Source organism: Pseudomonas sp. FP2309 (assembly GCF_030687575.1).
Classification (GTDB): Bacteria; Pseudomonadota; Gammaproteobacteria; order Pseudomonadales; family Pseudomonadaceae; genus Aquipseudomonas.
Genome location: NZ_CP117439.1, coordinates 576,715 through 692,057, shown reverse-complemented (window position 1 = coordinate 692,057; position 115,343 = coordinate 576,715). Strand labels below are relative to the sequence as shown.

The 115,343-nt window shown below is 61.7% G+C and carries 100 protein-coding genes, 2 tRNA genes and 3 pseudogenes (2 of these 105 only partly in view); 43 read left to right on the top strand and 62 right to left on the bottom strand.

Annotated elements, in window-relative coordinates:
- The 4 genes in view from cobJ to cobG are tightly spaced (each overlapping or abutting the next) and all read right to left on the bottom strand, a layout consistent with a single transcriptional unit that may run on beyond the window.
- Positions 1-215 carry the beginning of a precorrin-3B C(17)-methyltransferase gene (gene cobJ / locus PSH59_RS03005; RefSeq protein ID WP_305394273.1) on the bottom strand. Its footprint begins 1,426 nt before the window's first position, so 215 of the gene's 1,641 nt are visible here — the first part of the coding sequence; the start codon lies at positions 213-215; the stop codon falls past the left edge of the window.
- Positions 212-943, bottom strand: a complete 732-nt coding sequence (locus tag PSH59_RS03000; RefSeq protein WP_248077719.1) for a precorrin-2 C(20)-methyltransferase — start codon at positions 941-943, stop codon at positions 212-214. The genes cobJ and PSH59_RS03000 overlap by 4 nt, the downstream gene beginning before the upstream one ends.
- Positions 943-1,569: a precorrin-8X methylmutase gene (locus tag PSH59_RS02995; protein WP_305394272.1), complete on the bottom strand. Its 627-nt coding sequence runs from the start codon at positions 1,567-1,569 to the stop codon at positions 943-945. The genes PSH59_RS03000 and PSH59_RS02995 overlap by 1 nt, the downstream gene beginning before the upstream one ends.
- Positions 1,562-2,908: a precorrin-3B synthase gene (gene cobG, locus PSH59_RS02990; RefSeq protein WP_305394271.1), complete on the bottom strand. Its 1,347-nt coding sequence runs from the start codon at positions 2,906-2,908 to the stop codon at positions 1,562-1,564. Before cobG ends, PSH59_RS02995 begins: the two co-directional genes overlap by 8 nt.
- A gap of 38 nt (positions 2,909-2,946) precedes the next feature.
- Between cobG and cbiE the strand changes: the two genes are divergently transcribed.
- Positions 2,947-4,152, top strand: coding sequence for a precorrin-6y C5,15-methyltransferase (decarboxylating) subunit CbiE (gene cbiE, locus PSH59_RS02985; protein WP_248077602.1), 1,206 nt, complete (start codon positions 2,947-2,949; stop codon positions 4,150-4,152).
- Complete coding sequence (locus tag PSH59_RS02980; protein WP_305394270.1) at positions 4,149-4,868, top strand: cobalt-precorrin-6A reductase; 720 nt, start codon at positions 4,149-4,151, stop codon at positions 4,866-4,868. Before cbiE ends, PSH59_RS02980 begins: the two co-directional genes overlap by 4 nt.
- Before the next feature lie 27 nt (positions 4,869-4,895).
- Here the strand turns inward: PSH59_RS02980 and PSH59_RS02975 are convergent, their stop codons facing one another.
- Complete coding sequence (locus tag PSH59_RS02975) at positions 4,896-5,147, bottom strand: DUF6124 family protein (protein WP_305394269.1); 252 nt, start codon at positions 5,145-5,147, stop codon at positions 4,896-4,898.
- A gap of 480 nt (positions 5,148-5,627) precedes the next feature.
- Here PSH59_RS02975 and PSH59_RS02970 point away from each other — a divergent pair.
- From PSH59_RS02970 to ureC, 17 genes and pseudogenes are all read left to right on the top strand, one after another.
- Positions 5,628-5,914: pseudogene (locus tag PSH59_RS02970) on the top strand (addiction module antidote protein).
- Between the two features lie 97 nt (positions 5,915-6,011).
- Positions 6,012-6,407, top strand: coding sequence for a DUF2946 domain-containing protein (locus PSH59_RS02965; protein WP_305394268.1), 396 nt, complete (start codon positions 6,012-6,014; stop codon positions 6,405-6,407).
- Positions 6,408-6,454: 47 nt separating this feature from the next.
- Positions 6,455-6,937 (top strand): copper chaperone PCu(A)C, encoded by a 483-nt coding sequence (locus PSH59_RS02960; RefSeq protein WP_248077592.1) that lies wholly within the window; start codon positions 6,455-6,457, stop codon positions 6,935-6,937.
- 11 nt (positions 6,938-6,948) lie between these two features.
- A complete protein-coding gene (locus PSH59_RS02955) occupies positions 6,949-7,356 on the top strand; it encodes a DUF2946 domain-containing protein (RefSeq protein WP_248077589.1) in 408 nt (135 codons plus the stop codon).
- A gap of 93 nt (positions 7,357-7,449) precedes the next feature.
- Entirely contained in the window at positions 7,450-9,519 is a 2,070-nt protein-coding gene (locus PSH59_RS02950) for a TonB-dependent copper receptor (RefSeq protein ID WP_305394267.1), read from the top strand.
- 116 nt (positions 9,520-9,635) lie between these two features.
- On the top strand, positions 9,636-11,018 hold the full coding sequence (locus PSH59_RS02945; RefSeq protein ID WP_305394266.1) for a PepSY domain-containing protein: 1,383 nt from the start codon (positions 9,636-9,638) through the stop codon (positions 11,016-11,018).
- 205 nt (positions 11,019-11,223) lie between these two features.
- The gene (gene urtA / locus PSH59_RS02940; protein ID WP_248077581.1) at positions 11,224-12,489 is read left to right on the top strand and encodes an urea ABC transporter substrate-binding protein; all 1,266 of its coding nucleotides are present in this window, start codon (positions 11,224-11,226) and stop codon (positions 12,487-12,489) included.
- Between the two features lie 72 nt (positions 12,490-12,561).
- A complete protein-coding gene (urtB, locus tag PSH59_RS02935) occupies positions 12,562-14,064 on the top strand; it encodes an urea ABC transporter permease subunit UrtB (protein WP_305394265.1) in 1,503 nt (500 codons plus the stop codon).
- Positions 14,064-15,131 carry an urea ABC transporter permease subunit UrtC gene (gene urtC, locus PSH59_RS02930; protein WP_248077576.1) on the top strand — a complete coding sequence of 356 codons (1,068 nt, stop codon included), beginning with the start codon at positions 14,064-14,066 and terminating at the stop codon, positions 15,129-15,131. The genes urtB and urtC overlap by 1 nt, the downstream gene beginning before the upstream one ends.
- A gap of 8 nt (positions 15,132-15,139) precedes the next feature.
- Complete coding sequence (urtD, locus tag PSH59_RS02925) at positions 15,140-15,961, top strand: urea ABC transporter ATP-binding protein UrtD (RefSeq protein ID WP_248077573.1); 822 nt, start codon at positions 15,140-15,142, stop codon at positions 15,959-15,961.
- Positions 15,962-16,090: 129 nt separating this feature from the next.
- Positions 16,091-16,789, top strand: a complete 699-nt coding sequence (urtE, locus tag PSH59_RS02920) for an urea ABC transporter ATP-binding subunit UrtE (protein ID WP_305394264.1) — start codon at positions 16,091-16,093, stop codon at positions 16,787-16,789.
- Positions 16,790-16,820: 31 nt separating this feature from the next.
- Entirely contained in the window at positions 16,821-17,660 is an 840-nt protein-coding gene (locus PSH59_RS02915; RefSeq protein WP_305394263.1) for an urease accessory protein UreD, read from the top strand.
- Between the two features lie 3 nt (positions 17,661-17,663).
- Positions 17,664-17,966, top strand: coding sequence for an urease subunit gamma (gene ureA, locus PSH59_RS02910; RefSeq protein ID WP_003171437.1), 303 nt, complete (start codon positions 17,664-17,666; stop codon positions 17,964-17,966).
- Positions 17,967-17,975: 9 nt separating this feature from the next.
- Positions 17,976-18,488 carry a GNAT family N-acetyltransferase gene (locus PSH59_RS02905; protein WP_248077564.1) on the top strand — a complete coding sequence of 171 codons (513 nt, stop codon included), beginning with the start codon at positions 17,976-17,978 and terminating at the stop codon, positions 18,486-18,488.
- 5 nt (positions 18,489-18,493) lie between these two features.
- The gene (locus tag PSH59_RS02900) at positions 18,494-19,027 is read left to right on the top strand and encodes an N-acetyltransferase (protein WP_305394262.1); all 534 of its coding nucleotides are present in this window, start codon (positions 18,494-18,496) and stop codon (positions 19,025-19,027) included.
- Positions 19,024-19,329 carry an urease subunit beta gene (locus PSH59_RS02895; RefSeq protein WP_248077558.1) on the top strand — a complete coding sequence of 102 codons (306 nt, stop codon included), beginning with the start codon at positions 19,024-19,026 and terminating at the stop codon, positions 19,327-19,329. The genes PSH59_RS02900 and PSH59_RS02895 overlap by 4 nt, the downstream gene beginning before the upstream one ends.
- 116 nt (positions 19,330-19,445) lie before the next feature.
- Positions 19,446-21,146 (top strand): urease subunit alpha, encoded by a 1,701-nt coding sequence (gene ureC, locus PSH59_RS02890; protein WP_248077552.1) that lies wholly within the window; start codon positions 19,446-19,448, stop codon positions 21,144-21,146.
- A 48-nt stretch (positions 21,147-21,194) separates the two neighbouring features.
- Here ureC and PSH59_RS02885 read toward each other — a convergent pair whose 3' ends face one another.
- The 3 genes from PSH59_RS02885 to PSH59_RS02875 form a co-directional block, all read right to left on the bottom strand.
- Positions 21,195-25,034 (bottom strand): NEL-type E3 ubiquitin ligase domain-containing protein, encoded by a 3,840-nt coding sequence (locus PSH59_RS02885; protein ID WP_305394261.1) that lies wholly within the window; start codon positions 25,032-25,034, stop codon positions 21,195-21,197.
- A gap of 24 nt (positions 25,035-25,058) precedes the next feature.
- Entirely contained in the window at positions 25,059-26,360 is a 1,302-nt protein-coding gene (locus PSH59_RS02880) for a dermonecrotic toxin domain-containing protein (RefSeq protein WP_305394260.1), read from the bottom strand.
- Between the two features lie 93 nt (positions 26,361-26,453).
- Positions 26,454-27,392, bottom strand: coding sequence for a DnaJ C-terminal domain-containing protein (locus tag PSH59_RS02875; RefSeq protein WP_248077540.1), 939 nt, complete (start codon positions 27,390-27,392; stop codon positions 26,454-26,456).
- A 238-nt stretch (positions 27,393-27,630) separates the two neighbouring features.
- On the opposite strand from PSH59_RS02875, the gene PSH59_RS02870 reads away from it, so the two are divergent.
- On the top strand, positions 27,631-28,899 hold the full coding sequence (locus PSH59_RS02870; protein ID WP_248077535.1) for an Hsp70 family protein: 1,269 nt from the start codon (positions 27,631-27,633) through the stop codon (positions 28,897-28,899).
- A 75-nt stretch (positions 28,900-28,974) separates the two neighbouring features.
- Here the strand turns inward: PSH59_RS02870 and PSH59_RS02865 are convergent, their stop codons facing one another.
- From PSH59_RS02865 to PSH59_RS02855, 3 genes are all read right to left on the bottom strand, one after another.
- Positions 28,975-29,988, bottom strand: a complete 1,014-nt coding sequence (locus tag PSH59_RS02865; RefSeq protein WP_305394259.1) for an AI-2E family transporter — start codon at positions 29,986-29,988, stop codon at positions 28,975-28,977.
- Positions 29,989-30,182: 194 nt separating this feature from the next.
- Positions 30,183-30,485, bottom strand: coding sequence for a PsiF family protein (locus PSH59_RS02860; RefSeq protein WP_305394258.1), 303 nt, complete (start codon positions 30,483-30,485; stop codon positions 30,183-30,185).
- A 71-nt stretch (positions 30,486-30,556) separates the two neighbouring features.
- Positions 30,557-31,345 carry a helix-turn-helix transcriptional regulator gene (locus PSH59_RS02855; RefSeq protein WP_305394257.1) on the bottom strand — a complete coding sequence of 263 codons (789 nt, stop codon included), beginning with the start codon at positions 31,343-31,345 and terminating at the stop codon, positions 30,557-30,559.
- Between the two features lie 97 nt (positions 31,346-31,442).
- On the opposite strand from PSH59_RS02855, the gene PSH59_RS02850 reads away from it, so the two are divergent.
- Entirely contained in the window at positions 31,443-32,321 is an 879-nt protein-coding gene (locus PSH59_RS02850) for a DMT family transporter (protein ID WP_305394256.1), read from the top strand.
- On the opposite strand, the gene PSH59_RS02845 is transcribed toward PSH59_RS02850, so the two are convergent.
- Positions 32,318-33,208: a triacylglycerol lipase gene (locus tag PSH59_RS02845; RefSeq protein WP_305394255.1), complete on the bottom strand. Its 891-nt coding sequence runs from the start codon at positions 33,206-33,208 to the stop codon at positions 32,318-32,320. The two genes, PSH59_RS02850 and PSH59_RS02845, sit on opposite strands and share 4 nt — an antisense overlap.
- Positions 33,209-33,384: 176 nt before the next feature.
- Between PSH59_RS02845 and PSH59_RS02840 the strand changes: the two genes are divergently transcribed.
- The gene (locus PSH59_RS02840) at positions 33,385-33,915 is read left to right on the top strand and encodes a bacterioferritin (protein WP_248077523.1); all 531 of its coding nucleotides are present in this window, start codon (positions 33,385-33,387) and stop codon (positions 33,913-33,915) included.
- A 54-nt stretch (positions 33,916-33,969) separates the two neighbouring features.
- Here PSH59_RS02840 and PSH59_RS02835 read toward each other — a convergent pair whose 3' ends face one another.
- Positions 33,970-36,039: an AsmA family protein gene (locus tag PSH59_RS02835; protein ID WP_305394254.1), complete on the bottom strand. Its 2,070-nt coding sequence runs from the start codon at positions 36,037-36,039 to the stop codon at positions 33,970-33,972.
- Between the two features lie 346 nt (positions 36,040-36,385).
- Between PSH59_RS02835 and PSH59_RS02830 the strand changes: the two genes are divergently transcribed.
- Positions 36,386-36,799 (top strand): hypothetical protein, encoded by a 414-nt coding sequence (locus PSH59_RS02830; RefSeq protein ID WP_305394253.1) that lies wholly within the window; start codon positions 36,386-36,388, stop codon positions 36,797-36,799.
- A 152-nt stretch (positions 36,800-36,951) separates the two neighbouring features.
- Entirely contained in the window at positions 36,952-37,584 is a 633-nt protein-coding gene (locus PSH59_RS02825) for a TetR family transcriptional regulator (RefSeq protein ID WP_248077515.1), read from the top strand.
- Positions 37,585-37,589: 5 nt separating this feature from the next.
- On the opposite strand, the gene PSH59_RS02820 is transcribed toward PSH59_RS02825, so the two are convergent.
- Positions 37,590-38,084, bottom strand: a complete 495-nt coding sequence (locus tag PSH59_RS02820; protein WP_248077512.1) for a C40 family peptidase — start codon at positions 38,082-38,084, stop codon at positions 37,590-37,592.
- A gap of 277 nt (positions 38,085-38,361) precedes the next feature.
- Here PSH59_RS02820 and ureE point away from each other — a divergent pair, with 277 nt between their 5' ends.
- The 5 genes from ureE to PSH59_RS02795 all read left to right on the top strand — a co-directional run bounded on the left by ureE (position 38,362) and on the right by PSH59_RS02795 (position 41,990).
- Complete coding sequence (gene ureE, locus PSH59_RS02815; protein ID WP_248077509.1) at positions 38,362-38,862, top strand: urease accessory protein UreE; 501 nt, start codon at positions 38,362-38,364, stop codon at positions 38,860-38,862.
- Entirely contained in the window at positions 38,859-39,533 is a 675-nt protein-coding gene (locus PSH59_RS02810) for an urease accessory protein UreF (protein WP_248077506.1), read from the top strand. Before ureE ends, PSH59_RS02810 begins: the two co-directional genes overlap by 4 nt.
- A gap of 12 nt (positions 39,534-39,545) precedes the next feature.
- Positions 39,546-40,160 carry an urease accessory protein UreG gene (gene ureG, locus PSH59_RS02805; protein WP_017526387.1) on the top strand — a complete coding sequence of 205 codons (615 nt, stop codon included), beginning with the start codon at positions 39,546-39,548 and terminating at the stop codon, positions 40,158-40,160.
- A 22-nt stretch (positions 40,161-40,182) separates the two neighbouring features.
- Positions 40,183-40,755 carry a HupE/UreJ family protein gene (locus PSH59_RS02800; RefSeq protein ID WP_248077503.1) on the top strand — a complete coding sequence of 191 codons (573 nt, stop codon included), beginning with the start codon at positions 40,183-40,185 and terminating at the stop codon, positions 40,753-40,755.
- A gap of 125 nt (positions 40,756-40,880) precedes the next feature.
- The gene (locus tag PSH59_RS02795) at positions 40,881-41,990 is read left to right on the top strand and encodes an AGE family epimerase/isomerase (protein WP_305394252.1); all 1,110 of its coding nucleotides are present in this window, start codon (positions 40,881-40,883) and stop codon (positions 41,988-41,990) included.
- A 117-nt stretch (positions 41,991-42,107) separates the two neighbouring features.
- Here PSH59_RS02795 and PSH59_RS02790 read toward each other — a convergent pair whose 3' ends face one another.
- The 8 genes from PSH59_RS02790 to PSH59_RS02755 all read right to left on the bottom strand — a co-directional run bounded on the left by PSH59_RS02790 (position 42,108) and on the right by PSH59_RS02755 (position 51,957).
- On the bottom strand, positions 42,108-42,875 hold the full coding sequence (locus PSH59_RS02790; RefSeq protein ID WP_248077499.1) for an SDR family oxidoreductase: 768 nt from the start codon (positions 42,873-42,875) through the stop codon (positions 42,108-42,110).
- 715 nt (positions 42,876-43,590) lie between these two features.
- Complete coding sequence (locus PSH59_RS02785; RefSeq protein ID WP_305394251.1) at positions 43,591-44,307, bottom strand: ABC transporter ATP-binding protein; 717 nt, start codon at positions 44,305-44,307, stop codon at positions 43,591-43,593.
- Positions 44,304-45,179 carry an ATP-binding cassette domain-containing protein gene (locus tag PSH59_RS02780; RefSeq protein WP_248077494.1) on the bottom strand — a complete coding sequence of 292 codons (876 nt, stop codon included), beginning with the start codon at positions 45,177-45,179 and terminating at the stop codon, positions 44,304-44,306. The genes PSH59_RS02785 and PSH59_RS02780 overlap by 4 nt, the downstream gene beginning before the upstream one ends.
- Positions 45,176-46,453, bottom strand: a complete 1,278-nt coding sequence (gene livM, locus PSH59_RS02775; protein WP_248077491.1) for a high-affinity branched-chain amino acid ABC transporter permease LivM — start codon at positions 46,451-46,453, stop codon at positions 45,176-45,178. Before livM ends, PSH59_RS02780 begins: the two co-directional genes overlap by 4 nt.
- A 2-nt stretch (positions 46,454-46,455) precedes the next feature.
- Entirely contained in the window at positions 46,456-47,370 is a 915-nt protein-coding gene (locus PSH59_RS02770; protein WP_003236186.1) for a branched-chain amino acid ABC transporter permease, read from the bottom strand.
- 198 nt (positions 47,371-47,568) lie between these two features.
- Positions 47,569-48,705, bottom strand: coding sequence for a branched-chain amino acid ABC transporter substrate-binding protein (locus PSH59_RS02765; protein ID WP_305394250.1), 1,137 nt, complete (start codon positions 48,703-48,705; stop codon positions 47,569-47,571).
- Positions 48,706-49,079: 374 nt separating this feature from the next.
- Positions 49,080-50,363 carry an FAD-binding oxidoreductase gene (locus tag PSH59_RS02760; RefSeq protein ID WP_305394249.1) on the bottom strand — a complete coding sequence of 428 codons (1,284 nt, stop codon included), beginning with the start codon at positions 50,361-50,363 and terminating at the stop codon, positions 49,080-49,082.
- A gap of 103 nt (positions 50,364-50,466) precedes the next feature.
- On the bottom strand, positions 50,467-51,957 hold the full coding sequence (locus PSH59_RS02755) for an aldehyde dehydrogenase family protein (RefSeq protein ID WP_223495273.1): 1,491 nt from the start codon (positions 51,955-51,957) through the stop codon (positions 50,467-50,469).
- A gap of 153 nt (positions 51,958-52,110) precedes the next feature.
- Here PSH59_RS02755 and PSH59_RS02750 point away from each other — a divergent pair, with 153 nt between their 5' ends.
- On the top strand, positions 52,111-52,998 hold the full coding sequence (locus PSH59_RS02750) for a LysR family transcriptional regulator (RefSeq protein WP_137220175.1): 888 nt from the start codon (positions 52,111-52,113) through the stop codon (positions 52,996-52,998).
- Positions 52,999-53,112: 114 nt separating this feature from the next.
- Here the strand turns inward: PSH59_RS02750 and PSH59_RS02745 are convergent, their stop codons facing one another.
- The 3 genes from PSH59_RS02745 to PSH59_RS02735 all read right to left on the bottom strand — a co-directional run bounded on the left by PSH59_RS02745 (position 53,113) and on the right by PSH59_RS02735 (position 57,428).
- A complete protein-coding gene (locus PSH59_RS02745) occupies positions 53,113-54,252 on the bottom strand; it encodes a sel1 repeat family protein (protein ID WP_305394248.1) in 1,140 nt (379 codons plus the stop codon).
- Positions 54,253-54,543: 291 nt separating this feature from the next.
- A complete protein-coding gene (locus tag PSH59_RS02740; protein WP_305394247.1) occupies positions 54,544-55,833 on the bottom strand; it encodes a sel1 repeat family protein in 1,290 nt (429 codons plus the stop codon).
- A complete protein-coding gene (locus tag PSH59_RS02735; protein ID WP_305394246.1) occupies positions 55,833-57,428 on the bottom strand; it encodes a phosphatidylserine/phosphatidylglycerophosphate/cardiolipin synthase family protein in 1,596 nt (531 codons plus the stop codon). Before PSH59_RS02735 ends, PSH59_RS02740 begins: the two co-directional genes overlap by 1 nt.
- Positions 57,429-57,734: 306 nt before the next feature.
- Here PSH59_RS02735 and pncB point away from each other — a divergent pair, with 306 nt between their 5' ends.
- On the top strand, positions 57,735-58,949 hold the full coding sequence (pncB, locus tag PSH59_RS02730; RefSeq protein ID WP_137220173.1) for a nicotinate phosphoribosyltransferase: 1,215 nt from the start codon (positions 57,735-57,737) through the stop codon (positions 58,947-58,949).
- 3 nt (positions 58,950-58,952) lie between these two features.
- A complete protein-coding gene (nadE, locus tag PSH59_RS02725) occupies positions 58,953-59,780 on the top strand; it encodes an ammonia-dependent NAD(+) synthetase (RefSeq protein WP_137220172.1) in 828 nt (275 codons plus the stop codon).
- A 90-nt stretch (positions 59,781-59,870) separates the two neighbouring features.
- On the opposite strand, the gene azu is transcribed toward nadE, so the two are convergent.
- Positions 59,871-60,317 carry an azurin gene (gene azu, locus PSH59_RS02720; protein ID WP_137220171.1) on the bottom strand — a complete coding sequence of 149 codons (447 nt, stop codon included), beginning with the start codon at positions 60,315-60,317 and terminating at the stop codon, positions 59,871-59,873.
- Positions 60,318-60,648: 331 nt separating this feature from the next.
- Between azu and PSH59_RS02715 the strand changes: the two genes are divergently transcribed.
- Complete coding sequence (locus tag PSH59_RS02715; RefSeq protein WP_137220170.1) at positions 60,649-60,831, top strand: hypothetical protein; 183 nt, start codon at positions 60,649-60,651, stop codon at positions 60,829-60,831.
- An 84-nt stretch (positions 60,832-60,915) separates the two neighbouring features.
- On the opposite strand, the gene PSH59_RS02710 is transcribed toward PSH59_RS02715, so the two are convergent.
- The 13 genes from PSH59_RS02710 to rnr all read right to left on the bottom strand — a co-directional run bounded on the left by PSH59_RS02710 (position 60,916) and on the right by rnr (position 79,010).
- Entirely contained in the window at positions 60,916-61,806 is an 891-nt protein-coding gene (locus PSH59_RS02710) for a transglutaminase family protein (RefSeq protein ID WP_248077470.1), read from the bottom strand.
- A complete protein-coding gene (locus PSH59_RS02705) occupies positions 61,806-64,292 on the bottom strand; it encodes a circularly permuted type 2 ATP-grasp protein (RefSeq protein ID WP_248077464.1) in 2,487 nt (828 codons plus the stop codon). Before PSH59_RS02705 ends, PSH59_RS02710 begins: the two co-directional genes overlap by 1 nt.
- A 148-nt stretch (positions 64,293-64,440) precedes the next feature.
- Positions 64,441-67,731, bottom strand: coding sequence for a DUF2126 domain-containing protein (locus PSH59_RS02700; protein ID WP_248077458.1), 3,291 nt, complete (start codon positions 67,729-67,731; stop codon positions 64,441-64,443).
- Positions 67,732-67,907: 176 nt separating this feature from the next.
- On the bottom strand, positions 67,908-68,357 hold the full coding sequence (locus PSH59_RS02695; protein WP_305394245.1) for a hypothetical protein: 450 nt from the start codon (positions 68,355-68,357) through the stop codon (positions 67,908-67,910).
- On the bottom strand, positions 68,350-69,273 hold the full coding sequence (locus PSH59_RS02690) for an NAD synthetase (protein ID WP_248077454.1): 924 nt from the start codon (positions 69,271-69,273) through the stop codon (positions 68,350-68,352). The genes PSH59_RS02695 and PSH59_RS02690 overlap by 8 nt, the downstream gene beginning before the upstream one ends.
- A gap of 121 nt (positions 69,274-69,394) precedes the next feature.
- Complete coding sequence (locus PSH59_RS02685; RefSeq protein ID WP_017526409.1) at positions 69,395-71,698, bottom strand: YgiQ family radical SAM protein; 2,304 nt, start codon at positions 71,696-71,698, stop codon at positions 69,395-69,397.
- 96 nt (positions 71,699-71,794) lie between these two features.
- On the bottom strand, positions 71,795-73,192 hold the full coding sequence (dnaB, locus tag PSH59_RS02680) for a replicative DNA helicase (RefSeq protein ID WP_017526410.1): 1,398 nt from the start codon (positions 73,190-73,192) through the stop codon (positions 71,795-71,797).
- Positions 73,193-73,302: 110 nt separating this feature from the next.
- Positions 73,303-73,749, bottom strand: coding sequence for a 50S ribosomal protein L9 (gene rplI / locus PSH59_RS02675; RefSeq protein WP_003171376.1), 447 nt, complete (start codon positions 73,747-73,749; stop codon positions 73,303-73,305).
- Between the two features lie 18 nt (positions 73,750-73,767).
- Positions 73,768-74,661 (bottom strand): hypothetical protein, encoded by an 894-nt coding sequence (locus tag PSH59_RS02670; protein WP_305394244.1) that lies wholly within the window; start codon positions 74,659-74,661, stop codon positions 73,768-73,770.
- Between the two features lie 36 nt (positions 74,662-74,697).
- Positions 74,698-74,928, bottom strand: coding sequence for a 30S ribosomal protein S18 (rpsR, locus tag PSH59_RS02665; protein WP_003171373.1), 231 nt, complete (start codon positions 74,926-74,928; stop codon positions 74,698-74,700).
- A 29-nt stretch (positions 74,929-74,957) separates the two neighbouring features.
- Positions 74,958-75,380 (bottom strand): 30S ribosomal protein S6, encoded by a 423-nt coding sequence (gene rpsF, locus PSH59_RS02660; RefSeq protein WP_003171371.1) that lies wholly within the window; start codon positions 75,378-75,380, stop codon positions 74,958-74,960.
- A 247-nt stretch (positions 75,381-75,627) separates the two neighbouring features.
- A complete protein-coding gene (gene rlmB, locus PSH59_RS02655; RefSeq protein ID WP_305394243.1) occupies positions 75,628-76,383 on the bottom strand; it encodes a 23S rRNA (guanosine(2251)-2'-O)-methyltransferase RlmB in 756 nt (251 codons plus the stop codon).
- Positions 76,380-79,010, bottom strand: coding sequence for a ribonuclease R (gene rnr, locus PSH59_RS02650; RefSeq protein ID WP_305394242.1), 2,631 nt, complete (start codon positions 79,008-79,010; stop codon positions 76,380-76,382). Before rnr ends, rlmB begins: the two co-directional genes overlap by 4 nt.
- Before the next feature lie 225 nt (positions 79,011-79,235).
- Here rnr and PSH59_RS02645 point away from each other — a divergent pair.
- From PSH59_RS02645 to PSH59_RS02630, 4 genes are all read left to right on the top strand, one after another.
- Positions 79,236-79,322 (top strand) — tRNA-Leu (locus PSH59_RS02645).
- A gap of 153 nt (positions 79,323-79,475) precedes the next feature.
- Positions 79,476-79,562, top strand: a tRNA-Leu gene (locus tag PSH59_RS02640).
- A gap of 144 nt (positions 79,563-79,706) precedes the next feature.
- Complete coding sequence (locus PSH59_RS02635; RefSeq protein ID WP_305394241.1) at positions 79,707-80,732, top strand: iron ABC transporter substrate-binding protein; 1,026 nt, start codon at positions 79,707-79,709, stop codon at positions 80,730-80,732.
- The gene (locus tag PSH59_RS02630) at positions 80,732-82,297 is read left to right on the top strand and encodes an iron ABC transporter permease (protein ID WP_305394240.1); all 1,566 of its coding nucleotides are present in this window, start codon (positions 80,732-80,734) and stop codon (positions 82,295-82,297) included. Before PSH59_RS02635 ends, PSH59_RS02630 begins: the two co-directional genes overlap by 1 nt.
- Before the next feature lie 80 nt (positions 82,298-82,377).
- On the opposite strand, the pseudogene PSH59_RS26210 reads toward PSH59_RS02630, so the two are convergent.
- The 13 genes and pseudogenes from PSH59_RS26210 to PSH59_RS02570 all read right to left on the bottom strand — a co-directional run.
- Positions 82,378-82,893, bottom strand: a pseudogene (locus tag PSH59_RS26210) (methyl-accepting chemotaxis protein); the annotation flags it as partial.
- A gap of 390 nt (positions 82,894-83,283) precedes the next feature.
- Positions 83,284-83,337: pseudogene (locus PSH59_RS26205) on the bottom strand (hypothetical protein); the annotation flags it as partial.
- A gap of 1,115 nt (positions 83,338-84,452) precedes the next feature.
- The gene (locus tag PSH59_RS02620; protein WP_248077431.1) at positions 84,453-85,742 is read right to left on the bottom strand and encodes an adenylosuccinate synthase; all 1,290 of its coding nucleotides are present in this window, start codon (positions 85,740-85,742) and stop codon (positions 84,453-84,455) included.
- A gap of 54 nt (positions 85,743-85,796) precedes the next feature.
- Positions 85,797-86,984, bottom strand: coding sequence for an ATP phosphoribosyltransferase regulatory subunit (locus PSH59_RS02615; RefSeq protein ID WP_248077428.1), 1,188 nt, complete (start codon positions 86,982-86,984; stop codon positions 85,797-85,799).
- Between the two features lie 293 nt (positions 86,985-87,277).
- A complete protein-coding gene (hflC, locus tag PSH59_RS02610) occupies positions 87,278-88,144 on the bottom strand; it encodes a protease modulator HflC (protein WP_010213607.1) in 867 nt (288 codons plus the stop codon).
- Positions 88,144-89,319: an FtsH protease activity modulator HflK gene (gene hflK / locus PSH59_RS02605; protein ID WP_017526418.1), complete on the bottom strand. Its 1,176-nt coding sequence runs from the start codon at positions 89,317-89,319 to the stop codon at positions 88,144-88,146. The genes hflC and hflK overlap by 1 nt, the downstream gene beginning before the upstream one ends.
- A gap of 96 nt (positions 89,320-89,415) precedes the next feature.
- Complete coding sequence (hflX, locus tag PSH59_RS02600) at positions 89,416-90,717, bottom strand: ribosome rescue GTPase HflX (protein ID WP_027604899.1); 1,302 nt, start codon at positions 90,715-90,717, stop codon at positions 89,416-89,418.
- A gap of 12 nt (positions 90,718-90,729) precedes the next feature.
- A complete protein-coding gene (gene hfq, locus PSH59_RS02595) occupies positions 90,730-90,990 on the bottom strand; it encodes an RNA chaperone Hfq (protein ID WP_003188059.1) in 261 nt (86 codons plus the stop codon).
- Between the two features lie 94 nt (positions 90,991-91,084).
- On the bottom strand, positions 91,085-92,056 hold the full coding sequence (gene miaA / locus PSH59_RS02590) for a tRNA (adenosine(37)-N6)-dimethylallyltransferase MiaA (protein ID WP_305394238.1): 972 nt from the start codon (positions 92,054-92,056) through the stop codon (positions 91,085-91,087).
- Entirely contained in the window at positions 92,056-93,972 is a 1,917-nt protein-coding gene (gene mutL, locus PSH59_RS02585; protein ID WP_370694389.1) for a DNA mismatch repair endonuclease MutL, read from the bottom strand. The genes miaA and mutL overlap by 1 nt, the downstream gene beginning before the upstream one ends.
- Positions 93,972-95,393 carry an N-acetylmuramoyl-L-alanine amidase gene (locus PSH59_RS02580; protein ID WP_248077421.1) on the bottom strand — a complete coding sequence of 474 codons (1,422 nt, stop codon included), beginning with the start codon at positions 95,391-95,393 and terminating at the stop codon, positions 93,972-93,974. The genes mutL and PSH59_RS02580 overlap by 1 nt, the downstream gene beginning before the upstream one ends.
- 15 nt (positions 95,394-95,408) lie before the next feature.
- Complete coding sequence (gene tsaE, locus PSH59_RS02575) at positions 95,409-95,879, bottom strand: tRNA (adenosine(37)-N6)-threonylcarbamoyltransferase complex ATPase subunit type 1 TsaE (protein WP_068937583.1); 471 nt, start codon at positions 95,877-95,879, stop codon at positions 95,409-95,411.
- Positions 95,867-96,727, bottom strand: coding sequence for an NAD(P)H-hydrate dehydratase (locus PSH59_RS02570; protein ID WP_305394237.1), 861 nt, complete (start codon positions 96,725-96,727; stop codon positions 95,867-95,869). The genes tsaE and PSH59_RS02570 overlap by 13 nt, the downstream gene beginning before the upstream one ends.
- Positions 96,728-96,790: 63 nt before the next feature.
- Here PSH59_RS02570 and queG point away from each other — a divergent pair, with 63 nt between their 5' ends.
- Entirely contained in the window at positions 96,791-97,855 is a 1,065-nt protein-coding gene (gene queG, locus PSH59_RS02565) for a tRNA epoxyqueuosine(34) reductase QueG (RefSeq protein ID WP_248077417.1), read from the top strand.
- On the opposite strand, the gene PSH59_RS02560 is transcribed toward queG, so the two are convergent.
- Positions 97,852-98,466, bottom strand: a complete 615-nt coding sequence (locus tag PSH59_RS02560) for a trimeric intracellular cation channel family protein (RefSeq protein WP_124361016.1) — start codon at positions 98,464-98,466, stop codon at positions 97,852-97,854. The genes queG and PSH59_RS02560 overlap by 4 nt on opposite strands.
- Before the next feature lie 70 nt (positions 98,467-98,536).
- The gene (gene orn / locus PSH59_RS02555) at positions 98,537-99,079 is read right to left on the bottom strand and encodes an oligoribonuclease (RefSeq protein ID WP_003188046.1); all 543 of its coding nucleotides are present in this window, start codon (positions 99,077-99,079) and stop codon (positions 98,537-98,539) included.
- Between the two features lie 108 nt (positions 99,080-99,187).
- On the opposite strand from orn, the gene rsgA reads away from it, so the two are divergent.
- Entirely contained in the window at positions 99,188-100,219 is a 1,032-nt protein-coding gene (gene rsgA, locus PSH59_RS02550; RefSeq protein ID WP_003171340.1) for a small ribosomal subunit biogenesis GTPase RsgA, read from the top strand.
- A 67-nt stretch (positions 100,220-100,286) separates the two neighbouring features.
- Here the strand turns inward: rsgA and motB are convergent, their stop codons facing one another.
- Together motB and motA are read right to left on the bottom strand one after the other, a co-directional pair.
- Entirely contained in the window at positions 100,287-101,303 is a 1,017-nt protein-coding gene (gene motB, locus PSH59_RS02545; protein WP_248077416.1) for a flagellar motor protein MotB, read from the bottom strand.
- A gap of 3 nt (positions 101,304-101,306) precedes the next feature.
- Positions 101,307-102,158, bottom strand: coding sequence for a flagellar motor stator protein MotA (gene motA / locus PSH59_RS02540; protein WP_305394236.1), 852 nt, complete (start codon positions 102,156-102,158; stop codon positions 101,307-101,309).
- A gap of 167 nt (positions 102,159-102,325) precedes the next feature.
- Here motA and PSH59_RS02535 point away from each other — a divergent pair, with 167 nt between their 5' ends.
- The 3 genes from PSH59_RS02535 to asd are packed head-to-tail and all read left to right on the top strand — an operon-like array spanning position 102,326 to position 105,610.
- Entirely contained in the window at positions 102,326-103,861 is a 1,536-nt protein-coding gene (locus tag PSH59_RS02535) for an HDOD domain-containing protein (protein WP_305394235.1), read from the top strand.
- Positions 103,862-103,918: 57 nt separating this feature from the next.
- Positions 103,919-104,734, top strand: coding sequence for a rhodanese-like domain-containing protein (locus PSH59_RS02530; RefSeq protein ID WP_305394234.1), 816 nt, complete (start codon positions 103,919-103,921; stop codon positions 104,732-104,734).
- A gap of 15 nt (positions 104,735-104,749) precedes the next feature.
- Positions 104,750-105,610, top strand: coding sequence for an archaetidylserine decarboxylase (gene asd / locus PSH59_RS02525; protein ID WP_003171334.1), 861 nt, complete (start codon positions 104,750-104,752; stop codon positions 105,608-105,610).
- A 60-nt stretch (positions 105,611-105,670) separates the two neighbouring features.
- On the opposite strand, the gene serB is transcribed toward asd, so the two are convergent.
- Positions 105,671-106,885 carry a phosphoserine phosphatase SerB gene (serB, locus tag PSH59_RS02520; RefSeq protein WP_305394233.1) on the bottom strand — a complete coding sequence of 405 codons (1,215 nt, stop codon included), beginning with the start codon at positions 106,883-106,885 and terminating at the stop codon, positions 105,671-105,673.
- Between the two features lie 133 nt (positions 106,886-107,018).
- On the opposite strand from serB, the gene PSH59_RS02515 reads away from it, so the two are divergent.
- Positions 107,019-108,548 carry an AhpA/YtjB family protein gene (locus PSH59_RS02515; protein ID WP_305394232.1) on the top strand — a complete coding sequence of 510 codons (1,530 nt, stop codon included), beginning with the start codon at positions 107,019-107,021 and terminating at the stop codon, positions 108,546-108,548.
- Between the two features lie 139 nt (positions 108,549-108,687).
- Here PSH59_RS02515 and PSH59_RS02510 read toward each other — a convergent pair whose 3' ends face one another.
- The 5 genes from PSH59_RS02510 to PSH59_RS02490 form a co-directional block, all read right to left on the bottom strand.
- The gene (locus PSH59_RS02510; protein WP_248077400.1) at positions 108,688-109,398 is read right to left on the bottom strand and encodes a membrane integrity-associated transporter subunit PqiC; all 711 of its coding nucleotides are present in this window, start codon (positions 109,396-109,398) and stop codon (positions 108,688-108,690) included.
- A 176-nt stretch (positions 109,399-109,574) separates the two neighbouring features.
- Positions 109,575-111,839 (bottom strand): DNA topoisomerase IV subunit A, encoded by a 2,265-nt coding sequence (gene parC / locus PSH59_RS02505; protein ID WP_248077396.1) that lies wholly within the window; start codon positions 111,837-111,839, stop codon positions 109,575-109,577.
- 73 nt (positions 111,840-111,912) lie between these two features.
- Positions 111,913-112,908 (bottom strand): esterase-like activity of phytase family protein, encoded by a 996-nt coding sequence (locus tag PSH59_RS02500; protein WP_305394231.1) that lies wholly within the window; start codon positions 112,906-112,908, stop codon positions 111,913-111,915.
- On the bottom strand, positions 112,908-114,812 hold the full coding sequence (gene parE / locus PSH59_RS02495; RefSeq protein WP_248077389.1) for a DNA topoisomerase IV subunit B: 1,905 nt from the start codon (positions 114,810-114,812) through the stop codon (positions 112,908-112,910). The genes PSH59_RS02500 and parE overlap by 1 nt, the downstream gene beginning before the upstream one ends.
- Positions 114,813-114,866: 54 nt before the next feature.
- Positions 114,867-115,343, bottom strand: partial view of a YqiA/YcfP family alpha/beta fold hydrolase gene (locus PSH59_RS02490; protein WP_248077386.1) — the 3' portion only. 132 nt of this gene lie beyond the right edge of the window; only the last 477 of its 609 coding nucleotides appear in the window; the start codon falls outside the window, past its right edge — the gene reads right to left on this strand; it ends in the stop codon at positions 114,867-114,869.

Sequence of the window (115,343 nt, the reverse complement as noted above, 5' to 3'; positions counted from 1 at the left end):
GTGCGGATCACAATACCCGCCGCGCACAGGGCAATCAGCGGCGTGCCCTGTTGATACAGCTGACGCACAGTGACGCCGAACTCGGTGTAGGCCAGGTCCGCGCCCTCAACCCGCCCGAGCAAACCGTGGATCAACGCGCCGGGGTACAGCTGCTGGATCTTGCGCGCAGTGGCCAGGCTGCCCTGCCCCAGAATGACAATCGCCGGACGCGTCATCCTTGCCACCGTTCACCAGGCACGATGATCAGCGAGAAATACGGCGAGGACGACGGGTCGACCTGATCCAGCGGCACGATCTTCTGATTGACCATGGTGGCGCGTTCCACGTACAGCGCGCGCTCGGCCAGACCGAGCTCTTCCAACACCTGGCGCACCTTATGGAAGTTACGGCCCAGCTTCATGATCACCGCCGCGTCGGCATCCGCCAGGCGGCGCTTGAGATCGTCATGGGGCAGCACGCCCGACAGCACCGACAGGCTCTGGTTGCGATACACCAACGGCGCGCCCAGCACCGAAGCGCCGCCGAGCATCGAGCACACGCCAGGGATGACCTGGGCTTCGTAGCGTTCGGCCAGGCGGTCATGCAGGTACATGTAGGACCCGTAGAAGAACGGATCGCCTTCGCAGATCACCGCCACATCGCGACCGGCATCCAGGTGCGCGGCCACCTCGACGCTGGCGCTGTCGTAGAAATCGCTGATCACTTGCTCATAGGACAAGGGCGCGGGCAGCGCTTCGGTGGTCACCGGGTACACCAGCGGCATCAGAGTTTGTTGCGCCACCAGGTGGTCTTCGATGATGCCGAACGCGTTACCTTTCTTGCCCTTGGCCACGAAGTACGCCACCACCGGCGACTCGCGCAGCAGGCGCAGCGCCTTGAGGGTGATCAGCTCGGGATCGCCGGGGCCCACGCCCAGGCCGATCAAACGTCCGCGTGCCGGCATCATTCGACCTCCGTGGCGAGCGCATTGACCGCCGCCGCGGCCATCGCACTGCCACCCAAACGGCCCTGCATGATCACGAACGGAACGCCACGGCTGTCGGCCGCCAGCATCGCCTTGGATTCGGCGGCGCCGACAAAGCCGACCGGGAAGCCGAGGATCAGCGCCGGCTTCGGCGCACCGGCATCGAGCATTTCCAGCAGGTAGAACAGCGCGGTCGGCGCGTTACCGATCACCACCACACTGCCTTCCAAATGCGGGCGCCACAGCTCCAGAGCGGCAGCCGAGCGGGTATTGCCCAGCGCCTGCGCCAGCGCCGGCACGCTGTCGTCGCGCAAGGTGCAGATCACTTCGTTGTTGGCCGGCAAGCGGGTGCGGGTCACGCCTTCGGAGACCATGCGCGCATCACACAAAATCGGCGCGCCGGCGGCCAACGCGTCGCGCCCGGCCTTGCCTGCGCCTTCAGAGAATTGCAGGCCGTCGATGGCATCGACCATGCCGCACGCATGAATCACCCGCACCGCGAGTTTTTCCAGGTCGGCCGGGATGCGGTCCAACTTGGCTTCCGCGCGAATAATGGCAAAGGAGTTGCGATAGATCTCCTGACCGTCGCGGATGTAATCAATCATCGGTGTTGCTCCGTGGGTGAGCGCGCAACAGGGCGCCCGCCGCTTCAATGGAAAGGGTGCGCGCGTGCAGCCGGCCGAACCCTGGGTGGGCTGCATCGCGAAAATAGAGGTCGTAGTGGCCGGGGCTCACCGCCAGCAGGGTGACGGGCGCGGTGTGCGCCGCAGCGCAGGAGCGCGGGCAACCGGACAAGTGCACGCTGTGGGCGGTTCGCAGCGCCGCCAGCTGCACGGCGTCGGCCTTGGTGTCGGCCAGGGCTTTGCCGCAGCCGCGGGAGCCGGTGCAAGCGGTCAAACGCGCCAGGGGCTGGTCGATGGAACACAGAAAACCCAGTTGCGCCAGGCGCTCGGTCACGGCGTGAGGTTTCTCGACGTAGGGCAGCAGCACGCCTTGCCAGGGGGTGAAGCGCAACGTGCCGTCGCCATAATCGTCCGCCAGCTGTGCGGCGCCCTTGAGCATCGTCGGATCCAGTCGACCCAAGGGGGCGGCGGCGGCGACATAAAACTGATTCTGTTGCGACTGTGGATAAGTGCCGAGATGCAGCAAAGCCCCGCTGAGTGGGCGTTTGAACCCGTCGACCGGCAGCAGCGGCAAGCGCAGGCGGCTCAGTAAGTTATCCACAGGCAACTGGCGCATGCGCGTCTGTTCGGCGGTGGCGAGGTCGAGAAAAACCTCCAACACCGCCACCACCAGCGCGTGGCCCTGATCCAACGGCACCGCGGCCAAGGGCGCATTCAGCCCCGGACATCCGGCCAGACCGAACGCAAGTAACGTCTGGCCATTACGCACGAACGCCGACAGCCACAGGTCATGGTGATGCTCAAGCATCGCCAGCGCCTCGCCGCCATCCACTTGCACGGCGAACTTGGCCGACAACTCATGAAAACGCGGATGGGTTTGCAGGGTCGCGAGGATCTGAGCGGCCAGCGGACGCGTGTCGAACAGCATTTGCGGGTCGATCCCGGCGCTGGGGCTGAGCATCAGGTTGCGCACATCGTCACCGGCGGCGTTGCTCGGGCCCAGGTCTGCGGCCAGCAGCCTGGCGATCAGGGCGTCCTGCTCGGCGCCGATTCCGCGGATCTGCAGGTTGGCACGGTTGGTCGCCTCGATCACCCCACCGGCATACGTCTGGGCCGCGTCCGCCACGGCGTTGGCCTGGGCGGCGGTGATCGAACCACCGGCCAGTTTGATCCGGCAGATGCCGCCATCCAGCGCCTGGACGATACGCAGCAACCCCGGACAAGCCGAGGGGCGCAAGGTATTCACAGCGGGCGTTGGATTCACGGGGCTACCGGTTGACGGGTAAAGGCGCGGTATTATGCCTGCTTTGTCCGGCGGCATGAAAAGCCTGCCCGTCGGATGTCGTTCAAGGAATTGATATGTCGCCCTGGCTGACGGTTGTAGGCATCGGTGAAGACGGCTTCAAGGGGCTGGGCAGGAATGCCCGGCATGCCCTGTTGCGCGCCACGCGGATTATAGGTGCGCAGCGCCAGTTGGACCTGTTGCCGGTGTGTATTCGTGGCGAGCGCCAGCTGTGGCCGAGCCCGTTTTCCCTGGAGCCGGTGCTGGCCACACCGGGCGAACCGGTGTGTGTGCTGGCCAGTGGCGATCCGATGTTCTATGGCGTGGGGGCCAGTTTGGCGCGGCAGGTGGCGGCTGAAGAATTGCTGATTCTGCCCGCGCCTTCGTCGGTGTCCCTTGCCGCCGCGCGTTTGGGCTGGCCGTTACAGGACGTGGTGACGTTATCCGTGGTGGCCCGGCCCGTCGCGGCAATCAACGCGCATCTGGCCAGTGGTGTGCGCTTGTTAGTGCTGAGTAATGATGGTGGCAGCCCTGCGTTGATCGCCGCCGTGTTGACTGAGGCCGGGTTCGGACCGAGCCGATTGACCGTGTTTGAACACTTGGGCGGCGCCAATGAGCGGCGTATTGACGGCCTGGCTGCGGAGTGGCAGCACCACTCGGCCGCCGATCTGAATCTGGTCGCCATCGATTGCCTCGCCTCTCCCGACACCCCACGTCTGTCGCGCCTGGCAGGCCTGCCGGATAGCGCCTTCAAGCACGATGGCCAACTGACCAAACGCGATGTGCGCGCCATGACCCTCGCCCGCCTGGCCCCCATGCCGGGCGAACTGTTGTGGGATGTGGGTGCAGGCAGCGGTTCCATCGGTATCGAATGGATGCGCGCCCACCCCAGTTGCCGTGCGCTGGCGATTGAAGCCGACGCAGGCCGCCAAGACTTGATCGAACACAACCGCGACGCCCTCGGCGTGCCTGGCCTGCACCTGGTACGCGGCACCGCCCCGGACGCCTTGCACGGTTTGCCGACACCCGACGCGATCTTCATCGGCGGTGGCGTCACCCGCGACAGCGTGCTCGACACCTGCTGGCAACAGCTGCGCCCTGGTGGTCGCTTGATTGCCAATGCCGTGACCCTGCAAAGCGAAATGACCTTGATGAACTGGCGCGCGCAGCACGGCGGCGAACTGACCCGCATCCACGTGGCCCAGGCGCAGCCGTTGGGGGAGTTCGATACCTGGCGCCAGGCGCTGCCGATCACCTTGCTTGAAGTGACCAAGCCGCTATGAAACGCATCCTGCTGCTGGGCGGCGTGACTGAAGCGCTGGCCATTGCTCGCACGCTGGGCCCGGAACATATCTACAGCCTGGCCGGTGTCGGCCGCGTGCCCACCGACCTCTCCTGCCAGGTGCGCGTCGGGGGTTATGGGGGAGCCGAGGGGCTGGCGCAGTTCGTTCGCGATGAGGGGGTTAGCCTGATCCTCGACGCGACCCATCCGTATGCGGCGCAGATCAGCCGCAATGCCGCCGAGGCGGCACAGTTGAGCGGCGTGCCCTGCTGGGCACTGCGTCGCCCGGCGTGGCAGCCGCAGGCAGGGGATGATTGGCGCGAAGTGAGTGATTGGGCCGAGCTGATCGCGGCGCTGAAACCCTTCAAACGGCCATTGTTTACGCTGGGCCGCGAACCGCTGCAACACCTCGAAGAGATCCCCGCAGACCAGTACTGGACGCTGCGCGCACTGGACGTATATCCGGGCAATGAGCGCTGCGAAGTCATCGGCGCACGCGGGCCGTTTTTGATCGACGACGAGCGAGCGTTGTTTGAGCGGCGGCAGATAGATGTGCTGATCAGCAAGAACAGCGGCAGCACCGCCACCGAGCCGAAGCTGGAAGTGGCGCGGGAACGAGGGGTGCCAGTGCTGGTGTTGAAACGGCCGGTGTTGGCGGCCGTGGACCGGGAGTTCCCGACCGTCGCCGCGGCATTACAGGCAATCACCCTTCTCTAAACACCCCGTTCCACAGTTAAAACCGCGTCATCCAGCGACGGCTGTCGTGCGCCCGACGCCGTCATGCACGCGATCGGCCAGCAACTGCGCCAGCTCGATCAACTGCGCGACGCCGAGCAATTCCTCGCGTTTCGGGCATTCCAGGTCAAAGGCCAGATCACAACTCAGTGCATTGGCCGAGGCCAGTGTTTCGCTGAGGTTGACCAGCAGGTCTTCGGTGCTGAATCCGTCAGCCACGGTGAATAGCCGGATGGGGGGATTGGGGGTGGGTTTGATCATTGTGAAGTCCCTTAATCTAAGTGGAGCTGCCACTGATCGCCGCGATGCGATGGGGTGGCAGCTGTGCGCAGGTTCGCGGACCGGAGATTAAGGAAACCGGCATACCCGAAGGCATCCCGCGCACAGCCACCATAACGCCGCACAGTAGACGATAAAAAAGCGTCAACTGAAAGGAGGCAGTACTTAATCAAGCCGGGCCGCGACGCCCGTCCGCTGCATTTGCAGCGGTGTACGGAGACTAGAGACCGAGTGTCCTAGGGACAACCTCAAATCCTTGTCGGAAATTTCTGTTTGTACGAATAGCCAGCCGGGCGGCTAGCTACCAAGATCGTTCCCACGCTCCCGCGTGGGAATGCAGCCCGTGACGCTCCGCGTCACCTGTGCGCAGTAGCCGAAACTTGCAGCGCTTGGCGGGACGCGGAGCGTCCCGGGAGGCATTTCCACGCAGAGCGTGGGAACGATCAAAAAAAGGAGTAACTCATGAATGAATTCACTGACTTCGACGTGGCAGAGCACCTAAAAACCCCGAGGATATGGCCGAATATCTTGAAGCGTGCTTCGAAGAAGATACGGGTGACGGCCTGCTGATCCGTTCAGCGCTCAACAACATCGCCCGCGCCCAAGGCATGACCCAAGTCGCCCGCGACGCCGGCCTCGGACGAGAAAGTCTGTACAAAGCCCTCTCCAGCACTGGCAATCCCGAGTTCGCGACTATCATGAAGGTCATGAAAGCGTTGGGTCTCAAGCTTCACGCCAAGGCGGTCTGATTCCACTGCGACACCAAACCACACCGCCCCTTTTTACTTCTGCGCACCGATAAGGCTAAATACCCGCCTGATCGATTAACCCTACGGATTGTCCGCCATGGCCCGTCAACGCTTTGCAATTGCCTGGATCGCCTGCCTTGCAGTGCTGTTCAACGCGTTTGCCATGCCGATGGCCGGTGCGATGCAGCAGGCGGACGATCCGGTCAAGCGCCTGATGTGGGGCGGTTTCTGCTCTTCCAACGGCACAAGCCTGAAGACGATTGCCCTGGGCAAACTGGAAATCCCAACGCCGCAACAGGACGATCATTCCACCATGCAGCATTGCTGGTGTTGCTCGGGCTCGGCGCCATTGGTGGCGCTTCCGGGGCATGTGCCGCAGTTGTATGTCACGCAGTTCGAGGCGGTCGAGAGCCTGCCGCCGCCGTCAGCAGCACCGCCGACCCCGCGCCAGCAATGGCCGAGCCTCAACCCCCGCGCCTCTCCAACGGTTTGATTGCCTTCGCAAGTGAACTGCGTTTAGAACCGTTCTGGAGAACTGCCATGCTTAAATCTTCCCTGCTTCTGGCCGCGTTGTTGCTGCCGGTGTTCAGTGCCGCCAATGCCGAAGACTACAAGGCCGGCGACTTGCTGGTCAGCGATCCCTGGTCCCAGGAATTGCCGCCCAATGCCCCCACCGTCGCCGCGTACTTTGTGATTCATAACACCGGCGCCACGCCGGATCGCCTGCTCAGTGCCGAAACCCCCTTGGCGCAGAAAGCCGAGTTGCATGAGCATGTGATGCAGGGCGATTTGATGAAGATGCAGCAAGTGCCCAGCGTGGCCGTACCGGCCAAGGGTGAGCTGACCTTCGCGCCCATGGCCTACCACGTGATGTTGCTGGGCCTCAAAGACCGCAGCCTGTTGGCCGACGGCAAGCAGTTTCCGCTGACCCTGACCTTCGAAAAAGCCGGCAAGGTCGAGGTGCAAGTGTCGGTACAAAAAGTCCCGCCGATGGCCAATCACGAGCATAAACACGCTCAATAGGCCACCGCTCGATGGGCGCCCCCCGCGCCAGGCTCTCTGCACACCGCCGCGTGAAGCGCGGCAGTTGGGTCAGCCTGTTCGCCATGCTGATGATTTTTATCGGACCGCTGATTTCCCAGGCGATGCCGATGGATCATCACGCCGGTATGTCGATGCCGATGAGCATGTCCATGGACATGCCCGGCGACCATGGCGAAGATCATCAGCCTAAAGCCCCCAGCGAACATCATGCACTCTGGGCCAAGTGCGGTTATTGCGACCTGCTGTTCAGTTGCCCGGCCCTGCCCGGCAATGTGTCATTCGTGGCCCTCGGTTCCCCGCCGCCGGCCAATGCCCTCACCCCCGCCACGCGCCTGGGCCATGCCCGGCAGAGCATCTTCCCCGGCGCGCGCAGCCGTGCACCGCCCATCGCCTCGTAGCCCCTTAGCACCGTTACTTCACCCCGGCCGACTTTAGACAGACAGCCGCAGGCTGCTGGCCGTGTTGTTTACGAATGATTGATGGAATTTGTCATGTCCAGGTTTTCTGCTGACACCCGTTTGGGAAGTACCCCTGTGCTCGCGGCCCTGTGCGGCGCTTTACTCGCGCCCTGCGCTCAGGCCGACGAACACGCCGAACATGAGCTGAGCCCCACCGTGATCACCGCGATCGCGCCCAGCTCACCGCTGACCGCTGTCACCAACCCGAAAGATCCGCGCCAACCCGTGCCCGCCAGCGACGGCGGCGACTACCTCAAGACCATCCCCGGCTTCGCCCTGGTGCGCAACGGCGGCACCAATGGCGACCCGGTGCTGCGCGGCATGTTCGGTTCGCGCCTGAATATCCTCACCAACGGCAGCATGATGCTCGGCGCCTGCCCAGGCCGGATGGACGCGCCCACCTCATACATATCCCCGGAAACCTACGACCGTCTCACCGTGATCAAAGGCCCGCAAACCGTGCTGTGGGGCCCTGGTGCCTCGGCCGGCACCGTCCTGTTCGAGCGCGAGCCGGAACACTTCGGCGAACTGGGCACCCGGCTCAATGCCAGTGTCCTGGCCGGCTCCAACGGGCGCTTCGACAAGGTCATCGATGCCGCCGCCGGCGGGCCATTGGGCTACGTGCGGGTGATCGGCAACCAGGCCCATGCCGATGACTACAAGGACGGCAATAACGACACGGTCGCCTCGCGTTACGACAAATGGAACGGCGACGTCGCCGTGGGTTTCACCCCCGACGCCGACACCCTGCTGGAACTCACCGCCGGGCGTGGCGATGGTCAAGCACGCTACGCCGGGCGCGGCATGGACGGCTCGCAGTTCCTGCGCGAAAGCCTGGGGCTGCGCTTCGAGAAATCGAATATCGGCGAGGTGCTGGATAAGGTCGAAGCCCAGGTCTACTACAACTATGCCGACCACGTGATGGACAACTACAGCCTGCGCACGCCCTCAGGCACCGGGATGATGGCCGGGCCGATGGCGTCGAATGTCGACCGGCGCACCCTCGGTGCACGCATCAAGGCCACATGGCGCTGGGCCGATGTGCAACTGATCGGCGGCCTGGACGCGCAAACCAATGAACACCGCGCGCGCAGCAGCATGGGCGTCGACACCTACAAGGACCTGCCGCGAAACAAGGACGCCGACTTTCACAACTACGGCGTGTTCGGCGAACTCACCTGGTACGCCGCCGACCGCGAGCGCCTGATCAGCGGCGCGCGCCTGGACCGTGCTTCGGCCAAGGATTTTCGGCAAACCACCGGCTCGGGCATGAGCACCCGCGCCAACCCCACCGCCGGTGACACACGCGCCGATACCCTGCCCTCAGGTTTCATGCGCTACGAGCACGACCTGGCCGACAGCCCCACCACCCTCTATGCCGGCCTGGGTCATGCGCAGCGGTTCCCGGATTACTGGGAGCTGTTCTCGCCCAACACCGGCGCGAGCGGTTCGGTGAATGCCTTCGACGGGGTGAAGCCGGAGAAGACCACCCAGCTCGATGTCGGCGCGCAATACAAAACCGACGATCTGGAGGCCTGGGCCTCGGCCTACGTTGGCCAGGTGCGTGACTTCATCCTGTTCGACTACCGCGCCGGCATGATGGGCACCACTTCCCAGGCGCGTAACGTCGACGCCCGTATCATGGGCGGCGAACTGGGCGCGGCGTACAGGCTGACGCGCAACTGGAAAGCCGACGCGACCCTCGCCTACGCCTGGGGCAAGAACAGCAGCGACGGCAAGGCCCTGCCGCAGATGCCACCCCTGGATGCACGCCTGGGCCTGACCTACAGCGAAGACGACTGGAGCGCCGGCGCGCTGTGGCGGGTGGTGGCTGCGCAACACCGTATCGACCAGAACAAGGGCAACGTGGTCGGCAAGGACTACGACAAGAGCGCTGGGTTCGGCGTGTTCTCGCTGAACGCGGCGTACCGCATCAACAAAAATTTCAAGGTCAGCACCGGCGTCGACAACCTGTTCGGCAAGGCCTACGCCGAGCACCTGAACCTGGCGGGCAATGCCGGGTTCGGCTACCCGGCCAGTGATCCGCAGGCCATCAAAGAGCCAGGGCGCACGCTCTGGACCAAGGTGGACATGAGCTTCTAAAAGCCTCGCAAGCAAGCCCCGCCGACCGTTGGAATGCATTCCAAAGATCGGAGGGGCCTGCCTCCCGAGGCTGCCTGACCCCACTAAAAAAATTCAAGCGTTGCGGAGCATCCCTGATGAACAAGCAAAAAATCTCCTTCTACAACCTGGCCTGGCGTTGGCACTTTTACGCCGGCCTCTTCGTCGCCCCGTTCATGGTGCTGCTGGCCCTCACCGGCATCATCTACCTGTTCAAGCCCCAGCTCGACCCGCTGATGTACGGCCACCTGCTGACGGTGCCGGCCGCCGAACACGCCTTGAGCGCCGACGAGCAACTGCAACGCGCCAAGGCCGCCTTCCCCCAGGCCACCCTCAGCAAATACCTGCCGCCGGCGGACGCCACCCGCAGTGCGCAGTTCGTCATGCATAAGGATGGGCGCGAGGTGACGGTGTTCGTCGACCCCTATCGCGGCACCGTGCTCGGCGAACAGGACGCAAAATACAACCTGCAAGCCATCGCCCGCGCGCTGCACGGTGAGCTGATGATCGGCACCACCGGCGACCGGCTGGTGGAGCTCGCCGCCGGCTGGGGCGTGATGCTGGTGGTGTCGGGCCTGTACCTGTGGTGGCCGCGTGGCAAGTCGTCAGCTGGCGTCTTGTGGCCACGTTTTAACAGCCGTGGCCGGGTGTTCTGGCGCGATCTGCACGCGGTCGCCGGTTTCTGGGGCGCGGCATTTTTGCTGGTGATGCTGCTCAGCGGCATGACCTGGACCGGCTTCTGGGGCAAGCAATACGCCGACCTGTGGAACACCTTTCCGGCGGCGATGTGGAACAACGTGCCGCAGTCCGATCAACAGGCGCGAGTGCTTAACACCGCCACCCAACAGACCGTGCCCTGGGCCATGGAAAACACGCCGATGCCGGTGTCCGGCGACCATGCCGAGCACATGAACCACGGCGCGATGCATGCAACGCCGGCCGCGCCTGCCATCAGCCTGCAACAGGTGGTCGACCTGGCCACCGCGCGCAAGGTCGAGCCCGGCTACAGCATCACACTCCCCACCACCGCCGAAGGCGTGTTCACCGTCTCGGTGTTTGCCGACGACCCGCGCAACGACGCCACCCTGCACGTGGACCAGTACACCGGCAAGGTGCTGGCGGATGTGCGCTGGGAGCATTACAACCTGGTCGCGCGGGCGACCGAGACCGGGGTGATGCTGCACGAGGGCAAAATGTTCGGCTGGGTCAACCAACTGATCGTGCTGGTGATCTGCCTGATGATTCTGCTCAGCGCCGTCAGCGGCGTGGTGATCTGGTGGAAGCGCCGGCCCCAGGGTGGACTGGGCGTTCCGCCGTTGCGCCATGACCTGCCGAAGTGGAAAACCGCGATGGCGATCATGCTCGGCCTGGCAATCATTTTCCCGCTGGTGGGCGCCTCGCTGATCGCGGTGTGGGCGTTGGATCGGTTGGTGTTGGCGCGTTTCTTTGGCCAGCGCGCGCCCTCCACGGATCAGGCATAAGCCTGGCAATGCCAATCACCGCCTGACGCACCAGCACGGTGCCCGCTGCGCACCATCGCCAGATCCAGGCGCCGTATCGGTGCAGGGACTGGCGCAGATCGCGGTGCGCAGCGCCGCATTCAAAGGCCGGTCCAAGCAGGCACAGCCTTTGCAATCATTCCAGTATCTGACCCATAACAACACTCAGGCACTCGGAGATCGCACCATGAAGCGTCGCAGCTTGATCAAGGCTTTCACTTTGTCGGCATCCATTGCCGCTATGGGCATGACCTGGACGGTCCAGGCCGCCGAGACCATCAAGGTCGGCATTCTGCACTCGCTGTCCGGCACCATGGCCATCTCCGAAACGTCCCTCAAAGACATGGCGCTGATGACCATTGATGAGATCAACGCCAAGGGCGGCGTAAACGGCAAGATGCTCGAACCGGTGGTGGTGGACCCCGCGTCGAACTGGCCGCTGTTCGCCGAGAAAGGCCGCCAATTGCTGACCCAGGACAAGGTTGCCGTGGTATTCGGCTGCTGGACGTCGGTGTCGCGTAAATCCGTGCTGCCGGTGTTCGAAGAACTCAACGGCCTGTTGTTCTATCCGGTGCAGTACGAAGGCGAAGAGATGTCGCCGAACGTGTTCTACACCGGTGCCGCGCCGAACCAGCAGGCGATCCCGGCGGTGGAGTACCTGATGAGCGAAGAAGGCGGCAGCGCCAAGCGTTTCTTCCTGTTGGGCACCGACTACGTGTACCCGCGCACCACCAACAAAATCCTGCGCTCGTTCCTGCATTCCAAAGGCGTGGCAGATAAAGACATCGAAGAGGTCTACACCCCGTTCGGCCATGCCGATTACCAGACCATCGTGGCCAACATCAAGAAGTTCTCTGCCGGCGGCAAGACCGCGGTGATCTCCACCGTCAACGGCGACTCCAACGTGCCGTTCTACAAAGAACTGGCCAACCAGGGCCTGAAGGCCACCGACGTACCGGTGGTGGCGTTCTCGGTGGGTGAAGAAGAACTGCGCGGCATCGACACCAAGCCGCTGGTGGGCAACCTTGCCGCGTGGAACTACTTCCAGTCGGTGGAGAACCCGGTGAACAAAAAATTCGTCGCCGACTGGAAAGCCTACGCCAAGAAGCACAACCTGCCGGGCGCCGACAAAGCCGTGACCAACGACCCGATGGAAGCCACCTACGTGGGCATCCATATGTGGGCGCAGGCGGCCGAGAAAGCCAAGTCCACCGACGTCGACAAAGTGCGTGAAGCCCTGGCCGGCCAGACCTTCGCCGCGCCGTCGGGCTTTACCCTGACCATGGACAAGACCAACCACCACCTGCACAAGCCGGTGATGATCGGCGAGATCCAGGCCGACGGGCAGTTCTCGGTGGTGTGGCAGACCCAGGAGCCGATCCGCGCGCAGCCGTGGAGCCCGTACATCCCTGGCAATGACAAAAAGCCGGACTACGCCGTGAAAAGCAACTAAAGCCCCCCAGGCCAAATGTGGGAGGGGGCAATCCTCTTCCCACACTGTCCGGCACGACTAGGACATTTGTTTATGCCCGCTGCCCTCCATCGCTATTTCCTGGCACTGCTGCTGTTACTGCCTTTGGCGGTACACGCAAGCGACGCCGAAGACTTCCTCGCCGCCAACCCGGCGCAACAAGCCAAACTCCTCCAGGACTGGGCCGCCAACCCCGACCCGGCGCGCATCGAGCTGGTGGACGCCCTGGAGCAAGGCCAGCTCACGCTCAACGGCGAAACCAAAACCGTGCGCCTGAACAACCGCCTGCGCGGCCTGATCGATAACGTACAAGCCAGCCAGCAACTGCTCGCCGCCGATCCCAAGGTCCGTTTGACCGCCGCGCGAACCCTGCAAAAAAGCGCACAACCGGCGCAGCTCAAATTCCTCGACCAGCGCGTCGCCGCCGAAACCGACGAAGGCGTGCACACCGCGCTGAGCCTGGCCCTGGCCAACCTGCAACTGGTCGACCCCGACCCGGTCATACGCCTGGCCGCCGTGCGTCTGCTCGGCAGCACCGGCGACCCGCTGGCCCGCACGCGCCTGGAAGCCTTGCTGGCCCCCGGCATCGAAACCGATGCCGGCGTGCACACCGCCGCCGAAACCAGCCTGGCCCAGGTCAAACGCAAATTGATGATGGGCGAGATCCTCGGCCAAGCCTTCAGCGGCATGTCCCTGGGGTCGATCCTGCTGCTGGCCGCGCTGGGCCTGGCGATCACCTTCGGCCTGCTCGGCGTGATCAACATGGCCCACGGCGAGATGCTGATGCTCGGCGCCTACTCCACGTACGTGGTGCAGTTACTGATGCAGCGCTACGTACCCGCAGCCATCGAGTTCTACCCGCTGGTGGCGCTGCCGGTGGCGTTTTTTGTGACCGCCGCCATCGGCATGGCGCTGGAACGTACGGTGATCCGCCACCTGTACGGCCGCCCCCTGGAAACCCTGCTCGCCACCTGGGGCATCAGCCTGATGCTGATCCAACTGGTGCGCCTGGTGTTCGGCGCGCAGAACGTCGAGGTGGCCAACCCGCAATGGCTGTCCGGCGGCATCCAGGTGTTGCCCAACCTGGTGCTGCCGTACAACCGCATCGTGATCATTGCCTTCGCACTCTTTGTTGTCGTGCTCACTTGGCTGCTGTTGAACAAGACGCGCCTGGGCCTTAACGTGCGCGCCGTCACCCAGAACCGCAACATGGCCGCCTGCTGCGGCGTGCCCACCGGGCGTGTGGACATGCTCGCGTTTGGCCTGGGTTCCGGCATCGCGGGCCTGGGCGGCGTGGCGCTGAGCCAGATCGGCAACGTCGGCCCGGACCTGGGCCAGAGCTACATCATCGACTCGTTCCTGGTGGTGGTGCTCGGCGGCGTCGGCCAACTGGCAGGGAGTGTCACCGCAGCGTTCGGCCTGGGCATTGCCAACAAGATTCTTGAACCGCAGATCGGTGCCGTGCTCGGCAAGATCCTGATCCTCGCGCTGATCATTCTGTTTATCCAGAAACGCCCGCAGGGACTCTTCGCACTGAAAGGACGGGTGATCGACTGATGAACCAGCCATTGATGCTCACGGCCGCGCAAAAGGCCGGTCCCAAGGCGACGGTTGCCGCCGGTGCGATCATCCTGATCCTGCTGCTGGCCTTGCCGTTGTGCTCACTGCTCACGCCGGAAAACCCGCTGCATGTGTCGGCCTACACCCTGACCCTGGTGGGCAAAATTCTCTGCTACGCCATCGTCGCCCTGGCCCTGGACCTGGTGTGGGGTTATGCCGGGATGCTGTCCCTGGGCCACGGTTTGTTTTTTGCCCTGGGCGGTTACGCGATGGGCATGTACCTGATGCGCCAGGCTGCCGGCAGTGAGTTGCCGGCGTTCATGACCTTTTTGTCGTGGACCGAACTGCCCTGGTACTGGGCCGGCACCGATCACTTCCTCTGGGCGCTGTGCCTGGTGGTGCTGGCGCCGGGTTTGCTCGCATTGGTGTTCGGTTTCTTCGCCTTCCGTTCGCGGATCAAGGGCGTGTACTTCTCGATCATGACCCAGGCCCTGACGTTCGCCGGGATGTTGTTGTTTTTTCGCAACGAGACGGGCTTTGGAGGCAACAACGGCTTTACCAACTTTCGCAGCATCCTGGGCTTTGGCATCACCGAGCCGGGCACGCGCGCCGTGCTGTTTACCGCCACGGTATTGCTGCTGGTGGCGAGCCTGTACATCGGCTGGCGCCTGGCGCAAAGCAAGTTCGGCCGCGTGCTGACCGCCCTGCGTGACGCCGAAAACCGCCTCATGTTCTGCGGCTACGACCCGCGCGGTTTCAAGCTGTTCGTGTGGGTGTTGAGCGCGGTGCTGTGCGGCCTGGCCGGGGCGTTGTATGTGCCGCAGGTGGGCATCATCAACCCCAGCGAAATGTCGCCGACCAACTCCATCGAAGCCGCCGTGTGGGTGGCCCTGGGCGGGCGCGGCACACTGATCGGCCCGCTGCTCGGCGCCGGCGTGGTCAATGGCATGAAGAGCTGGTTCACCGTGGCCTTCCCGGAGTACTGGCTGTTCTTTCTCGGCGCGCTGTTCATCATCGTCACCTTGTACCTGCCCAAGGGCGTCATCGGCCTGTTGAAGAAGTGAGGAACGTCATGCTTGAACCTATCTTCGACGCCGGCAGCGGCCGCGACGCCATCGGCCTCGGCCAGGCCGCCGGCAAGGGCCTTAACACGCGCCATGGCACGATCCTGACCCTGGAAGACATCAGCGTCAGCTTCGATGGTTTCAAGGCGCTCAACGACCTCAACCTGTACATCGGCGTCGGCGAACTGCGCTGCATCATCGGCCCCAACGGCGCGGGCAAGACCACCCTGATGGACGTGATCACCGGCAAGACCCGGCCCAGCCACGGCAACGCCTGGTTCGGCGAAACCCTGGACCTGACCAGCCTGAGCGAAGTACAGATCGCCCAGGCCGGTATCGGCCGCAAGTTCCAGAAACCCACGGTATTCGAAGCCCTCAGCGTGTTCGAAAACCTGGAACTGGCGCAGAAGACCGACAAGTCGGTGTGGGCCAGCCTGCGTGCACGCCTGAGCGGCGAACAGAAAGACCGCATCGATGAAGTGCTCGACACTATTCGCCTGACCGCATCCGTGCATCGCCCCGCCGGCTTGTTGTCCCACGGCCAGAAGCAGTTCCTGGAGATCGGCATGCTGCTGATGCAGGACCCGCAACTGTTGCTGCTGGATGAACCGGTAGCGGGCATGACCGACGCCGAAACCGAGTTCACCGCCGAGCTGTTCAAGCGCCTGGCGGGCAAGCACTCGTTGATGGTGGTGGAGCACGACATGGGCTTTGTCGGCTCGATTGCCGACCACGTCACCGTATTGCACCAAGGCAGCGTGCTGGCCGAAGGGTCGCTGGAACAGGTGCAGGAAAACGAGCGCGTGATCGAGGTGTATTTAGGACGGTGATCGTTCCCACGCTCCGCGTGGGAACGCCGTCTTGGACGCTCCGCGTCCCGCTGCGCAATGGTGATGCAGAGCGTCACGGGATGCATTCCCACGCTCCGCGTGGGAACGATCATTGAGGAGGTTTTGAGAATGCTGCAAGTCGACAAGCTGCACCAATACTACGGCGGTAGCCACATCCTGCGCGGGCTCTCGTTTGACGTGAAGATCGGCGAAGTCACCTGCCTGCTCGGCCGTAACGGCGTGGGCAAGACTACGCTGCTCAAGTGCCTGATGGGCTTGCTGCCGGCCAAGGAAGGCGCGGTGAACTGGGAAGGTAAAGCCATCACCGGTTTCAAACCGCACCAGCGCGTGCACGCCGGCATTGCCTACGTGCCCCAGGGGCGGGAGATTTTCGGGCGGCTGACAGTGGAGGAAAACCTGCTGATGGGCCTCTCGCGGTTTCCCGGCAGCGAGGCCAGGGAAGTGCCCGCGTTTATCTACGAGCTGTTCCCGGTGCTGCTGCAGATGAAACATCGGCGCGGCGGTGACTTGTCCGGCGGTCAGCAGCAACAGTTGGCCATCGGCCGCGCCCTGGCCAGTCGCCCGCGCCTGTTGATTCTCGATGAGCCGACCGAAGGCATCCAACCGTCGGTGATCAAGGAGATCGGCGCCGTGATCAAAAAGCTCGCCGCCCGTGGCGACATGGCGATTCTGTTGGTGGAGCAGTTCTACGATTTTGCCGCTGAATTGGCCAACCAGTACCTGGTGATGTCCCGAGGTGAAATCGTGCAGCAGGGCCGTGGAGAAAATATGGAAAGCGACGGTGTGCGCGGTCTGGTAACCATCTAATCTGTAGCGTCCTGACAATAAGCACACAACCATGAATTTGCCCGTAACCCCTGCCCTGTTCACCCCCAACTGGCATGCCGAACTGGAACTCGGCTACGCGCGTTTCGGCGACACCACGCGCCCGGTGATGCGCCGCCACATCGGCCCGCTGCGTGTGCAAAAGCACCTCTACGCCGAGGGCCCCGAGGTGTGCCAGCACATCATCGTGCACCCGCCCGGCGGAATTGCCGGCGGCGATCGCCTGGATATAACCGCCCATGTCGCCACAGGCGCCTGGGCGCAATTGACCAGCCCCGGTGCGGCCAAGTGGTACCGCGCCGGCGGCCCGGCGTTCCAGCAACTGGCGCTGACTGTCGAAGCCGGCGCCACTCTGGAATGGCTGCCCCAGGAAACCATCGTGTTCAGCGCCGCCCAGGCCGAACTCACCACCCGCATCGACCTGCACGGCGATGCCCGCCTTTTCTACTGGGACGTGGTTGCCCTCGGTCGCCCGGCCAGCGACGAGCGTTTCGACCTTGGGCACTTTCAATCGCACCTGGATATCCGCCGCGACGGCCAGTTGCTCTGGCACGAACGCCAGCGCATCGTCGGTGCCGACGGGTTGCTCGACTCGCCCATCGGCCTGGACGGGCAACCGGTGTTCGCCACCCTGCTGGTCACCGGCGAGATAGGCCCTGACCTGCTTGAACACTGCCGCGCGCTGCCGAACGCCGTGCGCGGCGACCTGACCCAACTGCCCGGCCTGCTGGTCGCGCGCTGCCTGGCCAGTGAAGCGTTGCTGGCACGGGCATGGTTGATTGATTTATGGCGGCTGTTGCGCCCGGCACTCCTTGGCCGCGAAGCCGTTTCACCACGAATCTGGAGCACCTGATCCATGGATTTAACCCCACGGGAAAAAGACAAACTGCTGATCTTCACCGCCGGTTTAGTCGCCGAGCGGCGCCTGGCGCGCGGTGTGAAGCTCAACTACCCGGAAACCATCGCCTACATCTCCGCCGCCCTGATGGAAGGCGCGCGCGATGGCCGCACCGTGGCCGACCTGATGCACTACGGCACCACCCTGCTCAGCCGCGAACAGGTGATGGAAGGCATCCCGGAGATGATTCCGGATATCCAAGTGGAGGCCACCTTCCCGGACGGCACCAAGCTGGTCACCGTCCACCAACCGATCGCCTGAGGCTCGGCCATGATTCGTGATGCAACCGAAAAGGACCTTCCCGCCATTCGCGATATCTACAACGACGCGGTGCGCAACACCACGGCGATCTGGAACGAGCAACCGGTGGACCTGGCCAACCGTCTGGCCTGGTTCACTGCGCGCCAGGCCCAGGGTTACCCAATCCTGGTGGCGGTGGAAAACGATGAAGTCACCGGCTACGCCTCTTACGGCGATTGGCGGCCCTTTGAAGGCTTCCGCTACAGCGTCGAGCACTCGGTGTACGTGCACAACGACCAACGCGGCAAAGGCCTGGGCCCGCGCCTGATGAACGCGTTGATCGAACGCGCGCGCGCAGGCGGCAAGTACGTGATGGTCGCCGCCATCGAAAGCGGCAACCAGGCCTCGATCCGCCTGCATGAACGCCTGGGGTTTATCACCACCGGGCAGATGCCCCAGGTGGGCATCAAGTTCGGCCGCTGGCTCGACCTGACCTTTATGCAACTGGCCTTGAACCCGGGCGCCGAACCGCCCAAGGAGTGAGATCGATGAGCGCTGCGCAACTGCGTCGAGTCAATGCCGAGAGTTTTGCCCATTACCGCCAGGGCCTGATTGAGCTGTTGCTGGACGCGGTCAAGCACGGCGCCTCGGTGGGCTTTATGGCCGACTTCGATGAAGCCCAGGCCCGCGCTTACCTGAGCGGCGTGCAGGCGGGAATCGAAGACGCCAGCCTGTTGCTGTGGGTGGTGGTGCGCGATGAACAGGTGCAGGCCAGCGTGCAATTGGCGCTGTGCCAAAAGGCCAATGGCCTCAACCGCGCCGAGGTGCAAAAGTTGCTGGTGCACAGCAGCGCTCGTCGCCATGGCCTGGGCCAGCAACTGATGCACACCCTGGAACTCGCCGCGCGCCAGCACAAACGCGGCCTGCTGTACCTGGACACCGAAGCCGGCTCTGCGGCCGAAGCCTTCTACCAGGCGCTGCGCTACACCAAGATCGGCGAACTGCCCGATTACTGCCAAAGCCCGGACGGGCGCTACAGCCCGACCGCCATTTACTTCAAGACCCTGGGGCAACCTGCATGATTCCTGGTGAATATCAGATCCAGCCTGGCGAGATCGAGCTCAACGTCGGCCGCCGCACCGTCACCTTGAGCGTGGCCAACAGCGGCGACCGGCCGATCCAGGTGGGTTCGCACTACCATTTTTTCGAGACCAACGACGCGCTGACCTTCGACCGCGCCGCCAGCCGCGGCATGCGCCTGAATATCCCTGCGGGCACGGCTGTGCGGTTTGAGCCGGGGCAGGCGAGGACTGTCGAGCTCGTCGACCTGAGTGGGTTGCGGCGCGTTTATGGGTTTGCCGGAAGAGTCATGGGCGAGCTTTAGGTCGACGGCAAGCCATCACCTGCAAGCGGCAAGAAAGAGCGGCTTGCGGCGCCCCATTTGCTTTTACTTGAAGCGTGCAGCGAATAACGTGCAGCGCATATCCGAGGACCCAGGTTATGAAAATCGATCGTCAGGCATACGCCGACATGTACGGCCCCACCGTCGGTGACAAGGTCCGCCTGGCCGACACCGAGCTGTTTGTGGAAGTGGAACAGGACTTCACCGTCTATGGCGAAGAGGTCAAATTCGGCGGCGGCAAAGTCATCCGCGATGGCCAGGGCCAAAGCCAGTTGCTCGCCCATGAAGTGGTGGACACGTTGATCACCAACGCGCTGATCATTGACCACTGGGGCATCGTCAAAGCCGACGTGGGCCTGAAAAACGGCCGCATCCACGCCATCGGCAAGGCCGGCAACCCGGACATTCAGCCCGGTGTGACCATGGCCATCGGCGCCAGCACCGAGGTGATTGCCGGTGAAGGCATGATCCTCACCGCCGGCGGTATCGACAGCCACGTGCATTTCATCTGCCCGCAGCAGATCGAAGAAGCGCTGACCAGCGGCGTCACCACCATGATCGGCGGCGGCACGGGACCGGCCACCGGCACCAATGCCACCACCTGCACCTCGGGCCCATGGCACCTGGCGCGCATGCTGCAGGCCAGCGACTCGTTCCCGATGAACATCGGCTTTACCGGCAAGGGCAACGCCAGCCTGCCGGAGCCGCTGATCGAACAGGTCAAGGCCGGCGCCATCGGGTTGAAGCTGCATGAAGACTGGGGCACCACGCCCGCCAGCATCGACAACTGCTTGAGTGTGGCCGACGACTACGATGTGCAGGTGGCGATCCACAGCGACACGCTCAACGAGTCCGGTTTCGTCGAAACCACCCTCGCCGCGCTCAAGGGCCGCACCATCCACACCTACCACACCGAAGGCGCCGGTGGCGGCCACGCGCCGGACATCATCAAGGCCTGCGGTTTCCCCAACGTGCTGCCCAGTTCCACCAACCCGACGCGGCCGTTCACGCGCAACACCATCGACGAGCACCTGGACATGTTGATGGTCTGCCATCACCTGGACCCGAGCATTGCCGAGGACGTGGCCTTCGCCGAAAGCCGTATCCGCCGAGAGACCATCGCCGCCGAAGACATCCTGCACGACCTGGGCGCGTTCTCGATGATCAGCTCCGACAGCCAGGCCATGGGCCGCGTCGGCGAAGTGATCACACGCACCTGGCAGACCGCCGACAAGATGAAAAAACAACGCGGCGCCCTGCCCGGCGATGGGCCCGGCAACGACAATTTCCGCGCCAAACGCTACATCGCCAAGTACACCATTAACCCGGCGATCACCCATGGCATCAGCCATATCGTCGGCTCGATCGAGGTGGGCAAATGGGCCGATCTGGTGCTGTGGCGCCCGGCGTTTTTTGGGATCAAGCCGACCTTGATTCTCAAGGGCGGCGCAATTGCGTCGAGCCTGATGGGCGATGCCAACGCCTCGATTCCCACGCCACAACCGGTGCATTACCGCCCGATGTTCGCCAGCTTCGGCAGTTCGCTGCACGCCACCAGCCTGACGTTTATCAGCCAGGCCGCATTAGCGGCCGGGCTGCCGGAGGCGCTGGGGCTGAAGAAGCAGATCGCGGTGGTCAAGGGCTGTCGCGAGGTGCAGAAAACCGACCTGATCCACAACGATTACCTGCCGGATATCGAGGTCGATCCGCAAACCTATCAGGTCAAGGCCGATGGGCAGTTACTGTGGTGCGAGCCGGCGGACGTGCTGCCGATGGCCCAGCGTTACTTCCTGTTCTAAAGGCCGCCCGCGCCCGGCCACCCGGCGGGCCAGGCACGGGCGGGCACCTCAACCGGCGACGCGCCCCATCATCTGGTCCGTCAGCGTCTGCAACAGGGTTTTACGCTGTTGCCACAGGTTGTCCAGCTCAGCGTCATAGACCTGCTCATCCATCACCGCGCCGGGGCTGACCTCGCTGGGCGCCTTGCCCAGCAACACGGCGTGCGCCTCGATCCGTTCTTTCAGCGCCTGCTTTTCCTGAGCGGCCAGCCCGCCATCGGCGCGCCATCGTTGCTGCGCCTCCTGCAGATCAGCCAAGGCGTCCACCTTGGCACTCATGGCATCGAAGGCCTGTGGGTTAGCCGCCTGGACATGGTCGACCCAGAACGGCTGTTCGAGCAGATTGTCGCGCAACAGGTCACCGGCCTCCAATGCCTCGACGCGCTTGGCCGCCCCCTCCAGCATCGGCTCGGTCACATCCGGTTCGGCGAAGGTCATGCTGCGTGACTGCCAGGGCAAATCCAGGCGTGCGGCCAGCCGCGTGGCATAAGCCAGATGGATCTCCACTTCGTCAATGCTGCGAACCGCGTTGCCCTCTTCGTCGAACTGGGTGATGACGGCGCCCTCGTCATCGTAGATTGGAAACTTGCGCCCCTGAGAGAGCAATTCGCTGACCCTGGCCCTGGCGATCCGGCTCAGCTCGTCCAGGCGCGAGCGGCCCTTGGCCAGGTCCAGCAGCTCCAGGGTTCGCAACGCGAGGGGTTCGATCGCGCTGGCTTGGTGCACCAGTACCTCGACGCCCATGGCATTGAATAACTGCGCCCCGGCGTCAACGCAGGTGGTGGGGGCGGCAGCCATCTTGAACAGCCGCTCACGCAACACCGTATCGGCCGCCATGGCCTCGAGCATGCGCCAGACTTTGCCGGTCAGTTCCTCTTTGTACCCCTTGGTGCCGGCATCGGATGAGGTGCTGAGCTTGCGCAGCTCATTGAAGAACGGCTCACTGCCTTCGGCCTCTTCGAGGGCATTCCAGGTCTGCTGCTTGTGCAAGAACTGTTCGGGAGTCAGTCCGGTTATCCAATCGATACTGTCCTGCAGGCCCCTGGGTGCTGTGTGGGACGCGGGATCCAGGCCCACCGATTCGATATAGAGGCTGAGTTGGCTGAGCACATCCGGCGCCAGTTGCTCGCGGCTGACCTGCGTCCTGGCCAGGAGCATGGCGCGGTCGGAGCCGGGGGCGACATCGGGGATCTCGCTCAGCGGGTTGGCGCCCAGCTCAAGGATGAACCCAGGCGGTCGGGGCTTGGCGAACAGCCCAAGTGGCCAACCACTGAGTTCACAGCCGGCCAGGTACAACGCACGCAGTTCGGCCATGCGACTGACATCCGGTGCGCGCCCCAGCGGATTGCCCTCCAGGGACAGGGTGTGCAGGCGCGTCATGTTCCTGATGTAGCCTGCCGTGTGCTCGGTCAGTTCGATCTCGTTGTCCGCCATCGACAGGAAATCCAGGTACGGCATCTGTTCAAGGGCGGCAGGCAACTGGGTCAGCTCGTTGTCGTCCAATTCCAGCTCGCGCAACCTGGGGAACTTCGCCAGGAAGCCGACCGACTCATCAGTGAGCTGACAATTGTTCAGCGATAGGCTGGACACATGGTCAAAGTTGCCGGGCAGGCTCGGCAGGGTCTCCAGGTGTTCACCGAGTTCAATCCCCGTCAGCATGATTTTCTGCCCGACGTAGCGATTGCCGGCGTCAAGATCCCGCTCGCCGCTGCGCCGCCAGGCATCGATCAATACCGCTTGGACGTCCTGGCGAATCTGCAACGACGATGCGTCCCTGGGGCCGGTAAATACCCAGGTGCGCAACGTGCTGTCCAACGCCCTGAACTCTGCCTCCAGCGCGCGCAGCCAGCCGTCGTGTTCAAGGTCGCGGTCCTGCAGGTAGCCCTGCAGTTCCGCATCGCTGATGCTGGGGTACAGCGCGCGCACGCGCGCCTTCAGCCCGTCGCCCCGACGGCCGGTGCCACGGCCACTCAATGGGTATCCCAGGCGCTGGCCGGACAATCGCCGCGGCGATCTGAAAAAAGGCAGCGCTTGCGGCTGCATGCCCAAGACCTTGCGCAACGCCTCAGGGGGCAAGGCCTTGGCAGCGATCAAGGCCCTTAACTGCTCGCCCTGCCCCACATGCGGCAGGCCAATCGAAGTGCGATGAGCGTCGGTCAGCGCATGCTGCAACGCGCCGTACAGATCACTGGCGCCATGCAGCCCATTGCCCAGCTCATCGAACGCTTCATAGCGCCCGTCTGCCAGGCGAACCAGAACCTTACGACTGGACGCCGTCAGCTCACCGAAACGGGCGCGCAATGGGCCATGGAACGCCCCTTCACGTACTTCAATACACAGGTCGTCACGCCAGCCTGGGAGGTTTTCCAGGCTGTGCAGCACCAGCGCTTCGGTGTCCGGATTGTCCAGGGCGTCCAGGTACAGGCCTTCGTAGGCGCGTACCAGACGCATGTGCGATTGCGCCTTGCGTGCCTGCTCGGCCAGGCGCAGGGGCAGCCGTTTATGGGTGGCGATAAACGCCAATTCGTCGTCGGTGGAACTCGCCAAGACCTCACCCGCCACTCCCGTGGGAACGCCTTTGAAGTCGCGCTGCACAATCTGGATCGGCAGACTTTTTTGAGGTTGTTGCTCGGTGTACAGGCTGCTGAACAATCGCGTGCGCTGCTCCTTGGCATACAGGGCCAGACGCGCAGTGAGTGTCTCGACCTGGCGCATGCTGTCCGTCACCAACTGCTTGCCCAGCAGGGTCTCACGCTGCGCTCTGTCGAGGTTTTCCACCACGCGGGCCGACAAGCGCCCCTGCATCAGGTCGCGGCGACTGATGCGAATCAGGTCATCGCCCGACGCGCTGGCCGAGCCGTAGCGAGCGACAGCCGGTGTCGGCGCGGCGGTTTCATACACCTCGATCCCTTTGCTGGCGGGCCAACCGTTCAACTCCGTCATCATTGCCGCGGCGTAGCCATACAGCCCGTCCGACAACGCGCCCGCCGCGATCTGCTCGCTGACGCTGACCGCATCCGCATACGCGCGAAATTGCCGGGCGGTGTCGAGCAACACCGCCGGGGTCGGAAGACCGTCGGCATGCACCCTGCGCAATGTATCCTCGTTGACGCCGCAGGCCATGCGTATCTGCTCAAGCTGGGTGTCACTGAAGCCCTCCATCGCCGGGCCCAGGCGGCGCATCAGTGTCGCGCCGGCCCAGGTGCCGGGCTGCTCTGCCTCGTGCACCCAGGCCCCCTGGCCGTTATGCCGCACCCACGGCTGGTAAGCCTCTGTGCGGGTCGGATGCTGGATTCGATAGGTCTCGGGCAGTGGGTCCTGGGCCACCACAAAATGCTCGCCGTCCAGCGGCAGGACGCGTTGACCGTTGTGCAGGTGCAGACCGTCGCGGCTTGGGCCAGAGCCCGGCGCCAGGCTGATGTCACGGGCGTACGGCTTGAGGTCGGGCTTCCACAGGCGCGTCTTGCCATTGGGCAAACGCACCGGTTTCATGTTCTCGATCAGCGGTGACACGGTGAAGTGGAACGCCACCCCTCCCACCACCAGCATCGCCAGGTTCTCCAGCACATCCATGATGTGCGACCAACCGGCTTCGCGGTCGCCCTCGCCCAGTTCAACCGTGCCCTCCAGCACCTCGTATAACAACTGCCCGGCGGTCGCCACCGCCATGACCGCACCCAAGGGCGGAATCGCCATGGACAGCGCGGTCAACACCACACCGCCGACAAAGATCCCGACGTTGAGGTAATGCGCCAAGCGTCTGGAGCGGCTGGCGGCGTCCGTGTCTGCTGTGGAAATGGCCAGCGTGCGGGCGTCGTCGAACACCCGCGTGAGCATGCTTTCGTACAACTCATCCCACAGGTCGACTTCCTGCTAGAGCCCCTTGATGGCATCGGCATTGATGTCCAGATTCGGCCCTTCGATGGGCTCCCGACGGGTGTAGTACGGCTGGCCAAGGATCGACTGCAGCGGTGTCAACACAAGGGAGGGCGCCAGGGTTTTGGCCCAGAAAGCGCCCTGCTCGGAACGTAACCAGCGTGCCAGCCAGGATTCGGAGGGCGCTTTGATCACGGTCTCGGTAAACCGACGGTAGTAGTAGGGACGGTCCTTGTGCGCGATAAAGCGGCTGAAGAAGCGCTGGTAATCAGGCACGCCGGTCTGGGTGCGCAGGCTGCCGCCGAGCGCCGGCCACGCAGTGAGCTGGCGGGTCAGCTCACTGCGAAACGCCGCAAAGGACTCGTAGCGCTTGATCGGGTGTTCCGGGTCGTCCGGGATATACACGATGAACCAGTCCGAATACTGGTGCGCAACGCAGGGATCGATAATCACGCAGCCCTGCAGGTGCAGGTTCATCAGGCAAGGCGTGCGATACCAGACCTGCTTGTCGCCGAGCCGAATATTCTGTTCGCCACTGGCCACGCGCATCAGCAGGGCAAAATCGTCCTCGCCGATATCGCCCTTGAGCAAGGCCAGGTGCGCGGCCGCCTTGAAGTCATCCTTGCGATTGGTGAGGTAGCGGATACGCAGCAGTTGCCGGGCCACTTCGTTGTCCGGGCGCAGGAGCCTGTCCAGGTAGGCCTGGTATTGCGCGCCCAGGTCAAGCCGACGGCACAGTTGGGCAAACTCTTCGATCTTGAGAGGGGTCGAATGCCGGTCGAAATGGCCGCGCGCGTCGGGCAAGGTGATAAAACCCGAGGCTGCGTTGAAAAAGCCGGCCTGGGCTTCCGGTTCCTCAAAATTGTTCAGGGCCGCTTCGAGCAGTGTCAGCGTCTTGGTGCGGTAGCCGTTGGTGCGGCGGCCGAAAGCATCGTCCACCGGCACATACAAACGCAGGCACACCCGATCGACATCCAGCTCGTGGCCAGCGGCCTTCAGCGCTGCGGTGAGCAGCGGGTGGGCGAACGCATTGACCTCCTGAACATTGGCCATCAACTGGTCGAGCTTGTTCTGGGAGTCGCACCGGGCGTTCAGGCTGCGATTGAGTTGCTCACGCTGCTCGGCAGTGGCGGCGGCATACCAGTCGGGGATGGTCGCCGGGGTTTGGCGCAGTGCCGTACGCCGCTGGGGCGCAGCACGGGTGAGGCAGGCTGGGATCGCCTGTTTGATAAGGTCATAGTGCTGCCCCTGATCTCCCGGTACGGGAATATCCGGGGCAGCTGGATGTGGTTCGCTCATGGGTTGATACCTTGGCAGAAGAACAAGGTATCAACCTACTGGGGGCACGCCGGGCTCAGGCCGTAACTATTTAGCCGTTACCCCTCACACGCTTCAGAAGTGCTCGCGCGGGTTGAAGTTGGCCTTTTTCGCCAGCGCCTGCCACAACGCGATGGTCTCGTCGTCCGCCTGCTTGGGCATCACGGCCTTGAGCTGCACGTACAGGAAACCGCGCTCCCCGGCCTTGTTCAGCAAGCCATGGCCCTTGGCACGCATGCGCTGGCCGTTCTGGCTGCCGGCCGGCACCTTGAGGTTGATCTTGCCGGTGAGCGTCGGCACCGCCACTTCCGCACCCAGGGCCAACTCCCAGGGCGCCAGGGGCAAGGTGATCACCAGGTTTTCGCCTTCCACTTCAAACTTGGGGTGCGGCGCAAACTTGACGATCAGGTACAGGTCGCCATTGGCTCCGCCACCAATGCCCGGTGCGCCCTGGCCCTTGAGGCGGATACGCTCACCGTCGGTCACGCCGGCGGGGATCTTCACGTTCAGGCTCTTGGTGGTATTGCTGACGTGTCGGCCCGACGCGTCGTATTGCGGCACCTGGAAGGTGACCTGCTTGGACTCGGTGGACAGTGTCTCCTCCAGGAACACCGAGAGCTGCATCTCCACGTCCTGGCCTTTACGCCCGGCAGGACGACGCTGGCCGCCACCAAAGGCGTCGCCACGGCCACCGAAGATCGAACTGAAGAAGTCAGAAAAATCGCCCGCGTCCTGGCCGCCGCCAAAGCCGCCACGGCTCTGCCAGCCCGGTGGTCCCTGGAACGGCTGGCCATGCTGGCCGTATTTGCGCAGTTCGTCGTACTCGGCGCGTTTGTCGGCGCTTTTAAGCGCTTCATAGGCTTCGGACGCGTCCTTGAACTTGGCTTCGGCGTCTTTTTCCTTGCTTACATCCGGGTGATATTTGCGCGCGAGCTTGCGATAGGCGGCCTTGATTTCCTTGTCATCGGCGCTCGGCTCGACACCCAATATCTTGTAGTAGTCTTTGAAATCCATCGGCTGTTCACCATCCTTAATCGAGATCGCACAGCCCGGGGCACAACGTGCGCTGCTTTGCACCTGTTGAGTGGTGTGGCCTGGGGGTGCGTCGGAGTGTTATCGGCACTTGCCGTATGCACCAGATGTGGGGGCGAATCGCGCCGTTTCAAGCACGATTTAACGGATGGTCGGCCTACGCATCCGCGCTCGACTGACATACACTGCGCGGCCGTTTTTCGACCGGAACCCGATAGACATGAAAAACCCATCCCCAGCCCGTGCCTGCGGCATCGACTTCGGCACGTCCAACTCCACCGTCGGCTGGATCCGCCCCGGCATGGAAACGCTTATTGCGCTGGAGGACGACAAAATCACCTTGCCGTCGGTGGTGTTCTTCAACTTCGAGGAGCGTCGCCCGGTGTACGGGCGCCTGGCGCTGCACGAGTACCTGGAAAACTACGAAGGCCGCTTGATGCGCTCGCTCAAGAGCCTGCTGGGTTCCAAGCTGATCAAGCACGACACCAGCGTACTCGGCACCGCGATGCCGTTCACCGACCTGCTGGCGCTGTTTATCGGCCAGCTCAAGAGCCGCGCCGAAGCCAACGCCGGCCGTGAGTTCGAAGAAGTGGTGCTGGGCCGCCCGGTGTTTTTCGTCGATGACGACCCGATGGCCGACCAGGAAGCCGAAAACACCCTGGTCGACGTGGCGCGCAAGATCGGCTTCAAGGACATCTCGTTCCAGTACGAACCGATTGCCGCGGCCTTCGACTACGAGTCCACCATCGAGAAAGAAGAGCTGGTACTGATCGTCGACATCGGCGGCGGTACGTCGGACTTCTCCCTGGTGCGTCTGTCGCCGGACCGTCGCCACAACGACAACCGCCACGACGACATCCTCGCCACCGGCGGTGTGCACATCGGCGGTACTGACTTCGACAAACAGCTCAGCCTGCAAGGCATGATGCCGCTGTTCGGCTACGGCAGCCGTATGAAAAGTGGCGCCTACATGCCCACCAGTCACCACATGAACCTGGCCACCTGGCACACCATCAACTCGGTGTACTCGCAAAAATCCCAACTGGCCCTGGGCAGCATGCGCTACGACATCGAGGACACCGGCGGCATCGACCGCCTGTTCAAGCTGATCGAACAGCGCGCCGGGCACTGGCTGGCAATGGAAGTGGAAGAGACCAAGATCCAGCTCACCCACGAAGACCACCGCCACGTGGCGCTGGACCGTATCGAAGCGGGCCTGAGCGTCGACCTCAGCCGGGCGTTGTTCGAGTCGTCCATCGATGCCTTGCTCGAACGCGTGCGCGGCAGCGTGACGCAGTTGCTCAACGACGCCTCGGTGAGCGTGGCGCAGGTGGACACGGTGTTCTTTACCGGCGGCTCCAGCGGCATCCCGGCGCTGCGCCACAGCATCTCGGCGATGCTGCCCAATGCGCGGCATGTGGAAGGCAATATCTTCGGCAGTATCGGCAGCGGCCTGGCGATTGAGGCGAGTAAGCGCTACGGCATCTGACAGGCGGTTGCAGTGAGCGGGCTTGTCCAGCGCGAGGCAAGCCCGCTCACTACGACAGCCCAGGCAACCCCGTGCTTAAACCATCCCACCGAGCTTGAGCTCACTCTTCAAGTACGCATAGTAAATCGGCCCCGCCACCACCCCCGGCAAGCCGAATGCGGCTTCAAACACCAGCATCGCCAGCAGCAGCTCCCACGACTTGGCACTGATCTGCCCGCCGACGATGCGCGCATTGAGGAAGTACTCGATCTTGTGGATCACGATCAAATAGCCCAACGCCGCCACGGCCACCCAGATCGACAGCGACAGCGCGACGATGGTGATCAGGGTGTTGGACATCAGGTTGCCGATCACCGGCAACAGGCCGAGCAGGAAGGTCAGCACGATCAGGGTTTTGGTCAGCGGCAGATGGATGCCGCACAACGGCAGCACCACGGCCAGGAACACTGCGGTAAACGCGGTGTTGAGCGCGGCGATTTTGATCTGGGCGAAGACGATGTTGCGAAAGGCCTGGACCAGCAGGTGCAAGCGGTCGAACAGCGCGGCGGCCAGGGGTTTGCGCTTGGTCAGGTCGGGGATGCGCTGCAGGGCAATGATGGCGCCGAGCACCATGCCGATCAGCAGGGTGACGAACATGTGCGCGGCGTCTTTGCCGACCAGTTGCAGTTCGCTCAGGTGCTTGCTCAGCCAATCGCCGATGGCCACGCGGAACTCGGCCGCGCTGGCGGGCAGGTAGGCATCGAGGAACGGCGGTAACTGCCCGCGCGCACGATCGACCACGCCCATGAATTTGTCGAGGGAGGCCCCTGGGTTTTCCGCTTCGTGAAGCAGGAAGCTGATGGCGCCGGCGAAAATCAGGGTCAGCACGCTGACGATCAACGTGCCCAGCAACGCCACTGCCAGCCAGCGGGCGCGGCGGCCTTCGATCAGCCGTTGCAGCTGGGGGGTGAGCATGTTGACCAGTTCAAAGACCAACAGGCCGGCCAGCAGGCTGGGCAACAACTTGAGCGGCAGCACCAGCAGCAGTCCGCCGAAAATGATGATGTAGCTGGCCAGCAACAACACATGACGCTGAGAAAACGTTGGCATACAGCCTCAAAACGAACGGCGTTAAAGGATGGGCAGTCTGCCAGCCTTGAGGGAATCAAGCGAGGGGGGACGTGTTGTGAATGCGATCACGTGTGGCAGGGGGCTTGCCCCGATAGCGATGTGTCAGTTCCGCATGAGCTGGCTGATGCACCGTTACCGGGAGCTTGTCCCCTCTCGCAAGGGGATTGCCCTACTCAGTTGCCCTTGAGGCAGGTGCTCATGAATGTCTTGCGCGCATCACCGGCCAGCGCCTTGGTTTTGGCCGACGCGTTGCAATCCTTCATTTTCTGCTGCTGCGGGGTGAGGGTCTTGGCGTCATTCGCCGCCGGGGCAGACAGGCAGGTTTTCATGAACGCTTTGCGCTCGTCGCCTTTGAGCGTTTTGGTGGTGGCTTGAGCATTGCAGGTGGTCATTTTGGTTTGCTGGGCGGTGGCGGCATAGCCCTGGGCGCACAGCAGCAGGCCCGTCATCAACAACGCAACACGCGACATTTTCATGGCGTTTTCTCCCTGTTACCGCGCCGAGGGGCGCAGCCTATGGGGCAGTGTAGTCAAAGCCTGTTACATCTTCATCCACGACGGATATTCGTCCGCCGATATTGCTCCGGGGTGCAACCGGCATGGCGCTGGAACATGGCGATAAACGCCGAAGCAGTGCTGTAACCCAGGTCGAACGCCACCTGCTGCACGCTATGCGCGCTGTCCAAGGCTTCGATGGCGGCCAGGTAGCGCAGGCGCTGGCGCCATTCGCCGAAGCTCATGCCCAGCTCACGCACAAACTGCCGCGCCAGGGTGCGTTCGCTCACATGCACCTGCCCGGCCCATTGCGCCAGGGGGCGGTTGTCACCGGGGTCGGCCTGCATACCTTCCAATACGCCAAGCAACCCGGCGTGGCGGGCGTAGGGCAAGAAACCATCGTGGATCGGCGCTTGCCGGAGTTGATCGACCAGCACCTGGGCCAGGCGGACATCGGCTTCGCTCTGCGGAATATTCACGTCACGCCGGGCAAAATCGCGCAGGATCGCCTTGAGAATATCGCTGATCGCCAGGGTGCAAGGCTGCTGCGGCAGTTGCTCGCACAGCTCAGGCGCCAGGCCCACCGAGTGGTAGACAATCGCCTGGGCGTTGTAGGAACTGTGCTCGGTGTTCGGCGGGATCCACACCGCGTATTGCGGCGGCGACATGAAGCGCTTGCCTGCCACTTCCATGCGCATCACGCCACTGGCGGAGTAGTCCAGCGAACCCCAACCATGCCGGTGCGGCGTGCACTCGGTGTCCGGGGCGAAGTCGGAATAACGGAAGTACACGGGGCCGGGCAGGCTGTGGAAATCGGCGAGGCGTACGGTGTGTCTGGCCATATTGTCTGGATGCAGAGGTCTGTTGTCTGGATCGCAGTATAGGCTTCGATCCGGACAGGGGATAATCCCGGCTCATCAACACGCCTGGTTTCTTTCGATGCAATACGCGTATCCCCTGCTGGCCATTTTTATCTGGGCCGGTAACACCGTGGTCAACAAACTGGCCGTGGGCTCGATCTTTCCCTCCGAGATCGGCTTTTACCGCTGGCTGCTGGCGGCCTTGCTGTTCACGCCGTTCATGCTCAGGCCAGTGATCGCCCACTGGCCGCAGATTCGCCCGAGCCTGGGCAAAATCTTCGTCCTCGGCGTGCTGGGCATGGCGGTGTACCAGAGCCTGGCGTACTACGCCGCGTCGCTGACCAGCGCCACCAACATGGGCATCATCCTGTCGCTGATGCCGTTGATGGCACTGACGGCGGCGATCATCAGCCTCGGCCAGCGCCTGACCTTCGGCGCCCTCACCGGGGCCGGACTGTCGTTTGCCGGCGTGGCCGTGGTGGTCTCGGCCGGTAGCCTGGGCGCGCTGCTGCAACATGGGGTCAACCTGGGTGACGGCATGATGCTGGTGGCGACACTGGCCTACGCCCTCTACAGCACGCTGCTGAAAAAATGGCAATTGCGCCTGCCGCCGTTGGTGTTGCTGTATTTGCAGATCCTAGTGGCGGTGGTCGTGCTGTTTCCGCTGTTTGTGTGCTCGGCAAAGGCCGGCCTGGGCTGGGCGAATATCCCGTTGGTGTTGTACGCCTGTCTGCTGGCCTCAATGCTGGCGCCGCTGGCCTGGATGCATTCGATCAAAACCCTGGGCCCCAGCCGCACCACGCTGTTCTTTAACCTGCTGCCGTTGGTGACTGCGCTGATTGCGGCGCTGGTCTTGCAGGAAGAGCTGTCGTCATACCATCTGGTGGGTGGTTTGCTGACCTTGGGCGGAGTGATTGTGTCGGAGCGCTGGACCACGCCGGTGCGCCGCCAGGCTTAAACCCCGGCGGCTTTCAAGCGCTGGGCATGTTCGACAAACAGGCGGATCGGCTCGGCCCCCTTACCCACCAGGCCCAGGGACTGATTGACGATGTCGAAATGGTCCAAGGCAAAGTCATCGCCAATCACCGTGCCCAAGTGCGAACTGTAGCGCCCGACCATGCCGTCACAGTGGCCCTTTTCGCGCACGAAGCTGCGGGCGAACAAGCGACAACTGCGATGGGTACCGTCGAACAGGTTGCGCCCACGGTCGGTGATGCCCGGTTGCAACGTGCCGGACCACGAGTAATAGCGCACACCATTGACCAGTTCCGCGCCCTGCCCGCCCCACGTGTCGGGCAGCCCTTGGGGATATAGACGATTGAACGCAGCCACGCCTGCGCTCGTCAGGGAATGGTGCGATGCATGCAGATCCGCCTTAAAGCGCGGCCCGCGATAGCCGGTCTCCAACAGGCCCATTCCCCAGGCAGCCAGGTGGAACAGCGCGCTCATGAGGCGACCCTTGGCGCCGTCGATGGGGTAATGCAGATGAATATGGTCGGCCAGCTCCGAGCCGTGGTTAGGCCCGGCCACCGAGGTGACCGACGCCACCCATTCAGGCCGTTTGGCCGCGGCATAGCGCGCCGTCAGTGCGCCTTGGCTATGACCGATCAGGTTGACCTTTTCGGCACCACTTTCGCGGCGAATCCGCTCGATCTGCACCAGTAACTGCTCGCCGCGGACTTCACTGGCGTCCAGCGGCGCCACCTGCACCGGGAACACCTGCGCCCCCCCTGCCCGCAACGCAGGAACGATGCCATACCAATAGGGAAAAAAGCCCAGGCGCACGAAACCCAGCATGCCGGGCACCAACACCAAGGGATAACGGGTGGCTAACCACTGCGACATGACGCGAACGTCCCTGATCGAGAAAAAGTACGTGCAGCATAGCCGCGCCCCGCGACGCACTCATGACACCTCCCGTCAAATCCGATAAAACTTTTTGCGTTGCCCGGTACTCACAACTTGGAGCGATCACGCCGGCAGAGCGTGGCGCAAAACCGGATTAGCACCAGGAGATTGAGATGACCGAAGCACATTTGACCGACGTTGCGACCCTGCGCGCCCGCGCCCGCCAAAACGTCGAAAACGGCGCCGTCACGGAAGGCTACGATGCCGACCGCGAAGAAATCATCCGCCTGCTCAACACCTCACTGGCGACAGAACTGGTGTGCGTGCTGCGCTACAAGCGTCACTACTTCATGGCCAGCGGCCTGAAAGCCAGCATTGCCGCCGACGAATTCCTGGAACACGCCACCCAGGAAGCCGAACACGCCGACAAACTGGCCGAGCGCATCGTGCAGCTGGGCGGTGAGCCGGAGTTCAACCCGGACCTGCTGTCGAAGAACTCTCACGCCCAGTACGTGGCCGGCAACAGCCTGAAGGAAATGGTCTACGAAGACCTGGTGGCCGAGCGGATCGCAGTGGACAGCTACCGCGAAATCATCCAGTACATCGGCGATAAAGACCCGACCACGCGCCGCCTGTTTGAAGAGATCCTGGCGCAGGAAGAAGAGCACGCGGACGATATGGCCGACATCCTCGAGAGTCTGTAACTCGAGCGTAAAAAAGGGCGACCCCAGGGTCGCCCTCTCTGACAATCTCGACGTTCAACCCTTCACCGTCTTCGGCGCCTTGCCTTCCTTCATCTGTTGCAGCAGCGGCGCGCACTCATTGGGCTCGCCGCCGCTCGGCGCCACCAGCGCCAACAACCCCGCCGCAGGGCCGGCGATTACGCCCAGCGCCACCATGCCTGCACCACGCAGCGCCAGCGGGATGGCTTTGACTCCGGCATTAGGCTTGATGAACGGGCCGTTGACGTACAACGGCGAGCGCAGCGAGAACAGGCGGAAGCCCTTGGACTCAGGGGTGATGGTCAAGTCCAACTGTTCCGTGGCCATGTTCGCGGTGCCATCGATGTAGATGATGGCGTTCTCGGTGTCGAACACAAACAGCCGGGTCGTCGCCAGACCGGTCTTGATGCCGAAGTCGGCCGCCGCGCAGTTGATCTTCACTTCCTTGTCGCCGAACAGTCGGCCCACTACGTAGTTGCCGACGTTGAGCCCGGCGATTTCCATCAGGCCACGGCTGATGGCGCCGTCATTGATCAGCATCTTCAAGTCACCGTTGGAACTGCCCAACAACGCCGCCACGGAGTTGCCGCGCCCGGCGATATCAGCGTCGCCATTGAGCTCGCCGAAGCTGGTTTTCATCGGTTCGAAGGTGGGGAACAGCTGCTTGAGTTTGAAGTTGCGCGCGGTGAGTTTGGCGCGACCTTCCATCGGCGTGATGCGGCCGTTCAAGCGAATCTGCGCATCGAGTTTGCCGCCGGCCACGCCAAAGCGCAGAGGCTCAAGGCTCAGTTCGCCGTCATTGAGCACCAGGTGGGTGTAGAGGTCGGTGAAGGGCAAGTCGGCGCTGTGCACGATGCGTTTGCCGGTGAATTCCACGTCGGCATCCATGTCGCGCCAGCGCTCGGTGCGAAACTCTTCAACCGGCAGCACTTTGGTCGCGGGCTGCTTGCTTTCACCGCCACGGGCTTTTTGCCTGGCGTTGGAATCGGCGCCGATCAAGGGCGCCAGGTCAGTCATCAGCAACTGGTTGGACACCAAATCGCCGCTGAGCTTGGGCCGTGGCTGGCTGGCGAGGTAGGCGAGGTTGCCGTGGATATCGCTGTTGCCGATCTTGCCGTTGAAGTTTTCGTAGCGAAAGGAGGCACCGCCGGCTTGGTGCAAGTTGGCGATCAGGTGACCGTCGGTGGCGTAGGCCGGCGAGTCCGGCAGCGTGACGCCGGTGAGCGGGTACAGGTTGCCCAGGCTGCTGCCGGACAGTTTCAGGCGCAGGTCAAGGGCGCCGAGGTTAAGCGGGTCGGTCAGGGTGCCGGCCAGGGCGATGCTGGTGTCGGCGATCTTCACCTGGGCCTGCATCGGGAATGGCTTGGCCGCGTCCTGCAGGGCCAGCAGGCCGCCGATCTTGCCGCTGCCATCAAGTTTCTTGCCGTGGTACTGGCCTTGGACTTTAAGGCCGAAAGCATAGTCTTGGGGCGCCGAGCCTTTTTCCAGCGCCTTTTTGGCATCGGCATCGCCGACGATTTCCCCGAACGGGATCGGCTTGCCCAGGGGGTCGATGATCACATCGAGCTTGGTCTTGAGCGTTTGGTCATCGAGGGTGACGTGGCCCTTGTCGAAGCCGATGGCACCGATGTCCACCACCCAGTTGGAGGGCTCGGCGTTCGGGTCCTTAGGGTCGAACGTAAAGGTCCAGTTGGCGCGGCCGTCGGCCAGGCGCTGCAATTGCGCACTCGGCTCGGTGAGGTCGATACGCGGGATCACCACGCGCTGCACCAGCAAGGCCAGGGGCGAAATGCGCAGCTCGACCTTTTTGAGCGTGACCATCTGCGGTTGTTTCGACCAGTCGGGGTTACCCAGCGTCAGGTCTTCGGCGATCACATGGGGCCAGGGTACCCAGGCACGCCAACCGCCTTCATCGGGCTCGCGTTGCCACACCACGGCCAGGTTGCCATTGATGGCGAAAGGACGATGCAGTTCTTCGGAAACTTTGGCATTGAGGGGCGGTTTGATGCGGTTCCAGTCAAAGAACACCAGGACCAGCACCACCACGGCGATGAATAGAACGAAGCTGGCGCAGCTCCAAGCGATGATTTTACGAGTGCGCGTCATTGCACAGAACTCCTCAACACGACTAGCTGAACTCCAGCTCATAAGGGTACGACTGGCAAACCGCCTGCGGGTTTAACCCCGCCGCCAATTTAGTCGCAAAAAGCCATTTTTCTGATCATCCAGACAGATTCGATCATCGACGACGCACCATTGTTACCCAGGTTCGTGTCGAAAATACCCACCTCGGTGCAAAACCGCGTGCTTGAGAGGCGCGTGCTAGAGCCCCCGCGACGAACAATCAATTCCGTTGATTATTACCATTGTGTTTATGAACTTTTATATCGACTTATCGAGAGTAGCATTAGCCCCGTACCCACTTTATCGCCCTCCCAAGGAGCAACCGATCATGAAACGCCAAATACTCGCTACCGCCCTGTTGTCTATCCTGGCTTCCAGTGCTTTTGCCCTGCCAGCAGCCGAACAGGTTACCCCACAAGTCAAAGCCGACGCCGTGCATTTGAGCCAAACCCTGGCCCGCAGCGGTTCGCAGGAAGACGAAAACCGCGACTACGCCAAGGGCGCCGTTGCCGAAAATGGTTCGCAGCGTGCCAACGAACGCGCTTACACCGAAGGCCTGACCGAAAACGGCCGCAATCGCCTGGAACAGAAAGGCCTGGTTGAAGGTGGCGCTGATCGTCTGCAAGAACGCAATGCCGTGGCCGAAGGCGGTTCTGAACAAGCCAACGACCGTGCCTACGCCCAGGGTATCGCTGAAGGCGGTGCTGATCGTTTGCAAGAACTGCATCAAGCACAGAGCTAAGCCTGTGGTGACCCAGAAAAAAGCCCGATCCGTCGATCGGGCTTTTGACTTTTTGTAGCACCGGTCACGCAACGTCTCCCGCCAAGTTCGACGCCAACGAAGCGGTTTTGCTAGAGTGCTTCGCTGTACTTGCCGACAAAGCTCACCCGCCCATGCTGCCCCGCGCCGAACAGAAGCAACAGACCCGCCTCGCCCTGATGGACGCTGCCCGCCATCTGATGGAGTGTGGCCGTGGGTTTGGCAGCTTGAGCCTGCGCGAAGTGGCCAAGACGGCCGGCATTGTTCCCACCGGGTTCTATCGCCACTTTGCCGATATGGACCAACTTGGCCTGGTGCTGGTAAGTGAAGTCGGTCAGACCTTTCGCGCCACCATTCGACTGGTGCGTCACAACGAATTCGTGATGGGCGGCATTATCGATGCCTCCGTGCGGATCTTTCTTGATGTGGTGTCGGCCAACCGTTCGCAATTCCTGTTCCTGGCCCGCGAACAATATGGCGGTTGCCTGGCGGTGCGCCAAGCCATCGGAGCTCTGCGCGAAGACATCACCCGCGACCTGGCGGCCGACCTGACGCTGATGCCCAAATTGCAGCACCTGGACCCCGAAGGCCTGCATGTGATGGCCGACCTGATCGTGAAAAGCGTGTTCGCCACCCTCCCCGACATCATCGACCCACCGGCCCAGGCGCTGCCGGCACACCTCACGCCCCAGGCCAAGATCACCCAACAATTGCGCTTTATCTTTATCGGCCTCAAGCACTGGCAAGGCCTGGGCAGCACCGAATAAGCCAATCACGCCCCAGGATGAAAGCGCTTGGCGCCGGTGTAGTGTTTTTTCCAGTAGCGGTTACTCAACGAGTCGATGCGCACACGCTTGCCGGTGCTGGGCGAATGGATAAATTGGCCGTTGCCTATATAAAGGCCGACATGACTGACCCGGCCGCGCCCATTGCCCTTGAAGAACACCGCATCGCCAGGCTTGAGCGCCTCTGGCTGCACTGTCGTGGCACTCGATCGGTGCATCGCCGCTGTCGTGCGCGGCAAACGGATATTGGCTTCGGTCTTGAACAGATAGACCAGGAAACTGCTGCAATCAAACCCTTGCTCCACGGAGGTACCGCCGCCCTTGTAGGGCGTGCCGATCAACGCGTGGGCGCGATCGATCACATGGCTGATGGACGACTGCCGGGCAGTGCCAGCGGTCGCCGCCGCCGAAACGTTGGCTGAGGCGGTTGGAGCCGCGAGGACCAGACCGCCAATGGCCAGGCAACAAAATAACTTAAACATGATAAACGTCGCAGTGAATGACACACGGCGCAAAGCCTAATGAATGCACGCGTAACGCGATGAAAGTCGAATCGCTATATGGCGTAGGACAAATCCGAAAGCGCTCACAGCAGGTGCGCGAAACACCAAACAGCACCAATTTGGTGCGCAGCAGCCATTCAGCGACGCCCTGTTTAGTGGCATTGGAGTGCCTGCCTACAGGTAATTCCTACTCACCGACGGGGTTGGCAAGCCCCTTGCTCTAGCGGTTGTATCGCTCATAGCTGGAAGCTTTCTGATGCTGGTGATCCACCGCCGAATCGCCCCCCAGGCCCTCTGGGCCGCCGAGTTGCTGCTGAATTTCGAGGCACGCAGCAAAAGCCGCCTGCGCTGTTTCAGTGCCGACGGCGAAGACGTCGGCCTGTTCCTGGAGCGCGGCCAGCCACCGCTGCACGATGGCGAATTCCTACAGGCCGAAGACGGACGTGTCGTACGCGTGTGCGCCCGGCCTGAACAACTGCTGCACGTCACCTGCGCCAGCGCCTTCGAACTGACCCGCGCCGCCTATCACCTGGGCAACCGCCATGTGGCGTTGCAGGTCGGCGATGGCTGGTTACGCTTGCTCGATGACTACGTGCTCAAGGCCATGCTCGAACAACTGGGCGCCCACACCGAAAGCCTTGAAGCACCGTTCCAGCCGGAACACGGTGCCTATGGCGGTGGTCACCACCATTCGCGTCACGGCGATGAGGACTTCAATTACCCGCCCAAGCTGCACCAGTTCGGCGTGCGTCTATGAACCCAGCCTGGGCGCTGCTGCGTCTGGCCAGTCCGCAATTGCCGATTGGCGGCTACAGCTATTCACAGGGCCTGGAAATGGCCGTGGACAATGGTCGCGTCAGTGATGCAGCCAGCGCTCGCCGCTGGATCAGCGACCAGTTACGGCTCAACCTCGCACGCTTCGAGGCGCCGCTGTTGCTCGCCCATTGCCGCGCCGCTGCCGAGCAGGATTGGCCGACGCTGGCGCAATTATGCGAAGCACACCAGGCCAGCCGCGAAACCCGCGAGCTGTATCAGGAAAGCCGGCAGATGGGCTATTCGCTGCAGCAGTTGCTCAACGGCCTGCCGGAGCTGGACAGCGCCGCCCGTGCCTTCCTCGAACAACGCAGCGAACCCCATCTGGCGCTGGGCTGGGCCCTGGCGGCTCGCGCCTGGCAGATCAGCCCCGACGACGCCCTCGCCGCCTGGTTGTGGAGCTGGCTGGAAAACCAATTGGCCGTGCTGATGAAAACTCTGCCCCTGGGCCAGCAAGCCGCCCAACGCCTGACCAGCGAACTGCTGCCGCTGCTGCAGCAGGCCCAGCAGGACGCCGGCCGCGTCACCCCCAACACTGTCGGCAGCGCCGCGTTCGGCCTGTCCCTGGCATGCATGGCCCATGAGCGCCAGTACAGCCGCCTGTTCCGTTCCTAGGAGAAACACCACATGAACACACAACCCCTGCGCGTCGGCATCGGCGGCCCGGTCGGCTCCGGCAAGACCGCCCTGACCCTGGCCCTGTGCCTCGCACTGCGCGACCGCTACAACCTGGCGGTGGTCACCAACGACATCTATACCCGTGAGGACGCCGACTTCCTGGTCCGCAACGAGGCTCTGGCGCCCGAGCGTATCATCGGCGTGGAAACCGGCGGCTGCCCGCACACGGCCATTCGTGAAGACGCCTCGATCAACCTGGAAGCGGTGGACCAGCTCAACCGCCGCTTCCCCGGCCTGGACCTGATCCTGGTGGAGTCCGGCGGGGACAACTTGTCGGCCACCTTCAGCCCCGAGTTGTCGGACCTGACTATCTACGTGATCGACGTGTCCGCCGGCGACAAACTGCCGCGCAAAGGCGGCCCCGGCATCTGCAAATCCGACCTGCTGGTGATCAATAAGATCGACCTCGCGCCTCTGGTCGGCGCCTCGCTGGAGCTGATGAACAGCGACACCCAGCGCATGCGCAACGGTAAACCTTTTGTCTTCAGCAACCAGAAAACCGGCGTGGGCCTGGACGACATTGTTGCCTTCATTGAACGCCAAGGCCTGCTGACCGCCGCCTGATCACTCCAAAAGGAACCTGTTTATGACCCTCAATAAACTCTTGGCCGCCGCTGCGCTGCTGCTCACTCCGGCTCTGGCTTTCGCTCACCCTGGCCACGGCGACAACGGCCTGATAGCCGGGATCAGCCATCCGCTGGGCGGTATCGACCATTTGCTGGCCATGCTTGCGGTCGGCCTGTGGGCGGCGCAGCAAAAAGGCGCGGCCCGCTGGGCGCTGCCGTGCACCTTCGTTGGCACCATGCTGATCGGCGGCGTGCTGGGTTTTGAAGGCCTGGCGCTGCCGGCACTGGAAAGCGGGATCGCCGCGTCGGTGCTGGCCCTGGGCCTGGCCGTGGCATTGGCGGTGCGGCCGCCGCTGTTTATGGCCGTGGGTGCGACGGCGCTGTTTGCACTTTTCCACGGTGTGGCCCATGGCCTGGAGTTGCCGGACATGTCCAGCCCTTGGGCATATGCGGCCGGGTTTGTCGGCGCGACAGCTGCGCTGCATGCGGCCGGTTATGCGCTGGTGCGCTTCCTGCCGACAGCTGCCGCGCCGCTGGTGAGAATTGCCGGGGCAGCTTCGGCGGCGACTGGGGTGTGGCTGCTCGCCAGCTGACCGTCGCAAGCGACAAGCGGCGAGTAAAAACCGAACGGCTCTTACTTGCCGCTTGCAGCTCACAACTTAAAGCTGCCCCTCTGCTACCATGCGCGCCTACGCCCCAGCCGTGACGACGCCAGCCAATGCCCATCGCTTCCCCGCCTTCCTTGAATACCGTGCTCACGCACTTCCACAGCCTGATCGTGCCGCTCTGGCAGGGGCCAGGCTGGAACGCCGAGTTGGCGCTGCCGTATGAGGCACTGGGCGCCGATCACCAGCCGTTGCCCCCGCAACGCTACCGCGCCATGGCCTGCGCCCGGCAGTTGTACCTGTTCGCCAGCCTGATCGGCGAGCCCGGTGCGACCTTCGCCGAAGCCCGCGCGACAGCGTTGTTCCGTTCCCTGCAGCAGCACTTCCACGACGCCGAGCACGGCGGCTGGTTCTACAGCATCGACCCGGCCGGGCAGCCGCTGGATAAACGCAAAGACCTCTACACCCACGCCTTCATCATCTTTGCCTGTGCCCACTACTGGGCCAAGGTGCGTGAGCCGTTGGTGGAATCGGTGCTCAATGCCGCGCTTGCCGTGGTTGCCGAACGCTTCGCCACGGGCGACGGTCTGTACGAAGCGGTGCTGGAACGCAACTGGTCGTCCCTCAAGTCCGGCCCTTTGCAGAACCCACTGATGCACCTTGCCGAAGGCTTCCTCGCCACACTGGCCGTGCGTGAAGACGCCGTCACGCGGGACACGTTGCTGGACTTGGCCAGCGCACTGCAAAAGCGCTTCATCGACCGCCAGCACGGCGTGATGATGGAAAAACCACTGGGCGCGGTGGATAACTGGTTCGAGCCGGGACACCAGTTCGAATGGTTCTTTTTGCTGGAATCCTCGAATGTGCTGCGCGGTACGCCGCTGCATGCCTCGCTGAACCGGGCATTTGCCTACGCCGAGCAAAAGGGTGTGGATAAGTTAAGCGGTGCGGTCAGCGGCATGCTCGCCCTCGACGGCAGCGTGCGCGACGGCACTCAACGCATCTGGGCCCAGGCAGAATACCTGCGGGCCTTGACCCTGCGTCCCGGCAGCGAAGCGGTATTGCAACGTCAATTGCTGGCACTGCAAAACAACTTCCTGCACGACAAAGGCTGGCACGAATGCCTGGACGCCAAGGGCGCCGTGAGCCGACGGGACATGCCGTCGACCACGCCGTATCACTTGGCGACCTGTTATCAGGGATTGATCGAGCATCTCGGCTGAGGGTCAGAGCCTTTTGCGAGCACGCCCTGCACTCATTGCATCCTTTGGCCCCTCACCGTCCTCCCCCGGTGGTGAGCGGGCTTGCCCCGCGCGGGGCAAGCTCGCTCACTACAAAAATCAGCCTTTGGCACCCCGCTCAATCGCAAACCCGGCCCAGGTCTGGCTCACCGGCATCAGCTCCAGGCGGTTGATGTTGACGTGCGCCGGGGTGTTCATCACCCAGAAGATGGTGTCGGCAATGTCCTGCGGCTGGATCGGCTCGGCGCCGGCGTAGGTGGCGTCGTAGCGCGCCTGGTCACCGCCGAAGCGCACCAGGGAAAACTCGCTTTCGCACAGGCCCGGCTCGATGTTGGTCACGCGCACGCCGGTGCCTTGCAGGTCGCAGCGCAGGTTCAGGGAGAATTGTTTTACGAACGCCTTGGAGCCGCCATACACGTGGCTGCCGGGGTATGGGTAGCTGCCGGCGATGGAGCCCAGGTTGATGATGCCGGCGCCACGGCCGTGGGCGATCAGGCGCGGCAACAGCAGGTGGGTGGTGGTCAGCAGGCCTTTGATATTGGTGTCGACCATGGTTTCCCAATCGTCGAGTTCACACTTGGGAGCTGGGTCCGTGCCCACTGCCAGCCCGGCGTTGTTGATCAGGCCGCGCAACGTGGCGAACGACGGCGGCAGGTTGGCGATGGCGTCTTCCATGCCCTTGCGGTCACGCACGTCCACGACCAGGCCATGCACCTCGGTTTGCTTGGAAAGCTCCTCGACCAACGCATTCAAACGCTCGGCGCGACGACCGGTGAGCACCAGTTTCCAGCCGGCTTCGGCAAAACGACGGGCGCAGGCTTCGCCAAAGCCTGAAGTAGCGCCAGTGATAAACAGCGTGTTGGACATGGTGTTCTCCTTACGGGCATCGGTAAAAAATCAGCCAGCAGAATGCCCTTACGCCGCCGTTGCGGCAACCGCCGTGCACACACCTTCGCGCATAACTGGCTGTTTTTTAACCACTCGACGCGACGCCTTACAAACCGTGGCCTGCAGCCATATGCGCGCAGGTTATCCACAACTGCGCCCACAGTCTTTGGGGGCAAGTGCAAAACAGCTCAGGCCTCTATCCACAAGGCCTGCAGGCGATTTTAGAAAGTTTTTTGCTTGACCTCAGTCGGGCTGTATGTACGCGCGCGACAAGAGGAAAAATCCGAACGATGGCTCCAGGCCAGTTAATCCGGCCTCTGCGGCACTCTTTCCAGAGTTTAATCACAGACTTATCCACAGGCTTGCTGGACATATTCCGGTCATATACCTGTGTCTTTAAACAGGTTGACAAACCCCTTGGCCAGTCACCAAAAAACCGCTGATCAAAAATCAACCGCTGCGCTGTAAGCCACGTTTTTAAAGGCTTTCAGCCAGCTACTCCCACGTTACCCACAGCCGGTTCCACAGCGAATGGGGACAAGTCAAAACTGTGACAAAACAGGGATTTGCGGCGGCTATATGTCGCGCTTTGGAGGGTAGCCGGATTTGTTTTCCACAATTTGGGATTGCCAGGGTGGATGGCACAAAAACAACTGTGGGAGGGGGCCCTCCCACAGGGATCCTGCGTTTTAGATCAGTGCCCGCCCAGGTAGGCGTTACGCACCTCTTCGTTCACCAGCAACTCTTTGCCGGTGCCTGTCAGGCGGATCTCGCCGTTGACCATCACGTAAGCCCGGTCCGACAAGCGCAGGGCGTGGTTGGCGTTCTGCTCCACCAGGAAGATGGTCATGCCGGTGGCTGCCAGCTCGCGCAGGGTGGAAAAGATCTGCTTGACCACAATCGGTGCCAGCCCCAGGCTCGGCTCGTCCAGCAGCAACAGCTTGGGCCGGCTCATCAGCGCACGGGCGATGGCGAGCATTTGCTGCTCACCACCGGACATGGTCATGGCGCGCTGGTTACGCCGCTCCTTGAGCCGTGGGAACAGCTCGAACATGCGCTGCATGTCCTCGGCGGCGAACTTGTCGCCAATGGGGATGGTGCCCATCAACAGGTTTTCCTCGACAGTCATGTCAGGGAACACCCGCCGCCCTTCCGGCGACTGCGCGATGCCGTTGGAAGCGATGTAGTGGGAGGACTTGTGGGTAATCTCGACGCCGTTGTAGAGGATCTGCCCCGACTCGGCCCGCGGCTGACCGAAGATCGACATCAGCAGCGTGGATTTGCCCGCGCCGTTGGAGCCGATCAGGCTGACGGTTTCACCTTCGTTGATGTGCAGCGAGACTTTTTTCAGGGCCTGGATCGGGCCATAGAACACGTCCAGGTCTTTCATTTCGAGGATAGGTGCACTCATACCAGCTCCTCTTCGTCAGCGCCCAGGTAGGCGGCAATCACTTTCGGGTCGTTGCGGATCGCCTCCGGCCCGCCCTCGGCGATCACGTTGCCGTGGTCCAGCACCACGATGTGGTCGGAAATACTCATCACCATGCCCATGTCGTGTTCGATCAGCACCACCGTGAGGTCGTGTTCGTCGCGCAGCAGGCGAATCATCGCACTGAGGGCTTCGGTTTCCTGAGGGTTGAGGCCGGCTGCCGGTTCGTCCAGGCAGATGATCTGCGGCCGCGTGCACATGGCGCGGGCGATCTCCAGACGGCGCTGCTGGCCGTAGGAAAGCTCACCGGCCAGGCGGTTGGCGCAGTCCACCAGGTCCACCACTTCCAGCCAGTAGAAGGCGCAGTCCAGTGCATCGCTTTCGGCCTTGCGGTAGCCCTTGGTGTTGAGGATGCCCGCCAGCATGTTGCGGTTGACCCACATGTGTTGGGCCACCAGCAGGTTCTCCACCACCGACATTTCCTTGAACAGGCGAATGTTCTGGAAAGTCCGCGCCAAACCTGCACGGTTGACCAGATGGGTGCCGCCGAACATCTTGTAGTACACGCGGCTGAGGAAGCTCTTCGGCGACACGAAGTCGGTGGCCTGGAAGCGCTCGCCCAACAGTTGGATCACGTCGGTTTGCTTGCCGCGCACGTTGAGCTGGATCTTGCCGCCACTGGCTTTGTAAAACCCGGTGAGGCAGTTGAACACCGTGGTCTTGCCGGCGCCGTTGGGGCCGATCAGGGCGAAGATCGAGTTGCGTTCGACCTTGAGGCTCACATCGCTCAAGGCCTTGATGCCACCGAAGTGCATCATCAGGTGTTCCACGCAGAGGACGACTTCCTTGCTCATGGCGCCACTCCTTTACGTGGTGTCACACCGGTACGGCTGATGCGGATCAAACCGCGTGGTCGCCAGATCATCATCACCACCATCAACACACCAAACAGCAGCACGCGGTACTCGGAGAAGCTGCGCAGCAACTCCGGCGCAACGGTCAACACGAACGCGGCAATCACCACGCCCACCGTGGAGCCCATGCCGCCCAGCACCACGATGGCCAGAATCAGCGCCGACTCGAAGAAGGTGAACGACGACGGGTTGACGAAGCCCTGATAGCTGGCAAAGAACACCCCGGCCAAGCCAGCGGTGGAGGCACCGATGGTGAACGCCGAGAGCTTGACCAGTACGTGGTTCAGGCCCATGGAGCGGCAGGCGATCTCATCTTCACGCAGCGCTTCCCACGCACGGCCGACCGGCATGCGGGTCAGGCGATGCTTGATGTACAGCACCAGCAGCACCACCAAAAACAGCACGATGTAGATGAACATGAATTTGATGTTGGGGTTGTAGTCGATGCCGAAGAACTCGTGGAACGGAATCCCGCCATCCTTTGCACGCCTGCCGAATTCGAGGCCGAGGAAGGTCGGTGATGGCACCGGCATGCCGTTCGGACCGCCGGTGAACGACAGCCAGTTGTTGAGCACCAGGCGGATGATTTCACCAAAGCCCAGGGTCACGATGGCCAGGTAGTCGCCGTGCATGCGTAACACCGGGAAGCCGAGTATGCACCCGGCCAACGCGGCCGCGATGGCCGCCAATGGCAACACCGTCCAGAATCCCAGGCCCAGGTACTGGTAGCCCAGCGCCAGGCCATAGGCACCGATGGCGTAGAACGCCACGTAACCCAGGTCGAGCAGGCCCGCCAGGCCCACCACGATGTTCAGGCCCAGGCCCAGGAGTACGTAGATCAAGCCGAGGATCACCACGGTGAGCAGGTACTTGTTGGCGAAGATCGGGAACACGATGGCGATCACGATCAGCGCCGGAATGATCCAGCGCAGTCGCGATTTGTAATCGGGTTTGAGCACATGCACGCCCGAGCCTGAGCTTTCAAAGCCCTGCAGAATCTTCACGCCCTTGGGGGTTTGCAGAAACAGGCTCATGGCAAAGCGGCCGACCATCACGATGGCCACCAACAGGCCCACGCGGGCCGGTTCCAGGTTGAAGCTGTAGCCGTCGAGGACCACGCCGACGATCGGACCGAACACGATCAACGAAATCAGCCCGGCAAGGATCGTATCGACGACACTTTTCTTGATATCGATAGGTTTGGCAGCAGACATGTTTACACCTTCGCCACGAGTGGGCGACCAAGCAGGCCCTGGGGACGGAAAATCAGAATCACCACCAGCAGGGAGAAACTGAACACGTCTTTGTAGTCAGAGTTGATCAACCCCGAGAACAACGACTCGGAGATACCGAGGATGATCCCGCCCAACATCGCCCCAGGCAGGGAGCCGATGCCGCCGAGTACCGCTGCGGTAAACGCCTTGATGCCGATGATGAAGCCGGCATAGAAGTCAAAGGTGCCGTAGTTGAGCGTGATCAGTACGCCGGCCAGTGCGGCCATGGCGGCACCGATGACGAACACGTAGGAGATCACGCGGTCGGTGTTGATTCCCAGGATTGAGGCCATCTTGCGGTCTTGCTGGGTGGCGCGGCACATGCGTCCGAGCTTGGTGTACTTGATGATGTAAGTCAGCAAGGCCATGCCGGCGAAGGCGGCGACCAGGATGAACACTTTGGTGTAGGTGAGCTGGACGAACCCGCTGCCGATATCGACACGCCAGGCCCCGGCCAGCAGGGTCGGAATACCTTGTTGCTTGGCGCCCTGGGCGATCTGCGCGTAGTTCTGCAGGATCAGGGAGATACCGATGGCGCTGATCAGCGGAGCCAGTCGGGTGGAGTTACGCAACGGTTTGTAGGCGACACGCTCAATGACCCAACCGTACACGCCGGTGACGACGACGGTGAAGATCAAGGTGCCGAGTATGAGCAGCGGGAAGGATTCGATGCCGAAGTAAGCCAGCAGTGCCAGACTGATCGCCGCGAGGTAAGCGGAAATCATATAAACCTCGCCGTGGGCGAAGTTGATCATGCCAATGATGCCATAGACCATTGTGTAGCCGATGGCGATCAGGCCATAGACCGACCCGAGGGTCAGGCCGTTGACCAGTTGCTGCAGGAAAATACCATCCATAACGCAATCTCACGCGGTGAGCACCTGCACACCGGTGGGTGTGCGGCGCTTCTGGAGGAAAAGACAGATCTTGATCAGAACATGGTCCCCCTGTGGGCGGGGGCTTGCCGCCGATTGCGTAGGATCAGCTGAGCATCGGGGCTGACACACCGGCATCGGGGGCAAGCCCCTCCCACAGTCGGACTCAGGCGCTATGCCTTACTTCTGCTTTTCCAGCTGGTGGTATTTGCCGTCTTTATCCCACTGGTACACCACGTAGTCGGAGATTTTCAGGTCGCCCTTGGCGTCCCAGGTCTTCTCGCCCATGACGGTCTTGACCGGGTGGGCTTTGAGCCACTTGGCGGCGTCTTCACCCTTGTTGGACTTGGCGCCATTGAAACCTGCGGCCAGCGCCTGCAGCGAAGCGTAAGCGTAAAGGGTATAGCCTTCAGGCTCGTAGCCGGCCTTGCGGAACTCTTCCACCACCGCCTTGCTGTCCGGTAGCAGGCGCGGGTCAGCGCCGAAGGTCATGTACACGCCGTCGACGTATTGCTTGCCGCCTGCGGTCGCCACCAGCTCATCGGTCACGATGCCGTCATCGGACATGAACTTGACGTCCTTGAGACCGGCTTCACGGATCTGGCGAACCAGCGGACCGGCTTCGGGGTGCAGGCCACCGAAGTACACCACGTCAGCCCCGGTGGAACGGATCTTGGTGACCAGGGCGCTGAAGTCTTTCTCGCCACGGGTCAGGCCTTCTTCAAGCACCGGCTTGACGCCGCGCTTGGTCAACTGAGCAGCGGTGGCATCGGCCAGGCCTTTGCCGTAGGTGTCCTTGTCGTTGATCACCGCGACTTTTTTGCCCTTGAGCACGTCGACGATGTAATCGCCGGCGACGATGCCTTGCTGGTCATCACGGCCGCACATGCGGAACATGGCGCCCAGGCCGCGTTCGGTCACTGCCGGGTTGGTAGAGCCTGGGGTGATCGCGATGATGCCCGCTTCGTCGTACACTTCAGAGGCCGGGATGGTGTTGGACGAGCAGAAGTGCCCGACCACACCGATCACTTTTTCCTGGTCCGCCAGGCGGTTGGCCACAGCCACAGCCTGCTTGGGCTCGCAGGCATCGTCGCCGGCGACCAGCTTGATCTGCTCACCGTTGATACCGCCGGCCTTGTTGATGCTATCGGCTGCCGCCTGGGCACCCTTCATGTACTGCTCACCGAACGATGCGTTGGCGCCCGTCATCGGCCCCGCCACGCCGATCTTCACATCAGCTTGAACAAACGTAGAAACACCCAGCGCCGCAGCAACGGCGAGGGCCAGAAAACCTTTCTTGTAAAACGTCTGGGACATGAGTGGTGCTCCGATATTTTTGATTTTTGGCACGACAACTTGCATTCAAACCTTTCACCGAAAGCTCAGAGCAAGCGTCGTGCCAGTACGTTTTTATTCTTCAAAAAGACACGGTGTCATTGTAATTACAGGCGTTTCGCCACCGCTTGCCAGCACGTGCAACCCCCTAGCTCACGGAGGTACAACCAGCCGCCTTAAAAAGTACAACCCTGGCAGGTCGCACCTGCAACCGGATGTACAAACGACTCTTCCTACACGTGTTACAACATGCGTAACGGAAGTGCACATTTACAGTGCAGGACTGCTACGACTTGCACCAATACAGATGGGTAGCCGGCTAAGAAAATGCAGGCTTTTGTGCGGTATTTCGCTGATCAGATGACGATCCTCAGGCATTGGCCGGCGTGATACAGCGAAAACCCAGCCTCATACAAGCAACTGCGCAAGCCAACGCCGGCCAACGGCTGCATCGGCGCGAAGGGAATCGGCAGTGCCTGGGGATTCTGGTGACACAAGTAGTCGGCAAACGCCTTGCCGACCACGCTGCCGGTGGTCACGCCGCGCCCGTTATAACCGGTGACGGCGACCAGGCCGGGGGCCGGCTCGAACAGGCGCATCAAGTGGTCGGGGGTGAAGGCAATGCAACCGGTCCAGGTGTATTCCCATTGCACCGATTTGAGGTACGGAAAGTAGTGCTGCTGCACCCGATCGGCCCACGCTTTGAGGAACCAGGCCGGTTTCTGGTTGCCGTTGCCCAGGCTGCCAAGCAACAGACGGCCATCGGCATCGCGGCGGATGCTGCTCAACACCTGGCGCGTGTCCCACGAGCCCTGGCCGCCTGGCAGAATCTGCCGGGCGGCTTCATCGGTCAGCGGGGCCGACGCGACCTGATAGTAATAACCGGGGAAAAAGTTACGCCGCAGTTCGGTCCATTCGCCTTCGGTGTAGGCGTTGGAGGCGATCACCACCTGTGCCGCCTGCACCGCGCCGTGCGGGGTCTGCACCGACCAGCGCGCGCCCTGGCGCTCCACCTGGGTCACCGGGGAATGATCGAACAGTTGCCCGCCGAGGCCGAACGCCGCGTTGGCCAGGCCCGAGGTGTAGGCCATCGGGTTCAACGTACCCGCCCGCCTGTCCAGCAACGCAGCGGCGATTTTTTTAGTGCCGGTAGCGGTCTCGCAGGCCTGCCCGGTGAGCAGTTCGACCGGCGCACCACGGCGCTTCCATTGTTCTTCACGACTGCGCAAGTCCGCCTCGCCACGGGCGTTGTGCGCCATGTGCAAAGTGCCCTCGCGGCGCAATTGGCAATCGATGTTGTATTTGTCGATCAGGCTGAACACCAGTGAAGGTGCCGCGCCCAACATGCGGTTGAGCTGGCTGCCCACCGCTTCGCCGAAACCGGCTTCGATGTCATCCGGGGGAATCCATAAACCGGCGTTCACCAGCCCGACGTTGCGCCCCGAGCCGCCGTGGCCGGTGCGATGGGCCTCCAGCACGGTGACGCTTTTACCTTGTTCCAGCAAATGAATGGCCGCCGACAAACCGGTGATGCCGGCGCCGATCACACACACGTCCACCTGGACTTCGCCCTTGAGCGCAGCACGGTCCGGCCGGCTGGGAGTGAGGTGTTCCCACAAACATGTTTCACGTAGTGCCATTGCCAGACTCCGATGAGACCCAACAAACCTCTAACTGCAAATGCGCTCAGCGGTGGGAGGTGGCATGCCCCCTCCCACACTCATCTCACTGCGACTTCAGGTATCAGTCGAAGGTAATGCCCTGGGCCAACGGCAACTCCAGTGAATAGTTCACGGTGTTGGTCTGGCGACGCATATACCCACGCCACGCATCCGAGCCCGACTCACGCCCGCCGCCCGTCTCTTTCTCACCGCCAAACGCGCCGCCGATTTCCGCGCCGCTTGGGCCGATGTTGACGTTGGCGATGCCGCAGTCGCTGCCCACCGCCGACATGAACTGCTCGGCCTCGCGCACATCGGTGGTGAAGATGCACGACGACAGGCCTTGGGGTACGGCGTTGTTCAGGCGCAGGGCTTCGGCGAAGTCGGTGTAGCCGACCACGTAGAGAATCGGCGCGAAGGTTTCGGTGCACACCACGTCGCTTTGCTCAGGCATTTCCACGATGGCCGGCGACACGTAGTAAGCGTTAGGGAATGTGTCTTGCAACTGGCGCTTGCCACCGAACACCTTGCCGCCTTCGCTCAGGGCTTGCTCAAGGGCGTCCTGCATGTTGTCGAAGCCGTGCTTGTCGATCAGCGGCCCGATCAGGTTGCCTTGCAGCGGGTGGCCGATGCGCACTTTGGAATAGGCCGCTTTGAGGCGGGTGACGATTTCTTCCTTGACCGACTCATGGGCGATCAGGCGGCGCAGGGTGGTGCAGCGCTGGCCAGCGGTGCCGACGGCGCTGAACAGGATGGCGCGCACCGCCATGTCCAGGTCGGCGCTTGGGCCGAGGATCATCGCGTTGTTGCCGCCCAGCTCAAGGATGCTGCGGGCGAAACGTGCCGCGACTTTGGGTGCCACTTCGCGACCCATGCGGGTGCTGCCGGTGGCGCTGATCAGGGCCACGCGGGGGTCATCCACCAGCGCAGCGCCGGCATCGCGGCCGCCGATGATCACCTGGCTCAGGTAGGGCGGCGCGTCACTGAAGTCCTTTAACACGCGCTCGAACAACGCCTGGCAGGCCAGGGCGGTGAGCGGGGTCTTTTCCGACGGTTTCCAGATCACCGCGTTGCCGCACACCAGCGCCAGGGCGGTGTTCCACGCCCATACGGCGACCGGAAAGTTGAAGGCGCTGATCACGCCGACCACGCCCAGGGGGTGCCAGGTTTCACGCATATGGTGGCCGGGGCGCTCGGAGGCGATGGTCAAACCGTACAACTGACGCGACAGGCCAACGGCGAAGTCGCAGATGTCGATCATTTCCTGCACTTCGCCCAGGCCTTCCTGGGTGATCTTGCCGGCTTCCCAGGACACCAGCTCGCCCAAGTCGGCCTTGTATTGGCGCAGCACATCGCCGAATTGGCGTACCAGCTCGCCGCGACGCGGGGCCGGGACTTTGCGCCAGGCCTCGAATGCATGCTCGGCGCGACTGACCTGTTGCTCGACCTCGGCGGCACCTTCCCAGTGCACATTGCCGATACAGCTGCCATCAATCGGCGAATGCACGGGCTGTTTGCCCGCCTGGTACAGCGCCGGGTTCACCCCGAGACGATCAAGCAATGCGGCAACCATGGGTCACTCCTTCAATCTGCAAGCAAAAAATCGCACCGCGCCATGCACGGCGATCCAGGGCTTATTTGTAGCTGGCCCAAGACTTGCCAACAAACGACGATTAGGCGAGATATCATTCCGTTTATTCATGCAAAGCATAAAAAGAGGCACGCCGTGCTGAACAAAAGACATTTGCCCTCGATCACCGCCCTGCAGTGTTTCGAAGCCGCCACCCGCCACCTGAGCTTCACTCGCGCCGCCGAGGAACTGAACCTCACGCAAAGCGCGGTGAGCAAACAGGTGGCGCAGTTGGAAGAGTTGCTGCAGCACCTGCTGTTTCGCCGCGTGCGCCGACGCTTGCAGATGACCCCGGCGGGCGACCTGTACCTGGTGGAAGTGCGCAAGATCCTCACGCAGGTGGAGATGTCCACCCACTACCTGCGCTCCTACGGCGGCGAGACTGAAGTATTGCGCGTGTCCACGCCCTACACTTTCGGCGCGCGTTGGCTGGTGCCGCGGCTCAAGGGCTGGCGGCTGCGGCATCCACAGATCCATCTGGACCTGTGTAACGAGCAGGAGCCGGACGAGTTGCTGCAAGGCAAGGCCGACATAGCCTTCTATTTCGGCCAGGGCGCGCGTCCCGGCACCGAGAGCCGGAAGCTGTTCAGCGAGGAGCTGGTGCCGGTGTGCGCCCCCGAAAGCCTGCCGACAACGCCTCTGACCGACCCCACCCAACTGAGCCAACTGGTGCTGCTGCAAAACGCTTCACGGCCCCAGGGCTGGCACGACTGGTTCGCCAGCCAGGGTTACCAGACCGAGCACAGCTACCACGGGCCGCGCTTTGACACCTTCTATATGTGCATTCGCGCCGCACAGGTGGGCTGTGGCGTGGCGCTGTTGCCACGGTTTCTGGTGGAGGAGGAACTGGCCGACGGCAAGCTGGTGATTCCCTGGCAGCACGCGATGCCGAGCCAGGACGCTTATTACCTGGCGTATCCGGAACATTCAGCGGAGGTGCCCAAGGTGCGCGAGTTTGTGAAGTGGATGCTGGCTCAGGTCTGACTTTGGAATGCACTCCAAGTGTGGGAGGGGGTTGCTCCCGATAAGGCCAGCAGCCTCACTGAAAAAATCACTGGCAAAAACCCACAAAGCTGGCGCAGTCCGCTATTGCCGCGCTCAACAGAAAGAATGTAAGGACGTCTTGATCTTCCAGTAACCGCCCTGCGAGCAAGGTTTGCCGCTGGAGCAGGTCGGCCCGAGAAAACTATTCTCGCTGAAGGCGGACGAACCCGGCATGGGTTTGCCCGTCGCCGGGTCGAGGACCATTGCCTTGGCCAACTGCCTGATCAACGACTCGCTGGGCTTTTCTGGCGGGATATTGGCCAGGCGTGCTTCCAGCCATTGCAGCTTGCCGTCCCAGGCGGGCAGTTCTGCGGGAGGTAGCGGGAGGATTTCGTTGATTTCGGGGACTTTGGGGTCGGCGTAGGAGTAATTTGCGAGAATTCGCCAGATTTTTTCATAGCGTTCGGCGCGTTCGAGGTCTTGCTGCTGGTTGAGGTAGTACAGCGTATCGGAGGGAAGAGGACCGCGAAATGCCTCTTCTAGTCGACCCGCAGAAGTTTCATCACCAGCAGCCACTCCCAATTGGAATACCTCAAGAGCAGCCTTGTATTCGCCCTCGATTTTGAGGCCAATACCTAAAGAAACTGCTGCCTCACCATTGCCCTGTTCAGCCGCGCAGCGTCGCATTTGCCGAGCTATATCTGGTGCAACTTTAATCGGCGCCAACTTATCTCCGACGACTTTCTGAGCCACGGCACTGCCCTGATCTGCGGCCTTACGGAAGTAGCGCAACGACATTTCCTCGTCTTGCTTCAACCCCGCGCCCCCCTGCTGCAGGAATATCCCGACAAAGTAATAACCTGTCGCCACACCCGCATCGATCAGTTGCTGACTCAGGCGCAGATGTTCATCGCCACGGAGCTTGAACTTTCCACGCATCGCGCCGTTCTGCAGATTGATATTGGCCTTGTAATGTTTGTTCTCGGCAGCAATGCGATACAGCCGCTCAATTTCGGCATCGACGGTCTTGTCTTGTTTGAGCTGGTTGTTTTTTTGCAACCAACGGGCGTATTGGAATAGCACATCGGCTTCCCTGGATGGATCGGGAATGGTTTCGTGCACACAGGTAAAGGTCGGTTTTTTCTTGGCCTCAGTAATCGGATTCATTGGAATGTCCTGACTCAGCTGTGTTAGGGGGCCGCCGTTGTTACAGGCCGCCAGCAGCAAGCTTGATAGCAGAAGGGCTGGGCGCATCAATTGAGGTCCTTCAGGGTGGCTTTTTCGTAATAAAAACCGACGAGCGCAGATTTAGGTGTCAACTCTTTCGATTGGCGTTTTTTGTTTTCCTTGATGATGCCCGTGCAATCGGGTCGCGTTGTTCACTGCGTTCAGATAAACCTGCTCGGTATCACGCAGAAAGAAACTACCGCAAACTCGGCATGCCCGACCGCGGCGCAGACAGTCCTGCAAAAATTACTGGCCCCCCCGCAAAGCTGGCGCAGCCTGCTATTGCCGCGCTCAGCAAGAATGTAGGGGCGTAGCCCTTCATCCGAGCAGCCCCCATGTCACGCCTCTATCCGATTGCACGTATTTATCCGGCAGGGGCCAACACCGTGGCCGGTAGAAGTCCACCAGGGCCTGCGGCATGATCTCGCCCTGTTCGAAATAGCGGGGCGCGTTTCTTTCCACCAGTTGATAAAACGCGTCAACGCCAGACCACTTGATCTTCCAGTAACCGCTCTGCGGGCAAGGTTTGCCGCTGGAACAGGTCGGCCCGAGAAAACTATTCTCGCTGAAGGCGGGCGAGCCCGGCATGGGTTTGCCCGTCGCCGGGTCGAGGACCATTGCCTTGGCCAACTGCCTGATCAACGACTCGCTGGGCTTTTCTGGCGGGATATTGGCCAGGCGTGCTTCCAGCCATTGCAGCTTGCCGTCCCAGGCGGGCAGTTCTGCGGGAGGTAGCGGGAGGATTTCGTTGATTTCGGGGACTTTGGGGTCGGCGTAGGAGTAATTTGCGAGAATTCGCCAGATTTTTTCATAGCGTTCGGCGCGTTCGAGGTCTTGCTGTTGACCGAGATAGTAAAGCTGATCGGACGGTGGCGGATTACGAAAGCCTTTGTGCAAGCGGGACGCCGAGGTACTGGTACCTGCAGCCACTCCCATTTGGAATGCTTCGAGGGCATTTTGGTATTCACCTTCAATTTTAAGGTCAATACCTAAAGAATTTGCAGCCTCACCATTACCCTGGGCAGCAGCGCAGCGGTACATTTGAAGTGCAACTTTCGGGGCGATGTCGATAGGCTCGAGCTTTTCTCCAATTAAGTATTGAGCCAGGGCACTGCCCTCATCGGCCGCCTTACGGAAGTAGCGCAACGACATTTCCTCGTCTTGCTTCAACCCCGCGCCCCCCTGCTGCAGGAATATCCCGACAAAGTAATAACCTGTCGCCACACCCGCATCGATCAGTTGCTGACTCAGGCGCAGATGCTCATCGCCACGAAGCTTGAACTTCCCACGCATCGCGCCGTTCTGCAGATTGATATTGGCCTTGTAATGTTTGTTCTCGGCAGCAATGCGATACAGCCGCTCAATTTCGGCATCGACGGTCTTGTCTTGTTTGAGCTGGTTGTTTTTTTGCAACCAACGGGCGTATTGGAATAGCACATCGGCTTCCCTGGATGGATCGGGAATGGTTTCGTGCACACAGGTAAAGGTCAGTTTTTGCTTGGCCTCAGTAATCGGATTCATTGGAATGTCCTGACTCAGCTTTGTAAGGGGGCCGCCGCTGTTACAGGCCGCCAGCAGCAGGCTTGATAGCAGAAGGACTCGTCGCATTAGTCGAGGTCCTTCAGGGTGGCGTTACCGTAATAAAATTCGATGAGCGGAACGCTTGGAGTTATTTTTTTTGATTGGCGTTTTTTGTTTTCGGTAATGATGTCTGTCCAAGCCTCAAACGCATCCTTTGGATCATCCTGCGCCCCCCTCCCATCCGTATGCAGATCCCACAACCGCCGCCTCAACGCCTGCGTCACACTCATCCACTCATGGGCAATATTCAGCTCGCTATCGACCTGCATGCTACGAGTGTTGATATTCGCCGAGCCCAAGGTGGTAAATACGTCGTCGACGATCATCAGCTTGGAATGGATGTACACCGGCACCCACGGCTTGCCGGCCGGCGAATCAGGTGCCACCAGTGAGCAGATGTGAACCTTCAAGCCCGGTACCTCCTGCGCAATAATCGTGCTGTCCTCAATTTCCTTGATTTTCTGATCCAGTTCGGCCTGCCACTTGGCCAACTCCCTCTGCCCGACGTGATCGCGCGGATCAGGTGTCGGCCTGGGCGGTGCGGCGCCTTTTACCTGTTCGAGACGCCGTAGTTTGGTTACGTTCGCAATCGTGTCGGCGCGCCCCAGGCTTTCAAGCATGCGCTGGGTATTCACCGTGCCCGCCCCGATGCCGTCATCGGTCGCATTGGTGATCACGAACAGGTGCAAAGCGCCATGCACACCCGGATCGCGCCCCCCGCCGGTCTGATCCGACGCCGCCTTCTTGATAGCCTCGGCCAACGGCGGCCAGCGAAAGTACTGGTTCTCGATGTAGATAAATTGGGTCGCGTTGTTCACTGCGTTCAGATAAACCTGCTCGATATCGCGCTTGCCCGCTTGCGCCTGAGTGCGCAGCACTTGGGCCATTTGGCGAGTGACGCCGGGGCTGCATTGCAGTTGCGGCCCGATTTGCTTGGCTTGGCGAAGATCAAGCAGATCCTCGCCGGTCTCCTTAAGCCAGGCGCTGGCGAAGTTATGGTGCAGGTGTTCCAGAATCGGCCCACTGACCTGGCTGGAAATATCCTGGCGCGGGGTGGCACCTCGCGGGCCGCGATTGGGTGCGGGTTTGCTGCCCTCTGAGCGGTTCAAAGCCGAGTGTTTGTCCGTGTCCCAATATGCATCGAGCATGTTGTGGCCCATGACAAAGCCAACAGCTCGATCCGGCAGTTCGTAATCGACCAGCACGCTCTTTTGGTGATGGCTGGCCGTCCACCTCAGCGCATGACGCATCCTTGTACTTTTACCGGGCAGGTTCGCCTCGCCCGCGAAGCCGGCAGAGTTGAGCGGCATTTCCCACACCAATACGCGAACCTTGACCCCTTCACGAGCCTTGTTTTTGAGCAGTTCACCGATGCTAGGGGCAATGCCATTGCGGACAAAGTACATCGACGGTTGGAAGCCCCAGCAGATGATGTCGACCGTTTTGGTGGCCTGGGCGATCGCTGAATGCACGGCCTTGAAGGTTTCTTCGCCATTGATCAGAGGTTGATAGGTGGCTATCGCGGGCGGGTATTCAGTGTTCTGCACGTACCAGCGCGGGGCGCAGGTCACTTGCTGGGTATGTCGCAGCGCGACGGGGCTAACGATGTCGGGTCCATTCATTGCTCTGTTCCCTGGACTTAGTGAAAGCCCAGAGAGTAAAGAGAGGTTATCCGTGACGAATGTCAGACGGTTCGCCTTTCCCAGCGGGACGCGTCTCGATTCTTAATGTTTGACGCGTTTATCTTGCTGAGGGAATAGCCCATATCAGAAAGAAACTACCGCAAAACTCGGCATGCCCAACTGCGGCGCAGGCAGCCATGCAAAAAATCACTGGCAAAACCCCACAGGTCTATGCGCCACTAGCCCCCTTCCCTAATCGTGCGTAAAGGCTGGCGCCCAGCGCCGACCCGTCTGGAGATTCCCGTTATGAGCGAGAGTGTGTTTGCCGATCGCATCGTGCAGAACCTGCTCGACACCGACTTCTACAAGCTGACCATGATGCAGGCGGTGCTGCACAACTATCCCAACGTGGAAGTTGAATGGGAGTTTCGTTGCCGCAACAGCGAAGACCTGCGCCCGTACCTGGCGGAGATCCGCTACCAGATCGAGCGCCTCGCCGAGCTGAGCCTGAGCCCGGATCAGTTGGGCTTCCTGGAACGCATCAGCTTTATGAAGCCGGACTTTTTGCGCTTTCTGGGGCTGTTCCGCTTCAACCTGCGCTACGTGCAGACCGGTATCGAGAACGGCGAGTTGTTCATCCGCCTGCGCGGGCCGTGGCTGCATGTGATCCTGTTCGAAGTGCCGATGCTGGCCATCGTCAGCGAAGTGCGTAACCGCTACCGCTATCAGACCGTAATCCTCGAACAGGCGCGCGAGCAGCTGTACCGCAAGTTCGACTGGCTGACGGCCAATGCCGGCAGCGATGAACTGTCGGAGCTGCAAGTCGCTGACTTCGGCACCCGCCGGCGTTTCTCGTACCGGGTGCAGGAAGAAGTGGTGAATGTGCTCAAGCACGACTTCCCCGGTCGCTTCGTCGGCACCAGCAACGTGCACCTGGCCCGCGAGCTGGACATGAAACCCCTGGGCACCATGGCCCACGAATGGATCATGGCCCACCAGCAACTCGGCCCGCGCCTGATCGACAGCCAGATCGCCGCCCTCGACTGCTGGGTCCGCGAGTACCGTGGCCTGCTGGGCATCGCCCTGACCGATTGCATCACCACCGACGCGTTCCTGGGCGACTTCGATTTGTACTTCGCCAAGCTGTTCGACGGCCTGCGTCACGACTCCGGTGACCCGGTGCAGTGGGCCGAAAAAGCCATCGCCCACTATCACAAGCTCGGGATCGAGCCGATGAGCAAGACCCTGGTGTTCTCCGACAGCCTGTCGCTGCCCAAGGCCCTGGAGATTTTCCGCGCGTTGCGTGGTCGCATTAATGTAAGTTTTGGCATCGGCACCAACCTGACCTGTGACATTCCAGGGGTGGAACCGATGAGCATCGTGCTTAAAATGACCGCCTGCAATGGTCAGCCCGTCGCGAAAATCTCCGATGAAGCGGGCAAGACCCACTGCAGCGATCCGAATTTTGTCGCCTATTTGCGTCACGTTTTCAAAGTACCTGCCATCGCCAGCAAGGAGTGAATCATGCAAGCCGTACAGCGCGAGATTGCGCAGCAGCTCAAGGTGCAAGCACCGTTCAAAGACCAGGCCGCCCTTGAGGCCGAGGTGGCCCGGCGCGTGGCCTTTATCCAGGACTGCCTGCGCAACTCCGGCCTCAAGACGTTGGTGCTGGGCATCAGCGGCGGTGTCGACTCCCTTACCGCCGGCCTGTTGGCCCAGCGTGCCATGCAGGAACTGCGCGCCAGCACCGGTGACCAGGCGTATACATTCATTGCCGTGCGCCTGCCCTACGAAACCCAGTTCGACGAAATCGACGCCCAGGCCTCGGTGGACTTTATCGATCCGGACGAGCGCCATACCGTAAACATCGGCCCGGCGGTGAAAGCCCTGGCCAATGAAGTGGCGGCGTTTGAAGGCAAGGCCGCGGTGTCGCGGGACTTCGTGCTGGGCAACACCAAGGCACGCATGCGCATGGTGGCGCAGTACACCATCGCCGGCGCGGCCGGTGGGCTGGTGATTGGTACTGATCATGCTGCGGAAGCGGTGATGGGCTTTTTCACCAAGTTCGGTGATGGCGCCTGCGACCTGGCACCGTTGAGCGGGCTGGTGAAAAACCAGGTGCGCGCGATTGCGCGTCACTTTGGTGCGCCGGAATCGCTGGTGGAGAAGGTGCCGACGGCCGACCTGGAAGATCTGTCACCGGGCAAGCCGGACGAAGCGTCACATGGCGTGACCTACGCCGAGATCGATGCGTTCCTGCACGGTGAGCCAGTACGGGAAGAAGCGTTCCGGATCATCTGCGAGACGTACCGCAAGACCGAACACAAGCGGGTGATGCCGTTTGCGCCGTGAGGTGAGCCAGATCGTTCTGTGTTGATTGTCAGATAGCATTCGCGAGCAAGTCGAAGCGTCGGCTTGCTCGCGACACACCATAACGCGGTGTTACTTGATGACCACAGTGCCTTTCATCATCGAGATGTGGCCTGGGAACGAGCAGAAGAACATGTAATCGGTACCGGCAGCCAGCTTCGACACATCGAAGGTCACCGAGTCTTTTTCGCCGGCACCGATGATCTTGGTATGGGCGATGATGCGGGTGTCACCTTCTTTCAGGTAGTTCTTGTCGATACCGGCAGCCATGCCGTCAGTGGCCACCGGCTGCATGTCGGCAGCGCTGGTCAGCACCCAGTTATGGCCCATGACGTTCTTCGGCAAGCTGCCGGAGTGTTCCAGGTTCACGGTGAACGTCTTGCAGCTTTTGTCGATCGTGATTTCTTTGGTGTTGAAAGACATTTGGTCAGTGGAGTCGACAGTCACTTTGCACTCTGCAGCAAGCAACTGGCCGCTCGCCAGAGTCAGCAGGGAAACAGCAACGAGTTTGGCAAACATGTGAATCTCCAAGGCAGGGTTTAAAAAACGCGGATTGCGGTAGGGTGCCTCAAGCAGGCTTGAATTCTTATGATCTGAATCAACAGATTGTATACAACTTTAGGCTATCAGACTTATCAACACAATCTACCAGCCAAAGTCGCAGGACCCGCCTATGATCGGCCCATCACCCACCGGAGCCTGAGCCATGCACTTCAATCAATTCTTCAACGGCCTGCTGGCCGCATATGCCTGCGGTAAGTGAAGGCCAAGCGCGCTGCTAAGCTGCTACCATAGCGACCCAAGGCAGCTGCGCGCCGCCACCCTCACCTTCGACCCTAGAGGATCGCCCATGGCCAAACCTAATTACTCCTTCGCCAAACGTCAGAGAGACTTGGCCAAGGAACAGAAGAAAGAGGAAAAGCTGCAACGCAAGAAAGCCGCTGCTGATGAAGAAGCCGGCGCACTGAACGCAGACGTCGATGCTGAAGAAACGAGCGACGAGACAGAAACACCAAAAGATCCGGCTGAATAATTTCTTGATGGTGAGCGGGTTGTCGAATCGTCGCGCCGCCCGCTCGCTATAAAAACCTCCACAGAAACGGCTGCGCCGCGTGGGTCACTCCAGTGGCATCACCGTCACCCGCACTTCCGGGTCATGGCTGCCGCCCCCCAGAATCACCCCGCGCAACGGCGACACATCGGAAAAATCCCGGCCCCAGGCCAGGGTGATGTGTTCCAGTGCCGGCTGCACGTTGTTCGTCGGGTCAAAATCCACCCAGCCCGCCATTGGGCAAAACACCGAAACCCATGCATGGGATGCGTCGGCGCCGATCAGCCGTGGCTGGCCGGGCGGTGGCTGGGTGAGCAGATAACCGCTGATATAACGCGCCGCCAGGCCCCGTGAGCGCAGGCAGGCGAGCATCAGGTGGGCGAAGTCCTGGCACACGCCACGTCGGCGCTCCAGCACTTCCACCAACGGCGTGGCGACCTGAGTGGCCTCGGCGTCGAAGGTGAATTCGCTGAAGATCTTTTGCATCAATGCCTGCACGCCCACCAGCAAAGGCTCGCCGGGCGGAAAGCAGCTTTCGGAGAACTCGACGAAGGTTTTCTTCAGGTGCACGTAGGGCGATTCGAAGCGATAGCGGCAGGCTTCGATCGCCTCGGGTGACAGCGGCTGGCTGCTGTAGGTCAGGCTGTCCCGGGTCTGGTCCCAAGGCGGCGACTGCTGAAAGTCCAGCACCGGCCGCGCCAGCACTTCTACGGTCAGCGCGGCATTGACCAGCAATTCATCATGGGGCCGCTCGAACGCCAACCGCGTGATCGGGTTGCCGAACACATCCAGTTCATCCCGGCGCGACGACGGCAGCGGGCTGATATCCAGCTGCTGAGCGCTGCAACGCTGCCAGGCGCAAGGGCGCGGCCACAAGTGCGCCAATTGCTGGGCCAGGGACACCGGACTGTCGTAGTGGTAATGGGTATCGTGAAAAATCTGGTAGCGCGCACTCATCACAACGACACCGTTTGCTGGCTGACATCATCCACATGGGCAAAATGGCGCAGCGCCAGGCGATCCGACACTTGCCCGCTTTCATCGGCGACCGCTTGCAGCAGGTCGGCCAGGCCATCCAAGGCGGCGTGTACGCTGACCTCGCCAAACAGCGCGTTCTCCAGGCAGCCCAGGTCGAAGCGCGCCAGGCGCTCCACCAACGGCGCCAGGCCGGTCTCACGGGGTACGCCAAAATCATCATTGAGACGACGCAGGGTGCGATTGACCAGCTTGAGCTGGAACAGCACCGCATGGGGGTTCTGCTCGTCAAGCAGCAACAGGTCGAGCACCGGGATCAACTGTGGCACCGCCAGGTAGCGTGAGCGGTAGGTGATGCTGCTGTTGCCCAGTTCCAGCAACCACTCCAGCCCGGCCTGATCGAACACGGCCACGCCGCGCAGGAACGCGGCCAGGCTGCTGCTGAGAAACTGCAGGCGCTCGATGCGCCGGCCCATCATCAAAAAGCGCCAGCCTTCGTCGCGGGTCATGTCATCCAGGGCAAACCCGGACAACGCCGCCAACGACATCACCAGGCGGTTTAAAAAGTCGAGCAACTCGCCAAAGTCCGGGGCTTCGCTTTCCAGCTCCAGGGCTTCTCGCTGCAACTCAACCAGGGCCTGCCAGTTCTCACGGGACAGTTTGCCGCGCACCTGGGAGGCGGCCCACTGCAAGCGTTGCAGGTTGGCGCGCAGGCTTTGCGGCCAGTCATCACCGAGCAACGCAGCGAGCAGGCGCTCGGGCAGCTCACCCTCTTCCGGCAACAGGCGCAGGTTCTCACCCAACTCCACCGCCGCCTGCAACGCCAACGGGTCATCCCCGTCGACATACCGCGCCAGCACAATGCGCAACCAGCGCGCGCTGTCATCGCAGCGCTCGCAATAGCGGCCGAACCAGAACAGATTTTCCACCACCCGCGACGGCAGATAGGGATCGCGGCGCACCAGGTCGTGGGCGCCGATCGTGCGCTGGGCGCGCCACTGCTCACCACCCGGCGCACGCTCGCCGAGCACCCAGGTGTCCTTGCTCGCGCCACCGCGCTGCATCGACACCACTTCGGCGTCGGCCTCGGCCGCCACACGGGTCAGGCCCCCCGGTAACACTCGGTAGCCGTCGGCGCTGGCCACGGCGTACACGCGCATGCCAATGGCACGGTGCTGCAAGTGGTCATCCACGGTGTGCCAGACCGGCGCCTGGGACAATTGCGCCAGCTCCTGGGCGACATACGCGTAAGGCCGCGCCCGCATGCGTTCGGCCAGGGCCTGGCGCTGCTCATCGTCGAGGTCGCGCCCGAATACCGGAGCGAAGCTTTGCGAGGGGAATGCCGGTTTGATCAACAACTCCGGCAGCTTCTCCAAGGCTTCGGCCAGTACCGGCGCTTCACCGCACCACCAGGTGGCGATGGACGGCAGGATCAGTGCTTCGCCAAATAAAAACTCATTGATCTTCGGCAGGAACCCCAGCAGACCGGGGGATTCGAGCACGCCGCTGCCCAAGGCGTTGGCCACCAGCACATTGCCTTGGCGCACGGCATCCAGCAGGCCGGGCACGCCGAGGGCCGAGTCGGTGCGCAGCTCCAACGGGTCGCAGAAGTCGTCGTCCAGGCGCCGCATGATCGCGTGCACCCGACGCAGGCCGCTGAGGGTTTTGAGGAACACGGTGCTGTCGCGCACGGTCAGGTCGCCGCCTTCCACCAACGGGTAACCGAGCTGGCGCGCGAGGTAGAGGTGTTCGAAATAGCTTTCGTTGAAACGGCCGGGGGTGAGCAGCACGATCAGCGGCGGCTGGTTATCGTGCGGCGCCTGGCGGGCCAGGGTTTCCTGGAGTGTGCGGAAGAAGCCGGTGAGGTGCTGCACTTGCAGGTCGCGGTACAAATCCGGAAAGGCACGGGACACGATGGTGCGGTTTTCCAAGGCATAACCGGCGCCCGACGGGGCCTGGGTACGGTCAGCCGTCACCCACCAACGACCGTCCGGGGTGCGCGCCAGGTCCACGGCGTACAGGTGCAAAAACGCCCCATCCGGTGGCTGTATGCCCTGGCACGGCCACAGGAAATTGTTATGCCCGAACACCAGCTCCGCCGGCAGCAAGCCTTCTTTGATCAGGCGTTGTGGGCCGTAGAGGTCGGCGAGCACGGCATTGAGCAGGCGCGCACGCTGGGCGATACCGGCCGACAAGTGCTGCCATTCATCAGCCGCCAGCACATGGGGCAACAAATCCAGCTCCCACGGGCGGTCGGCGCCCTTGGGGTCGGCGTAGACGTTGTAGGTCACACCGTTTTCCTGGATCTGCCGCATCAGCAGCGCCTGGCGCTGGGCCAGTTGCGCGGGGGTACTGCGTTGCAGGTGATCGAGCAAGCGCCGCCAATGGGCACGCACCGCGCCGCCGTCATCCAGCAGTTCGTGATAGGTGCCCGCGGTCAGCGGGTAACGGTCGAGCAAGTCGGACATGGAACGCTCGGCAGGGCAAAGGGGGCTCAGATTAACTCAACAAACACTGCAAATCCCCGTGGCCTCCAGGCTTTTGTGGTGAGCGGGCCGGCCCCGCGCGAGGCAAGCTCGCTCACTACAAAGGCCTGAGGCCACAGTGAGATGGCGTTCAGTCTTTTTTATTGGGGAAACGTCGCAGATCCAGAGTCATCGGCAGCTCGTCGTTAATCTCAAGGGCTGGCACAGGTAATTTTCCAGGCGTATGCCCCAACCGGAAGAACCGTGCCATGCGCCGGCTCTCGGCTTCGTTGGCGTTCACCGGCAAGCTGTCGTAGTTACGCCCGCCCGGATGCGCCACGTGATACTGACAGCCGCCCAGAGAACGTTGCATCCAGGTATCGAGCAGATCGAACACCAACGGTGCGTGCACCGCGATGGTCGGTTGCAGGCAGTTGGCGGGCTGCCAGGCGCGGTAGCGCACACCGGCAACGAACTCGCCCACGCGGCCGGTCGGTTGCAGCGGCACCGGGATGCCGTTGCAGGTCAGCAGGTAGCGCTGCGGCGGCAGGCCGCTGAGTTTGACTTGCAGCCGCTCCAGGGACGAATCCACATAGCGCACCGTGCCGCCCACCGCACCCTCCTCGCCCAGCACGTGCCAGGGCTCCAGGGCTTGGCGCAGTTCCAGTTCGATACCGCTGACGGTGTAGTCGCCGACCTTGGGGAAGCGGAACGCCAAGTGCGCCGCAAACCATTCGGCACGCAGCGGGTAGCCTGCGGCGTTGAGTTCGACGATTACGTCGGCGAAGTCCTGCTCGATAAAATGCGGCAGCAAAAAGCGGTCATGCAGCTCAGTGCCCCAGCGCGCCAGTTTCGGCGGTGCGTAGGGTTCACGCCAGAAGCGCGCGACCAGCGCCCGCAGCAACAGTTGCTGGGTCAGGCTCATGCGCGCGTGGGGCGGCATTTCAAAGGCGCGCAGTTCGAGCAGGCCCAGGCGGCCTGTGGCGCCGTCGGGCGAGTAGAGCTTGTCGATGCAGAACTCGGCGCGGTGAGTGTTACCTGTCACGTCGATCAGCAGGTTGCGCAGCAGGCGGTCTACCAGCCATGGCGGGCATTCTTCGCCGGGCGCGGGCATTTGGGCGAAGGCTATTTCCAGCTCATACAGCGCATCGTTACGCGCTTCATCCACCCGTGGCGCCTGGGAGGTCGGGCCGATAAACAAGCCGGAGAACAGGTAGGACAACGACGGATGGTTATGCCAATAGCTGATCAGACTGCGCAGCAAATCGGGACGACGCAAGAACGGTGAGTCCTTTGGCGTGGCGCCGCCGAGCACAAAGTGGTTACCGCCGCCGGTGCCGGTGTGGCGCCCGTCGATCATGAACTTTTCGGTGGTCAGGCGGGTTTGCCGCGCCTCTTCGTAGAGGAATTCGGTGCGCTCAACCAACTCGTCCCAGGTTGCGGACGGCTGCACGTTGACTTCGATCACACCTGGATCCGGCGTGACCCGGAAGTTACTCAAGCGCATGTCGAAGGGTGGCTCGTAGCCTTCGAGCAGCACCGGGCACTGCAGCTCTTCGGCAGTGGCCTCAATTGCGGCGACCAGCTCCAGGTAATCCTCGACGCGCTCCAGGGGCGGCATGAACAGGTACAGGCGCCCTTCCCGCGCTTCGGCACACAGCGCGGTGCGCGTGAGCCAGTCGGCGGACTCATCCACCTTCGGCACGCGCTCTTCGCTTGGCGCCGGCTCGGCGTGATTGTGCAGTTGCGCGGTGCTCGGCAATGGCGCCTGATCCTGGTTCGGATCAGTGGGGTGCACGAACGGGTATTCCGCCGCCGTCACCCAAGGCTGCGAGGCCAAGGGCAGGCGATAGCCCAACGGCGAATCCCCCGGCACCAGCCGGCAATGGTTATCGCGCAGGTACCAGCGGCCACTTTGCCAGCGGTCATTGGCCGCGGTGCGGGCCAGCGGCAGTACTTGGCCGATGACTTTATCAAGGCCCTGGCTGAACACTTTACGCAGGCGTTCGCGCTCCAGGTCATCGCTCAGACGCGGGTCCTGGGCGGTAACGTTTTGCGGCAGCGCGCCTTCGCGCCACAGGTAGTAGAAGTTGTCTTCGAACGCCGGGAATACAAACCGCGCAGGCAGTTTGAGGCGCTCGGCGACGCCTGCGAGGAAGCGCCCGGCCATGACGCCATCGGCGCCGTAGTCCTGCTGCTCATCGGCGATCAGCGCGCTGTTGTGCCAGATCGGCTCGCCGTCGCGGCGCCAGTAACAGTTGAGGGACCAACGCGGCAGTTGCTCGCCGGGGTACCACTTGCCCTGGCCGAAGTGCACCAGGCCCTGGGGCGCGTAGTGTTTGCGCATGCGCTGAAACAACTCGGCCGACAAACGCCGCTTGTCCGGGCCGAGCGCGGCGGTGTTCCATTCGGCGCCGTCGGGGTCGTCGATGGACACGAAGGTCGGTTCGCCGCCCATGGTCAGGCGCACGTCGTCCTTGAGCAGGTCGGCGTCGATCTGCCGGCCCAGGGCCTGGATCGCCAGCCATTGCTCTTCGGTGTAGGGCTTGGTGACGCGCGGCGCCTCCCAAATGCGCTCTACCGACATCTCGTGGGTGAACTCACACTCGCACGGCTCCACCAGCCCGCTGATCGGCGCGGCAGACGAAGGATCAGGGCTACAAGCCAACGGAATATGGCCTTCACCGGCAAACAACCCCGAGGTGGCGTCCAGGCCGATCCAGCCGGCGCCGGGCAAATACACTTCGCACCAGGCGTGCAGGTCGGTGAAGTCCACTTCGGTGCCAGACGGGCCATCGAGGGCTTTGACGTCGGCCGTCAGTTGGATCAAGTAGCCGGACACGAAACGTGCCGCCAGGCCCAGGTTGCGCAGCAATTGCACCAGCAGCCAGGCCGAGTCGCGGCAGGAGCCGGACGCGTTTTCCAGAGTGAACTCCGGGGTTTGCACGCCCGGCTCCATGCGGATCAGGTAACCGATGTCGGCGGCCAAACGCTGATTGAGCCCCACCAGAAAATCCACGGCGGGCAGCGGCGTGCGGTCGATGCCGGCCAGGTAAGCGGCGAACTTCGGCGTCAGCGGCAGGGTTTCCAGGTACGGCGCCAACTCGCGCTGCTCATCGGCGGCGTAGCTGAAGGGGATTTTTTCAGCGTAGGGCTCAAGGAAAAAGTCGAACGGATTGAACACCGCCATCTCGGCGACCAGATCGACTTCGATGCGTAACTCGTCGGTTTTTTCCGGGAACACCAGGCGCGCCAGGTAATTGCCCTGGGGGTCCTGCTGCCAATTGATGAAGTGCTGCTCGGGCAGCACCTTGAGTGCGTAAGACAAAATCCGCGTACGGCTGTGGGCCGCCGGGCGCAAACGCACGATTTGTGGGCCGAGTTCGACAGCGCGGTCATAGCGGTAATGCGTAACGTGGTGCAACGCGACATGAATCGACACGGCGGCCTCCTGCTAGCCTGGGCATGGGCACAACGCGCGCAAGACTTATGCCAGAGCGGAGGTCATTGCGCTTTATCGTCAGACCCGGTGCAGTAGAGCACCAAAACGGCGCCAATGTACCTACCCTGGTGCAAGAGCTGCACATATTTGTGGCGCAGGGTGGCGAATCTACCCACCTAGCGTGCTTTGTGTGTCGCGATGATGGCTTCGCGCAGCCGTCTCACTTCAACGAGTTTCTGGCGCATTTCGCGGTGACGCTTACTGTTGAGCAGCAGCAACCCCAACAGCGGGAACAGCAGGCTCAAGCCATAGGAAAGCGGATGCGGACCAAATGCGATGGTGGGCAGTACCCCCAGCACGCAGAGCGCAAGCAACGTCACCAGCGGCCAGACCCATTGCGGCCGCCCGCGCGCGATCATGAAATTGCACTGCACGATGCCCCACGTCAGCGCGAGGCCACCGAGGAAGGAATACTTGAGGTTGTCGTCCATCGGCAAGCGCGGGAAATAACTGTCGAAAATCAGTGGCACCGCAAACACCAGGCTGAACACCGCCGCGAAAATCGCCCCCATGAACACCGGAAAGTACTGCGCCAGAAAACTGCGAATACCGGGTAGCTCATTCATTGCTCATTTCCTCATACAGTCCCACGGCAATCGTGCGCACATTCCCCGAGATTGCACTGCCGGTGAAGCCGATGGCCGCGCCCAGGGCATCCCGTATCTGGGTCACCGTTGCATGCTTGACCTGGGCGGGGGTAAACCGCTTGGTCGCCTCGCCGGACAGTTGCTTCAACTTGAGCATTTTGGCGGTCATGCGCGGGTCCTGGATGCTGAGCAGCTCCTTCGTGAGCTTGGCGCGCTCTTGCCGGGTCAATCCTCGCAATACGTCCCGCACGCTTTTGCCGGTGGTGGCCTGGTTCAGCCGCACCAGCTTTATCGTGGTCAACGTCGATGCGCCGACCCCGATCAACGACGCCGCATCCAGTGCGATCATCGTGTACTGATACCACTCCGAGCTGTCGAGCTTGTCGTTTTTGGACGGGTCACTGATCTCATTGCTGACGCGATAGCCACTGGCAAAACACTGCAACGTGCTGGCCGTGGCCGCGGTATAGCCGATGGCCGTGATCACGCTGCTGGCGCCCGCCGTGAACGGCACGGCGACGGTGCCGCTGAGCACGACGATCCAACCGATGATCGCGCCTGCGCAGGACAGCGATGTGTTGATCGCCTCTCCCACCAGGCGCGATTCGCGAGGGTTGTCCTGGACCTGTTGCGCAAACTGCGCCGGGGCAATGTACTTCTGCGCTTCACGCAAAATAATGCGTTTGGGCGCGATGCTGCAGATCGGCTGGAACTCACGCAGGGTGACCACGTTGAAATCGGCGTCGATGTACACCACGCCCGCGCCGACAATACTGGGGTCGGCGTCGATCGCCGCAAACAGGCGTGGCAGGTTGATCTGGCTCTCGATGCGCTGGCGCGCCATGAACTGCGAACGGTTGGAGTCCATGCCGATGCCGGCCAGGGGGTTGCCCATGGGGGTGATCTTCCTTGAAATGGGTGATGACTGAACTGACGCCACCTTAACAAACAGGCTACCCACCGACTAGAAAGCAAAACGCCAGCACGAGGCTGGCGTTTTGTATTTCAGGCGGCGATCAACGCGGCACGACGGGCTTGCGTGCAGGCTTGCCGCCCTTGCCCTTGGCCGCATCACTGCGCTCTTTGGCCGCCTGTTTGTTACGTGCCTGCGCCGCGGCCTTGGCTTGTTCGCGCTTGTCCCACGGGTTGCTGCCGTCGCTGCCACGGGGCGGCAAACCGGTGTGCTGGGTGAGGATTTTGGTAGTGGTTTCCTTGGCGACCTTGTGGCTGCCGGCCGGCGTCGAGTTTTTACGACGGGCGCTCTGGTAGCTGTCGGTGCTCGGCTGGTGCAGCGGGATCAACTGGTCCTTGCCCGGCCCGATCAGGTCCGCGCGGCCCATGCGGGTCAACGCTTCACGCAGCATCGGCCAGCCTTTCGGGTCGTGGTAGCGCAGGAACGCCTTGTGCAGACGGCGCTGCTCTTCGCTCTTGACGATGGTCACCGCGTCGCTCTTGTAGGTCACCTTGCGCAGCGGGTTCTTGCCCGAGTGGTACATCGCGGTGGCGGTGGCCATCGGCGACGGGTAGAACGCCTGCACCTGGTCGGCACGGAAACCGTTGCCCTTGAGCCACAGGGCCAGGTTCATCATGTCCTCATCGGTGGTGCCGGGGTGGGCGGCGATGAAGTAGGGAATCAGGTACTGCTCTTTGCCCGCTTCCTTGGTGTACTTCTCGAACATGCGCTTGAACTTGTCATAGCTGCCGATGCCCGGTTTCATCATCTGGTTGAGCGGACCTTCCTCGGTGTGTTCCGGGGCGATCTTGAGGTAGCCACCAACGTGGTGGGTCACCAGCTCCTTCACGTATTCCGGCGACTCAACAGCAAGGTCATAGCGCAGGCCGGAAGCGATCAGGATCTTCTTCACGCCTGGCAATGCACGCGCGCTGCGGTACAGCTGGATCAGCGACGAGTGGTCGGTGTTCAGGTTCGGGCAGATACCCGGGAACACGCATGAAGGCTTGCGGCACGCGGATTCGATTTCCGGGCTCTTGCAGGCGATGCGGTACATGTTCGCGGTCGGGCCGCCGAGGTCGGAGATCACGCCGGTGAAGCCTGGCACCTTGTCGCGGATCTCTTCGATCTCGCGAATGATCGACTCTTCTGAACGGTTCTGGATGATGCGGCCTTCGTGCTCGGTGATCGAGCAGAAGGTACAGCCGCCGAAGCAGCCACGCATGATGTTCACCGAGAAGCGGATCATGTCGTAGGCCGGGATTTTTTCCTTGCCGTACGCCGGGTGCGGAACACGTGCGTAGGGCATGCCGAACACGTAGTCCATTTCTTCGGTGGTCATCGGGATGGGTGGCGGGTTGAACCACACGTCCACTTCACCGTGCTTCTGCACCAGGGCGCGGGCGTTGCCTGGGTTGGTTTCCAGGTGCAACACGCGGTTGGCGTGGGCATACAGCACCGCGTCGCCGCGCACCTTTTCCACCGACGGCAGACGGATCACGGTCTTGTCGCGGGTCATGCGCGGGCTGGCCAGGATCTGCACGACCTTGGCTTCTTCCGGATCATCCACCGGGCCTTTCTCTTGCTCGATGGCGCAGGCCTGGGTGTCCTGGGTGTTGACGTAGGGGTTGATGATCTTGTCGATCTTGCCCGGACGGTCAATACGCGTGGAGTCCACTTCGTACCAGCCCGCCGGCGTGTCACGACGAATGAACGCAGTGCCGCGCACGTCGGTGATGTCTTCGATTTTGTGGCCCCACGACAGGCGCTGGGCGACTTCGACAATAGCCCGCTCGGCGTTGCCGTACAGCAGGATATCGGCTGTGGCGTCGATCAGGATCGAGTTGCGCACCCGGTCCTGCCAGTAGTCGTAGTGAGCGATACGGCGCAGCGAGGCTTCGATGCCGCCGAGCACGATCGGAACGTTCTTGTAGGCTTCCTTGCACCGCTGGCTGTACACCAGGCTGGCGCGGTCCGGGCGTTTGCCGGCCATGCCGCCAGGGGTGTAGGCGTCATCGGAGCGGATTTTCTTGTCGGCGGTGTAGCGGTTGATCATCGAGTCCATGTTGCCGGCCGCGACGCCGAAGAACAGGTTCGGCTCGCCGAGCTTCATGAAGTCGTCTTTGGACTGCCAGTTCGGCTGGGCAATGATCCCGACGCGAAAGCCCTGGGACTCCAGCAGCCGGCCGATGATCGCCATGCCGAACGACGGGTGGTCAACGTAGGCATCACCGGTGACGATGATGATGTCGCACGAATCCCAGCCAAGCTGATCCATCTCCTCCCTGCTCATGGGCAGGAATGGCGCAGGACCGAAACATTCGGCCCAGTACTTGGGATAGTCAAATAACGGCTTGGCTGTTTGCATGACGGTGACCGGTGTTGAGATGAAAAATCGCGGGCGCGGAATATAGCACAAAATTTAACCAATTCCGACGGTAATGGTCGGAATTAAGCAGCTGAGTTATTCGTCGTCGTCAAAGTTGTAACTGCCCGGCGCCAGGTTCTCGAAGCGCGTGTACTTGCCGATGAACGCCAGCCGGATAAACCCGATCGGGCCGTTCCGCTGCTTGCCGATGATGATTTCGGCAATGCCCTTGTGTTCCGTTTCAGGGTGGTACACCTCGTCGCGGTACACGAACATGATGACGTCGGCGTCCTGCTCGATCGCTCCGGATTCACGCAAGTCGGAGTTCACCGGACGCTTGTTGGGGCGTTGCTCCAGGGAACGGTTGAGCTGGGACAGGGCCACCACCGGGCAGTTGAACTCCTTGGCCAGGGCCTTGAGGGACCGGGAAATCTCGGAAATCTCGTTGGTTCGGTTGTCACCGCTGGAACCAGGGATCTGCATCAACTGCAGGTAGTCGATCATGATCAGCGCGATATCACCGTGTTCACGCACCAGACGCCGGGTACGCGCACGCATCTCGGAGGGGCTGATGCCCGCGGTGTCATCAATAAACAGCTTGCGGTCGTTGAGCAGGTTGACCGCCGAGGTCAGGCGCGGCCAATCGTCGTCTTCCAGCCGACCGGCACGCACCTTGGTCTGATCGATACGGCCCAGCGACGAGAGCATACGCATGATCAGCGATTCGCCTGGCATCTCCAGGGAATACACCAACACCGTCTTGTCGCTGCGCAACACGGCGTTTTCCACCAGGTTCATCGCAAAGGTGGTCTTACCCATGGACGGACGGCCGGCGACGATGATCAAGTCGGACGGCTGCAGGCCACTGGTCTTCTCATCGAGGTCGGTATAGCCGGTGGAAATACCGGTGATGGCGTTGTCGGTGTTGAACAAGGTGTCGATGCGGTCGATGGCCTTGGTCAGCAAGTCGTTGACGCTGACCGGGCCACCGGTTTTCGGACGAGCTTCGGCGATCTGGAAGATCTGGCGCTCAGCTTCGTCGAGAATCTCTGCGGCAGTGCGGCCTTCGGGGTTGAAGGCGCTATCGGCAATTTCAGTGCTGATGCCGATCAACTGGCGCAGCGTGGCGCGTTCGCGGACGATCTGGGCATACGCCTTGATGTTGGCGACGGACGGCGTGTTTTTCGCCAGCTCACCGAGGTAGCCGAGACCGCCGACCTGGGAGGTCTGGCCTTCTTTGTCCAGCTGTTCGGCGAGGGTCACCACGTCGATCGGCGAGTTCTGATCGGCCAGCTTGGCAATCGCGCGGAAGATCAGGCGGTGGTCATGACGATAGAAGTCACCGTCCGAGACTTGATCCAGCACGCGCTCCCAGGCGTTGTTGTCCAGCATCAAACCACCGAGCACGGCCTGTTCGGCCTCGATGGAGTGCGGCGGCACCTTCAGGGCAGCGGTTTGCAGATCGTATTGCTCAGGAGCTGAAATATCGTTCATGGCCACTTGGAATTAGGGGATTGTAGAAAAACAAAAGGCACGACCTGTAAACAGGATCGTGCCCGATGTTAACCGTCCGACACGCGAGGTGCCAGCCGGTTAGGTGCTGCTTAAGCTGCTACCACGACAACGCGTACGGTGGCTTCAACTTCAGCGTGCAGGTGCACGGCTACGTCGAATTCGCCTACGTTGCGGATGGTGCCGTTCGGCAGACGAACTTCGCTCTTCTGCACTTCAACGCCGGAGGCGGTCAGTGCATCAGCGATGTCGTGAGTGCCGATCGAACCGAACAGCTTGCCTTCGTCACCGGCGGTGGCAGTGATAGTCACTTCCAGCTCAGCCAGCTGGGCAGCGCGAGTTTCGGCCGAAGCTTTTTTGTCTGCTGCTGCTTTTTCCAGCTCAGCGCGACGCTCTTCAAACGCAGCCAGGTTGGCAGCGGTTGCAGCGGTGGCTTTGCCGTATGGCAGCAGGTAGTTACGACCGTAACCGGCCTTAACGTTCACTTTGTCGCCCAGGTTGCCCAGGTTGGCGACTTTTTCCAGAAGGATCAGTTGCATGTGAAAATCCTCTAACTTTTAACCTTCACCGTTCGCGTTATCGGCGTCTTTCGGCGCCAGACGACCGCGAAAATCAATCAGGCCGTCGACAATGGCCAAAACCACGAGTAACGGATAGATCAGCTGCATGAACAGCAACAGCGTGACGTACAACCCCACCAGCCAAAACCTGGCCAGGCGCTTCTGCGCGGCGAGCCCATGAATCAGGGCCAGCCCGGCAAACACCAGCGGTACGCTGCAAATCGGCGCCAGCAAGGCCATCTGTGGACCGAAGTTCGGTCCGACAACCATGCACGCCAGCAGCAATATCGCGGGGCCCACGGGGATTCTGATACTGCGAAACTCGCGACCAAAACCACCCGGGTTGTACAACAACGCCTGCCAATAACGCCCAAGAATCAGGCTCAGCACGCTGACGATCTGCAGCAACGCCGCAATCAGGCCGGTCAGGACCGGGGCAATCAGTGACGCAAACCGCGCTCGCTCATCTACCGACAATTGCTGGTAGAGATCCCCGAGGGCCAGGGGCAGGATCTTGACGATCTCCTGCGCCAGCGCCTCGATTTGCGGGCGGAAAGCCGCGCCAAGCATCACTGAGTACACCAACCCCAATGCCACGCTGACCAGCAGCGTGCGGACCCAGGACTCACTTGCGCGTAAAACCAACGCAAGGCTCGATGACCCCAGCAGTACCAGAAGTACCCGTGGATCACCCATTTGCAGCCACCAGATCAAGGCCGGCAACAATCCCAGGGCAAGAACGCCAAGAGCGTCCTTCAAACCGCGCCGCAGGAGCACAAGGCAACCTGCGGCAGCACCCAACCAATAAAGCAACGGCAATGCCGCACATACAGCCACTACCAGAGTGGCCTGCACACGACCGCGCATGATGAACTCAGCTAAGGCGCGCATGCATTCAATCCCTTACTACTTGTCGACTGCCCGGTCTCAGCGGCCGTGGCTGTCGGTGTAGGCCAGCAGGGCCAGGAAGCGGGCGCGCTTGATAGCGGTAGCCAGCTGACGCTGATAACGTGCTTTAGTACCGGTGATACGGCTTGGAACGATTTTGCCGGTCTCGGATACATAGGCTTTCAGAGTGTTGAGATCTTTGTAATCGATCTCCTTCACTTCTTCAGCGGTGAAGCGGCAAAACTTACGACGACGGAAGAAACGTGCCATTTGATAGGCTCCTTAATAAGGTCCGTGGATTACTCGTCAGCGTTATCGCTGCTGTCGCTGTCATCACTATCAGCGCTATCAGCGCCTTCGTGCTCAGGACGGTCGCGACGCTCACGGCGCTCACTGCGGTTTTCTTCAGCCTTGAGCATCTCGGATTGGCCGGTAACGGCTTCTTCGCGACGGATGACCAGGTTACGGATCACTGCATCGTTGTAGCGGAAGTTGTCTTCCAGCTCGGCCAGGGCCTTGCCAGTGCACTCAACGTTCAGCATCACGTAGTGAGCCTTGTGAACATTGTTGATTGCGTAGGCCAGTTGACGACGGCCCCAATCTTCCAGACGGTGGATTTTGCCGCCGTCTTCTTCGATCAGCTTGGTGTAACGCTCAACCATGCCGCCGACTTGCTCGCTTTGATCCGGGTGGACCAAAAAGATGATTTCGTAATGACGCATGAATGCTCCTTACGGGTTGTAGCCTGCCGCTCAAAAACGGTCAGACAAGGAGTGAATGACACTTATGGATCTTGCCGCAGGGGAGGCACATGCGTGCCTGCCGAGTGGGCAAGGGGCGCAATTGTAGAGAAGGGGGAGAAAGGGCGCAAGGTGATTGGTGATTATTTGAACAATCTCTCAGACACCACAGAAACAACTGTGGGAGGGGCTTGCCCCCTCCCACAGGTTGGATCCATGCCAAGCCTGATTACTTCTTGGCCTTGCCCTTGGCGCCACGCTGACGCTGGGCTTCGAACAGGCACACGCCGGTCGCAACCGACACGTTGAGACTGCTGACGCTACCGGCCATCGGCAGGTGCACCAGGTAATCGCAATGCTCACGGGTCAGGCGACGCATACCCTTGCCTTCTGCGCCCATGATCAGGATGGTTGGGCCGGTGAGGTCCTGGTCATAAATGCTGACCTGCGCCTCCCCCGCCGTGCCCACGATCCACAAGCCGCGCTGCTGGAGTTTCTCCAGCGTGCGCGCCAGGTTGGTCACGGCTACCAGGGGAATCACTTCCGCCGCGCCGCAGGCCACTTTACGCACGACGGGCGTCAGGGTAGCCGACTTATCCTTGGGCACGATCACCGCCAGCGCACCGGCCGCATCGGCCGAACGCAGGCAAGCGCCAAGGTTGTGCGGGTCGGTCACGCCGTCCAGCACCAACAGCAGCGGAGCACCCTCGGTACGATCGAGGAGTTCATCGAGCATCGCCTCACCCCAGACCTGGCTTGGACTGACGTCCGCAACCACGCCCTGGTGAACGCCTTCGACCCACACGTCCATTTCCCGGCGCTCGGCCTGGCCGATGGCAACCTTGTTTTGGGTTGCCAGCTCGACCAGCGCTTGTACGCGTGGCTCGCTGCGCCCTTCGGCCAGCCATACTTGCTTGACGCGTTTTGGGTGGTGACGCAGCAGTGCTTCTACGGCGTGTACGCCGTAGATTTTTTCCAGACTCATGACTTGGCCTTAGGTTTGCGTGACCCGCCGCTTTTCGCGGGGGCCGAACCCGCTTTAGGCGGGCCTTTACGATGCTTACTTGGCTTGCTCGACGGTTTTTCCGCCCCTTGGGACTTTCCCCCAGACGCCGCTTTACCACCGCTTTTGGCTTCGTTGAGCAACTGCTGCTTCAACTCGCGGCTCTTGCGTAGCTCGGCGTTTTTTGCCGCTGCGTCGCTCGGCCGGTAGGCCTCCGGGGCCTTGTCCTTGGCAGACGAACGGCGACCGGCTTTGGCTGGCTCAGGCTCTGCTGCTTTTGCCGGCGCACCCTTGCCCTTGGTCGCAGGCGCTGCAGTTTCGCTGCCACGCTTTTTACGGCCAACGGGGGCTTGTGCAGGCTTGTCAGGCATACCGAAGTCGATCTTGCGCTCGTCAAGATCGACACGCATGACCTGCACTTCCACGGTGTCGCCCAGGCGGAAGCTGCGACCAGTGCGCTCGCCCGCCAGGCGGTGGTGCACAGGGTCAAAGTGGTAGTAGTCACCCGGCAACGCGGTGACATGCACCAGGCCTTCGACGTAAATATCGGTCAGTTCGACGAACAGGCCAAAGCCGGTCACGGCGGTGATCACACCCGGGAACGACTCGCCCACGCGGTCCTTCATGAACTCGCACTTGAGCCAGTTCACGACGTCACGGGTGGCTTCGTCGGCGCGGCGCTCGCTCATGGAGCACTGCTCACCCAACTGTTCCAGGGCCGCTTCGTCGTACGGGTAGATACGCGCCTTCGGAATGGTCATGGCACCAGCACGCTGGACGTGCGGGGTGTTCTGCTTGGAATGGATCACGCTGCGGATGGCGCGGTGCGTGAGCAAGTCCGGGTAACGACGAATCGGCGACGTGAAGTGGGTGTACGCCTCGTAATTCAGGCCGAAGTGGCCTTGGTTATCGGCGCTGTACACCGCCTGACTCAACGAACGCAGCATCACGGTCTGAATCACGTGGTAATCCGGACGATCCTTGATGCTTGCCAGCAGTGCCTGATAGTCCTTCGGCGTCGGGCCGTCCTTGCCTTTGTGCAGGGACAGGCCGAGTTCGCCGAGGAAGGCACGCAGTTTTTCCAGGCGCTCCGGCGGCGGGCCGTCGTGCACGCGGTACAACGCAGGAATTTCGTGCTTTTTGAGGAATTCAGCAGTGGCTACGTTGGCTGCCAGCATGCACTCTTCGATCAGCTTGTGCGCATCGTTGCGGGTCGTCGGAGTGATCGCGGCGATCTTGCGCTCGGACCCGAAGACAATCCGGGTTTCCTGGGTCTCAAAATCGATCGCGCCACGGGTATGACGAGCGCCCAGCAGCACTTTATACAGCGAGTAAAGCTGCTTGAGGTGCGGCACGACACCGGCGTACTCGGTACGCAGGGCTTTAGCTTCGCTGGTCTTCGGCGTTTCCAGGATGGTGCTGACCTTGTTGTAGGTCAGGCGCGCCTGGGAATGAATCACCGCCTCGTAGAACTGGTAGTCGGTCATTTCGCCGGTTTTCGAGATGGTCATCTCGCACACCATGGCCAAACGGTCGACTTTCGGGTTCAGGGAGCACAGGCCGTTGGACAGCTGCTCAGGCAGCATCGGGATCACCCGCTCAGGGAAATACACGGAGTTGCCGCGTACCTGAGCTTCATTATCCAGGGCCGAACCGATCTTCACGTAGCTGGACACGTCGGCAATCGCGACGAACAACTTCCAGCCGCCGGAGAACAGGCGCAGTTTGCCAGGCTTGGCTTCGCAGTAAACCGCATCGTCGAAGTCGCGGGCATCTTCGCCGTCAATGGTGACGAACGGCAGATGACGCAGATCGATGCGCTTCTCTTTGTCTTTATCTTCGACTTCCGGCTTGAGCTTGGCGGCTTCTTTGAGCACAGCCTCAGGCCAGACGTGAGGAATATCGTAGGTGCGCAAGGCAACATCGATTTCCATGCCAGGCGCCATGTAATTGCCAACCACTTCGACGATATCGCCCTGTGGCTGGAAGCGCGCAGTCGGCCAGTGGGTGATTTTCACCTCGACGAACTGACCGACCTTGGCGGCGCCATTGCGCCCAGGCGTGATCAGCACTTCCTGCTGGACCTTTGGGTTGTCCGGCACGACGAAGCCGATACCGCCTTCTTCGAAGTAACGGCCGACGATGGACTCGTGGGCACGGGACACCACTTCAACGATCACGCCTTCACGACGACCGCGACGGTCCAGGCCGGAAACGCGCGCCAGGGCACGGTCGCCATCGAACACCAGACGCATTTGCGCCGGGCTCATGAACAAGTCGTCACTGCCGTCGTCGGGGATCAGGAAGCCGAAGCCATCACGGTGACCGGCGATGCGACCGAGGATCAGGTCGAGCTTGTCTACCGGCGCATAGGTGCCACGGCGGGTGTAGATCAGTTGCGCGTCGCGCTCCATGGCACGCAAACGGCGGCGCAGGGCTTCGAGCTGGTCTTCGGTGGTCAAACCGAACTCTTCAACCAACTGCTCACGGCTAGCAGGCGAACCCCGATCGGCGAGGTGCGCCAGGATCAGTTCGCGGCTAGGAATAGGGTTTTCATATTTTTCCGCTTCACGAGCGGCCTCGGGATCGAGGGACTGCCAATCGGCCATTAGAGAGTTTTCACCTTGTCTATATGCGGGTTAGTTTGGCATACGCGTATTGAAACGGGAAATTTCAGGCTTCAACAAGCCTTTTAAAGCCCTTTATGACCCTCTGAGCGTACCTTGCACGACCATTGGCGAAATTTTCCAGCCTTTTTTGATGCCGGGGGTTTACAGCGCAAAAGCTGCTCCGTATAGTGCGCGCCATCGACGACGGCAACGTTGTTTGATAATGCCCAGGTGGTGAAATTGGTAGACACGCCAGCTTCAGGTGCTGGTGATCGCAAGGTCGTGGAAGTTCGAGTCTTCTCCTGGGCACCAAATTCAGATCAAACCCGCGAAAGCGGGTTTTTTCGTTTCAGGCCTTTGATTTTTAACGTGAATCTCGATTTATTTTTTTGAATCAGGGGTTTACATATCAAAAAGCCCGCCGTATAGTTCGCCACATCAACAGCGGCAACGTTGCTTGATAATGCCCAGGTGGTGAAATTGGTAGACACGCCAGCTTCAGGTGCTGGTGATCGCAAGGTCGTGGAAGTTCGAGTCTTCTCCTGGGCACCAAATTCAGATCAAACCCGCGAAAGCGGGTTTTTTCGTTTCCGGGGTTCAAAAACGCCGGCAGCAATTCCCCCCTCCTCCGCACTTGAGAAGTTTTATCGTTTATCCTTGCAATGATTTGTTGCACTCAAGTGAGGAAAACCCCGGATGATGATCCGCGATACCCGTTCCAAGACATCCCTTCTGCGTGGCCTGACCATCACTCTGCTGGGCCTGACCCTGCTCTCACCCACCGCCTATAGCGCCGACAAGGTTTCCCTGACCCTGTACAACGGCCAACATAAAGAAGTCGGCGATGAACTCGCCAAAGCCTTCGAAGCCAAGACCGGTATTCACGTCAACGTGCGCAAAGGCAGCAGCAACCAGTTGGCCAGCCAGGTCGTCGAAGAAGGCGAGCGCTCACCCGCCGACGTGATCTACACCGAAGAATCGCCGCCACTGAACAAACTCGGCGAGCAAGGCCTGCTGGCGAAGATCGACGCCAGCACCCTCAACGTCCTGCCCAAGGATTACGTAGGCCGCAACGGCGACTGGATGGGCGTGACCGCACGCACCCGCGTCGTAGCGTTCAACCCCAAACTGATCGCCGAAAAAGACCTGCCCAAGTCGGTGCTCGATTTCGCCGGCCCCGAATGGCAAGGCAAAGTCGGCTTCGTACCCACCAGCGGCGCATTCCAGGAACAGGCCGTGGCGATCATCAAGTTGCACGGGCGTGAAGCGGCCGAAGAATGGCTCACCGGCCTGCGCGCGTTCGGCAAGGTCTACAGCAACAATATGGTCGCCCTTAAAGCCGTGGAGAACGGCGAAGTGGCTACCGTACTGGTGAACAACTACTACTGGTTTGCCCTGAAGAAGGAAAAAACCAACCTGGACTCCCAACTGCACTACTTCACCGGCGGCGATGCCGGCGGCCTGATCACCGTGTCTTCCGCTGCTGCACTCAAATCCAGCAAGCACCCCAAGGAAGCCCAGCAACTGCTGGCGTTCATGACCAGCGAAGAAGGCCAGCGCGTCATCACCAACACCTCGGCGGAATACCCGCTACGCAAGGGCATGGAGTCCAATCGTGGACTCAAACCGTTCAATGAACTGCAGCCGCCGAAAGTCACCCCGGCGGACCTTGGCAACGCTGAAGAAGCCTTGGATCTGGAACGTGAGGTTGGCTTGAACTGATGAACCCATCGCTACCCGCCCCCGCCCTGCGCGGGGGTTTTAGTCCGCGACGCAAGCACCCATCGATCTGGCTGCTGTTGCCAGTACTGTTTCTGGTGGGCTTGAGCCTGCTGCCACTGGCCTATGTCGGCCTTAAGGCCTGGCAGGCAGGGTGGCAAGAGGCCGTACATTTGCTATGGCGCCCCTATGTGTTCGGATTGTTGCGCAACACCCTGGCGCTGATGGTCGGCGTAACCGTGACCTGCGGCGTGATCGGCTTGTCCCTGGCCTGGCTGCTCGAGCGCAGCAACCTGCCAGGGCGGCGCATCTGGGGGGTGATCCTGTGCCTGCCGTTTGCGGTACCGGCGTTTGTCAGCAGTTTTACCTGGGTGTCGCTGAGCGCGTCCTTCGAAGGGTTGGGCGGCGCGATTCTGGTGATGAGCCTGTCCAAATACCCGCTGGTGTTTTTGCCGGTGGCGGCGACCTTGCGCAATCTTGACCCCTCCCTGGAAGAATCCGCCCGCACGCTGGGGCTGAATCGCTGGGGCGTGTTCCGACGCATCACGCTGCCGTTGCTGTGGCCTTCGTTGCTGGCCGGTGCGCTGCTGATCGCGTTGCACATGCTGGTGGAGTTCGGCGCGCTGTCGATCATCGGCCTGCAAACCTTCACCACCGCGATCTATCAGCAGTTCGAATTGGAATTCAGCAACGCCAACGCAGCGATGCTCTCGGCGGTGCTGCTGGTGATGTGCCTGACACTGCTGTGGCTGGAGCTGCGTGTGCGCGGCAAGAGCCGTCATGTGCGTATCGGCCAGGGTGCGGCGCGGCATGCCGAGCAGGTCAAACTGGGCAAGTGGGCGCCCGTGGGCCAGCTGTATTGCCTGGCGTTGGCTGTTATTGGCAGCGGCATCCCTCTGGCGATGCTCGGTTATTGGCTGGCGGTGGGTTCGTCCGCCGCGTTTCCCGTGGCCCAGATCACTGAAGCACTGTTGTCCTCGCTGGCGTTGTCACTGGGTGGCGCCGCGCTGTGCCTGGTGCTGGCAGTGCCGGTGGGACTGCTGGTGGTGCGCTACAAAGGCCAATTGGCGATCTGGGCCGAACGCTTGCCGTACCTGCTGCACGCCCTGCCCGGCCTGGTGATCGCTCTGACACTGGTGTATTTCGCCCTGCATTACGTGCCCGCGCTCTACCAGACGTCAGGCCTGCTGCTGATCGCTTACGCGCTGCTGTTTCTGCCGCTGGCCCAGGCGCCGATCCGCACCGCATTGAACAAAGCGGCGCCGCAATTGGAAGAGGCCGCACGCACATTGGGCGCGTCATCATTCAGCGCGTTTTGCCGGGTGACCCTGCCGATTATCTTCCCGGCATTGGGCGCGGCGTTTGCGCTGGTGTTCCTGGACGCGATGAAGGAATTGACGGCGACGCTGCTGCTCAGTCCGACCGGGTTGAATACCCTGGCGACGGCAGTATGGGCACACACTTCGAATGTGGAGTTTGCGGCGGCAGCGCCTTATGCGGCGCTGTTGATTCTGGTGTCGGGGCTGCCGGTCTATTTGCTGACGACACGGATGTACCTGAGTCGCTGAAGGGGCTATCGGAGGCAAGCCTCCTCCCACATTTTAAATGCCTTTCAACCTGTGGGAGGGGCTTACACCCGATAACGACGCTAGGCCCTGAACTGCCCCAGGCTCGCCTTCAACTGCGCCGCCAGGCCATCCAGCACCTTGCCACTGGCGCTGGTCTCCACCACCGCCTGGGCCGCGCGCTCGGCCTGGGCGTGGATCACCTCAACCCGGCCACGCACCGCGTGCGCGCCCTGGGCCTGATGCTCAGCGGCGCGGGTAGCCAGGCCGATCGCGGCATGCACTTGCTCCACCGATGCCTGCACCGTCTGCTGCAAACGCACGCTGTCACGCAACACCAATAACCCTTCGTTCGCCTGCCGCCCGGCTTTGCCGATGGTCTCTACCGCCTCCCGCGCGCCTTGCTGCAAAGCGACGATATGCGCCTGGATATCTCCGGTGGAGCTTTGAGTTTTGCTCGCCAGCGCCCGTACTTCGTCGGCCACCACTGCAAAGCCGCGTCCGGTTTCACCGGCACGGGCCGCCTCGATGGCCGCATTGAGGGCCAGCAAATTGGTTTGCTCGGCGATGCCATGGATGACCGTCAACACCACCTCGATCTGTTCGCTTTGCTGGGCCAGGCGCTCGATCACCTGAGACCCTGCCTGAACCTGCCCCGCCAGCGCTTCGATCAATCCACCGACTTCAGCCGACGTGCGCGCGTTTTCATCCGTTGCCTGGCGGATATCCACCACCTGCTGCAACGCGGCCTGCATGGCATGGCTTTCGGCCTGGGCCTCGTCGGCCATTTGCGACAGCGCGCGCAAGCTTTCGGCTACTTCGTCGCGTTGCAGGCCCGCCGCCGCATCAGCCCCCGAATTGCGCAGGGTCATGGCGCCGATTTCCACACCGGTACGCTGAGCGACATCCCCGGCTTCACGCACGATCGGCTGCAACTTATCCACAAAGCGATTGACCGCCGAGGCCATATCGCCGATTTCATCCTTGCTGCTGATCTGCACACGCTTGGTCAGGTCGCCCTCACCCGCCGCCAGGTCATCCATGGCCGCGATCAACAGTTTGAGACGGTTGACCACACGACGACCGAGCACGACCGCGATCAGCAGCAATACGCCGAAACCGACCACGGCCAGCCCCATTCCGATGCGCCAGCGCAAAGTGCCCGCAGCCTCCTGAACGGCACCGGTGGTGTTGGCGGCCATTTGAGTGGCGGTGGCTTGCGCCGATTGCAGACGGGCCCCCATCGCCGCCGCGCTATCTGCCGCGGCGCCCTTGAGACTGTCACCGACCAACTGATCACCACTGGCGATCAGGGCGGCGAAACGCTTGTCCAGCGCTTGCAGGTCCGCCTCGACCGACGCGGTCGACACGCCCATCAGCACCTTGCCAATCTCTACGCCATTGGGGCTGATGGACGCCTCGACGTAAAACACCGAAGGGTCGTTTTTGGCAGCACTGAGCACCTTGTCCAAGGCGCGGTCGCCCTGGCCTTTTTCCAGCAGTGCCTTGTTGATCGGATTTTCGCGATTCAGGTAGCGGGTCAAATGCTCACCCGCCGCGTCGTCGTAGACCACAAACAACACGTTGGGGTTGCGCTGGGCACGCCGGGCAAACTCCGACAGGGTCGGCACGTCACTGTCCCACATGGCACGGGGCGCCACCGAGGCCAGCAACTGCGCCATGTCGTTGGCGGAGTCTTGCAGGTCTTTCTCCAGCGTCGCACGCAACTGCTTCTGCTCTTGCTGCAAACGCGTGGAAAGCCCGGCGGTCAGACGCTGCCGGGTACTGGCGGACAAGCTGTCCAGACTGGAGGTGACTTCCTTGCCGGCTTGGGCCAACTCGCCCGACAACTTCTGGCTATCGATACCCAGGCGACTGCCCAACTCTGCTTCCAGTGCAGTGACGGTGCTCCGGGTTAGCGCGACCGCGACCAGCACTTGCACCAAAAGGGCGATACCGAGGGTAACGAACACAGGCCGCAACAGACGGCTTTGTAACAATGAAAGAACGGCAGACATCGGGAATCCCTCCACCACGGGTGCCAGTAAATTGATAGCACCGCGAAAAAGAGAAACACAGCAAGGGTCGTGCCGCTTAGTGAGCGACTACGAAAAAGGGCTCCCGAGGGAGCCCTTTTGCTATTTACATCAACGGCTTATTAAGCGAACGGATGACGCAAAACGATGGTCTCGTTGCGGTCCGGGCCCGTCGAAATAATGTCAATCGGCGCACCGATCAGCTCTTCGACACGCTTGATGTAGGCACGCGCATTGGCCGGCAGCTCTTCCAGGGTTTTGGCACCCACGGTCGACTCGGTCCAACCCGGCACTTCTTCGTACACAGGCTGCAGGCCCACGTAGCTGTCAGCGTCGGTCGGCGCAACGTTGTTGCCTTGTGCATCTTGGTAGCCGACGCAGATGTTGATGGTTTCCAGGCCGTCGAGTACGTCCAGCTTGGTCAGGCAGATGCCCGAGATGCTGTTCACATCGATGGCACGACGCAGGATGACAGCGTCGAACCAGCCACAACGACGAGCACGGCCGGTGGTCGCGCCGAATTCGTGACCCTGCTTGGCCAGGTGCGCACCGACGGCGTCGAACAGCTCAGTCGGGAACGGGCCCGAACCTACACGGGTGGTGTAAGCCTTGGTGATGCCGAGGATGTAGTCCAGGAACATCGGCCCCACGCCCGAACCGGTCGCAACGCCACCAGCAGTAGTGTTGGAGCTGGTCACGTACGGGTAGGTGCCGTGGTCGATGTCCAGCAACGAACCCTGGGCGCCTTCGAACATGATGTCTTTGCCGGCGCGGCGCAGGTCGTGCAGCTCGGCCGTCACATCCAGCATCAGCGGCTTGAGCAGCTCCGCGTATTCCTTGCACTCGGCCAGGGTCTTGTCGAATTCAATGGCCGGTTCTTTGTAGTAACCGACCAGCATGAAGTTGTGGTAATCCACCAGTTCACGCAGTTTGTCTTCAAAACGCGGCATGTTGAGCAGATCGCCCACACGCAGGCCGCGACGAGCCACCTTGTCTTCGTAGGCCGGGCCGATACCGCGACCGGTGGTACCGATCTTCAGCTCGCCACGCGCCTTTTCACGGGCCTGGTCCAGCGCAACGTGGAAGGACAGGATCAGCGGGCAAGACGGGCTGATACGCAGGCGCTCGCGCACCGGTACGCCTTTCTCTTCCAGCTTGGTGATCTCGCGCAGCAGGGCATCGGGCGCAACCACCACGCCGTTGCCGATCAGGCACTGCACGCCTTCGCGCAGCACGCCCGACGGGATCAGGTGCAAAACGGTTTTTTCGCCATCGATGACCAGGGTGTGGCCAGCGTTGTGACCACCTTGGTAGCGCACTACGGCGGCAGCATGTTCGGTCAGCAGATCAACGATCTTGCCTTTGCCCTCATCACCCCATTGGGTGCCCAGGACTACGACATTCTTACCCATAACACTTGTCCTCATTCGCGCAAACTTGGTGCCGGCGATGGCCGGCAGGAAAACTCAAGAAGCCAGTGGCGTTACTTGCCAAAGCCCGTTCTGCAGAATCAATTGCTGGTCGCAGTCCGCTTCACGGGCGGCGGCCAATGGCTGACCAGGCAAGGCCTGGACAACACGTTGACCCTCACTGCGCAACTGGCAAACCTGCTGCCAGAGTGCTGCGTCCGTACTGTCGGGCATCCAGATGCCACCGGACGGCAGCTCGACCTCAGCACGCCCCAGGGTCACCAGGGTTTTCAAATCGGTGGAAAAGCCAGTCGCCGGACGGGCGCGCCCGAAGTCGGCGCCGATATCGTCATAACGACCGCCTTGGGCGATGGCCTGGCCAACACCCGGGACAAACACCGCGAACACCACACCGGTGTGATAGTGGTAGCCGCGCAATTCGCCCAAATCAAAGTACAGCGGCAACTGCGGGAAGCGTGCCGACAGCCGCTCGGCAATCGCCAGCACATCGTCCAGCGCAGCCAGCACCGGCGCCGGCGCGTTAGCCAGGCGCTCACGGGCAGCCACCAGCACCTCGCGGCCGCCGCACAGGTTCACCAGTGAACGCAGCATGCCGGCCAGGTCGGCAGGTACGCCTTCGGTCAACGCGATGACTTCATCGATAGCCTTGCGTTGCAGAGCATCGAACAACTGTTGCTCCACTTCACCGGACAAACCGGCCGCACGGGCCAGGCCACGGTAGATACCAACATGGCCAAGGTCCATGTGGACATCGGGCACGTCGGCCAGTTGCAACATGGCCAGCATCAAGCTGATCACTTCAACATCGCTGCTCGGGCTGGCGTCGCCGTACAACTCGGCGCCCAGCTGGATCGGGCTGCGGGAAGACGACAAGGCACGCGGCTGCGCATGCAACACGCTGCCGGCATAGCACAGGCGGCTCGGGCCTTCACGGCGCAAGGTGTGCGCATCAATGCGCGCAACCTGCGGCGTGATGTCCGCACGGAAACCCATTTGCCGGCCCGATTGCGGGTCGATGACCTTGAAGGTGCGCAGATCCAGGTCCTGGCCCGCGCCGGTCAGCAGGGATTCCAGGTACTCGATATGGGGGGTCACGACAAACTCGTAACCCCAGCTCTGGAACAGATCCAACACCTGGCGGCGCGCTACTTCAATGCGCGCAGCTTCCGGTGGCAGTACTTCTTCGATGCCATCTGGCAGCAGCCAGCGGTCTACCGTTGCCATTACGCCATTCCCCTATGATCCGGGCGGCCAGCCCTCGGCCGAGCCTTGAGTGAAGCAGAAAATACCCGCCACCTGCATAAACCACGCGCAAGAGCGACGTGACGAACGACCTGTAACCGGCCTCGTCGGGCACTTTCCTCGAAAAACCTGTCACGCCTGCCGAATCAAACATGCAGACGCAAAAAAGCCGGGAATTTCCCGGCTGCCGCATCATACACCCGTTTTCTGAAAGGATCACCCCGCCAGGCGTTTTAGCCGCCCGACGGAGTGCGTCCTACACAGTGACGAGCTGATTACTTGGATTTTTCCAGGTAGCGGAAGAAGTCGCTACTTGGGTCCAGCACCATGACGTCGGTTTTGTTCGCGAAGCTTTCACGGTAGGCACGCAGGCTACGATAGAACGCATAGAACTCCTGGTCCTGACCGTAAGCCTTGGCATAGATAGCCGCGGCTTGAGCATCACCATCACCACGGGCCTCTTCAGACTCGCGATAAGCCTCTGCCAGCAGGACACGACGCTGACGGTCAGCATCCGCACGGATACCTTCGGCCAGTTCGTTACCCTTGGCGCGGTGCTCACGAGCCTCACGCTCACGCTCGGTGCTCATACGTTCGAACACACTGCGGTTCACTTCTTTGGGCAGGTCGATCGCCTTGACCCGGACATCGACCACTTCGATACCCAGCTCTTTTTCAGCCATCGTGTTCAGCGAACGCGTGATATCAGCCATCAGCGCGTCACGCTCACCGGATACCACTTCGTGCAGGGTGCGCTTACCAAACTGGTCACGCAGGCCCGACTCCAGACGGCGCGACAAGCGCTCGTCGGCAATCTGCTTGAGGCCGGAGGTCGCGGTGTAGAAGCGCTCGGCATCCTTGACGCGCCACTTGGCGTAGGCATCAACCATCACGGCTTTCTTTTCCAGCGTCAGGAAGCGCTGTGTCGGTGCATCCAGGGTCATCAGGCGAGCGTCGAACTTGCGCACCTGGTTGACGTAGGGGACCTTCACGTGCAGGCCTGGCTGGACATCCGCCTGGACCACGCGACCGAATTGCAGCAGCACCGCACGCTCGGTCTGAGCCACGATGTAGAAGCAGTTCCAGGCAGCGATGACCACGACGACGCCCACAATCAGGGCGGTCAGCGATTTATTGCTCATCAACGACTCTCCCTGGTACGTGTTTGCTGTTGCAGCAAGTCAGCGGCCGCACGGGCGCTCGCTTCATTGGCAGCGGCATTCGAACCGGTGGACGGCGCGCTGGTGCCGCTACGACCACCTTCGATCATCTTGTCCAGCGGCAGGTACAGCAGGTTGTTCTGCCCACCTTTGCTGCCGGTCACGAGGACCTTGCTGGTGTTACTGAAGACTTCCTGCATGGTGTCCAGATACAGACGCTGGCGCGTGACTTCAGGGGCCTTGCGGTACTCCACGACCAGCTTGGTAAAGCGATCCGCCTCACCTTTGGCACGGGAGACCACTTCGTCGCGGTAACCGTTGGCATCTTCAATGATGCGCTGGGCCTGACCACGGGCTTCGGGCACGACGCCGTTGGCGTAGGTTTCAGCCTGGTTACGCGAACGCTGCTCGTCTTCACGGGCGCGGATCACGTCGTCGAAGGCTTCCTGCACTTCACGCGGTGCGGCTGCGCTCTGTACGTTCACCTGGGTCACGGTGATACCGGTGCGATAGGTATCGAGGAACCGTTGCAGGCGCTCCTTGATTTCGCTGGCCATCAGTTCACGACCTTCGGTCAACACCTGGTCCATGGCGGTGGAACCCACCACGTGGCGCAAGGCGCTTTCGGTTGCGTGTTGCAGGCTGATTTCCGGCTGATCAACGTTCAGCACGAAGTCCTGCAGATTGCTGATCTTGTACTGCACGGTCAGCGGCACTTCGACGATGTTCTCGTCTTCGGTCAGCATCTGGCCCTGCTTGGTGTAGGCACGCTCACGCGTGACGTTCTCCATGTACTTCTTGTCGATCGGCGGGAAGTAGATGTTCAGGCCTGGCCCGACCGTCTCGTAGTACTTGCCGAAGCGCAGCACCACGGCCTGCTCCTGCTCGTCCACCACATAGACGGCGCTGTACAGCCAAACGGCCGCCAGCACGACAAGACCAAGGCCCAGCAGGCCATAGCCACCGCCCTTGCTTGTGCGACCGCCGTCGTCACCACCACGTTTTTTCCCACCACCGAACAACCCATTCAGGCTTTCCTGCAGCTTTCGGAAGGCCTCGTCGAGATCTGGTGGCCCCTTGCGGTCGCCATTATTGCGGCGCTTACCACCCCAAGGATCCTGATTATTCGAGTTGCCACCCGGCTCATTCCAAGCCATAGCGCTCTCCATCTGATAAAGCAAAGACGCACCCACGGCGCGCCGACCAATGCTACAGAATGCCTGCTACTGCGGCACAACCGCTTTAGGAGGCTTTTATTGCAAAGTGTGTTGTTCGATGAACTCTGTCGGTACAACGCCTTCGCGGCTGACCAGCCGATTGAGCTCCGAGCGCGGCAATCGAACGGCCAGCAAGCTGACACCTTCTTCGTCGTGTTCTTCTTTCTGTACCGCGCCCAGCTCGAAAAACTGTGCACGCAGTCGAGCAAAACGCTGAGGCAAGCGCAAGGTGCCGACAAACAAATCGCTGCCGAGCAATTCGGCAATGGCCTGTTCAAGCAGCTCCAAACCACTGCCATCTCGCGCCGACAGCCAGACCCGCTGGGGTTTGCCGTTCTCGTCGCGCTGGATTTGTGGCTCAACGCCTTCAAGCAAATCGAGTTTGTTATAGACCTCAAGGATCGGCAAGTCCTGGGCGCCAATCTCGCCCAGCACCACCATGACCTGTTCAATCTGCAGCATGCGATCCGGTTCGGCCGCATCGATCACGTGCAACAGCAGGTCGGAATTGCTCGACTCTTCGAGCGTAGACCGAAATGCCTCGACCAGCTTGTGGGGCAGGTGACGAATGAAACCCACGGTATCGGCCAGAACGATCGGCCCCAGGTCGTCGATGTCCAGACGGCGCAAAGTCGGGTCGAGGGTGGCAAATAATTGGTCAGCCGCGTACACGTCGGACTTTGTCACGTTGTTGAAGAGCGTGGACTTGCCAGCGTTGGTGTAGCCCACCAGGGAAACGGTAGGGATATCCGCACGGGAACGTCCACGTCGCGATTGTTCGCGCTGGCTGCGCACTTTTTCCAGGCGACCCTTGATCTGACGCAACCGGACCCGCAGCAGACGCCGGTCGGTTTCCAGCTGGGTTTCACCCGGACCACGCATGCCGATACCGCCACCCTGACGCTCAAGGTGAGTCCAGCCGCGAACCAGGCGGGTGCTCATGTGATCAAGCTGGGCCAGTTCGACCTGGAGCTTGCCTTCATGAGTACGGGCGCGCTGGGCGAAAATATCGAGGATCAGGCCAGTACGGTCGATCACGCGACACTCGAAAACCCGTTCGAGGTTACGTTCCTGACTCGGCGTGAGGGTGTGATTGAAGATCACCAGATCGGCTTCTTCGGCGTGGACCAGGTCGCGCAGTTCCTCGACCTTGCCGCTGCCAATCAGAAATTTAGCGGTTGGCCGATGACGCGGCACGTTAAAAAACGCAACGGTCTCGGCGCCGGCCGAATTTGCCAACTCCTGAAACTCCTGCGGATCTTCGCGCGCCTCAGGGTCCTGTCCATCCAAGTGAACGAGGATGACTCGCTCACCACCACCGTGGCGCTCAAAGAACAAAGGAGACTCCTATCAGGCGTTACCTGGCTCAGCGTCACCTTGTTCGTCGCCCGCTGCGCTAGGCAGACGGATTGGACGCACTGGGACTACTGTCGAGATAGCGTGCTTGTAAACCATCTGGCTTACGGTGTTTTTCAGCAGGATCACGAACTGGTCGAACGATTCGATCGTGCCTTGCAGCTTGATACCGTTGACCAGATAGATGGAAACCCCCACTTTCTCTTTACGTAAAGTATTCAAGTAAGGGTCTTGTAGCGAATGCCCTTTTGACATGTGCCGCACTCCTTTAAGGATCAATAATAAAAAATCGGAAAATAGGTAGCTTATGGCCGTCACACCCCCAAGGATAGACGGCAATTGCAAGGACTCAGCTCAATATGGAGACCGTTCCCAAGTATTTCAAGGCGCGTGACAGATTGTCGCTGTCCAGGCTGTCCAACCAGTGCAAATCGCTCCAGCTGCGCAACCAGGTGAACTGGCGTTTTGCCAATTGGCGCGTGGCAATGATGCCGCGCTCCTGCATTTCGGCTGACGTCAGCTTGCCATCCAGATGATCCCAGACTTGGCGGTAGCCTACAGCACGTATCGAAGGCAACCCCGGATGCAGGTCACCTCGTGAACGCAGTGCTACGACCTCGTCGATAAACCCCTGTTCCAACATAATTGTGAATCTTTGCGCAATTCGTTCATGCAGCACCTGGCGATTTGCCGGAGCGATGGCCAGATTCGCCACAGTATAGGGCAATTGTGACTGTCCAGATGCGCCTGGATCAGCACTTTGCGCAGATTGTTTCAGCCGCAGTTCAGTCATGGTCTGACCGCTGACGCGCCAGACTTCCAACGCGCGACTCAGGCGTTGAGGGTCATTCGGGTGAATCCGCGCAGCCGACACCGGATCTACCGCCGTCAACTCGTCGTGGAGGGCTTGCCAGCCAAGACGTGCGGCCTGCTCTTCAAGCTCGGCGCGGACCTGGGCGTCAGCCGGCGGCATATCCGCCAGGCCGTCCTGCAAAGCCTTGTAGTAGAGCATCGTGCCGCCCACCAGCAGCGGAATATTGCCCCGCGCGGTGATCTCAGCCATAGCCGCCAGGGCGTCGGTGCGAAAGTCGGCCGCAGAATAGCTCTGGGCTGGATCGATAATGTCGATCAGCCGATGCGGATGCTGGGCCAGCAGTTCTTTGGACGGCTTGGCCGTGCCGATGTCCATGCCCCGGTATACCAGGGCGGAATCGACGCTGATCAGTTCGCACGGCAACACCTTGGTCAGCTCGATAGCCAGGTCGGTCTTGCCGGCGGCAGTGGGGCCCATCAGGAAAATAGCGGGGGGCAAGGCACTCATCAGCGGCCGCGCAAGAACAGTTTGTCCAGATCGTCCAGGCCCATTTGGGTCCAGGTCGGTCGGCCATGGTTGCATTGCCCGCTGCGCTCGGTGTTTTCCATGTCGCGCAGCAGGCCATTCATTTCCGGCAAGGCCAGGCGACGATTGGCGCGGATGGCGCCGTGGCAGGCCATGGTGCCGAGCAGTTCGTTGATGTGCGCCTGGATACGGTCACTGGTGCCATATTCCATCAGGTCTGCCAGCACGTCAGCCACCAGCCGGTTGGCTTCGGCTTGCTTGAGCAGCGCAGGAATCTGGCGGATCGCCAGGGTTTCCGGACCCAGCCGCTGCAGCTCGAAACCCAGCTTCTGGAACACGCTGTGGTGCTCTTCGGCGCAGTCGGCTTCACGCTGGCTGACCGCCAGGGACTCCGGCACCAGCAGCGGCTGGCCGCTGAGGCCTTCGCTGGCCATGGCGATCTTCAAGCGTTCGTACATGATCCGCTCGTGGGCGGCGTGCATGTCCACCAACACCAGGCCATGGGCGTTTTCGGCGAGGATATAGATGCCTTTGAGTTGCGCCAGCGCATAACCCAACGGCGGAATATCACCGCCGCCTTCCGGCAAGGCCGCGGCAGCGCCGGACTCAGCCCCCGGCAATGGCGCAAAGAATTCGCGATAGGCCGCACGGGCCTCGGCCACCGGCACCGCCGATTGCGGGCGCGGCGTGTATTGGTATTGATAACCCGCACCCGCACCGGAACCCGGCGCCGTATACGCAGGCTGCGGAGGCGGCGATTGCAGCAAGTTGCCCGCCAGGCTCATTTCGCCTTGAGGACCAAACTCACCGGCCTCGGGGCCGCTCGGGCGCACCACCGCTGTGACGATCGGCGCCGCCAGTTGGTCATCTGGGCGCACGTCACCCAGGGCGCGGTGCAAGGTGCCATAGAGGAAGTCATGCACCATGCGCCCGTCGCGGAAGCGCACTTCGTGCTTGGTCGGGTGCACATTCACGTCGACCACAGCCGGATCGACTTCAAAAAACAGTACAAACGTCGGATGCCGGCCATTGAACAGCACATCGCGATACGCCTGGCGCACCGCGTGGGCCACCAGCTTGTCGCGCACCGCGCGACCGTTCACAAAGAAATACTGCAAGTCCGCCTGGCTACGGGAGAACGTCGGCAACCCGACCCAGCCCCACAAGCGCAGGCCATTGCGCTCGATCTCGATCGGCAGCGCCTGCTCCAAAAAGCCCGCGCCGCAGATCGCCGACACACGCCGCGCGCGCGCCGCGTCGTCATGGGCTTCGTGCAGGCTGAGAATGGTCTTGCCGTTATGGCGCAGGTGAAACGCCACGTCGAAACGCGCAAGGGCCAGGCGTTTGATCACTTCCTGCAGGTGATCGAATTCGGTTTTTTCGGTTTTGAGAAATTTGCGCCGCGCCGGGGTGTTGAAGAACAGGTCACGCACCTCTACGGACGTACCCACAGGGTGCGCCGCCGGTTGAACTCGAGGCGCCATGTCGCGGCCTTCGGTTTCCACTTGCCAGGCCTGGTCGGCGCTGCGGGTGCGTGAGGTCAGGGTCAGGCGGGCCACGGAGCTGATGGAGGCCAGGGCCTCACCGCGAAAGCCCAGGCTCATCACCCGTTCAAGGTCTTCCAGGTCGCGGATCTTGCTGGTGGCATGGCGGGCCAGCGCCAGCGGCAGGTCATCGGAGGATATGCCACTGCCGTCGTCACGCACCCGCAGCAGCTTGACGCCACCCTGCTCCACGTCGACATCAATGCGCTTGGCGCCGGAGTCGATACTGTTTTCAAGCAGCTCCTTGATCACCGACGCAGGACGCTCGACAACTTCGCCAGCGGCAATCTGGTTGGCCAGGCGCGGACTGAGCAGCTCAATGCGCGACCCGTTATTCAAGGTTGATTCGCTCATTACTGCGCCGCCAATTCAGTGCCGGGGATAGTCAACACCTGGCCCACTTTCAGCTCATCGGTCTTCAGGTTATTGGCGTTGCGCAAGGCTGCCGCCGACACCTGGAAACGCACCGCCAGCATCGCCAGCGTGTCACCGGGCTGTACGCGATGGTCACGCGGGCCCTGGGCGATTTTGCCGGAGTCACGCAGCCAGGCGATGTAGGTGCCCGGCGGTGGATTCTGCTGGAAGAACTGGCGCACACCGGCGCTGATCGAGCGCGCCAACGCCTGCTGGTGACTGGCACTGGCGAGCTTGGACGCTTCGTTGGCGTTGGAAATAAACCCGGTTTCCACCAGGATCGACGGGATGTCAGGCGACTTCAGCACCATAAACCCGGCCTGCTCCACCCGCTGTTTGTGCAGCGAAGTCACACGGCCGATGTTGCTCAGCACCTTTTGACCCACGTTCAGGCTGGAGGTCAGCGAGGCGGTCATCGACAGGTCGAGCAGTACCCCGGCGAGCATCTTGTCCTTGTCATCGAGGGACACGTTGCCGGCGCCGCCGATCAAGTCGGAACGGTTTTCACTGTCGGCCAGCCAACGAGCGGTCTCGGAGGTGGCACCGCGATCAGACAAGGCAAACACCGAGGCGCCGAACGCAGCGGTGGACGGTGCGGCATCGGCGTGGATCGAGACAAACAGGTCGGCGCCCTTCTTGCGGGCGATTTCGGTACGCCCGCGCAGCGGAATGAAGTAGTCACCCGTACGGGTCAGCTCCGCGCGGTAGCCTTTCATGCCGTTGATCTGGCGTTGCAGCTCACGGGCGATGGCCAATACCACGTCTTTTTCATGCTGGCCGCGCGAGCCGGAGGCACCCGGATCTTCACCGCCGTGGCCGGCGTCGATCACCACGATGATGTCGCGTTTGCCGGCCGGGGCTGGTGGCGGTGGTGGCAACTTGACCTGGGGCTGCGACGGGTTGACCGGCACGGCCGGCACCGTCGCCACGCTCGGCGTCGGCGCAGGCGGCGGAGCGGCATCAGCGGCGTTGTCGAACAAGTCGACCACCAGGCGATTGCCATATTGGGCGTTTGGCGCCAGAGAGAAGCTCTTAGGGGTCACGACCTTTTTCAGATCGATGACCACCCGCAGGTCGGTCGGCGTGCGCTGGGCCGAGCGCATGGCAGTGATCGGGGTATTGGCGGTGGACACCTTCAGCGGCGCGGCCAGGGTCGCACCGTTGATATCGATCACCAGGCGATCGGGCGCCGTGAGGGTAAAGACGCTGTGCTGGACCGGGCCAGACAGGTCGAACACCAGTCGCGTGTTATCCGGCGCTCGCCACAGGCGCACACTTTTCACCTGTGAAGCAGCCAGAACATTGACAGTCATTGCCGCAAGCAACACCCCTACGACAGCAACCAACGCGCGAAAGCGCATACCTAACCCCACCAATTATTTGAATTCCAATGCCAAAGCGGCGCACCACGACTGGCCGCGCGCGCTCTGGGGCAACAACTTCAACTGACGTCCTGTTTCATGCGGCGTAATGGTAATGGTCAGGTCCGGCTTTGGCAAAAAGCCTGTGCCTTTATCTGGCCACTCGATCAAACACAGCGCGTCTTCGTCGAAGTAATCACGGATACCCATGTACTCCAGCTCTTCAGGGTCTACCAAGCGATAGAGGTCGAAGTGAAAAGCGCGCACGCCGTCAATTTCGTAGGGTTCAACTAAGGTAAACGTGGGGCTTTTCACCGCGCCTGTATGGCCTAACCCACGAATAATCCCCCGCGAAAGCGTGGTCTTGCCGGCGCCAAGGTCGCCCTCCAGAAACACCAGCCCCTTACCTTTCGTGGCCTGGGCAATACGATTACCAAACGCCACCATGGCTTCTTCATCGGCCAGAAAAAGGATTACTTCAGACACGGAGACTGCTCCTCCAACAATTGACGAATGGCAGGTATCAGATCACTGGCAGCCAGGCCGCGCCCCGAGAGCCCCTGGCGCTCCCCGGCGGTGGCGTGCAACCACACGGCCAGGCAACTGGCCTCATAAGCCGGCATGCCCTGGGCCAGCAACGCGCCCACCAGGCCGGCCAGCACATCGCCAAGACCCGCCGTCGCCATCGCCGGATGACCCTGGTCACAGCGGGCGACCCGCCCGTCCGGGCTGGCAATCAAACTGCCAGCTCCCTTGAGAATCGCGACGGCGTTGAATCTCTGGCTCAACGCGCGCGCCACCTTAAGGCGGTCGGCCTGAACTTCGGCTGTCGACACCCCCAACAGTCGCGCAGCCTCGCCTGGGTGCGGGGTAATCACGCTGCCGGCGGGAAGGCTCACGCAGCCCTTGGCCAACTGATTCAAGGCATCGGCATCCCACACCTGGGGTTGTTTCGTATTGGCAGCAAGCGATAACAGGCTTTTGCCCCAAGCGGCCTCGCCCAGGCCCGGACCTATGACGATGACCGAAATCTTCTCCAGCAAGCCCATCAACTGGTTAGCCGAACTCACGTCCACAGTCATGACCTCCGGCAAACGCGCCAAGGCCGCCGGCACGTGCTCAATACGAGTTGCCAGCGACACCATGCCCGCACCCGCGCGCAACGCACTTTCGGCGCTCAGCAACGCCGCGCCACCCACGCCGCGGTCGCCGCCGACGACCAACAGGTGGCCGAACTGACCTTTGTGGGCGCTGGCGGAACGTGCAGGCAGTTGTGGCAAATGGCCAGGCAACAGCGACTGAACGTCGGTTATTTCGTGTTTTGTCTGCGGCATGCGTCTTCAAGCTCCGATGTCTGGCAGAATTATACGCATCTCACCTGTGGTTTCCCGCGTCTCATGCCTGCTATTACCTCCGATCTGCCCGCCCTCGCCCAATCGATCAAAGACTGGGGCCGCGAGCTGGGCTTTCAACAAGTCGGCATCAGCGGCCTGGACCTGGCTGAGCATGAACAGCATCTGCAACGCTGGCTCGACGCGGGCTACCACGGCGAGATGGACTACATGGGCGCCCATGGCAGCAAGCGCTCCCACCCCGAAGAGTTAGTGCCAGGCACACTGCGCGTGGTGTCGCTGCGCATGGATTATCTGCCAGGCGACACGCAAATGGCGCAGTTGCTGGCACAGCCGGATAAAGCCTACATCTCGCGCTACGCCCTGGGCCGCGACTACCACAAGCTGATCCGCAAGCGCGTGCAGCAACTGGCCGATCGCATACAAGCTCAGATCGGCCCGTTTGGCTTTCGTGCCTTTGTCGACAGCGCACCGGTCCTGGAAAAAGCCATTGCCGAGAAAGCGGGGCTGGGCTGGATCGGTAAAAACACCCTGGTGCTCAATCGCAAGGCCGGCAGTTACTTCTTTTTGAGCGAGCTGTTTGTCGACTTGCCGCTGCCGGTGGATGCTCCCCACAGCACCGAACACTGCGGCCGCTGCACCGCTTGCCTGGACATCTGCCCGACCAATGCCTTTATCGGCCCCTACGTGCTGGACGCCCGGCGCTGCATTTCATACCTGACCATCGAACTCAAGAGCGCGATCCCTGAAGACCTGCGCCCGCTGATCGGCAATCGGGTATTCGGCTGCGATGACTGTCAGATCGTTTGTCCGTGGAATCGTTTCGCTCGCCCCACCACCGAAAGCGATTTCAAACCACGGCATAACCTGGATAACGCTGAACTGGCCGAGTTGTTTATGTGGGATGAGGATAAATTTCTCAGCAGCACCGAAGGCTCCCCCCTGCGCCGCGCCGGTTACGAGCGTTGGCTGCGTAACCTGGCGGTGGGCCTGGGCAATGCGCCTTCGAGTATTCCGGTGCTGGAAGCCTTGAAGGCGCGCAGGGACTATCCATCGGAGTTGGTGCGCGAACACGTGGAATGGGCGCTGAACAGACACGCTACGCGTTAGTGCACATCATCGTTGTAGACGAACTTGGGCATTTCCCAGTGAAAGCGGATCGCCAGCAGTCGCAATAGAAAGCCGCTGAACAGCGTCAGCAGAATCGCCTGCTCGCTGGGCAACTCCAGATAAAGGCACAGCAAGTAGAACCACGCAGCGAGGAACGACACGCTGGCATACAGCTCACGACGGAAAATCAGCGGAATGTCGTTACAGAAGATATCCCGCAGGATGCCGCCGAACACCCCGGTGATCACACCGCTGACCGACGCCACCAGCATGCCGTGGCCCATTTCCAGGGCGGTCATGCAGCCGATCAGGGTGAACGCCACCAAACCCACCGCATCCAGCGCCAGGAACAGCGAGCGCAGATGCCGCATCAGCGGCGCAATAAAGATCGTCACCAGCGCCGCGACCGAGGTCAGCACCAGGTATTCCGGGTGCTTGACCCACGTCAACGGGTAATGCCCCAACAACATATCGCGCACCGAACCGCCACCCAGTGCCGTCACGCAGGCAATCAACACCACGCCAAACCAGTCCATGCCGCGACGCCCCGCAGACAGGGCCCCGGTCATGGCTTCGGCGGTGATGGCGATGAGGTAGAGCATCAACAGCATGAAGGCGATCCTTGCGCAATTGTCATGGGCCCGCTCAAGACCGCAAGGCCGCTCATTAAGAAGGCGCGCATCATGCCTTGATGAAATGCTTGCGGTAATGCTGCAGCTCGGCGATCGACTCGCGGATATCGTCCAATGCCAGGTGAGTGCTGCCTTTATGGAAGCTGTCTTTGACTTCCGGGGCCCAGCGCGCCGCCAGCTCTTTGAGCGTGGACACGTCCAGATTGCGGTAGTGGAAGTAGCTCTCCAACCCCTTCATGTGGGTATAGAGAAAGCGACGATCCTGACAAATGCTGTTGCCGCAGATCGGCGACTTGCCCTTGGGCACCCATTTTTCCAGGAAGGCGATGGTTTGGGCCTCGGCCTCGGCCATGCTGATGCGGCTGTCGCGTACGCGCTGGGTCAGGCCGGAGTTGCCGTGGGTGCGGGTGTTCCACTCATCCATGGTGGCGAGCACGGCATCGCTGTGGTGGATGGCGATCACCGGACCTTCGGCCAAAGTATTGAGATTACTGTCGGTGACAATCGTGGCCATCTCGATGATGACATCGGTGTCGGGGTTCAGACCGGTCATTTCCAGATCGATCCAAATCAGGTTCTGTGGGTTTTGCATGGCTTGATTCTCTTGGCACCTTGGCGTAGCTGCGCAGTTTAGCAGGCGGGGGCGTGCTAGACTCGCGACCGTTTCACCCAACCTTTGCATTATCGACACGGAACACCAATGGCCAAACGCCAGCTCAATCGTCGCCAAAACTGGCGCATCGAAAAGATTCAAGGTGAGCGCGCCGCACGCGCCGCCAAACGTGAGTCCTCCGCCGTGGAAGCGCTCGAGGGCGGCGACCTGGGCCCCGAGCAGACAGGCCTGGTGATCGCGCACTTTGGTGTGCAGGTCGAAGTCGAGGCGCTGGAAGGCGAGCTCGCCGGCTCCGTTTCCCGCTGCCACTTACGCGCCAACCTGCCTGCGCTGGTCACCGGCGACAAGGTGGTCTGGCGTGCCGGCAACCAGGGCATCGGCGTGATCGTCGCCCAGTTGCCGCGCACCACCGAACTGCGCCGCCCCGACAGCCGTGGCCAACTCAAGCCGGTCGCGGCCAACGTCGACATGATCGTGATCGTGTTCGCGCCGCTGCCCGAGCCCCATGCCAACTTGATCGACCGCTACCTGGTGGCGGCCGAGCATGCCGGCATTCGCCCGCTGTTGCTGCTGAACAAATTCGACTTGATCGACGAACAGAACGCGCCGGCGCTCAACGCGCTGCTGGCGGTCTACCGCACCCTGGGTTACCCAGTGCTGGAAGTCTCCGCCCATCACGGCAATGGCATGGAACAGCTGCAACAGCAGTTGGACGGGCGCATCAGCGTGTTTGTCGGCCAGTCCGGCGTGGGCAAGTCATCGCTGGTCAACAGCTTGCTGCCTGAGGTCGACACCCGTGTAGGCCCGCTGTCGGAGCTGTCCGGCCAGGGCACCCACACCACCACCACCGCACGGTTGTTCCACTTCCCAGGCGGCGGTGAGCTGATTGACTCCCCTGGTATTCGCGAATTCGGCCTGGGCCACGTGAGCCGCAGCGATGTGGAAGCGGGTTTCATCGAGTTCAACGACCTGATCGGCACGTGCCGCTTCCGCGACTGCAAACACGACCGCGAGCCGGGGTGTGCGTTGCTCAAGGCCCTGGAAGACGGCCGTGTGCAGCAGCAGCGGATGAACAGCTATCGGTCGATTATTGCGAGCTTGCCGGAGAGCAGTTACTAAACTGCATAGATGGCCTGTGGCGAGCGGGTTGCCCGCTCACCACAACCAACCCTTCCATCAGAGCACCTTAGGAACCCGCCTTAGGTGCCGTAGGGTCTTTCACCCCACCATCATCAAACAGATTCAACTTCTGACGCAGTTCGTGGGCCGGCAATGGTTCCTGACCCGGCGGGATCGCGTTCGGGTCGGCCGGCACTTCGCCTGGTGCACCGGCACCTGGGGTCGGTTGCGCTGGCGGCTGGTCACCTTCAATCGCGCGCTGGGCCTTTTTGGTCAGCACGACAATGTCGATGCGCCGGTTGGCCGGGTTGAACGGGTCTTTGTGATCAAACAACTGCGATGAGGCAAAACCCACTACCCGCGCGACTTGCGGATCCGGGTAGCTGCCGGCCACCAGTGCACGGCGTGCAGCGTTGGCGCGGTTGGCCGACAGCTCCCAGTTGCCGAAATCGCCCTGGCCTGCATACGGTTTGGCGTCAGTATGACCACTGATGCTGATCTTGTTCGGCACCGTCTTGATGGTGTCGGCCATGGCCAGCAGGATGTCTTCAAAGTACGGCTTCAAGCGCGCGCTGCCAGAGTCGAACATCGGCCGGTTGGCGGCATCGGTGATCTGGATGCGCAAGCCTTCGGGCGTGATTTCGAACGAAATCTGGTCCTTGAACTTGAGCAGCTGCGGGTTCTCCTCGACCTTGTTCTGCAACTCCTGCAGCAGCAATTCCAGGCGTTCCTGCTCGACCTGCTCGGCCATGGCCTCGACCGTGTCGCGCTCGATCGGGATTTTTTCCTGTGGTGCTTCAGTCTTGACCTCGGGGTTGATGGTGCGCTCAGGCGCCAACTGCGGCGAGCCGCCCAGGTCGATCACAAAAGGCGTGCCGCTTTCGGAAAAGCCAATCGGGTCTTTGAAGTAACCGGCGATGGCGATTTTCTGTTCGGGCGTGGCGGTGGACATCAGCCACAACACCAGGAAGAACGCCATCATCGCCGTCGCAAAGTCGGCGAAGGCGATTTTCCAGGCGCCGCCATGATGCCCCGCAGCGAAGCGCTTGACGCGCTTGATGATTATCGGCTGGTTGTTTTCCATGACTTAGCGACCGCGAACCGCTTGTTCCAGCTCGGCGAAACTTGGGCGGTGCTTGGGGTACAGCACTTTGCGACCAAATTCCACTGCCAGCGACGGCGGCATGCCGGACGCGGACGCCACCAGGCTGGCCTTGATCGACTCGTACAGGTTGATTTCTTCCTTGGCATCGTGGGCCAGGGAGGTCGCCAGCGGGCCGAAGAAGCCGTACGCCGCGAGAATACCGAAGAAGGTACCCACCAGCGCCGCACCTACGTGCATGCCGATCGCGGCCTGGTCACCTTCGCCCAGAGAAGCCATGGTCACCACGATACCCAGTACCGCCGCGACGATACCGAAACCCGGCATGCCGTCAGCGATACCGGTAACGGCATGGGACGGGTGCTCCAGCTCTTCCTTGAGGCTGAACAATTCCATGTCGAACAGGCCTTCCAGCTCGTGAGGGGCCATGTTGCCGGAGGACATGATGCGCAGGTAATCGCAGATGTAGGCGGTCATGCGCTCGTCTTTGAGCACGGCCGGGTACTTGGCGAAAATCGGGCTGGCAGCAGCGTCTTCGATATCGGCCTCGATCGCCATCATGCCTTCGCGGCGGCTCTTGTTGAGGATCTCGTACACCAGGCCCAGCACTTCCAGGTAGAAAGTGTGGGTGAAGCGCGAACCAAACATGGCCAACGACTTCTTGACCACGTGCATGGTCATGTAGCCGGGGTTGGCCTGCAAAAAGGCACCCAGTGCCGCACCGCCAATAATCAACACCTCGAAAGGCTGGACCAGTGCCGCAATTTTACCGTGGGACAGGACGTACCCGCCGAGCACGCTCGCGAAGACGACGATGATGCCGATAATTTTAGCCATAGGAGATGAGTACTTGCGCCGTCGGGTTCATGGACATATTTGGGGGAACTGAAAAACTCTTGTTCTACTTATCGGCAAAACTGCGCCAGACTATAGCCCGTTAAGGCGAAAAGCCAGTTCGGCCCACTCCGGGCGTGTTGACCGCAAGTGATGATCGCGCCCCAATCATGGCTAATGAAACGACAGTCCCAACTGCAAAACCCACTTCTCTGGCCGCTTGGATCAAGCGCCTGGACGATGTGCCGCTGCCTGTTCCCCAGGCCAGCCACGACCGTGTGTGCAAGGCAATCCGCGACAGCCGCAGTTCGTTGCGAGATATTGCCGAGCTGATGCAAGACAGCCCGGCGCTGGTGCTCAGCGTGATGCGCGAAGCCAACAGCCATACCCATGGCAGCCTGGCCGAACCTGCGGAAAACCTCGAAGTGGCGCTTAATCGCCTGGGCCTCAAGCGCGCTGAAGAACTGCTGGCGCGCCTGCCCTCGGTGCCTGCCCAGGAGATTCCCGTTGCGTTGCGCCAGTTGTTGCTGGTGAGCCAGCATGCGTCGCAACAAGCCAACGGCTTGTTCGGCAGCCGCCTCGCACGGCTGTGGCAAGACATCCACTGGGGCAGCCTGCTGTTTTTGTCGCCGCTGTGGCCGATGGCCGTTGCGTACCCCAAGCTTCTTGAAGAGTGGGAGCTGCGCGTGATCCACAAAGGCGAGTCGGCGCGCAAGGTCGAGCAGGCCTTGTTCGGCGTGCGCCTGCTGGACCTGTGCCTCGGCCTGACCGAAGCCTGGCATTTGCCGATCTGGGTTTCCCAGGGCTACACCCTGCTGTTGAACGAGCAACGTTTGCTGGTCAGGGCGCTGCATATCGCCCGCGAAGACGACCCGTTGCGCCACCAGCAATTGCTCGATGCGGAACCCAACCTGCGCCGCTGGCTGAACCAGCCGGCCAATACCGTGCTGCTGGCCAACGGCCTGGCGATGTCGGCCCAGGAGTCCTGGACCTGCCCGCACACCCAGCGCTGGCAGTACCTGACCGCCCTGTATTTGCAGCAATCGCTGGCTGAGGTGCAGCAACAATCTCACCAGCAAGCCGTCACCAGCGCTCGCACTACCCTGATGCCCGACCTCTGGCACCCGGCGCTGTCGCTGATCTGGCCGTGGCATGTGCAAAAGGTCCATCGAGGCTTGCTGCCCGCACCGCCCCCCACTGCCGAAGCCCTCGCGGTCTGGCGCAACCGCTGCACCGAACTGCTGGAAGAGCCGAGCCGCTTCGCCAACGCCATGCATTTGACCACCTGCGCCAAGGAAGCCCTGGTCGCCAGTGGCATGCAGCGGGTCCTGTTGTTCATGGCCGATCGCGCCCTGAGCACCTTGCGCGTACACCAGGCCGACGGCCTGCCCAAAGACGCCACCAACCTGAGCCTCGACGTGGTCAACAGCACGCTGCTGCAGCGCCTGCTGGAGAAATCCGCTCAGGTGCGCCTCACACCCGACAACCACGCACAGTTCTCAGCCTTGCTGCCGCCGATCCTGCGTCGCCTGTTCAATGGTGAACACCTGTTGTTGCGCTCCATGAGCTGCAACGGTCGCGTGGTGATGGTGATGGTTGCCGACCAGGGCGGTGGGCCGTTCTCGGAAACCACCGTGCAAGCCTTCGGCAAAACCGCCCAGTGCATCGAGAAAGCGCTGCACAGCTTTACCAACCGCAGCGTCTGATGCTTGCGCTACAATCGCCGTCCTTTATCGCCAACATTTGTGCCCAGGAGACCTCACATGCCTGACTTCTCTGGCTTGCCGCTGGTGATCGAATCTGCCGACCTGCTGAGTCGCCTGGATGCCGAACACCTGATTGTGGTGGACCTCACCAGTGCCGCCCGCTACGCCGAAGGGCATATCCCCGGCGCGCATTTCGTTGACCCCAAGCGCACCCAATTGGGCCAGGCGCCGGCACCCGGACTGCTGCCCCACCAGGCAGACCTGGAAAAACTGTTCGGTGAAATCGGCCACACCCCAGATGCCACCTACGTGGTGTACGACGACGAAGGCGGTGGCTGGGCCGGGCGCTTTATCTGGATGCTCGACGTGATCGGCCACCCGAAATATCACTACCTCGACGGCGGCCTGCTGGCCTGGCTGGAGGGTGAGCATCCGGTTTCCACCGAGGTGCCCGCTACCGTCGGCGGCCCGGTCAACCTCACGCTGCACGATGGCCCTACTGCCACCCGCGAATACCTGCAAAGCCGCCTCGGCGCCGCCGACCTGGGCATCTGGGATGCGCGCGGTCCGCTGGAATACTCCGGCCAGAAGGTGCTCGCGACCAAAGGCGGGCACATTCCCGGCGCGGTGAACTTTGAGTGGACCGCCGGCATGGACAAGGCGCGTAACCTGCGTATTCGCCGCGACATGCCGCAGATCCTCGAAGACCTCGGGCTGACCCGCGATAAAGAAATCATCACCCACTGCCAGACTCACCACCGCTCTGGCTTCACCTACCTGGTGGCCAAGGCGCTCGGTTATCCGCGAGTCAAAGGTTATGCCGGTTCCTGGGGCGAATGGGGCAACCACCCCGACACCCCCGTTGAGATTTAAAGTTTAAGGACAGTTATGAAAAAGCAGTTGTTTATCCTCAGCCAATACTTGCTGCCGCACCACTTGCTGTCGCGCCTGGCAGGCTGCATTGCCGAATGCCGTGTGCGCTGGTTCAAGAACGCGTTCACCACCTGGTTCGCCAAGCGCTATCAAGTGGACATGTCCCAGGCACTGGTTGAAGACGTGACCGCTTACGAGCACTTCAACGCCTTCTTCACCCGTGCTCTCAAAGACGGCGCGCGGCCGCTGGACCAGACCCCAGGCGCGGTGCTGAGCCCCGCCGATGGCGCGGTCAGCCAACTGGGTCCAATCGAGCACGGTAGAGTATTTCAGGCCAAGGGCCACAGCTTCAGCGTGCTGGAATTGCTGGGCGGCGATGCGGCGGTCGCGGCACCGTTCATGGGCGGCGACTTCGCCACCATTTACCTGTCGCCGAAGGACTACCACCGCGTGCACATGCCACTGGCTGGCACCCTGCGCGAAATGGTCTACGTGCCCGGCCGGATCTTCTCGGTCAACCAGACCACCGCCGAAAACGTACCGGAACTGTTTGCACGTAATGAGCGTGTTGTCTGCCTGTTCGACACCGAACGCGGCCCGATGGCCGTGGTGTTGGTGGGGGCGATGATTGTCGCGTCGATTGAAACCGTGTGGGCCGGCCTGGTGACACCACCGAAGCGCGAGCTGAAAACCTTCCGCTACGACGAAGCCGCTCGTGCACCGATTCACTTGGAAAAAGGCGCCGAACTGGGCCGCTTCAAGTTGGGTTCGACCGCGATCGTGCTGTTCGGGCCGGATCAGGTGAAGTGGGCTGAGGAGCTGGTAGCGGGTTCGCCAGTACAGATGGGCCAGGGCATCGCACTGCCGAAAGCCTGATTCCAGGTCTGCAAAGACCCAAATGTGAGAGGGGGCAATCCCCCTCCCACATTTCTTCAACTACAGCTGACCGTCGCGGTCGCGAAAGCCCAACAGATACAACACCCCATCCAGCCCCAGCGTTGAAATCGCCTGCTTTGCCGACTGCTTGACCAGCGGCTTGGCACGGAACGCCACCCCCAACCCGGCAATCGCCAGCATCGGCAAGTCATTCGCCCCGTCGCCGACCGCAATGGTCTGCTCCAGACGCAAACCTTCCTTGTGGGCCAGCTCCTTGAGCAAATCCGCCTTGCGTTGTGCGTCGACAATCGGCTCGACCGCCACGCCGGTCACCTTGCCATCCACCACTTCCAGCTCGTTGGCGAACACGTAGTCGATGCCCAGCTTGGCCTGCAACTGCTTGGCAAAGTAGGTAAAGCCACCGGATAGGATCGCGGTTTTGTAACCCAGGCGCTTGAGCTCGGCGAACAGGGTTTCGGCGCCTTCGGTCAGGCGCAGGGACGCGCCGATGGAATCCAGCACGCTCACATCCAGGCCTTTGAGCAGCGCCAGACGCTCTTTGAAACTGGCGCGGAAATCCAGCTCACCGGCCATGGCACGTTCGGTGATCGCGGACACCTGCTCGCCCACGCCGGCGGCCTTGGCCAGTTCGTCGATCACTTCGGCTTCAATCAGGGTGGAGTCCATATCGAATACCGCGAGGCGACGGTTACGACGGAACAGCGAGTCTTCCTGGAACGCGATGTCGACATTCAGTTCCTGGGCAACGCTGAGAAACTCGGCGCGCAGGGCCTGCGGGTCGGCCGGTTCGCCGCGCACGGAGAACTCGACGCAACCCTTGCCCTGGTCAGCCGGCGTGTCCAACGGCATGCGCCCCGACAGACGGTCGATATGGTCGATGTTCAAACCGTAGTGCGCGGTGATCGAGCTGACACGCTGCAATTGTTCGGCGGTAACCTTGCGGGTCAACAGCGTCACGATGTGGCGTTTCTTGCCCTGGCCAGCCACCCAGTGCTGGTAGTCCTCTTCGGACACCGGAGTGAAACGCACCTGCTGGTCGAGCTTGTACGCCGTAAACAGGATGTCCTTGAGCACGGACGAGGCCTGCTCGGTGCTCGGAATTTCCACCAGGATGCCGAACGACAGGGTGTCGTGAATCACTGCCTGGCCAATGTCGAGAATGTTCACACCACCCTGGGCCAGAACACCGGTAATGGCGGCGGTGAGACCCGGACGGTCAACACCGGTGATGTTTATCAGGACAATTTCGCGCAAGGCGCACCCCCAGGCTGGAAAAAAACCGCATTCTACCCACTTTCAGTGACCATCGGGCACAGCCAGCGCTTTGCCGGTCTTGGGCCTGTCGCTATACTGCGCGTCAACTTCACGGACCGAGAGCCGAGCGCAAGTGAACCGGCCCACGCCAGTAAAAACCGATAACTTCTTCCTGCTGATCTTCCGGGCACTGCGCCACCGCCGTGTACCGATCGCATTACGCATCGCCAGCCATAACGTGATCCTGGTCGCCCTGGCCCTGGTGATCTATGCCTGCGTCATGGGTTTGCAGTTCAAACAGGCCATGCACGAGCAAGCCGACGCCCTGGGCGAGAGCTTGACCACCCAGACCGCCACGTCGGCGACCGAGCTGTTGGTGTCCAACGACATCCTCAGCCTCAACGTGCTGCTCAATAACCTGACCAAGAACCCGCTGGTGGCCCACGCCGCCATCTACAGCGTGGACAACCGGATCATGGCCGAAGCCGGGCAACGCCCGAAAAACGGCCTGCTGGGTGAAGCCGAAGGCCTGTACCAGAGCAACATTACCTTTCAGGACGTAAAGGCCGGCCAGTTGCGCATCAGCCTGGACATGCAACAGTTTCAGCAGCCGATGACCATCAGCCTGCAAAGCATGGGCATTCTCAGTGCGATCCTCCTGGCACTGGCGCTGGCCTTGAGCCTGCGCCTGGGTCGGCATATCTCCACGCCGTTGATGCAACTGCGCATCTGGCTGCGGGACATCGACGAACACACCCCGGCCACCGATCGTCAGGACGAAATCGGCGACCTCGCCCGCCAACTGCACGCCAGCTTCGCCCCGGAGCCGCAGGTACGCGTGGTTGAGCCCGAGCCGGAATACGACGACAGCGACGACGATGCCCCCGAATTTGAAGTGCGTGACCTGCGTGAACCTGGCTTCGACGAGAGCGCCCCGGTTGCCGGCCTCAAGCCTGCAACCCGCAAGGTCATCAGGGCCGAAGAAGACGAGCTGGATGACGAAGACCCCTTCGCCGACCTGCGCGACACCTCGACCAACAGCCCGGCTGTCGCACCTAAAGCCGTGCCGGTCAGGAACGCCGAGCCCCAGCACAGCGCCGTACTGGCCGTGCAACTGGGCGCTCAGGACCAATTGCGGCGCCTGCCTCGCGCACGCCTGACTGAGCTGCTCGAGCGCTACCGTGATTGCCTCGACCAGGCCGCTTCGCTGTACCAGAGCGAACTGCACACCCTCAACGATGGCAGCACATTAATGCTGTTCCACAGCGAGGACAGCGGCGAGGACTACCTGACCAACGCCATCTGCTGCGGCGAGTTACTACGTGCCCTGGGCCACGCGCTGCAGATTGAAGTGGCCGACAGCGGCATTACCTTGCAACTGCAGCTTGGCTTGACGGTGGGTGACGACCTGTTTGGCATGAGCCAGATCGATCTGCTGCTGACCGAGATCGCCCAGGACGCCCTGGCGCTGTCTCAACACAGCCGCAACCTGCTGCTGGTGGAGCGCAAGATCAGCGAAGACACCTTGATCCGCCAGCGCGCACGTATCCGCCCGATTGCCAGCCCTGAGGGCGCAAGTTGCGTAGAACGGCTGATGGAGCCGTATCCGTCGATGCTGGAGCGGCAACTGGCGCGGATGCATGAGACACGCGCCAAGCCCTGAAGCACACCGCCAGGTCCATGTGGAATGTGGGAGGGAGCTTGCCCCCTCCCCCAATTGGATCGCCACAGGCTTCAAGTAAATCGCGCACAAACAAAAGGCCCGCTGAGTAAGCGGGCCTTTTGTTTGTGCGCGATTCGGATCAGAACCTGAACACTTCCATATCCGTGCGGATCGGCGTGGCCATCGGCATCTTGGGACGCTGCGGTTCGGCAGGCTTGGTCTGTGCCGGAGCACTCTGCTTGCGCGGGGCCTCGGCAATAGGCGGTTGGTTGGCCAATGGCTTGAGCGCCACCGACAACTGCTGCGCCAACTGCTGCAACAACACGCCCTGGGCCTGAACCTGGGAGGCGGTGGTGCCGGCGTGCTCTTCCTGCAAGTGCACGATACGGTTGTCACGCACCTGACCACGGCGGTCGATCAGGCGCCATTGCGCATCAAGGATCGCTGGCTGCGACGTACCGGAGTCGAGCCGGGTAATGGTCAGCAAGACCTGCACATCCGGGATGAAACCCGCAGGCGCAGGCGAGAGGACCACCCGCTGGCTGTCCAATTGACCGGCCACCTGGCGCAACATCAGTTGGTTGATGTCGGAAGACAGGCTGCCCGCCCAACGACCATCTGTGGCACCTTGCAGGCTGCCGTCATTCTGACGTTGCAGCAGGGTTTCGCGTTGCAGGTAGTCAGCGACGACCACGGGCCCCAGCAACACAGCCATACCGGCGGCCTGTGCGGGTTGAGCCGGACTTCCGCTGTCCAACTGGTACAGCGACACAGGTTGGTGTGTGCTGCAACCCGCCAGCCCCAAAAGGCCAGCGAGCATGAAAATAAAAGGAAGGCGTGGAGCAGTCATCATCCCATCCAGGTGGCTGCCACAAGGCGAACCACAATGTAATACTAAAAATAACCTAAACACGCTCGGCCACGCCGGCGCTGGAAAGGCCATATCATCCGTGAATATGCGCCATGACTCCAGCGCGAAAGCGCCGATCTACGCGTTAAATCGTAGATCGAGCCCTCTAAACCGCGTTAAACGGGCGCTTCAACCAGCAATGCATCGACGCGCTGGAAGCCACGTGGCAGCTTGTTACCCCGCCGACCACGCTCGCCCTTGTAGTGCTCCAGGTCGTCAGGCCGCAGCGACAGCGTGCGTTTACCGGCCTGAAGTACCAATGTAGCGCCTTCCGGGATTACCGCGATGTCGGTCACATACTCTTCGCGACTGGCCACCCGCTCCCCTGGAATACCAATAATCTTGTTGCCCTTACCTTTGCCCAACTGCGGCAAATCGCTGATCTTGAACACCAACAGGCGCCCCTCGGTGGTCACCGAGGCCAGCCAGTTGCTCTCGCGGTCATCCACCGGTCGCGGCAGGATCACCTTGGCGTTGTTCGGCAGGCTCAACAGCGCCTTACCCGCCTTGTTCTTGGCCTGCAGGTCTTCACCCTTGACCACGAACCCGTACCCCGCATCCGAGGCAATCACGTACAGCGAGTCATCATCGGGCAGCAACACACACTCGAAATTCGCCCCCGGCGGCGGCGTCAGACGCCCGGTCAACGGCTCGCCCTGCCCCCGAGCGGACGGCAAGGTGTGCGCCGGCACCGAATAGCTGCGCCCCGTAGAGTCAATAAACACTGCAAACTGGTTGGAACGCCCGGCTGCGGCGGTCTTGAAACCATCGCCAGCCTTGTACGACAAGCCAGTGGCGTCAATATCATGCCCTTTGGCGGAACGAACCCAACCCTTTTCCGACAGAACGACGGTAATTTTCTCGTTAGGCAACAGTTCGGTTTCTGTCAGGGCCTTGGCTTCGGCACGCTGGACAATCGGCGAACGGCGGTCATCGCCATAGGTTTCGGCGTCTTTGATCAGCTCGCTGCGTACCAGCTTTTTCAGCTTGGTTTCGCTGCCCAGCAGGGCTTGCAGCTTGGCTTGTTCCTTGAGCAGCGCGTCCTGTTCGTCGCGCAGCTTCATTTCTTCCAGTCGCGCCAATTGGCGCAAGCGAGTGTCGAGGATGTAGTCAGCCTGGATCTCGCTCAGCTCGAAACGCGCGATCAGTTCGGCTTTCGGGTGCTCGGCGGTGCGGATGATGTGGATCACTTCATCCAGGTTGAGGTAGGCGATCAGCAAACCGTCCAACAGGTGCAGGCGGCGCTCGACCTTGTCCAAGCGGAATTGCAGGCGACGACGAACGGTCCGCACCCGGAACTCAAGCCATTCCACCAGCAGGTTGCGCAGGTTTTTCAGCTGAGGCTTGCCGTCCAGGCCAATGATATTGATGTTGACCCGGTAGCTGGACTCCAGGTCGGTGCTGGCGAACAGATGCTGCATGAGGACTTCGTGATCGACCCGGCTATTGGTGGGGATGATCACAATGCGGCAGGGGTTTTCGTGGTCGGACTCGTCACGCAGGTCGGCAACCTGCGGCAATTTCGACGGCTTGGCCTGCATCAGCGCGGCGATCTGTTCCAACACCTTGGCACCGGACACCTGGTGCGGCAGCGCGGTGACGATAATGTCGCCGTCTTCGATGTGGTATACGGCGCGCATGCGCACAGAACCCTTGCCGGTCTCGTACATCTTCAGCAGGTCAGCGCGTGGCGTGATGATTTCCGCTTCGGTCGGGTAATCCGGGCCCTGGATATGCTCACAGAGCTGCTCGACCGTGGCCTTGGGCTCATCGAGCAAGCGCACGCAGGCCGTTGCGACTTCGCGCAGGTTATGCGGCGGCACATCGGTGGCCATGCCCACCGCGATCCCGGTGGTGCCATTGAGCAGAATATTCGGCAAACGAGCCGGCAACACCAGGGGCTCGTCGAGAGTGCCGTCGAAGTTCGGCCCCCAGTCGGCAGTGCCCTGCCCCAATTCGCTGAGCAGCACCTCTGAGTAACGCGACAACCGCGCCTCGGTGTATCGCATCGCGGCAAACGACTTGGGATCGTCCGGCGCACCCCAGTTACCCTGGCCGTCCACCAGCGTGTAGCGGTAACTGAATGGCTGGGCCATCAGCACCATGGCTTCGTAGCACGCCGAGTCGCCGTGGGGGTGGAACTTGCCCAGAACGTCACCGACGGTACGCGCCGACTTCTTGTGCTTGGAATCGGCGTCCAGGCCCAACTCACTCATGGCGTAGATGATGCGCCGCTGCACGGGCTTGAGGCCGTCGCCGATATGCGGCAAGGCACGGTCCATGATCACGTACATGGAGTAGTTGAGGTAGGCACTTTCGGTGAAGTCAGCCAGCGACCGGCGTTCTACGCCGTCTAAGCTGTCTGCGAGGATGTCACTCATGCGGGCCTCATCAATGTTTGGTAAGGCGCAGCGGAAAGGCCGCTGCGCTGAGTCAATTCAAGGGGTTGATCATTCATGGCTGGGCACTCCAGCCACCGACCGGGGCGGCAAAACGATAGACCACCGGGCGTTTTTCACCATCGGCACGCGGGCCGAAGTTGTTGTCGATGCCCAGCCAGGCACCGTCGGCATCCACCACCAGGGCTTCGGCCAAGCCATAGGGCTGAGCGTAACGCCGCTCGGGCGTCAGGGTTTCATCGGCAAACGACCAGCACAGTTCGACCTTAGCCGTGACCGCATCACGCCGACAGATCTGGAACGCATTGCGCTCCAGGGTAAACAGCTTGCCGTCGAACAGGGCCAGGTCGGCAAAATCCTTGGAGACCGCTTTTGCGTTGGCGAACTTGGCTGGCTGCATTTCCTGGCCGGCCTCGCTCAGTAACACGCAAGGGCCATCACAATCCCACACGCTTTGCGCACGCTTGATGGAGATCAGCCCACGCCGCTCACGTTCTGCAGCCAGCCAGATCTGATTGCCCTCGGGGTTTACCACCAGGCCTTCGAACAAGGCATTAAAGTGCAGCAGCATGCCACTGGCGCGCGCCTCCCGCACCATGCTCGGCGCGATCTTCAACCACTCGGACGCGCCCGTGGCCGGCACCTGCAGCACCGCCGCATGGGCTTCGCTGACGATGTAGCGGTTATCCGCGGCATCGCAGGCGATGGCTTCAAAATCCAGGTCGCCACCGCGAATGAACGACGCAGCCTTGGTGCGCGAACGCAGCCCCCAGGGCAACCCGGATTCCGGCACCGGCGGCACCTCGATCTTCACCGCCTCGGCCTGCCAGGTCGGCGCGCTTGTATCCAGGCGGTAGATCTGGTCATCGTCACGGTCGGAAACCGTCCACAGCCGGTTGCCACACAGCGCCAGGCCCGACAGGTTGCCGCCGCGCATGCCGTCCACCGGGTGTTCGGACACCAGCTTAAGCTCAGCCACGGGCGCGGCGATCACCTGGGTGCTCGCCAACCCGCTCAACATCAGGATCGCCAGGGCGACACCTGTGCGCATCAGCCCAGAACCTCGGCCAGGTTGCCTTTGGACTCCAGCCAGGACTTACGGTCCGGCGCACGCTTCTTGGCCAGCAGCATGTCCATCATTTCCGAGGTCGCGGCATAGTCTTCCAGGGTCAACTGCACCAGGCGCCGGGTGTTCGGGTCCATGGTGGTTTCACGCAGTTGCGGCGGGTTCATCTCACCCAGCCCCTTGAATCGCGTGACCTGGGGCTTGCCGCGCTTTTTCTCGGCCACGAGGCGGTCGAGAATGCCGTCACGCTCGGCTTCGTCGAGGGCGTAGAAAATCTCTTTGCCCAAGTCGATGCGGTACAGCGGCGGCATGGCGACGTAGACGTGACCGGCATCCACCAACGGGCGGAAGTGCTGCACGAACAGCGCACACAGCAAAGTGGCGATGTGCAGACCGTCGGAGTCGGCGTCGGCCAGGATGCAAATTTTGCCGTAACGCAGTTGGCTCATGTCTGCCGCGCCCGGGTCGACACCAATAGCCACGGCGATGTTGTGCACTTCCTGGCTGGCCAGAACTTCGCTGCCATCGACTTCCCAGGTGTTGAGGATCTTGCCGCGCAACGGCAGGATTGCCTGGAATTCCTTGTCCCGCGCTTGCTTGGCGGAACCACCGGCGGAATCGCCTTCCACCAGGAACAGTTCGGAGCGCATCGGGTCCTGCCCGGCGCAGTCAGCCAGCTTGCCAGGCAATGCCGGGCCCTGGGTGATGCGCTTGCGTTCGACCTTTTTGCTGGCCTTGAGGCGACGGCCGGCGTTGTTGATCGCCAGCTCCGCCAGGGCCAGGCCCAGCTCCGGGTGCTCGTTGAGCCACAGGCTGAAGGCGTCTTTGACCACACCCGAAACAAATGCTGCGGCCTCGCGGGACGACAGGCGCTCCTTGGTCTGACCGGAAAACTGCGGCTCCTGCATCTTCATCGACAGCACGAACGCAATGCGCTCCCACACGTCTTCCGGCGCCAGCTTGACGCCGCGCGGCAGCAGGCTGCGGTATTCGCAGAATTCGCGCATCGCGTCCAGCAAGCCCTGACGCAAACCGTTGACGTGGGTACCGCCCTGGGCGGTCGGGATCAGGTTGACGTAGCTTTCCTGCACGCTGTCGCCGCCTTCGGGCAACCACAGCAGCGCCCAGTCGACGGCTTCTTTATTACCGGCCAGGCTGCCGCAGAACGGTTCGTTGGGCAGACGCTCGAAATCGCTGACGGAATCTTCCAGGTAGGAACGCAGACCGTCTTCGTAATGCCACTCGACCTTTTCGCCGGTGCCTTTGTCTTCAAAGGTGACCAACAGGCCCGGGCACAACACCGCCTTGGCCTTGAGCACGTGCTTGAGGCGGCTGATGGAGAATTTCGGCGAATCGAAGTATTTAGGGTCCGGCGCGAAGTACACGCTGGTGCCGGTGTTGCGCTTGCCAACGGTGCCGATCACTTCCAGGTCGGTGGCTTTGTAGCCATCGGCGAACGTCATCTGGTACTCATTACCGTCACGCTTGACCTTGACCCGTACCAGGGTCGACAGGGCGTTGACCACGGAAATGCCTACACCGTGCAAGCCACCGGAGAACTGGTAGTTCTTGTTGGAGAACTTGCCACCGGCGTGCAGCTTGGTGAGGATCAGCTCGACGCCCGACACGCCCTCTTCGGGGTGGATGTCCACCGGCATGCCGCGACCATCGTCGGACACTTCCAGGGAATGGTCAGCGTGGAGAATGACGTGCACCGACTTGGCGTGCCCGGCCAAGGCTTCGTCGACACTGTTGTCGATGACTTCCTGGGCAAGGTGGTTCGGCCGACTGGTGTCGGTGTACATGCCGGGGCGTTTGCGCACCGGGTCGAGGCCCGAGAGGACTTCGATGGCGTCGGCGTTATAAGAGCTAGCGCTGGGAGTGGCCATGGGGTCTCGTCGTGAGTCGTTCGATTAAAAAGTAACCTGCGGTTTTCAAGGCAATTACAGTGCCGAAAAGTCGAAGGATTGATACTGGTCTGCGCTAATGCCGGCAAAACTCAAAAGCGCCGGCAATTGCCCGGCGAACCCTTGGTAACCATGGTCGCCACCGGCCTGGATGCGCAAGGCACAGGCCCGGTAGTACTGCTGGGCGAGGCGATAATCCAAGGTTTCATCCCCGGTCTGCAACCACACCTGATAGCGCGCAGCGTCCTGGGGTGCGGGCACTTCCAGCTCGGCCAGGGTGGTGACGTGGTCGTGGGTCAGTTCCCAGGTTTCATCGGTGTAGAGGTTCTTCTGAGTACCCAGGTAACCGTCGAACATCCGATGCGGGCTTACCGCCGGGTTGACCAGCAGCGCCTTGAGGCCATGGCGTTCGGCAAGATGGGTTGCATAGTAGCCGCCGAGTGAGCTGCCGACCAGCAGTGGCCGGCCCAGTTGCGCAATCGCCTCTTCCAACTGAGCAATTGCCTGGCGGGG

Bases quoted from the DNA above. Each gene is read 5' to 3' on its own strand.
- ureE (WP_248077509.1), top strand. From the start codon at position 38,362: ATGCTGGTGATCCACCGCCGAATCGCCCCCCAGGCCCTCTGGGCCGCC.
- hflC (WP_010213607.1), bottom strand. From the start codon at position 88,144: ATGAGCAATAAATCGCTGACCGCCCTGATTGTGGGCGTCGTCGTGGTC.
- PSH59_RS02735 (WP_305394246.1), bottom strand. From the start codon at position 57,428: ATGAATGGACCCGACATCGTTAGCCCCGTCGCGCTGCGACATACCCAG.
- rsgA (WP_003171340.1), top strand. From the start codon at position 99,188: ATGGCCAAACGCCAGCTCAATCGTCGCCAAAACTGGCGCATCGAAAAG.
- PSH59_RS02980 (WP_305394270.1), top strand. From the start codon at position 4,149: ATGAAACGCATCCTGCTGCTGGGCGGCGTGACTGAAGCGCTGGCCATT.
- PSH59_RS02745 (WP_305394248.1), bottom strand. From the start codon at position 54,252: ATGCGCCCAGCCCTTCTGCTATCAAGCTTGCTGCTGGCGGCCTGTAAC.
- urtD (WP_248077573.1), top strand. From the start codon at position 15,140: ATGCTTGAACCTATCTTCGACGCCGGCAGCGGCCGCGACGCCATCGGC.
- urtA (WP_248077581.1), top strand. From the start codon at position 11,224: ATGAAGCGTCGCAGCTTGATCAAGGCTTTCACTTTGTCGGCATCCATT.
- PSH59_RS02580 (WP_248077421.1), bottom strand. From the start codon at position 95,393: ATGCGCTTTCGCGCGTTGGTTGCTGTCGTAGGGGTGTTGCTTGCGGCA.
- PSH59_RS02770 (WP_003236186.1), bottom strand. From the start codon at position 47,370: ATGGATGGTATTTTCCTGCAGCAACTGGTCAACGGCCTGACCCTCGGG.
- PSH59_RS02760 (WP_305394249.1), bottom strand. From the start codon at position 50,363: ATGGCACTACGTGAAACATGTTTGTGGGAACACCTCACTCCCAGCCGG.
- nadE (WP_137220172.1), top strand. From the start codon at position 58,953: ATGCAAGCCGTACAGCGCGAGATTGCGCAGCAGCTCAAGGTGCAAGCA.
- PSH59_RS02670 (WP_305394244.1), bottom strand. From the start codon at position 74,661: ATGCGCGCCTTAGCTGAGTTCATCATGCGCGGTCGTGTGCAGGCCACT.
- urtE (WP_305394264.1), top strand. From the start codon at position 16,091: ATGCTGCAAGTCGACAAGCTGCACCAATACTACGGCGGTAGCCACATC.
- PSH59_RS02870 (WP_248077535.1), top strand. From the start codon at position 27,631: ATGAAAAACCCATCCCCAGCCCGTGCCTGCGGCATCGACTTCGGCACG.
- PSH59_RS02950 (WP_305394267.1), top strand. From the start codon at position 7,450: ATGTCCAGGTTTTCTGCTGACACCCGTTTGGGAAGTACCCCTGTGCTC.
- PSH59_RS02795 (WP_305394252.1), top strand. From the start codon at position 40,881: ATGCCCATCGCTTCCCCGCCTTCCTTGAATACCGTGCTCACGCACTTC.
- livM (WP_248077491.1), bottom strand. From the start codon at position 46,453: ATGTCTGCTGCCAAACCTATCGATATCAAGAAAAGTGTCGTCGATACG.
- PSH59_RS02945 (WP_305394266.1), top strand. From the start codon at position 9,636: ATGAACAAGCAAAAAATCTCCTTCTACAACCTGGCCTGGCGTTGGCAC.
- miaA (WP_305394238.1), bottom strand. From the start codon at position 92,056: ATGAGTGCCTTGCCCCCCGCTATTTTCCTGATGGGCCCCACTGCCGCC.
- PSH59_RS02840 (WP_248077523.1), top strand. From the start codon at position 33,385: ATGACCGAAGCACATTTGACCGACGTTGCGACCCTGCGCGCCCGCGCC.
- motA (WP_305394236.1), bottom strand. From the start codon at position 102,158: ATGGCTAAAATTATCGGCATCATCGTCGTCTTCGCGAGCGTGCTCGGC.
- parE (WP_248077389.1), bottom strand. From the start codon at position 114,812: ATGGCCACTCCCAGCGCTAGCTCTTATAACGCCGACGCCATCGAAGTC.
- PSH59_RS02535 (WP_305394235.1), top strand. From the start codon at position 102,326: ATGGCTAATGAAACGACAGTCCCAACTGCAAAACCCACTTCTCTGGCC.
- PSH59_RS02900 (WP_305394262.1), top strand. From the start codon at position 18,494: ATGAGCGCTGCGCAACTGCGTCGAGTCAATGCCGAGAGTTTTGCCCAT.
- PSH59_RS02835 (WP_305394254.1), bottom strand. From the start codon at position 36,039: ATGACGCGCACTCGTAAAATCATCGCTTGGAGCTGCGCCAGCTTCGTT.
- PSH59_RS02635 (WP_305394241.1), top strand. From the start codon at position 79,707: ATGATGATCCGCGATACCCGTTCCAAGACATCCCTTCTGCGTGGCCTG.
- PSH59_RS02690 (WP_248077454.1), bottom strand. From the start codon at position 69,273: ATGGGCAACCCCCTGGCCGGCATCGGCATGGACTCCAACCGTTCGCAG.
- PSH59_RS02875 (WP_248077540.1), bottom strand. From the start codon at position 27,392: ATGGATTTCAAAGACTACTACAAGATATTGGGTGTCGAGCCGAGCGCC.
- PSH59_RS02755 (WP_223495273.1), bottom strand. From the start codon at position 51,957: ATGGTTGCCGCATTGCTTGATCGTCTCGGGGTGAACCCGGCGCTGTAC.
- PSH59_RS02560 (WP_124361016.1), bottom strand. From the start codon at position 98,466: ATGCTGTTGATGCTCTACCTCATCGCCATCACCGCCGAAGCCATGACC.
- ureA (WP_003171437.1), top strand. From the start codon at position 17,664: ATGGATTTAACCCCACGGGAAAAAGACAAACTGCTGATCTTCACCGCC.
- PSH59_RS02895 (WP_248077558.1), top strand. From the start codon at position 19,024: ATGATTCCTGGTGAATATCAGATCCAGCCTGGCGAGATCGAGCTCAAC.
- PSH59_RS02705 (WP_248077464.1), bottom strand. From the start codon at position 64,292: ATGTCCGACTTGCTCGACCGTTACCCGCTGACCGCGGGCACCTATCAC.
- rplI (WP_003171376.1), bottom strand. From the start codon at position 73,749: ATGCAACTGATCCTTCTGGAAAAAGTCGCCAACCTGGGCAACCTGGGC.
- orn (WP_003188046.1), bottom strand. From the start codon at position 99,079: ATGCAAAACCCACAGAACCTGATTTGGATCGATCTGGAAATGACCGGT.
- PSH59_RS02830 (WP_305394253.1), top strand. From the start codon at position 36,386: ATGAAACGCCAAATACTCGCTACCGCCCTGTTGTCTATCCTGGCTTCC.
- PSH59_RS02865 (WP_305394259.1), bottom strand. From the start codon at position 29,988: ATGCCAACGTTTTCTCAGCGTCATGTGTTGTTGCTGGCCAGCTACATC.
- PSH59_RS02530 (WP_305394234.1), top strand. From the start codon at position 103,919: ATGCCTGACTTCTCTGGCTTGCCGCTGGTGATCGAATCTGCCGACCTG.
- rnr (WP_305394242.1), bottom strand. From the start codon at position 79,010: ATGGCCGATTGGCAGTCCCTCGATCCCGAGGCCGCTCGTGAAGCGGAA.
- PSH59_RS02800 (WP_248077503.1), top strand. From the start codon at position 40,183: ATGACCCTCAATAAACTCTTGGCCGCCGCTGCGCTGCTGCTCACTCCG.
- urtC (WP_248077576.1), top strand. From the start codon at position 14,064: ATGAACCAGCCATTGATGCTCACGGCCGCGCAAAAGGCCGGTCCCAAG.
- PSH59_RS02685 (WP_017526409.1), bottom strand. From the start codon at position 71,698: ATGCAAACAGCCAAGCCGTTATTTGACTATCCCAAGTACTGGGCCGAA.
- PSH59_RS02820 (WP_248077512.1), bottom strand. From the start codon at position 38,084: ATGTTTAAGTTATTTTGTTGCCTGGCCATTGGCGGTCTGGTCCTCGCG.
- hfq (WP_003188059.1), bottom strand. From the start codon at position 90,990: ATGTCAAAAGGGCATTCGCTACAAGACCCTTACTTGAATACTTTACGT.
- PSH59_RS02855 (WP_305394257.1), bottom strand. From the start codon at position 31,345: ATGGCCAGACACACCGTACGCCTCGCCGATTTCCACAGCCTGCCCGGC.
- ureC (WP_248077552.1), top strand. From the start codon at position 19,446: ATGAAAATCGATCGTCAGGCATACGCCGACATGTACGGCCCCACCGTC.
- urtB (WP_305394265.1), top strand. From the start codon at position 12,562: ATGCCCGCTGCCCTCCATCGCTATTTCCTGGCACTGCTGCTGTTACTG.
- rlmB (WP_305394243.1), bottom strand. From the start codon at position 76,383: ATGAGTCTGGAAAAAATCTACGGCGTACACGCCGTAGAAGCACTGCTG.
- PSH59_RS03000 (WP_248077719.1), bottom strand. From the start codon at position 943: ATGCCGGCACGCGGACGTTTGATCGGCCTGGGCGTGGGCCCCGGCGAT.
- PSH59_RS02905 (WP_248077564.1), top strand. From the start codon at position 17,976: ATGATTCGTGATGCAACCGAAAAGGACCTTCCCGCCATTCGCGATATC.
- rpsR (WP_003171373.1), bottom strand. From the start codon at position 74,928: ATGGCACGTTTCTTCCGTCGTCGTAAGTTTTGCCGCTTCACCGCTGAA.
- motB (WP_248077416.1), bottom strand. From the start codon at position 101,303: ATGGAAAACAACCAGCCGATAATCATCAAGCGCGTCAAGCGCTTCGCT.
- PSH59_RS02810 (WP_248077506.1), top strand. From the start codon at position 38,859: ATGAACCCAGCCTGGGCGCTGCTGCGTCTGGCCAGTCCGCAATTGCCG.
- rpsF (WP_003171371.1), bottom strand. From the start codon at position 75,380: ATGCGTCATTACGAAATCATCTTTTTGGTCCACCCGGATCAAAGCGAG.
- PSH59_RS02965 (WP_305394268.1), top strand. From the start codon at position 6,012: ATGGCCCGTCAACGCTTTGCAATTGCCTGGATCGCCTGCCTTGCAGTG.
- PSH59_RS02570 (WP_305394237.1), bottom strand. From the start codon at position 96,727: ATGCCGCAGACAAAACACGAAATAACCGACGTTCAGTCGCTGTTGCCT.
- PSH59_RS02790 (WP_248077499.1), bottom strand. From the start codon at position 42,875: ATGTCCAACACGCTGTTTATCACTGGCGCTACTTCAGGCTTTGGCGAA.
- PSH59_RS02500 (WP_305394231.1), bottom strand. From the start codon at position 112,908: ATGCGCACAGGTGTCGCCCTGGCGATCCTGATGTTGAGCGGGTTGGCG.
- asd (WP_003171334.1), top strand. From the start codon at position 104,750: ATGAAAAAGCAGTTGTTTATCCTCAGCCAATACTTGCTGCCGCACCAC.
- PSH59_RS02740 (WP_305394247.1), bottom strand. From the start codon at position 55,833: ATGCGACGAGTCCTTCTGCTATCAAGCCTGCTGCTGGCGGCCTGTAAC.
- PSH59_RS02825 (WP_248077515.1), top strand. From the start codon at position 36,952: ATGCTGCCCCGCGCCGAACAGAAGCAACAGACCCGCCTCGCCCTGATG.
- ureG (WP_017526387.1), top strand. From the start codon at position 39,546: ATGAACACACAACCCCTGCGCGTCGGCATCGGCGGCCCGGTCGGCTCC.
- PSH59_RS02915 (WP_305394263.1), top strand. From the start codon at position 16,821: ATGAATTTGCCCGTAACCCCTGCCCTGTTCACCCCCAACTGGCATGCC.
- PSH59_RS02780 (WP_248077494.1), bottom strand. From the start codon at position 45,179: ATGAGCAAGGAAGTCGTCCTCTGCGTGGAACACCTGATGATGCACTTC.
- dnaB (WP_017526410.1), bottom strand. From the start codon at position 73,192: ATGAACGATATTTCAGCTCCTGAGCAATACGATCTGCAAACCGCTGCC.
- azu (WP_137220171.1), bottom strand. From the start codon at position 60,317: ATGTTTGCCAAACTCGTTGCTGTTTCCCTGCTGACTCTGGCGAGCGGC.
- PSH59_RS02850 (WP_305394256.1), top strand. From the start codon at position 31,443: ATGCAATACGCGTATCCCCTGCTGGCCATTTTTATCTGGGCCGGTAAC.
- PSH59_RS02710 (WP_248077470.1), bottom strand. From the start codon at position 61,806: ATGAGTGCGCGCTACCAGATTTTTCACGATACCCATTACCACTACGAC.
- pncB (WP_137220173.1), top strand. From the start codon at position 57,735: ATGAGCGAGAGTGTGTTTGCCGATCGCATCGTGCAGAACCTGCTCGAC.
- PSH59_RS02695 (WP_305394245.1), bottom strand. From the start codon at position 68,357: ATGAATGAGCTACCCGGTATTCGCAGTTTTCTGGCGCAGTACTTTCCG.
- PSH59_RS02995 (WP_305394272.1), bottom strand. From the start codon at position 1,569: ATGATTGATTACATCCGCGACGGTCAGGAGATCTATCGCAACTCCTTT.
- PSH59_RS02785 (WP_305394251.1), bottom strand. From the start codon at position 44,307: ATGAGTGCACCTATCCTCGAAATGAAAGACCTGGACGTGTTCTATGGC.
- PSH59_RS02960 (WP_248077592.1), top strand. From the start codon at position 6,455: ATGCTTAAATCTTCCCTGCTTCTGGCCGCGTTGTTGCTGCCGGTGTTC.
- PSH59_RS02975 (WP_305394269.1), bottom strand. From the start codon at position 5,147: ATGATCAAACCCACCCCCAATCCCCCCATCCGGCTATTCACCGTGGCT.
- hflK (WP_017526418.1), bottom strand. From the start codon at position 89,319: ATGGCTTGGAATGAGCCGGGTGGCAACTCGAATAATCAGGATCCTTGG.
- PSH59_RS02615 (WP_248077428.1), bottom strand. From the start codon at position 86,984: ATGGCAACGGTAGACCGCTGGCTGCTGCCAGATGGCATCGAAGAAGTA.
- cobG (WP_305394271.1), bottom strand. From the start codon at position 2,908: ATGCCGCCGGACAAAGCAGGCATAATACCGCGCCTTTACCCGTCAACC.
- PSH59_RS02880 (WP_305394260.1), bottom strand. From the start codon at position 26,360: ATGAGCGAACCACATCCAGCTGCCCCGGATATTCCCGTACCGGGAGAT.
- PSH59_RS02845 (WP_305394255.1), bottom strand. From the start codon at position 33,208: ATGTCGCAGTGGTTAGCCACCCGTTATCCCTTGGTGTTGGTGCCCGGC.
- parC (WP_248077396.1), bottom strand. From the start codon at position 111,839: ATGAGTGACATCCTCGCAGACAGCTTAGACGGCGTAGAACGCCGGTCG.
- PSH59_RS02715 (WP_137220170.1), top strand. From the start codon at position 60,649: ATGGCCAAACCTAATTACTCCTTCGCCAAACGTCAGAGAGACTTGGCC.
- PSH59_RS02510 (WP_248077400.1), bottom strand. From the start codon at position 109,398: ATGACTGCTCCACGCCTTCCTTTTATTTTCATGCTCGCTGGCCTTTTG.
- PSH59_RS02630 (WP_305394240.1), top strand. From the start codon at position 80,732: ATGAACCCATCGCTACCCGCCCCCGCCCTGCGCGGGGGTTTTAGTCCG.
- queG (WP_248077417.1), top strand. From the start codon at position 96,791: ATGCCTGCTATTACCTCCGATCTGCCCGCCCTCGCCCAATCGATCAAA.
- cbiE (WP_248077602.1), top strand. From the start codon at position 2,947: ATGTCGCCCTGGCTGACGGTTGTAGGCATCGGTGAAGACGGCTTCAAG.
- PSH59_RS02955 (WP_248077589.1), top strand. From the start codon at position 6,949: ATGGGCGCCCCCCGCGCCAGGCTCTCTGCACACCGCCGCGTGAAGCGC.
- PSH59_RS02620 (WP_248077431.1), bottom strand. From the start codon at position 85,742: ATGGGTAAGAATGTCGTAGTCCTGGGCACCCAATGGGGTGATGAGGGC.
- mutL (WP_370694389.1), bottom strand. From the start codon at position 93,972: ATGAGCGAATCAACCTTGAATAACGGGTCGCGCATTGAGCTGCTCAGT.
- PSH59_RS02860 (WP_305394258.1), bottom strand. From the start codon at position 30,485: ATGAAAATGTCGCGTGTTGCGTTGTTGATGACGGGCCTGCTGCTGTGC.
- PSH59_RS02765 (WP_305394250.1), bottom strand. From the start codon at position 48,705: ATGTCCCAGACGTTTTACAAGAAAGGTTTTCTGGCCCTCGCCGTTGCT.